Below are 115,343 nucleotides of genomic sequence, written 5' to 3'. Positions count from 1 at the left end.
GCCCTATACCAAGCGCGCCTGAACGGCCTGCGTGCCGAAGCCGACCTGCAATTGAGCCTGGATCAGATCAGCAGCGATGAACATCAGTGGCTCACGGTCGTGCTCGACGCACCCGAAAAACCCAGACCGGCCGACGTGGTGGTCGCCCGACTGGTGTTGACCGCGACTGACAGCGAAGGTGACACCCTGCGCACGCAGACCCAGGAACTCGACGGTGTGCTGCTGTTTGCCCGGCCATCGGCATTGCTGCCGTCCGCCAGCGACAGCGTGCTGCTCTACTGGCCCGGACATTTCGGCGGCCTGCAGCGGTTCGCCTCTTGCCAGGCACTGGAGCAGAAGATGTTCAGGCAGCCGGCCAACGACGACACGCAAGCGTTGCAGCTTTTGCCGCTGACGGGTAACCCGTTCGAGTACGCCCTGCAAATCCAGCTTCACAGCTGTGAACAGCATGCGACGCGGCTGATGACCGCCCACTCCGCGCCCTCCCATGCCGACCAACGCACGGCGGAACTGGAAAACCTGCGAGAACAGACCCTCGCCCGCCTGACCGTCCCCGCCAGCAGCGCGCGTGAGCTGGCCTTTGCGCACATCCTTGAGCAAAACCGCAGCGCGCTGCTGGCCACTCGGCTGCCGTCGCCCCTCCGCGCGCTGACCGAGGCCGAACGCGAACGTCTCAAGGCGCTGTTCACCGCCTACATCGCGGCGATGAAGCGCTCCCAGAAACTGCTGGAACGGGAACTGCCAATGCGCGACTCATTCAGCAAAAAAGCCATCGACGCCCGCCTGCGCAAAGACTTCTCCCTCACGAAAAACGTTGAGGTGTTGCTGGACCTCCCCGACACCACCACATGGCGCAAGGTGCCGATTGAAGGCCCGGCGCCGGGAACACCGCAAAAGAATGTACTGACCGCCAGCCTGCAGCGCAGCAAGTTGTCCCTCGCCGAACTGGCGCAAAGCAATATCGATCAGGCGATGTGGTTGCGCGTGTCGTTGATGCGGGTCGAGATCAGCGGCGCTGACGAGGGGCAACGGCAGAAGCTGAGAACCGGCATCACCCAGGCCTACCTGCGCAAACTGGTCACCGAGCTGGATCTGGCCGGAAAATATGAAACCTTGATCCGCCAGACCTTCCTGGGAACCCCGACTGCCTCGGCCTTCAGCAATGAATATCGGCGTGAATGCCTGAGCGAGCCGTGGCGCCTGATGCTTGAGTTGCAAGGCGAGTTCGCCGTGCTCGCCAAGGACATCGATGCCGCCGGCCTGAAGGTGCTGCGAATCGCCATCGACGCCAACAGCCGTGAAGCCTTCTCCGTCGACGGCAAACGCATCGAGTTATTACCCGCGCACCTGACCGTTGGCGGCAAGGACACGCCCGGCGAGGGACCGAGCACCCTGGCCGGGGTGACTTTCATCGTCGAGCAGGTCAGCGGCCTGACATTGCTCTATCGGCCTGACGGCCCCGATGGGGTCTTTGTCCGCCAGTTCGACAGCCTCGAACAGGCGCGGATGTTCCTGTTTAACCAATGCCTGCATAGCACCATGGTCACCTACCTGGCCGGTCGCGCGTTGACCGGGGAATTTGCCTCGCACGTCAGCCGGATCAACCAGGCCCGGGTGAAAAACTTCGATGCCCTGATCGGCGTCGGCACCGCCTGGCCCGCCAGCACATCCCTGGCAGCGCATCTGCTCAATGTGCACATGGGCCGTTTGCTGGAGGCGCATCGGTCGACATCGCGCTCCAACGATGCCTTGTATCTGGAGCACGTCGCGCTGCGCTCCGGGGCCATGTTCAACTACCTGAAAATGGCGCTGGGCGTGGTGCCTTTCGTCGGTACCGCCATCGCCCTCTACGACGCCTGGAACAGCGCCAACCTGGCGGTGGCGGCTTTCCTGCGCGGTGATGTCGGCCATGGCCTGGCCGAGGTGGAAGCCGTGCTGCTGTCGTTGATCGACGCGGCCATGGACGTGCTGCCCGTTGCTGGCGCCACTTCCAGCGCCGCGCGTGCCGCCACTCGCGGGCGACAATTGCGCGCCCTGACGAAACAGCCTGGCGCCTTGCAGGTCTCGACCCCGCAGCACGTGCGACACACCCTCAAGCGTTTCGCAGGTTATGAGTACGGACAGGAGATTTCCCTTGCCGGCCTGCAACCGGGCACCGAAGGGATTTATCGCAACGTTTATCGCCACGCCGATGGCGACTTCATGATCAGCCAGGGGCGTATCTATCGCATCGAATTGACGGACAACCCACCGCAATGGCGCTTGAGCGCAACCAACACCCGAACCTACAAACAACCCATCGCCCTGGATGAAGCCGGCAACTGGAACACCCACTACGCGGTCTACGGCACCGTAACGGCAGGCGGCGGTGCCGGTGGCGGCGCGGTGCTCGGTCACATGGCTGACGGTCTCGACCCGCTCTGGCCCGCCGCCATTCGCCGCTGGTTGCCACGCTGGTGGGCCGACCGGGCGTTGCGACGCCAATTGACCCTGACCAACACCGCCGATGCCTACTCCCGGCGACTCGGGACCCAGACCGACAGCTCCAACGCCGTGCTGGAACATTACTTCAGCGTTGATCAGGAGCAGCGCCCACCGCTTCGAGCCAATGCCGACACTATTTGCGTGAACGACATCGAGCTGGCGCAGGCCCAGTATCTGAACCTTGAAGAACTGATGCTGATCAGCCACGGCCGAAGACGCTTGCTGGTCGAAGATGCTCAAAGCCGCTGCGCCTGGGTAATCGTCGATCGATTGGTGCGGCGAATCGCTTTGGCCAAGGAGCGCCTGCTGGAACACCTCAACCGTATCGATCAGCTGATTGCCCGATCGGAGGCCACACCGCTCAACGATACCGCCGCACACATTCAACTGATGGCGCAACGCAAGGAGGTACGAAAAGACTTTCTCAAAAACTTTGACCGGCTTCACGAGCAGGTGGCAGAAGCCAATCGATGGAACGGCCGGATCACCAATCGCGTGCAAAAATCAAAGATGGCCCCGGAGATGGCCACGGTTAACGAAAAATTCAGCGATGCCAACTACTACTACCTGAAAACGGCGAATGAGCTGGAGATCATCACTCACTACAACGCCGTCACCGATCAGTCCTGGGCCTACTTTCACGTGCAGTTGAAACAGGCCCGCGACAAGGTCGGGCGAGCGCTGCTGACCCAACATCAATTGCCTGAAGTACGGGCCACGTTTACCCAGCGCAACAAGGTGCTCGAAGATTGCCTGGCGACCTATGCCGAATTTCGTCGCAACCTCGGGGCCTGGTCCCTGGGTTATCCGCAGCACCTGGATCTGGAGCAGGTCACCGCGTTTCTCGACAATCTGGCAAACGTCGAAGCAGCGGCTCTCCATGCCATCAAGACACGCCCCTCCAACAGTGCAAAAGCGGGAAGCGCGGCAAAGCAACTGTTCGAGACTGAAGACAACCAGTTGCTTATCGGCGTCGCCAGCACTGATGCCGCGACCCGCCAACAGCGCTTCACCGTCGAGGGTGCCAATGGTTACAGGGAAACCTGGCTGCCGCGCTCATCCAGCGGCAAATATCACCTCAGTGAGCCAGTGGCAGCTGCGCCAACGGAACTTGTGACCGATATCACGCCGTTGCTGGTGGAGGCCAGGAAACGACTCGGCACGGTGGACGCCTACAAAGGCAAAGTCGAAGGCTACGCCCGCCAGGACATGTTGCCGGTCGATCTGGAGCACATGATGACCAATGAAGCCGCGGAACTGAACATGCGCGCCCAGGCCATCGAACGGCTGTCGCCCACGGAGACGGTGGCACTGCAACTGCGCAATCGCGCGAATGAATTGTCCCGTGCCGGGCGCACGCTGCGAATCGACCAGACCCTGAACAGCAAGACCCCGACCGAGGGCTATCTGGACTATCTGCTTGAACAACGCGTGGTGGACATTCGCAAGGAAGGCGGCCTGCGCGATCTGGGCAAGCGCACGGACGGGCGCAGGGATTTCCTCCAGGAGTACGAGGTTCGCGATGTGCGCGGCGAGTCACCCCAGACGTTGTGGTACGCACATTTCCACTACACCTCGGCAAAACCTGCGTTCAACGATTTCGTCAAAGGTCATTTGAAACTGCCGGAGCAACGCAACCTGGGCCTGCAATGGCAACAGGCCCAGGCTGGCAGTGGGGCAAACGTGCAAGCGATCTGGCGCGGCGACATCGGCAAACCGCTGGGGATCAAACACTTCGCCGAACTCTAAACACCGTAAACCTCTGTAGGAGCGAGCCTGCTCGCGAAAAACGCAGGTGCACCGCTGGGTATCTGGCTTCCCGCGTTATCGTTGACGTCCATCGTCGGAACGCCGCCCGGAGCCGGCTCGCTCCTACAGGGGCGTAGTGATCACGCCAACTGGCTACGCAACTGTCGCGCCGCCGCCACCATGTTCACCAGCGCCGCTTCGGTTTCCGGCCAGGCACGGGTTTTCAGACCGCAATCGGGGTTGACCCACAAACGCTCGGCCGGAATGCGCTTCACCGCTTTGCTCATCAGCTTGACCATCTCGGCGGTGTCCGGCACCCGTGGCGAGTGGATGTCGTAGACGCCCGGACCGATGTCGTTCGGGTAGTCGAACGCCTTGAACGCTTCCAGCAATTCCATGTCGGAACGCGACGTTTCAACGGTGATCACGTCCGCGTCCATGGCCGCGATGGCTTCGATCACGTCATTGAATTCGCTGTAGCACATGTGGGTGTGGATCTGGGTTTCGTCACGCACACCACTGGCACTCAGGCGGAACGCTTCCACCGCCCAGTCGAGGTATTCCTGCCATTGCGCCCGACGCAGTGGCAGGCCTTCACGGAACGCGGCTTCGTCGATCTGCACGATCTTGATGCCAGCGGCTTCCAGGTCCAGCACTTCGTCACGCAGGGCCAAGGCCAATTGTTGCGCCTGGACTTTGCGTGACACGTCTTCACGGGGGAACGACCACATCAGCATGGTCACGGGCCCGGTGAGCATGCCTTTCATGACCTTGTCGGTCTGACCCTGTGCATAAGTAATCCAGTCGACGGTCATGGCGTTCGGTCGGCTCAGGTCACCGTAGATGATCGCCGGTTTCACGCAGCGCGAACCGTAGCTCTGCACCCAGCCGAAACGGGTAAACAGGTAGCCGTCCAGCTGTTCGGCGAAGTACTCGACCATGTCATTGCGCTCGGCTTCACCATGGACCAGCACATCCAGCCCCAGGCGCTCCTGGATCTGCACGGAGTGACGGACTTCATGACGCATGGCGTCGGTGTAGTCATTGGCCGACAGCTTGCCTTGCTTGAAGGCCTGGCGTGCCAGACGGATGGATGCCGTCTGCGGGAACGAGCCGATGGTGGTGGTCGGAAACGCCGGCAGTTTCAGGCGTGCACGCTGCTGTTCGATGCGCTTGGCAAACGGCGCATGACGCTGGCTGTCGTTCGGGCCAATCGCCGCGACACGTGCCTGCACGTCGGCCTTGTGGATGCGCGGTGACTCGGCGCGGCTGAGCTGAACGGCGCGGCTCTCGGCCAGGGCGGCTTGCACCTTGGGCGCCTGTGGATCGTTCAAGGCATCGCGCAACACAGCGATTTCGCCACACTTTTGGACGGCAAACGCCAGCCAGCTTTTCAGTTCCGGATCGAGTTTGTCTTCACGCTCCACATCCACCGGACTGTGCAGCAGCGAGCAGGAACTGCTGACCCACAGGTTGTCGCCAAAGCGTTCCTGGGCAAATTGCAGTTGTGCGAGGACAGGCTCCAGTTCGCAGCGCCAGACGTTGCGGCCATTGACCAGGCCCACCGAGAGAATCTTGTAGGTCGGCAGGCGATCGAGCACATGCAGCAGTTGGTCGGGGGCGCGCACCGCATCAATGTGCAGACCTTGCACCGGCAGGCCAACGGCCAGGCCAAGGTTGTCCTGCAGACCGCTGAAGTAGGTCGCCACGAGTTTTTTCAGCGGCGAGTACTGGAGGATGTGATAGGCGCGTTCGAAGGCGTTTTTCCAGGCTTGCGGCAGGTCGAGGGTCAGGATCGGTTCATCGATCTGCACCCATTCCACGCCTTGGGCGGCAAGGCGGCCGAGGATTTCGTTGTACACCGGCAGCAGGCGTTCCAGCAGGTCGAGCTTGTCGAAGTGGTTGCCTTTGGCCTTGCCCAGCCACAGGTACGTCAGCGGGCCGATGATCACCGGTTTGACGTTGTGACCCAGGGCCCTGGCTTCAGCGACTTCGTCGAACAGCTGTTCCCAGCTCAGCTTGAAGGGCTGCTCGGCGCTGAATTCCGGGACCAGGTAGTGGTAGTTGGTGTCGAACCACTTGGTCAGTTCCTGGGCGTATTGCGTCTGGCCATGCTCACCGCCGCAACAGGTCGTCGTGGCGCCACGGGCCATGGCGAACAGGGTGTCGAGGGTCGGCAGGCCGTGCGTGTCCCGGGTGCTGTCGAAGCGCTCGGGGATCACACCGAAGGCCAGGGAGTGGGTCAGTACCTGGTCGTACCAGGCGAAGTCGCCAACGGGCAGCAGGTCGATACCGGCGTCTTTTTGCAATTGCCAGTGGGTGGCACGCAGCTGGCGGCCGACGCTTTGCAGCGCATCCTGGTCGAGATCGCCCTTCCAGTAGGATTCGAGGGCTTTTTTCAGTTCGCGGTCGGCGCCGATGCGCGGAAAACCAAGGGTGTGGGCCAAGGCCATGGTGAGTTTCCTCCCTTAAAAGATGGCGCTATTGTCGACAGCCAGGGCAACATGAGACAAACTCAACCTTTTCGTGTTGATCACAAGTTTTCCTCATGGAGCCACCCGGTGCTTGAAATCCGTCACCTGAAGACCCTGCACGCCTTGCGCGAAGCCGACAGCCTGGTGGATGCGGCCGATCGCCTGCATTTGACCCAGTCGGCGCTGTCCCACCAGTTCAAGGAACTGGAAGAGCGCATGGGCATGCCGCTGTTCGTGCGCAAGACCAAACCGGTGCGCTTCACCAGCGCCGGCTTGCGCCTGCTGCAACTGGCCGACGCCACGCTGCCGCTGCTGCGTGGCGCCGAACGCGACATCGCGCGGCTGGCCGGTGGTACCGCCGGACGCTTGCACATGGCGATCGAATGCCACAGTTGCTTTCAGTGGCTGATGCCGACCATCGATCAATTCCGCGACGCCTGGCCGGAAGTCGAGCTGGACCTGGCTTCGGGGTTTTCCTTCGCGCCCCTTCCGGCCCTGGCCCGTGGCGATCTGGACCTGGTGGTGACCTCCGATCCGCTGGACTTGGCGGGGATCACTTACGTGCCGTTGTTCACCTACGAGGCGATGCTCGCCGTGGCCAACCAGCACCGGCTGGCGAGCAAGGCCTACATCGTCCCGGAAGACCTGGTCACGGAAACCCTGATCACTTACCCGGTGGAACGCGACCGCCTGGACATCTTCACCCGCTTCCTGGAACCGGCAGATATCGAACCGGCGCAAGTGCGCACATCGGAACTGACGGTGATGATGATGCAACTGGTGGCCAGCGGACGCGGCGTCTGCGGCATGCCCCATTGGGCGCTGCACGAGTACAGCTCACGGGGTTACGTGAAGGCCAAGCGGCTGGGCGAGAAAGGACTGTTCGCGACGCTGTACGCGGCCGTTCGCACCGACATGCTGGATGCACCGTACATGCGCGATTTCCTGCTGACGGCGAAGGACACGTCGTTTTCGACGCTGGATGGGGTTAGCGCGGTCCGCTAGAAAACCACAACCTCTGTGGGAGCGGGCTTGCCCGCGATGGCGTTGGTAGGTCCAACATCAATGTGTCAGACATGACGCTATCGCGAGCAAGCGCGCTCCGACAGGGATTGGCGGTGTGCCTGGATCTCACACCACATGTGAATCTTGTCGAAATACTCCTCGCCCACCCGCACCGCCATCGGCTCAAGCCCGAACTGGATGAACCCGCAACGACGGTACAGGTTGAACGCAGCGTCATTGCCGGCGGTGACGGTCAGTTTGATCAGCCGCAGTTCCGGATGCTGCTGCGCCTCGGCCAACACCGCCTGCACCAATTGATAGCCGAGTCCGCGTTGACGGACATCGGCGGACACGTACATACCAAACAGCGTCGCCTTGTGCCGGGCCTTTTCCCGAGGCTCGAAGGCCAGCCCGACAATGCCCGCCAACCTGCCCTCTTCGAACGCGCCGAACACTTGATCCAGCTTGCCGGTCAGGCGCGACTCCCACCACTGCAAGGGCATGGAGGCCCGCTCGCGCACGCTGGAGGTGAACGCCTGCGGGTGACGGTCATAGGCTTCGAGCATCAACTCCCGGTAAGCCAGGGCATGGCTGGCATCGAGACGTTCGATCCACATGTTCAAGCCATCCGGCGTTGTTCAAGCATCAGCCGCAGCGCCAGCGCCGACAGCACGAAACCCATGAAATAACGCTGCAGCGCCAGCCAGGTCGGGTTGCTGACGAACCACGAAGCGATGCCCGCAGCAAACAGGGCGATCAGCAGATTGACGCAGAAACTGACGCTGATCTGGGTCAGGCCCAGCACGATGCTTTGGGTGAACACCGAACCGTGTTCGGGGCTGATGAACTGCGGAAACACGGAAAGGTAGAACACCGCGATTTTCGGGTTCAGGGCACTGGTCAGAAAACCCATGGTGATCAGCTTGCGCGACGAATCCGGCGGCAACTGTTGTGCCTCGAACGGCGACCGCGCACCGGGTTTGACCGCTTGCCAGGCCAGCCACAGCAGGTACAGCGCGCCGGCCCATTTCAACACTTCATAAGCCATCGGCACCGCCAGGAACACGGCGGTCAAACCGGCCGCCGCGGCGAACAGGTGCACAAAAAAACCCGCGACCACACCCAGCAAAGACGTCACACCGGCCTTGCGTCCCTGGCAGATCGAACGGGAGATCAGATAGATCATGTTCGGCCCCGGCGTCAGGACCATCAGCAACGCGGCAGCGGCGAAAATCAGCAAATCCTGAAGCGGGATCATGGCGGTTCCTTGGCGTAGATGATCAGGCGATCGCGGTCAGCGAAGCCCGATAAAACGGCAAGATCAGATCACGTGTCAATGGCGCGAGGGTGACATTGCCATCGGTGGCCGGGTCAATCCAGATCACTTCTTCGATCTCTGCTGCCGGGGAAACTTCAGCTTCAATGGTCAGCAGAAAGATTTCCGCCTGTACGACAAAACCCGGCTCGTTGGCAGCCGGAGCCGAAAACTGCCCGAGAAAAGTCGCGCAGGCTGGATCAATGATCAAACCCAACTCTTCTTCCAACTCACGGGCCAGGGCATGGACCGGTTGCTCATGGGCCTCGATTTTGCCCCCCGGCTGCATGAACGCCTCGGTGCCGCGCTTGCGCACCAACAAGGTACGGCCGTCGGGGCCGATCAGCAGGGCGGCGGCGATGTGGATAAGTCCGGAATCAATGAGAGAAACATCAGTAGGAAAAGACATTGCTGACCAAAGGTCCATGTGAGGGCCGTACAGAATCCCACGCCTTTTTGCCTCGGCCAAGGGCTGAGTCTCGCCAAGGACCAGAACGGTCCGCTGACAAGTCCGGAAATTTCCCACGAACGAGTTTGGTAGCGTGTTTGCACCGATTTTCTACGGTCCCTCACCCCATTCGCTGCCCATGGAAGCCCCTGTATGTCCGACATCTCAACGCTGAAAGAAAAAATCAACACCAAGACCTTTCATCTCGTTTTGTTAGGGCTACTGACGGGAGGGCTCTATTTAAACATCTGGATGTATAAAACCTTTACCGCACTGGAGGACGTCACTCGAATAAAAACCATGAGCTCGGCCTTTTTTGTCGGCTACCTGGCCCTCATCGGGATAATCGGATATGTCAGCGTCGTCCCCCATCTCTATGCACTCGTGCTGACCGGTATCCTGTTGTTAGTACTCATTGCACTTTCCCTGCTCTGGTGCTTTCGCGTGCGGCGGGTGCTGAAGGCTTACGCCTTGGCTGTACACAACTTCGAGCTGCGCATGAACCTGGTCTATACCGGGCTTTTTTCCTTTTACTACGTCAATTACTGCATCAACGCCCTTGCGAGTGACAAGCAGAAGCACGAAGACAAAATGCGAGCGAAACACGAAGCCATTCAAGCCTGAACGAAAAAGGCGAACACCCGTAAAGATGTTCGCCTTTATGAAAAACCAACGTGAGTACCAACCAGATCCTTTGTGGGAGATTGCCCGGTCGCTGTCTGTGCGCCAGTATGCGCAGCAAGCCAGCAGGCGGGGAAATACGCCGCCGGGGTAACACGATAGGGGTAAAGGCATGACACTCTCGTTGGACGACATCGCCTGTCGGAGGTGGCGCCGGAGCATTTCGAACTCACCGAGTACTATCAACGCGACTTTCGTGTGAATGTCGTGGCGGACGAAATCCAGTTTAATTGTCAGCTCGAAGGCGACCGCACGCTGTGCCTTTCACTGGGCAGCAAGCAGCCTGGAGATCTCCATCGAAACCGTAAAGGTCCACAAGAAACACATGTACAGCAAGCTGGGGATCAAATCCCGGTCCGAGCTGTTTTCGATTTTTCTACAGGCACAAAACGCCTGACATGGCACTGAAATGCTTTTCTGCAGGAGCGAGCCTGCTCGCGATGATCGTGAACGATAACGCGGGGAACCTGATGCCCCGCGGTGTTCTCTGGTTCATCGCGAGCAGGCTCGCTCCTGCAATGATTTGCGTTTAGCCGAACCATTGAGTCCGAACCCACGGAAACCGTATGAGTCTGTCACTCCTGAGCCGCTACGCCTTCTTTGCCGTCTGCGTGATATTCACCCTCGCCAGCCTGCCCTTTCTCGAGCACGACTGGCTGTGGCCGATCACCGCTGTCACGGGCGTACTCAGCCTGGTCGGTGTTTTCGATTTGCTGCAAAGTCCCCACGCAGTACGCCGTAATTACCCGATCCTCGGCAACATTCGTTACATGTTCGAAGCCATTCGCCCAGAAATCCGCCAGTACCTGCTCGAATCCGACAGCGACGCCCTGCCCTTTTCCCGGGCCCAGCGTTCTCTGGTCTACTCCCGGGCCAAGAATGAAAGCGCCGACAAGCCGTTCGGTACCCTGATCGACGTGTATCAATCGGGCTTCGAGTTCATCGGCCATTCCATGCGTCCGGCGCCCTTGAGCGACCCCGCCAGTTTCCGCGTGATGGTCGGTGGCCCGCAATGCACCCGGCCGTATTCCGCGTCGGTGTTCAACATATCGGCCATGAGCTTCGGCTCGCTCAGTGCCAACGCCATCCGCGCCTTGAACCAGGGCGCCAAACTCGGCAACTTCGCCCATGACACCGGCGAGGGCAGCATCAGCCCGTATCACCGCGAACACGGCGGCGATCTGACCTGGGAACTGGGCAGCGGCTACTTCGGTTGCCGTACCTCGGACGGGCGTTTCGACCCCGAACGCTTCGCGGCGCAGGCACAGACGCCGCAGGTGCGGATGATCGAAATCAAGATGAGCCAAGGCGCCAAACCGGGGCACGGCGGGATTCTGCCCAAGCACAAGGTCACCCAGGAAATCGCCGATACCCGCGGCATCCTGATGGGCGAAGACTGCATTTCGCCGTCACGTCACAGCGCGTTTTCCACACCTATCGAGTTGATGCATTTCATCCAGCAGTTGCGTGAACTGTCCGGTGGCAAACCGGTGGGCTTCAAGTTCTGCCTCGGCCATCCGTGGGAGTTCATGGGGATCGCCAAGGCCATGCTGGAAACCGGCATCCTCCCGGATTTCATCGTGATCGATGGCAAGGAGGGCGGCACCGGCGCCGCCCCGGTGGAGTTCACCGACCACATCGGCGTGCCGATGCGCGAAGGGTTGCTGTTCGTGCACAACACGCTGGTTGGCCTGAACCTGCGGGACAAGATCAAACTCGGCGCCAGCGGCAAGATCGTCAGCGCCTTCGATATCGCCAGCGTCCTGGCCATCGGCGCCGACTGGGCCAACTCGGCGCGTGGCTTCATGTTCGCCATCGGCTGCATCCAGTCGCAAAGCTGTCACACCAACAAATGCCCGACCGGTGTTGCCACCCAGGACACCTTGCGCCAACGGGCACTGGTGGTGCCGGACAAGGCCCAGCGCGTCTACAACTTCCACCGCAACACCCTCAAGGGCCTGGCGGAGATGCTCGCCGCCGCTGGCCTCGAACATCCGTCGCAGTTGTCGGCCAAACACCTGGTACGACGCATGTCGGCAACCGAGATCAAACTGTTCTCGCAGTTGCATGTGTCCCTGAAACCGGGGGAATTGCTCAACGGTGAAGTGAATGGCGAGTTTTACTCGCGGATGTGGCAGATGGCGCGGGCCGACAGTTTCGAGCCCAATGAGATCGCGGCTGCTTGACCGCCACGGCCCCGTCACCGCGCTTCACCAGCGAAGCGTTTTGACCGGGGCCGGTTCCTTCATCACGATAAAGCCGTAATCCCCGATCAGGTAGATCCGGTAATACCGGCTCTCCACCAGCGAGGGAAAGCCTTGATACCCGACCTTCGTCGCGTTACGCCGCTCCTTCTCCGCGACCACGTTGGTGATGCCCACCGTGGGCAGGTTTTCGGCCAGCATGAAATAGTCGATGTTCAGTAAATAGTGCAACACCGGCATGTGCTTGAACGAGCCTGCGGCCCCGGCCAACCAATGATCGGAATAGGTCACCGACAGGTAAATGCGCTTGGCCTCGCGCAGCGCCCGATGGCTGGCGATGTCGTACTCGAGGCTGTAGAGCGCGCTGCCGGCGAAGGTTTTCTGCAGCACCAGCACACGCCCATAGGCGAACGACAGTGACAACATCGCCAACAGCGGCACCACCAACAGCAGCGGCAATCGCTCGTGCAGGGGGGCCAGTGCCAGATGAGCCAGGTAGAACATCAGCACCAGCAAGACCGCGAAGCCCATCAGGGTTCTGGCGCCTTCGTTGAAGTCGCGGAAAAACAGGGCAACCCCCGACACCAACAGCAGCACCATGGGCACGCTCAGCACACAGAGCAGGCCGATCAACAGTTTCTTCGGTCCACTGTCCGGACGCCGCACAACCCGTGAACCCAGGCGAACCGCACCGGCAAGGGCGCACAGCAGCAACCCGGCGAACACCCAGGCAAATCCGCCATGGAACAGCAACACCACGTTCTCCAGCACCCGGCCGAGGTTGATCTGGATTTGCAGCAAGGGTTGCGTGCCCCCGTTCAGCAACAGCGTGCGCCCCTCTCCCATGAAGGGGTAAGCGCTGACGCCGTAGATCAACCCGCCCAGCACGAGTTGAGCGAGCTTCCAGCCGATCAAGCCGCCCCACTGCGGCCAGGCCACTTTGTCATTGGCGGCCCGCAACACTTCCAGGCAACACAGGCCGAGAAACACATTGAGGCTCACCTGATACAACCCTAGCGCCAGTGCAATCAGGAATGACGGCACCAGCCATTGCACATTGCGCGAGGGGTGGCGAAAGGTGATGGCGTAGATCACCGCCACCACGCTCAGGACCATGATCGGGCCGTCGTACTGGTAAGAGAGGTTTTGCAGGAAGAACGGGTTGTACCAGAGCGGCAACAGCACCAGACAACGGGCGACCGTCGGTTGACGGAAGTAATGAAAGGTCAGGCTGGTCAGTGCCGAGGCCATGGCCACGGTCGCGATCAACAGCGGCAACGGAAAGATGTTCGGCGCGGCGCTGCTGAAGGTCAACGCGTTGTAGAACAGCTCGGCGAACAATCGTCCCTGTTGGGCCCAGGCCATCCCTGCCGACAGCGAGCGCCAGTTGTCATCAATGTAAGGGAAGTCCGCCAGGATCAGCGGCAGCACATACAAAAAGGTCGCGAGCAGGAAAAACAGCCAGACCTGACGGCGACCGAGTTCCCTGACGAAGAAATCACTGAATCTGCCCATGCTAAGGCCCGTGCCGGTCTTTGCCGCCGCCTCTGTGCTCGACCACAGCGAGGGGGCGGTGAATCAGCGTGTTCGCAACGCCGATCACCCTGTCGCCGGCCAAGTCTTTGCGCACCCGTCTCATGCTGACAACCCTGTGTGGGAACCCAGTACGTCCACCTACATTTGAGCTTGTCTACTGTCAGAAATCACAGGCGCGAGGCCCTTTCAGACCAGCGGTTAAACGCTGCGAGACATTCCGAAATATCCCGACTTTGCATTTGTCGGCGAATCACGCCACCCTGCGCGCCGCCGATGTGCCGGGGCGCAACCTTTCGCCCCTTCCGGACTCCTTTGTTTAACCCCCCCGTTTACGAGCCTGATGTCATGACGTTCGAGCGCGATCACCGGATCGACTTTTTTCGCGGTCTGGCACTGATCTTCATTTTCTGGGATCACGTGCCCCACAACCCTCTGGGTCAAATCACCTTGCGCAACTTCGGCTTCAGCGACGCGGCTGAAGTCTTCGTGTTTCTGGCCGGTTATGCCGCGGTGCTGGCCTACGGCAAAATCCTGGCCCGCGAGGGGTTCCTGATCACCTGCGTGAAAATCCTGCGCCGGGCCTGGGTGCTCTACGTGGTGCATATTTTCCTGCTGGCGATGCTGATGGGCATTGTGTTCTTCGCCAACAGTCACGTGGAGACCCGGGACCTGGTGGAGGAAATGGGCATGCACCACTTCATCGCCAGCCCGCAACAGGCCCTGATCGATGAACTGCTGCTGCGCTTCAAACCGAACCTGATGGACCCGCTGCCGCTGTACATCGTGCTGCTGGCCGGGTTACCGCTGGTGCTGCCGTTGCTGGTGCGCAAGCCCTGGGCCGTGGTCGCGGTGTCGTTGACGGTGTACCTGCTGGCGCAATGGCTGGGCTGGAACCTGGCCGCCATCAAGGACGGCGTGTGGTACTTCAACCCTGTCGCCTGGCAGTTGCTGTTCGTGCTCGGTGGCGCGGCGGCGATTCACTCACAGCGCTCGCGCGTGCCCGAGACCCGACCTTTGATCCGCCAGCCGTTGTTCCTGACGGCAGCGGTATACGTTGTGGTCGCCGGCGTGCTGACGGTGTTGTGGCGCTGGCCGCAGATCCACGATGCGCTGATGCCGGCCAGCCTGAGCAACCTGTTGTACCCGATCAGCAAGACCAACCTGTCACCCGTGCGCCTGTTGCACTTTCTGGCGCTGGCCTACGTCACCGCGAAACTGCTGCCCGACACCGGCTGGACGAAAAACTGGCTGGCCCGGCAAAGCTGCCGCATGGGGCGTTTTTCCCTGGAAATCTTCTGCCTCGGCGTGCTGCTGGCGCCCCTGGCGGACATGATCAATGCGATGACCGACGATGCCTTCGCCATGCAGATCTTCACCGCGCTGGTGGGGGCCGGGTTGATGGCGTTGCTGGGGGCCTGGCTGGAGTTCAACAAGCGCTTGAATCAGACCCTCAAAAGATCGCAGACGGCGACAGCGTCTGCCTGAGCAGATCGCGTGCGCCTGTCGATGCCGGGTTGATCTGCAAAAATACAAAAGCCCCGGCCAATGGACCGGGGCTTTTGCGTTTCAGGCGTTACGACTTACGAAGCCGACTGCACCGCACCCTGCGACACAGGGGCCGGTTGCAGCTTGAACACGTAGAACAACACGGTCAGCAGCACCAGGAACGCCGGGCCAACATACAAGGCCACGCGAGTGTCCGGGAAGTAGGCCATCAGACCGACCACCAGCACCAGGAACGCCAGCGCCAGGTAAGAACTGATCGGGTACAGCCACATGCGGTATTTCAAACCCGCACGTTCGCTGGCGCTCAGGCCCTTACGGAATTTGAGCTGGGCCAGCAGGATCATCACCCAGGTCCAGATCGCACCGAAGGTCGCAATCGCCGTCACCCAGACGAACACCTTTTCAGGCACCAGGTAGTTGAGCAGCACGCCCAGCAACAAGGCGCCCATCGACAGCAGCAACGCGCGACGCGGCACACCATTGCTCGAGGTCTTGGCGAAGCCGGCCGGGGCCTGACCGTTCTGCGCCAGGCTGTAGAGCATGCGTCCGGTGCTGAAGATGCCGCCATTACAGGACGACAGCGCCGCCGTAATCACCACGAAATTGATAATGCCGGCGGCGGTCTTGATGCCCAGGCGCTCGAAGGTCATCACGAACGGGCTGCCCTGGGTACCGATTTCATTCCACGGGTAGATCGACAGGATCACGAACAGTGCGCCGACGTAGAACAGCAGAATCCGCCAGAACACCGAGCCAATCGCATCGGGAATGGTCTTTTGCGGGTTCTTCGCTTCACCGGCGGTCAAGCCGATCATTTCCACGCCGAGGTAGGCAAACATGACCATTTGCAGGGACATCAACACGCCTTGAACGCCATTGGGCATGAAGCCGCCATGGGTCCAGAGATTGGAAATGCCCAGCGCGACCCCATCGTTGCCCAAGCCAAAGGCGATGATGCCGATGCCACCCACGACCATCGCAATGATGGTCACGATCTTGATCAGGGCGAACCAGAACTCGAATTCACCGAAGGCCTTGACCGCGATCAGGTTGATGGTGCCCATGCTGACCAGGGCGGACAGCGCCCAGATCCAGCGCGGTACGTCGGGGAACCAGACGCCCATGTACACCGCCACTGCGGTGATTTCCGCGACACAGGTCACCAGCCACAGGAACCAGTAGTTCCAGCCGGTCAGGAAGCCCGCCAGAGGGCCGAGGTAGTCTTGGGCATAACGGCTGAACGAACCGGCAACCGGGTTGTGCACGGCCATTTCGCCGAGGGCGCGCATGATGACCAGAATGGCCAGGCCGCCGATGATGTAGGACAGCATGATCGCCGGCCCTGCCATCTCAATGGCCTTGGCCGAACCGAGAAACAGACCGACACCGATACAGGCACCGAGTGCCATCAAGCGAATATGCCGTTCGCCGAGTTCACGTTTGAGCGGGCCGCCCTGAGCGGTCTCGCCGTGGGGCAGATGATTGCCAACTGGCATAGGGGTACCACCTCGTCTTGTTATTGGATATAGCCACCGAGTGTTGAAGCATTGGCCGATGAGCCACTGCTTCCCGTAACCGGTTCTGCCTCGTGGACGAAACCGTCCTGCAGGACACAACCTGCAGGATCAGCGGGGCGTGCAGTATAAAAAGCCAGAGACAGTTATTTTCACTCTATAAACCACAATATTCAGGCTTAACTCTCGGCAAAAGCCCGGTTCACGGAGATGAATTGTCTGACTTTTGTAGGATTTTTCGCCTTTTTACAGTGGCGGCGAGTATTGCACGGTATTGGTGCGTCGTCATGTCCATACGCAGGCCTTTTTTACCCAATGGACGCGTCTAGATCGGCACTTCCAGCGTGCAGCGACCCCTGTGGCGAGGGCGCTGCACGCTGGGCTGCGAAGCGGCCCCAAACCCTGCCATTGGGTTGTGCCTGACGGAACCGGTTGCCTGGTGTTGCGACGGCTGCGCACTCGAGCGGGACGGCGCGGCGATCCGACACGCTTGCTCGCCACAGGAAACAGAAGAAACCCGATAGTTGGAGGTTCACAATTTTTTCACCATCGCCAACCACCGTCTAAGCTTCAGGCAAGTCAGATCAATCTGCGTGAATGGATCAGTCGACTATGGGCGCGTTATGGCAAACCGATTCGAGTAAAACTGTGGTCCCGACTGAACGTGTGGATGAAGCGCCTATACCTGAGAAACCCCGTCGCAGTCGCGTCAAGCATGGGTGGAAGGCGTTTTGGTTGCTGATATTGATCATTGCGATTGTCGTAGGCCTGGCGGCATCCAAGGAGATGCGCACGTCGAGGTTTCAATCGCAAGAGATCAGCAAGTTTGCCCAAACCCTCAACTATGAACTCAAACCCGGCCCCAGTGATGCCATTCACTACCCTGGCGCCGGCCCGTTCGATCTGCGCCTGGGCTATAGCTCGCTGGGCGAGTTCCTGCCCCGTTTGCTCAAGCGTGATTTCGTCGTCGAAGCGCAAACCCGTTTTTCTCCGGCGCTGATGAATTACACCGACAGGGGCCTGTTCGTGCCCTATTCCGAGAAAATCCAGGCAGGGTTATCGATTACCGATTGCCGCGCCGCGCCGTTGTACCAGTACCACTATCCGCAACAGCTCTATTCCAGCTTTGCCTCGATCCCGCCGGTGGTGGTCAACAGCCTGTTGTTTATCGAGAACCGCTTTCTGCTCGACCCCAGACAACCCCTGGCCAACCCTGCCGTGGACTGGCCACGCTTCGGCATGGCGGCCTGGTCCCAGGTTGCCAAGTTGCTGCACGTACCCGGCCAGTCCGCCGGTGGCAGTACTCTGGCCACGCAGCTGGAAAAATACCGGCACTCGCCCGATGGCTTGACGGTCAATGGCGCGGAGAAAATCCGCCAGATGATCTCCGCCACCGTGCGTGCCTATCAGGCCGGGCCACAAACCCTCGAAGCCCGGCAGAACATTGTTCGCGATTACCTCAACAGCGTGCCGTTGTCAGCCGTACCCGGTCACGGGGAAGTGCATGGCATGGCCGAAGGCTTGCGGGTGTGGTACGGCTCCGATTTCAACCAGGCCAACGAAGCACTGACCAGCACCGCCACAGACCCGCAAACCATGGCAGCGAAAGGTCTGGCCTTGCGCGAGATGCTGTCATTGATGATCGCCCAGCGCCGCCCGTCCCATTACCTGACCAAGGGTCGCGACGAACTGGTCGACCTCACCGACAGCCATATTCGCTTGTTGGCCCAGAATGGCGTGATCGACGCCCCGTTTGCCGCCGCCGCATTGGCCAGCAAGGTGACGTACCGCGACTGGGCCACCCAGCCGACCATCCAGCCGATCGAAACCAACAAGGGCATCAGCGTGGCCCGCAGCCGTCTGGCCGGGATGCTCAATCGCCCGCTGTACGACCTTGACCGCCTCGACCTCTCGGCCACCAGCACCCTGCAAGGCGAACTGCAGACCCAGGCCACCGAGTACCTGAAAAAACTCGCCGACCCGGCCTTCGCTTCGCAGATCGGCCTGATCGGCGAGCGGCTGTTGACCCCCACCAGCACCACGCAAGTGCGCTACAGCTTCACCCTGTTCGAACTGACCCCGGACGGTTCGCGGGTGCGGGTGCAGACCGACAGCACCGATCAACCGTTCGACATCAACGAAGGCAGCAAACTGGAACTGGGCTCCACAGCGAAAATGCGCGTGCTGACCACCTATCTGCAGATCATTGCCGAGTTGCACGATAAATATGCCGGCATGACCATCCCGGAACTGAAGAAAGTCGACGTGCCGGAACAGGATCACCTGAGCCGCTGGGTGGTCGATTATCTGATTCAGAACAAGGACCGCAGCCTGCAGCCCATGCTCGGTGCGGCGCTGGACCGCAAATATTCCGCCAGCCCCGGCGAAGCGTTTTTCACCGGTGGCGGACTGCACGTGTTCCATAACTTCCGCAAGGAAGACAACGGCCGTATGCCGACACTGCGCGATGCCCTGCGGGAGTCGATCAACCTGCCGTTCATACGCCTGATGCGCGACCTGGTGCGCTACACCACCTATTCCGGCCCCAACAACAGCTCCGAATTACTCAAGGACGACCGCGACCCGCGTCGTCAGGAATACCTGGCTTCGTTCGCCGACCGCGAAGGCACTTCATTCCTGCTCAAATTCTGGAAAAAATACAAGAACAAGGACACCCAGGCTCGGCTCGAAACCTTCCTCGACAGCATGCGCCCCACCCCGATCCGCATGGCCGCCGTGCACCGATACCTGTTGCCGCACGCCAGCCAGGAAAGCTTCAACACCTTCGTGCGCTCGCACCTCACAGGCGCCAAGCTCACCGAAAAACTCACGGATGAACGCCTGATAAGGCTCTACGACAGTTACGGCCCGGGCAGCTACGACCTGCCGGACCAAGGCTTCATCGCCAAGGTCCACCCGCTGGACCTGTGGATGATGGGCTATTTGCTGAACCACCCGGACGCCACGTTCAAGGATATCGTCAAGGCCAGCCAGTTCGAACGTCAGGAGGTCTACAGCTGGCTATTCAAGAGCAAGCACAAAGGTGCCCGTGACGGCCGCATTCGTACCATGCTGGAGATCGAGGCGTTCCTCGACATCCACCAGCGCTGGCAGAAAGTCGGCTATCCGTTCGACCACCTGGTGCCGTCGCTGGCGACCGCCATCGGCAGCTCCGGCGACCGCCCTGCCGCGTTGGCCGAGCTGATCGGCACCATCCTCAACGACGGCGTACGCATGCCGACCCTGCGCATCGACAGCCTGCATTTCGCCGCCGGCACGCCCTATGAAACCAAGCTGATCAATGACCCGGTCGTCGGCAAGCGAGTCATGCCGTCCGAAGTCGCCACCGCCATGCGCGAAGCCCTGTCACAAGTGGTGGATGCCGGTACCGCCAAGCGGGTCGCCGGCAGTTTCAAACTGCCCGACGGCAGGCCGCTGGCCATGGGCGGCAAGACCGGCACCGGCGACAACCGTATCGAAGCCATCGGTTCCGGCGGACGGATCCTGAGCTCCAAGTCCCTCAACCGCACGGCGACCTTCGTGTTCTACATCGGCGATACCCATTTCGGCACCCTGACGGCGTTCGTGCCGGGGCGTTCGGCCGAAAATTTCACCTTCACCTCGGCACTGCCGGTGCAGGTGCTCAAGGGCATGGCGCCGATCCTCACGCCTTACCTGCAACCGGGCACCCACACCATGTGCCAGCCAACCGAGGTCACCGCCGGCCGCTGAGAGAACTCAATGGAAGGATGGCGGTACATATGTATTTTTCACTCTTGGATTTTGCGAGAACGGTGCCGGCAACGGCGCCGATTCAAACCGATTTTTGCGCTTTTTTTTGACCTCATGCCTACCTAGTCTGGTCGTCCGATTCATGATCAAAGGACGATCAGACAATGCCCATTACCCCCTCGGCGATTCAAGGATCAGATCCGCTCGAGATCCCCCCGTTCGACAAAAGCATCCACTTCCATCAGGTCAGAAAGGCCATTCCGGCCTGGCTGCTGAACACCTCCCCATCGCGCGTCGACGCCCTTAAATCCGTCAGGCTGACGTTGCCCGACTGGCACAGGAACGCGTCAACCACCGCTCACCGCAAGCTGAAAAAAGCCATCCAGCTCGGCTGGACCGCGCAAAACACCGCCGATAAGGCATTGAGTGATGTGCAGGATGTTTCCGCCTTTGCCAAACCCCTGTTGGAGCAAGCGCTGAAGGACCGCTTCGGCGTCGATGACGATGTCGAGGACACCTGGCTGCGCCTGTATGCCCCGGTGAAGACGGCCTGGTGGGTGCATGATTTTTCTGGCGGCACCACCAGTCGCACCGTCTCGCTGCTCGATGCCGCGCTGCACAACTTTTCCCGGGACGAGTCGTTTACCCAGGACTCGGAGTTCATCACCCGCCCCGACAAACGCGGGCATTTCAACGTCAAACCGCTCAAGCAAAAACTGAGCATCGAGCAGTTCAAGTCCCTGTGTCGCGAACTGGACATCGGCGCCCGCTACCAACAGCACCTCAAAAACACGTTGCTACCCACCGAAAAAGCGACGAGCAATGTCCTGCGCCACAAAGTCATTCTCAGCCAGAAAAGCGCGCTGAATGTCGCCGCGCATATGGCCCTGATGAAGCACGACATCGACCAGGAGGCCTTTGATGTCGTGCAAGGCATGCTCGAAGATCGTTCACGGCTGAAGTGGAACGGCAAACCCATCGCCTATTACAACCTGGCAATGATGGACACGCGTTTGAGCGGCATCATCCTGATCGCCGAGGACACTGCCATCGCCAGCGGCCCGGTCCCGGTGATTGCCTATGTTCCCCATGATCCGCTGCACCCGCTCAAGCAATACCCTTCGTCACTGGAATTCATGGCTGAACTGACACGCCAGCTGCGCGATGGCGCATCCGCCAACAGCTATCAACGGTTCTTCAGTCAGTTCGTGCCCCATGAGCAACGCGGGCATTTTTTCGCCGGGTTGAACGCGCGTCTGAGCACGGTGAAGTGGCAACCGGTGGCCGCCGGTTCCAACTTGCCGAGCTGGCGCGAAACCCCTGTGGATAAACCCGCTCTACAATTCAGTGTGTCGAGCATCAAGACCGACCGCGAGACGACCTTCAACAATGACCTGTGGGGCTACCGCTACCGGCAGACCCTCAACAAGGTTTTCAACGATGGCCGGGAGATCGCCATCGACACCGAATACGCCGACCGTATGGCCCGCTGGGCCTGGTGGGACAACCTGGAAAAAATGCTCTCGGACATCCTCAACGTTGCCTTGCTGGTGGCGACACCGTTGGTGCCTGGCCTCGGTCAACTGATGCTGGCGTACACGGCCTGGCAACTGACCGATAGCGTGGTCGAGGGCCTGGTCGACCTGGCCGAGGGACACTTGGCCGAAGCCGGTGAGCAGGCCCTCGGCGTGCTGGAAAGCGTGGTCCAGTTGGGCGCGTTTGCGGCGGCAGGCGCCGCCGGCAATGTGGTACAGGCGAAGCTTTCGCCGTTTTTCGAAGGCTTGAAACCGGTGCAACTGGCAAACGGTGAGACGCGTTTGTGGAACCCTGACCTCAGCCCCTATCAACGCACCGACGTGGATTTGCCCGAGGGCGCCCGGCCTGATGACCAGGGTATCCACCCGCATCAGGGCCGGCGCATCCTGCGCCTGGACGATCAACACTTCGAAGTGCTGGATGACGCAGTCACCGGGCAACCACGCATACGCCATCCACAGCGTTTCGATGCCTACGCCCCGACCCTGCGCCACAATGGCCATGGGGCCTGGGTCTGCGAAACGGAAAACCCGCGCGAATGGGAAGGCACAACCCTGATGCGCCGCCTCGGCCACAGCACCGAGGGTTTCAACGATGAACAACTGGAGCAGATCCGCCAGATCAGCGGCACCGAGGAAGGCGCGTTGCGCCGGATGCATGTTGAAAACGCCCCGCCGCCACCGCTGCTGACCGACACCCTGCAACGCCTGTCTTCACCGCCCATCGCGCCCGCTGCATTACCCGCTGAAATCGCGCCGCTGTTCAGTGACTTCCCCGAGCTGCCGGCGACCGTTGCCGAACAAATCCATGCGCATGCCAGCGCCACGGAACGTCAGCGGATGACCGAGGAAAACCGCCTGCCTCTGCGCCTGAGGACCCAGGCACGGGAGCTGCAGTTCGAAACGCAAACCGTACGAGCGGCCCAGGGTCTGTACCCGAGCGCGGCCATCACGCCCGACACCGAGCGTCTGGTGCTGGGCACCTTGCGCTTCAACACCGACACCTTCGGCGACCTGCGCCTGGAGATTCGTCAGGACACCTTCGATGGCGAGTTGCGTTACAGCGTCGGCCCCGAGGACGCCACGCGGGTGCGGGTGCTGATTCCCGACGAGGCCGGGCAATATCAGGTGCGTGATGGCGAGGATCAGCCGATCCATGAAGCCGATGATTTTTTCGAAGCCGTCCTGCAGGCCACGCAAGAGAATGGACAAAACGCCCTGGGCTACAAACCGGGGGATGCTGAACAGTTCAGGGAATGGGTCATGGCCAAATCGGCCCCGCCCAGCGAACGCCGGGCCGTACTCGCCGAGCCGCCCATTCGACCGGTGGCCGAGCATGAAACGATGTTGTTGGTGCGTGGAGGGTGGCTGAGCAAGGAAGGCCTGACACTGCACGAACGCATTCAGGATCTTTATCCGCATTTCAGCGAGGCCGAGGTCGACAACTTCGCCGCTGCCCTGACCGAACAGGGCGAGCCAATGAAGCTTCTTGAGGAACAGGAAAACGATCTCAACCAATTGCGCAATCTCATTGATTTGTGGGAGGCGCAGTCGGCCGGGCTGGATGCCGATAACCCGACGCCTATGCGCCGCGTTCGACGACACATTGCCGATTGTTTACTCGCCTGTTTCGAACGAAAAAATACCGAGCTCGGCAGCCGTACCGAACCCCATGGCTATGCGCTGGATCTGTCGCGGGAACTGCTTCCGATCAATCTGGAGTCCGAATGGCCGGAACGACCGCAGCTGAAAAAGTACCTGGACAAAGTCACTGTCCTGAAACTGGATAACACGCGGTTTTCCGCCAAGGCCAATGGCTTATTGAAAGATTTCCCCAACCTGCGCGAACTCAGCGCCAGCCGATGTGAGCTGACGAGCCTGCCCGAAAACATCGGCACCCTGCAGCGGCTCGAACGCCTGCGCTTGAGTGACAATCAAATCGTGCTGGACGCCACCGCCGTGGAGCGACTCAAACACCTGACCTATCTGGAGATTCTGCGTCTGGATAAAAACCCGCTGGGCAGGCCTGTCGATATCTCGCGCATGCCCCGGCTGAAGGTCGTCGGGCTGCGGGACACGGTCATGACCACCTGGCCCGAAGGTACTTTGAACAAAACCAGGCCCCGGGGTTTTCTGCTGGACCTTCGGGACAATCCGATCAGCCTGATTCCCGAAGTGGTCCCAGGCTCACCGCAGGCCTGGGTCGTGGCGCGCACCCGGCTGAATGTCGGCAACCTGTCGGAATCCAACCAGGTTAACTATCAGGCCATTCGTCGCTCGGTGGCGTTGCCTCCGGAGCCCGTGGTGCCCGCCAACAGCCAAGCGGACTGGGTGGTCAATTCCAACTACAGCGCGAACCACTGGAGCGATGTACCGGGCTGGGGCGTCGACCGGGCCAATCTCTGGTCGGAGCTGGTCGACGAGCCCCAGGCCAAGCGTTTCCTGAATGTGCTGCTCGATACCCAACTCTCCGCCGACTACCGCGCCGGCGGCCCGGCCCGGGATCAACTGGTGCAACGCGTCTGGCGCATGCTCGATGCCGTCTACGTCGACATGCCCCTGCGCGAGAAGCTGTTCACCATGGCTGTCGCGCCGGTGGATTGCGCCGACGCCGGTGCGCAGTTGTTCAATCACATGGGCATTGATGTACTCGCCTACGAGGCCCATGCGTATTCCACCGACCCGGCGCAGCTGGAGCAGAAGCTGGTGACCCTGGCCAAAGGCGCGGCGCGGCTGGAACAGGTCAACGAAGTTGCCCGCGCCGATGTCGCCAGCCGTGGCGGCAACCCGGACGAAGTCGAGGTCTACCTGGCCTATCAAACCGGATTGGCAGAGCGCCTCGACTTGCCCTGGCAGTCGAAAGGCATGCTTTACCGGCCGGTGTCCGGCGTTACTGACACGATGATCGATCAAGCCTATGACACGGTGCAGGCCCTGGGTGAAGGCGACGGTCTGGTGGACCGAATGCTCGAACAGGATTTTTGGCAAACGCATTTGAACGAGCGCCATGCGAGCGAAATGCAAGCCAACAAGACTCGCTATCAGGAGCTGTCGGATCAACTGGACACCCTTCGCGATACCCAGCGCGAATGGGCCGAATCGACGTCGGATACTCAGCGCGCCGCACTGCGCAGCCGGCTCAGGGAACTGATGAACGACCTGCCGGCACCGGACACGGTAGTCTTCGCCGATGAGCCATTGAGCGATGCGGTTTTCGACCGCCTGCTGGTCGATCTCGGTGACGCCGAGAAAGAGCTGTCGAGGCGTTTGACCCGTCAAGCCATGAAGCGCGCCGGCCAGTAAAAAGCACAAACATGAGTGTCACGCGGCGTTAATGCTGGATGTGCCTGCCTCATCACGAGCAGACAGAACGCCGCCCGACTCGCTCCCACAGGGGATCGGTGGTTGCCACAAGATTTGTGTACGACACCCATCCAATGTGGGAGCTGGCCTGCCAGCGATGGCGGCAGCCCCCCGGCACTCAGACTTCGGAGTCCCAGATCACGGTGGCCTTGCCCCCGTAGGAAGGACCGGCACCCGGTTCGAGCATGAATGCCATTTGACTCTGGGGCACTTCGAAGTGCAGCACACCCGGCGCCCTGTCGACATAAAAACCCGGTTGGAAATACAGCGCGTTGGCCCCGCCCGTTCGCAGACGCATGTGCCTGACGGGTTGCCCGCTCATGTCGGTCAGGCCATTGGGCAGGCTGACGCTGACTTGGAGCGCCACCTGGCGCTTGGACACGCGATCATCCAGGGCGCAATCGTTGCCACCAAAAAAAACGAACTCACACTCCAGTTGCATCTTGAAACGCGAAGAGGCCGAGATATTGAAGGTCTGGTCGCGGAACAACCGTACCGGTCTGCGCCCCGCCTGCAACCAGCTTTGCCAACCACCGGCGGGCACCAACTGGACTTTCTCGCCACCGGGCGGGATGTCGACCTTAAGGGTGTGCTGAACGTCGAGGTTAAAGTTCATGGTCAACACCGGACTGCTCGGTAGCATCACATCGCCGAAATCGAAGTCGCCGTTGGGGCCGACCGTATAGGTCAGCGATCCGGTGTAATGGCCTGCCAACATGCCCAATGGATTGGGCGTGACCAGTTCATAGGAGAAATCCAGATGGTCGTAGCGCAACCAGGGAACATCGAATTTCGCCTGTTTATCACACGCAGCCTGGACCGGTGTTTTCCAGAAAAAACCATAGGAGTTGGGGCTGTAGTAACCCACACCGCTGTAAAGACACGGCGACGGCGCGTACACCCAACTCTGCCCCCACAACAGGTTATGCGCATAGCGGGAGTCAGGGTTGGTGTCCCCTGTCAGCTTCTGAACATCCTCGGTCACATACATGGAGCCCACCCCGGTAATCCGCATTCTTACCTGTTCCACCGCTCCGGAATCATGACGGACTGAGAGCTCACGCCATTGCGCCGGCACCGAGAACGTTGCGCCCTGGCGCGGTGATGCATGGTTGGCCGGGATGGCTCGATTGGAGTCGAATCGAATCGGGACTTGCAGGCTGAACGTCTTGTTTTCTTCACATTGCCCGGGAAACAACTGACAGTAGCCACTGGGCGGCGTGGTGTTCTTGAATTGGTTGATGTGCGGATTCGCTGAATCGGGCTTGAACAAGGCAGTGATTGATACGTCTTGCGCCAACGCCTGAGGCATCAGCCACCACACCATTAACAGGCTCCATAACCAGAAAAGCCTTTTTGAAAACAAAACACCTGCAACACTCATCTGTATCCCTCTCCGAAAAGCCACCCTGCTCCCTGGGGGGCGATATTCACTCGACATGTGGGAGCGCCGGCACCGTCAGCCTCCATGGCGCCTGACACGCCACCCTCGCGAGCAGGCTCGCTCCCACATTGTTGAACCCTGCCAGGCACGGGTCAGGGCACAGCCGCACTGAAAATCAACTGGACGGTCCCGTAGTAAGTGCCCGGCTTATAGCCACCGGCCGGCACCTTCGGTTGAATTTCCAAAGGAAAACGCCCGCCTGTCATGGCCTGCGCCGCCGACACCACTTGGCGCGGTTTCTCATCGTGGCTCAACTCCTGGCCATTGAAGGTGACCCGCAAGTAGATGTTCTGATCCTGCCGCCCGTTGAACAGATAAGGCTCGGCGTCCAGCCGCGCCTCGATCGCACTGGTGTCGTGCTTGACGTCGAAATTCTTGCGCAACCCTTCGAGCCTCGACGTGTTGATGTTCCACGGCAGGGTCTGCTCCAGATGTATCCAGTTCGTCTCGGCCGGTAGCACGTAAAAACCCAGGGTCGGAATATCCGCCCACACTTCGAACGTGCGCTCTTCCCGTGCCGCGAAAGCCTGGGCACACGTCATCACGCCCACACACAGGGCGATGGCCGATTGCTTGATCATGTCAGTTACCTGTTGCGTGATAAAAAGCGGCGAGTCCTCCTGGGCGACTCGCCTTTGGCGGTGTTACTGGCCGGCAACGTGCAACGGTTTTTTGTCGGCGCCTTCAATCAGGTTGAAGCGGTATTCCCGACCGGGTTTCTTATCGAACTCGAACGACTTGCCCGCCAGAACGTGATGTTTGGTGGTCGGCTCGCACTCGGTTTCATTCTTCAGCGAGCAGTTGCGAAACTCATCGATCACCACCACGGTGTTGCCGTTATTGCGCAGCCGGTAAACGCCGGCGCTGTCATCGATCACGCTGTCGAAACGGCTGTTCTTGGGCCGGACAAAAAACACCGTGCCAAACCCGGTCATGACGTTGACCCCCGCCGACAGGTTCTCCTTGTAGGCGTCCCGCTCCTCACTGGACACCGCGAACTCGTCTTCCTTTTCCGGCACCACCGGCACGAAGCGCACGCGAAAATAGCGTTCGGTGTCACGTGCGCCCATGTGCAGCAAACGCGTGCCCTGCATGCCTTTGGCCGGCACGATCAGCCGCGCGGGGCTGGCCATCAAGCCATCTCGGCCGCTGCCATCCGCTTGGGTTGCGACCGGTATCTCACGGTGACTGCCATCGGCGTTGTAGATAATTTCCAGGATGTTGACCTTGACGAACGCCGTGCTGTCGCCGCTGTTGAACACGCGCTTGAGGTAGGTGCTTTTGTCGCCATCCAGGTAGTCGTACACCGTTCCGACGTTGATCTGCGGACCGCCCTGAACCGCCAGAGAAAACCCGCTCAAACCCAACAGCAACCACAGACGCTTCATACTCTTGAACCTCATGACAGTGAACACAACACAGGCGCGGCCCATCGATTGACGGCCCATCAGATTTCCGAATCCCAGATCACGGTGACCTTGCCCTGGTAGAAGGGCCCCACACCGGGCGACAGCATGAATTGCATCTGTCTCTCCGGTACTTCGAAGTGCAGGACACCCGGCGCCCTGTCGACGTAGAAGCCCGGCTGGAAATACAACGCATTGGCCGCGCCCGATCGCATACGCATGTGCCTGACGGGTTGCCCGCTCATGTCGGTCAGGCCATTGGGCAAGCTGACAAAGACCTGCAACTCCACCCCCCGCCTGGAGACGCGATCAGCGAGCTGGCAGTCGTAGATAGTGCTGTCGTGCTCACACTCCATGTACATCTTGAAACGCGAAGACGCCGAGATATTGAAGGTCTGGTCGCGGAACAACCGCACCGGTTTGCGCCCCGCCTGCAGCCAGCTCTGCCAGCCACCGGCGGGTACCAACTGGACCTTTTCGCCACCGGGCGGAATGTCGACCTTGAGGGTGTGCTGAACGTCGAGGTTGAAGTTCAGGGTCAACACCGAGTCGGTCGGAATCATCAGGTCGCCGAAATCGAAATCGCCCAAGGGACCGACGCTGTAGCTCAGCGAGCCGGTGTAGTGCCCTGAAGACATGCCTAGCGGGTTAGGTGTCTCAAGCTCATAGGCAAAGTCGAGGTACTCCAGTTGCATCCATGGAATATCGAACTTCGCCTGTTTGGCGCATACGGCTTCGGAAGGTGTTTTCCAAAAAAATCGGAAGGTGGTTTCGGTATACCAACCCACCCCGCTATAGAGGCAAGGTGACGGGGCGTTCACCCAAGCCGAATCCCATAAAATACTGTGCGCGACCAAGTAGTCCGCAGCGCCGCCCACCAGTTTCTTCACATCATCAGTTTTGTACCGGGAACCCACTCCGGCAATCCGCACCCGGACCTTTTCCGGTTCACCTGTCGCTTCGTGAACAATGGTCAACTCGCGCCACTGGGCCGGCACTTTGAACATCGCGCCTCGCCGCGCGGAAGTGTGGTTAGCCTGGATCGGCGAACGCGAATTGAACTCAATCGGCACCTGCAGGCCGAACATTTCGTTATCCTCACACTCACTTGGATAAATCCCGCAGTAACCACTGGACGGCGTGGTGTTCTTGAACTTGTTCAGGTGTGGATACGCCGGATCGGGTTTGAACACAGCGGTAATCGAAACGTCTTCAGCCATGACGGGAAAAGCTGCCGCGCAGGCGATCAAAGCGCTTGCCGACCAACAACGACTGCGTGAAACGAAAGAACGCGAGACGCTCATGTAGGCCTGACCTCCAATAACCAGATTTAACCGCGGGCCGTTCAGCCCGCCGTTTCGACGTTGTGGGTGGCGTCCGCCAGGGTGTCCGGCGAACAGCGCAAATCACCGATCATCAGCACGTTGTTTTCACTGCGGTGTTTGTCGACATCGAGACGGAACTGACACAGCAACTGGTCGGCATAACGCACCTCCAGGGTCGGTGAGCCCGCGTTCATTTCCATCGAGAAGAAGCCATCGACCTCGCTGACCCCACGGCTGGCGTGGTTGATCACGTGGTGGCCCTTGAGCGGCCGCCCCTGCGGGTCGACCAAGCGCCCGAGTACGGTGAGGGTTTTCATCACCCGCACCTTGCGGTACTCCACGCCCCCCTTGTTCAGGTGATAGCGGGTACGCGAAGGTTCGATGCTGGCCGCGGGCACGTGATTGCCTTCGAAGTCGAAGCTCACCGAACTGTTTTTGTAGGCCGTCAACGGAATGAAATTGCGCCCCGGCCGCAGGGCTGCGCTGCCGCCACTGAGGTCGTCGGCACGCAGGGCGATCCCGTCGATATCGGACTCGACGTCGACAATCATCCCGGCGCCCCGACCTTGATGCTGGCTGGTCAGCGCCATGCGTTGCGCACCCACCACCAAGGTGCTGTCGAGGTTCACGCCACCGGTGAATTTGTTGTTGAACGATGAGCGCTGGATAAACCCGTCGCCATTGATGGCGTCGGTGCGAAAATTCGCCAGGCTCGACAAGCCGACGCCATAGGTATCGGTGAGTGCCGTCACCGAGACGCTCTGCAACACGTGGTCCTGCAGGTCTTTGCGGTAGCCGAACGAGGCATTGTTGTCGCGACTGCCGTCACGGGCAGTGCGGCTGCCGATGCTGCCGGAAATCTGCTGCCCCGGGCCACCGAGCGCCAGGTTGATACTCAGATCCACCCCGCGATTACGCGCATCGCCGCTACTGTAACTACCCGGCCGGTCGAACAGCGACAGGCGCCAATTGGCATCGCTGCCAAACAATTGGGTACGTTGGGTCCAGCCGAGGTCGACACCGACCCCTTCGACGTTGCCCTCGCTGTGGGACACCCGGGCGTTGAGCGAATCCTTGCGACTGATGCGGTGATTCAGCGCCAGCGATGAATTGCTGGTCTGGCCGGTGAATACATTGCGTTGGCGCACGCGGGTGCCATCGGGCAGCGTGTCGTAAGTGTTGGTGGTGTCGAGCCAGCTACGGTTGTGGCTGATTACCAGGCTGCCGGCACCGTAGTTGTAGAGCCCTTGCAGGTCGGCACCGGTGCCGTGGTCTTCGGTCTGGTAGAGGTTGGCGTAGACACTGGTGCTGTTGCCCAGGGTCCAGTCGATGGAGCTGCCGTACTGGAGCGTTTCCCGCACCTGGCGTGCCGACAGTCCGAGAATCACCCGTGGATGCAGCAGATAGTTGATCGAGGCGCCCGCCGTGGCATCGCCACTGCTTTGTTGGTCCCAGTTGCTGAACAGTTTGCTTTCCTGCCCGGCGAACAGGTTGTAGCGCCAGCGCTCATCGTGGTTGCGCCAGTTGCTCGGTTTGTAGATCAGCTCCTGAGTGGTCGAGGTGACTTGACCGTCCTCGATCAACCGCACTTCCACTTCATAAATTCCGCCGGGCAATGGCCGCGTGTCGAGGGTCTGCAAACCGGCCGGGACCGCCTGTGTATTGATCAACAGGCCATCGCGATAGATCTCCACGGACGCCTGGCGGTTGGCCGTGACATACACCGGGTATACGCTGGGTTTCGGGCTGTCGATGGCCAGGCTGTCAGAGCTGCCATACATCACGCCCACGGCGGTGTCGGGACTGGTGCCGAACGAACGGGGCTGGCGAGTCAGGCCTTCGGAGTTGGGCGTGAAGTAGCCCAGCCGGAAGAAACGGCCCTCCAGTTCGCGCTGGGTGAAAAGCTCCTGCACGGCGTGATAGGTCTTGTCATCCGGCCCACCCAGGCGCGCCAGTTGCATGTTGAAGCTCTGGCTCCAGTTGCCCAGGCTGCCGCTGGCTTCCAGACCGAAACGGCCACCCAGGTCTTGATCCTGGCCGCCGTTGAGATTGAGTTGGTTACGCACCATCAGGCCGCTGCTGCCGCCTTCCGGTTGAGCGTAGAAACGCTTGGCTTCGCTATCGCGCTCGGCATTTTCGGTGACGATCGACAGCAATGAATTTTCCAGGTTGTAGTGAACCGCCAGCATTTGTTCCGGGCATTGCCCCTTGCACGCCCCGAGGGCCACGCCGGGCTTGAGGATGTCAGACCAGGCCTGGCGTTCGCCGGCGCCGAAACGGCTTTCACTGGTGTCGGTGAAGTCGAGCAACGTCACCCGGTCATCGCGGGACAACACAATCATCGCCTCGCCGAGCGGTTGCTGATCGAGTTCGACCCGAACCGCCAACGGAACGTCGAAGAAATGCTCCTCGAACTCTGCCGGCAAACCTTTGGCCTGAGCCAGCAAAGTGCGCGGCGTATGATCAATAGAAGTGGGCGCCGCAAATGCACTGCTACATAACAGCAACGCAAGCGCTGCCGCGATGGGCGTCATCGGGAACATGAACAAGTACTCTGATTACGAGAAAGTCAAAGCCCGGTCGACAGACAGAGTTGTTTGTCGACCGGTTACGTTACTTGAAGCAAGTAAGCGTTTTACCGTCGTGTTTAAACTTAGACGGAAGGTTCAACCACCAACATGACAACGCCGGTGTAGTCGCCCGAATCAGGTTTGCCGCCGACCGCACTGATCTTGAACGGCGCGCGATAACGAGTATTGGATTCGGTATCGCCCACAACTTCTTGCGAAGTGGTTGTCAACGCTTTGCCGTTGAGTTCGACTTTCAAATCGATTGCCTTGTTACCGGCAATCAGCTTCGGCACGCCTTCGAGTCGGGCGTTTACCTTACCGGCGGTGTGAAGGACATCAAAGTGCCCGTCGACGGTTCGCATGGAGCCGGTAGACGGGTTGTAGCTCATATCCTGGTCTTTGTTGACCAGATCCGAATCAACCGGGACCGCGTAGAAGTCGTCGGCCGGCACGTGGGCAATCAGGCTGATGGAGTGCTTGGCTTCAGTGGCGGCAAACGCCATGGAAGAACTCAGTGCCAGAACAGCCAGAGGAGCAGCGAACGCGATTTTCTTGAGCATCTTTCAGTACCTGTCTTTTAAAAAGGATTAGCGCAGAAAGTTCAAGTTGAGCAAAACCGTCACGAGCAGCTAGTTGCTCAACTGAACTTTCAACGCCGAAAGATGATCGATCAATTTATCTGGAAAGTAAGCAGGCAAATTCCTGCAAGTGCGTAGCCAAAGCACTATCAAGGCAGCAAGAAAAAACCTGAAATTATTTAAATTAGAATGTCTGACTGTAAGAGAAATACTACAAGCCGGACACTAACGACAATGACTCGCAGACACTACCCAAGTTACTTCTGTAAGACCAATACCACAAGCCCCGCATTCAATAGGCCAAAAGATAATATTAGAGAGTTAACACTAATTTAAACTTTTTCACCCGTTTTGGTCACACTATTTTCGCGCTGTTGGCTGGCTCAGCGGCTCGACGATCGGGGTGGCCATCGGTCGGTGGGGCTTGCTTTTTTCTTAAGATATATCTTAAGTTGTATCTAAACACGACGAGAGAAAGCACAAATGAGAGACCATCATTCCCCCTACCGCGAACACGGCGACGGCCGCGACGGATTCGAGAAACGCCCCGGCCGCGAGCGCGGTGGGCGCGGCCCCCGGGTTTTCGCCCCCGGTGACCTGAAATTGCTGTTGCTGGCGCTGATCGCCGAACAGCCTTGCCATGGCTACGACCTGATCCGCCAGATCGAAGGCATGTTCGACGGTGCCTACAGCCCCAGCCCCGGCGTGATTTACCCGACCCTGACCTTTCTGGAAGAGAGCGAAATGATTCAGGGCGACGCTGAAGGCGGGAAAAAACGCTATTGCGTGACCGACGCCGGGCGTCAATCCCTGGCCGAGCAAGCCGTCGCCCTTGAAGGCGTGCGGGTGCGCATCGATGTCAGTAAACGTTCCCTGCGTGGCCATGATCGCCCACCCGAAATCCACGAGGCGGTGCACAACCTGCGCCATGCCCTGCAACTGCACCACGGCCGATGGAGCACGGAAGAAATCCGGCGTGTCGCGACCCTGCTCAACGACACCGCCAAAGCCATCGTCGACGGCCCCGCCGTTCAAGCTGCCCAGGAGAAAGCCGAATGACTGAAGTCGTTACCCAAGCCATTCATCGCGTCATGCACGAAATCAAACGCCGGCGCCTGGAAGTGTTGCGGGTGGTCGACCTGACCCCGCGCATGCGCCGGATTACCCTGGGCGGGCCTGAGCTGGCGGGTTTTGTTAGCCTCGGTACGGACGATCACGTCAAACTGCTATTCCCGCAAAACGCGGCGGAACAGGCAGCGCTGGAAACCCTGGTACTCGGCGCCGGCAAAAGCGACGGCCCGATGCCGGCCATGCGCGACTACACCCCGCGTCGCTATGACCTGGACACGCTGGAGCTGGACATCGACTTCGTGCTGCACGGCGACGGCCCTGCCTCGACCTGGGCCGAACAGGCCAAGCCGGGGCAGTTCCTGCACATCGGCGGGCCGCGCGGTTCGATGATCGTGCCGGACATGTTCGACAGCTATCTGCTGATCGGCGACGAAACCGCCCTGCCCGCCATTGCCCGGCGTCTTGAAGGCTTGCCGGCGAATCGGCGCGCGTTGGTGATTATCGAAGTGGAAAACGGCAAGGAGCAGCAAGTGCTGGAGAGCGCTGCCCAGGTCAATGTGATCTGGGTGCTGCGCGAGGGTGGCAAGGACCACCTGCTGAGCACCGTACGGCAGATCAAGGTGCCCACTGGCAGCCTGTATGCCTGGGTCGCGACCGAGACCAAGGTGTCGCGGCAGATCCGTCGAGTGTTGCTCGATGAGCATGGGCTGGATGAGCAGTTCGTCAAGGCCGTGGGTTACTGGCGGTTGGATAACACTGACGAAGAGTGACCGGCTTTAGGGCCCCATCGCGAGCAGGCTCGTTCCCACATTGGATCTGTGTGCAGCAAACCTTTGTGGGAGCGGGCTTGCCCGCGATAGCGGATTGGCAGGCACTTCAAAGGCGCCTTTCAGGCCGTCATCGCTGGCAAGCCAGCTCCCACAGGGTTAACGCCGTCGATCCAGGCCAACCATCAACAACGCAATCAACACAAACCCCGCCAACAATCCCCCGGCATTGATGAACACCTGTGGATAACCCAGCTTCTCCACATCAACGAACGGATAGGGATAAACCGCCAGCAAATGCCCGCGCAGCAGCGAATAGCCGAAGTACAGCAGCGGATAAATCACCCACAACGCGATGTGTCCCAGCCGCAATAGGCCCTTGGGCACACAACACCACCAATACACCAGGAACAGCAGCGGCATGATGTCGTGCAGCAGCTCATCGGCCAGCCACTGCCAGCCCTGGGGATGCCACAAATGGCGCAGTAACAGGTTGTAGGCCAGGCTGACCACGGCGATGCTCACGGCAACGCCGCTACTGACCGACGATTGCAAAAACCAGCGCCGTGCAGCGGATTCGCGGGACGTCAATTCACAGGTCAGGACCGTCGCCACCAGCGTATTGCTCAGCACGGTGAAGTAGCTGAAAAAGCTCATCAACCCACCCAGCAGACTGGCGCCCAGGGTCCACCGCGAATAGAAAATCAGGTACATCTGGATGCTCAGGCCGGCCCAACCCAAGACCGCTGCCACGGCAACAAAATGACGTCGCGCGACAGACCCGGTCGCCATCGGGTTGACCCTGTTCAGAGCGGGCGCTTGGTGCGCATCAGCTTGACGTAGAGGCGCTCGACCTTCTCCCGTGCCCAAGGGGTTTTACGCAGGAACGTCAGGCTCGACTTGATGCTCGGATCACTCTTGAAGCAGCGAATATCGATGCGCTCGGCCAGCCCGGACCACTCATAATGCTCAACCAGGGCGTTGAGGATCTGTTCCAGGGTCACGCCGTGCAGCGGGTCAGTGTTGTGTTCGGTCATGCCGGGCCTTCGAGCAGAGTGAGGATTGGAAGCCGCGCACCTTAGCCGAGGGCTTCTTCGGGTGGAAGCGCTCTATCAACTGTAGGTGATCTTGGGATCCTGCAGGAGCGAGCTTGTTCGCGAAAAACGCAATGACACCGCTGGGCATCTGGTTTTGCGCGTTTTCGTTCAAGTCCACCGCGAGCAGGCTCGCGCCTACACTGTTACGGATTGCGAAAGAATGCATCTCAACAAAGCGCTTTCTCTATTTGTAACAGAACATTATCCTTGCACCGGCCTTAGCTGAAACGCTTCCGCTAATACGCATCTTGCCTGCCGTTTCCAATCATCCCCAGAAAAAGATCAAGAATTTCCCCTCTATGCCTGATTTACAATCTCCGAAAGACAGCGCTGTCTTTACGCCTGTCGCCTGCCGAAACGCCTTGAACCTGATCGGCGGATTGACCGCGATGAGCCTCGTCACCTGCGCCCAGGCTGCGGCGGCCTTTGATAGCGACTCACCGTGGATGCTCGGCGACTGGAACGGCACGCGCACCGAACTGGCGGACAAGGGCTACGAATTCAAACTGGATTACACCGGCGAAATGGGCAGCAACCTGCACGGCGGCTACGACCACGATCGCACCGCGCGCTACAGCGACCAGTTCGGCCTCGGTACGCATCTGGATCTGCAGAAGATCCTCGGCTGGAACGACGCCGAATTTCAGCTGACCGTGACCAAACGCAGCGGCAACAACATCAGCAACGACCGGATCAACGATCCGCGTGTCGGCGGCTTCACCTCGGCGCAGGAAGTCTGGGGACGTGGCCAGACCACGCGCCTGACGCAGATGTGGTATCAGCAGAAATTCCTCGACCAGACACTCGACATCAAGGTCGGCCGCTTTGGCGAAGGCGAAGACTTCAACAGCTTCCCTTGCGACTTCCAGAACCTGGCGTTCTGCGGCTCCCAGGTCGGCAACTGGGCCGGTGGCATCTGGTACAACTGGCCGGTCAGCCAATGGGCAATGCGGGTCAAATATCACCTGACGCCCGAGCTGTACGCACAGGTCGGTGCCTACGAGCAAAACCCGTCGAACCTTGATCGTGACAACGGCTTCAAGCTCAGCGGCAGCGGCACCCAAGGCACGGTCCTGCCGGTGGAACTGGTGTGGGCGCCGAAGCTCAACGGTCTGCCCGGCGAATACCGCGCCGGTTACTACTACAGCAGCGCCAAGGCCACGGACGTCTATAAGGACAGCAACGGCCAGCCCGCGGCCCTGAGCGGTGAGGCCTACCGCAGCGCGTCGAGCAAACACGGCGTATGGCTCGGCCTTCAGCAGCAGGTCACCAGCGTCGCCAGCGATAACAGTCGCGGTTTGAGCCTGTTCGCCAACGGCACGATGCACGACAAGAAGACCAACGCCATCGACAACTATGTCCAGGCCGGCCTCGTCTACAAAGGCCTGTTCGATGCCCGCGCCAAGGATGACATCGGCTTCGCCATGGCCCGCGTCCACGTCAACCCGGCCTACCGCAAAAACGCCGAGGCGACCAATCAGGCCCACGCCGTCTTCGATTACGACAATCCGGCCTTTCTGCCGCCCCAGGACACCGAATACAGCGCCGAACTCTATTACGGCGTGCACGTCACCCACTGGCTGACCGTGCGCCCGAACCTGCAGTACATCCGTCACCCCGGTGGCGTGGACCAGGTCGATGACGCGCTGATTGGCGGGATCAAGATCCAGTCATCGTTCTGACCCACGCCACAAACCCTGTAGGAGCGAGCCTGCTCGCGATGGTCGTCAACGATAACGTTGGTTGCCTGACACCCCGCGTAGTTTTCGGGTCCATCGCGAGCAGGCTCGCTCCTACAGGTGGTTGCATCAATCAAACCGTTTTTATCTGAACCATGCCCGCGCCGGATCGTCATCTACAGTGAACTGGCGCGGGACAACTTGAAACGTCACGGAGAATCACACTATGAGCACTGAGGGTGCCTTGGGTCGAAGCCGTCTATTGCCGACCTTGCTCGGCATACTGCTTCTGCTAATGGGCCTGGCCATGCTGGCCGGGGGGATCAAGCTGAGCATGCTGGGCGGCTCGCTGTACTACCTGCTGGCCGGTATCGGCATTGCGTTGACCGGCGTTCTGCTGATCGCCGCCCGTCGCGCTGCCCTGGGCCTGTACGCGCTGGTGCTGTTCACCAGCACCGTCTGGGCCTTGTGGGAAGTGGGCCTCGACTGGTGGCAACTGGTGCCGCGTCTGGCGCTGTGGTTCGCCCTCGGCATCGTCATGCTTGTGCCATGGTTCCGTCGTCCACTGCTGCGTGACGGCCCCGCGACACTGGGCACCGGTGCGTTGAGCGTGGCCGTGGTGCTGGCCGGTGCCACCGCCCTTGCCAGCCAGTTCACCCACCCCGGTGAAGTCCTCGGCGAGTTGGGCCGCGACAGCGCCGACATGACCAGCACCGCGCCACAAATGCCCGAAGGCGACTGGCAGGCCTATGGCCGCACCGAATTCGGTGATCGCTACTCGCCGCTCAAGCAAATCACCCCCGGCAACGTCAGCAAGTTGCAGGAAGCCTGGCGCATTCGCACCGGCGACCTGCCGACCGCCGATGACCCGGTGGAACTGACCAACGAGAACACCCCGCTCAAAGCCAACGGCATGCTCTACGCCTGTACCGCCCACAGCAAGGTGCTGGCGCTGGACCCGGACACCGGCAAGGAAATCTGGCGCTTCGACCCGCAGATCAAGAGCCCGGTGGGCTTCAAGGGCTTCGCCCACATGACCTGCCGTGGCGTGTCGTACTACGACGAAGCCGCTTACGCCAAGTCTGAAACCGCTGCGTCCGCCGTCATCTCCGACGCCGGTAAAGCCGTTGCCCAGGCTTGCCCGCGTCGCCTGTACCTGCCGACCGCCGATGCGCGCCTGATCGCACTGAATGCCGACACCGGCAAGATCTGCGAAGGCTTCGGCAACAATGGCGTGGTGGACTTGACCCAGGGCATCGGCCCGTTCACGCCGGGTGGCTACTACTCCACCTCGCCGGCCGCGATCACCCGTGACCTGGTGATCATGGGTGGCCACGTCACCGACAACGAGTCGACCAACGAGCCGTCCGGTGTGATCCGCGCCTACGACGTGCGCGACGGTCACCTGGTGTGGAACTGGGACAGCAACAACCCGGACGCCACCGAGCCTTTGGCACCGGGCCAGACCTACAGCCGCAATTCGGCGAACATGTGGTCGCTGGCCAGCGTCGACGAAAAACTCGGCATGGTTTACCTGCCGCTGGGCAATCAGACGCCTGACCAGTGGGGCGGGGACCGCACCCCTGGCGCCGAAAAATTCAGCGCAGGCCTGGTCGCTCTGGATCTGGCCACCGGCAAGGTGCGCTGGAACTACCAGTTCACCCACCATGACCTGTGGGATATGGACGTCGGCAGCCAGCCAACCCTGCTGGACATGAAAACCGCTGACGGCGTGAAACCTGCGCTGATCGCACCGACCAAGCAAGGCAGTCTGTACGTCCTCGACCGTCGCGACGGCACGCCGATCATTCCGATCCGTGAAATCCCGGTCCCGCAAGGCGCCGTGAAGGGTGACCACACCGCGCCGACCCAGGCCCGTTCGGACCTGAACCTGCTGGCCCCGGAACTGACCGAAAAAGCCATGTGGGGTGCCAGTCCGTTCGACCAGATGCTGTGCCGCATCCAGTTCAAGGAACTGCGTTACGAAGGCCAGTACACCCCGCCATCGGAACAGGGCAGCCTGATCTATCCGGGTAACGTCGGTGTGTTCAACTGGGGCGGCGTGTCGGTCGACCCGGTTCGCCAGCTGTTGTTCACCAGCCCGAACTACATGGCCTTCGTCTCGAAAATGGTACCGCGCGCCCAAGTGGCGGCCGGCAGCAAGCGCGAGAGCGAAACCTCTGGCGTGCAGCTGAACACGGGCGCCCCTTACGCGGTGATCATGCATCCGTTCATGTCGCCGTTCGGCGTGCCATGCCAGGCGCCGTCCTGGGGTTACGTGGCCGGTATCGACCTGACCACCAGCAAAGTCGTATGGAAACGCAAGAACGGCACCAGCCGCGACAGCTCGCCGCTGCCGATCGGCCTGCCCCTCGGTGTGCCAAGCATGGGCGGCTCGATGGTCACTGCCGGCGGCGTCGGCTTCCTCAGCGGCACCCTGGATCAGTACCTGCGCGCCTATGACGTCAACACCGGCAAGGAACTCTGGAAGTCGCGCCTGCCGGCCGGCGGCCAGGCGACACCAATGACCTACACCGGCAAGGACGGCAAACAATACGTGCTGCTCGTGGTCGGCGGTCATGGTTCGCTGGGGACCAAGATGGGTGACTATGTGATTGCGTACAAACTGCCCGAGTAAGTTTTAGCGGCAGTAAAACGAAAGGCGACGCCCTCACAGGCGTCGCCTTTTTTGTGCCCGCAGATTTCAAACCACCACACGCCCCACCCCTGTAGGAGCGAGCCTGCTCGCGATGGTGTATCCGCTACGTTGGTGTCAACTGACACGCCTTCGCGAGCAGGCTCGCTCCTACAGGTGGACGTGTCGCCGTGAAATCCAGCTAACCTGAATCCCTGCTGAATACACCTTTGAATGACTGGTTAATGCCCAGGCATCATTGAAACCACCGCCAACCTGCCCCATCTAAGACCCATACTCCATTGCGCAGGTGCCCCATGAGCGACCAGCAAGAATTCCCTGAAGACCCGAGCGAATACGCCGACCCCGAAAACGCCACCCAACACTCCACCGGCAAAGGCCTCGCCCTGCCTGGCCAGAACCTGCCGGACAAGGTCTACATCATCCCGATCCACAACCGACCGTTCTTCCCGGCCCAGGTGCTGCCGGTCATCGTCAATGAAGAGCCCTGGGCCGAAACCCTGGACCTGGTGAGCAAATCCGACCACCACTCCCTGGCCCTGTTCTACATGGACACGCCTCAGGAAGACCCGCGTCATTTCGACACTTCGGCCCTGCCGCTCTACGGCACGCTGGTCAAGGTGCATCACGCCAGCCGCGAAAACGGCAAGCTGCAGTTCGTCGCCCAGGGCCTGACCCGCGTGCGTCTGAAGACCTGGCTCAAACACCATCGCCCACCGTACCTGGTGGAAGTCGAATACCCGCACCAGCCCACCGAGCCGACCGACGAGGTCAAGGCCTACGGCATGGCGCTGATCAATGCGATCAAGGAACTGCTGCCGCTCAATCCGCTGTACAGCGAAGAGCTGAAGAATTACCTCAACCGCTTCAGCCCCAACGATCCGTCGCCGCTGACCGACTTCGCCGCCGCCCTGACCTCGGCCACCGGCAGCGAACTGCAGGAAGTGCTCGACTGCGTACCGATGCTCAAGCGCATGGAAAAAGTCCTGCCGATGCTGCGCAAGGAAGTCGAAGTCGCGCGCCTGCAGAAAGAAATCTCCGCCGAAGTTAACCGCAAGATCGGCGAACATCAGCGTGAGTTCTTCCTCAAGGAACAGCTCAAGGTCATCCAGCAGGAACTGGGGCTGACCAAGGACGACCGCAGCGCCGACCTCGAACAGTTCGAACAGCGACTGGTGGGTAAAGTCCTGCCGGTGCAGGTGCAGAAGCGCCTCGAAGAGGAAATGAACAAGCTGTCGATCCTCGAGACCGGCTCGCCGGAGTATGCGGTCACCCGCAACTACATCGACTGGGCGACCTCGGTGCCGTGGGGCGTGTACGGCGAGGACAAACTCGACCTCAAGTACGCGCGCAAGGTGCTGGACAAACACCATGCCGGCCTCGATGACATCAAGGACCGCATCCTCGAGTTCCTGGCGGTCGGTGCCTATAAAGGCGAGATCAGCGGCTCCATCGTGCTGCTGGTCGGCCCGCCGGGCGTGGGCAAGACCAGCGTCGGCAGATCCATCGCCGAATCCCTCGGCCGGCCGTTCTACCGCTTCAGCCTCGGTGGCATGCGCGACGAAGCCGAGATCAAGGGCCATCGTCGCACCTACATCGGCGCGCAGCCGGGCAAACTGGTGCAGGCGTTGAAAGACGTCGAGGTGATGAACCCGGTGATCATGCTCGACGAGATCGACAAGATGGGCCAGAGCTACCAGGGCGACCCGGCCTCGGCGCTGCTGGAAACCCTCGATCCGGAGCAGAACGTCGAATTCCTCGACCACTACCTCGACTTGCGCATGGACCTGTCGAAGGTGCTGTTCATCTGCACCGCCAACACCCTCGATTCGATTCCCGGGCCGTTGCTCGACCGGATGGAAGTGATTCGCCTGTCGGGCTATATCACCGAAGAAAAAGTCGCCATCGCCAAGCGTCACCTGTGGCCGAAACAGCTTGAGAAGGCCGGCGTGTCCAAGGGCAGCCTGAGCATCAGCGACAGCGCACTCAAGGCATTGATCGACGGTTATGCCCGCGAAGCCGGTGTCCGTCAGCTGGAAAAAAACCTCGGCAAACTGGTGCGCAAAGCGGTGATGAAGCTGCTCGACGACCCGAATGCCGTGATCAAGCTCGGCCCCAAAGACCTTGAAACGTCACTGGGCAAACCGGTGTTCCGCAACGAGCAAGTGCTGTCGGGCATCGGCGTGATCACCGGGCTGGCCTGGACCAGCATGGGCGGCGCCACCCTGCCGATCGAAGCGACGCGCATCCACACCTTGAACCGTGGTTTCAAACTCACCGGGCAACTGGGTGATGTGATGAAGGAGTCCGCGGAAATCGCCTACAGCTACGTCAGTTCCAATCTGAAGTCGTTTGGCGGTGATCCGAAGTTCTTCGACGAGGCGTTCGTGCACCTGCACGTACCGGAAGGCGCCACCCCGAAAGACGGCCCGAGCGCCGGCGTGACCATGGCCAGCGCCCTGCTCTCGCTGGCACGTAACCAGCCGCCGAAGAAAGGCGTGGCGATGACCGGCGAACTGACGTTGACCGGGCACGTGCTGCCGATTGGCGGGGTACGTGAAAAAGTCATCGCGGCGCGGCGGCAGAAGATTTTCGAGCTAATCCTGCCGGAGGCCAACCGGGGCAATTTCGAGGAACTGCCGGAGTATCTGAAGGAAGGCATTACCGTGCACTTCGCCAAGCGCTTTGCGGATGTGGCGAAGGTACTTTTCTGATAGTCCTGTAGTGACTGTTTGATTGCTTTCGCGGGCAAGCCCGCTCCCACAGGATTTTGCGGTGAACACAACATGTGTGAGCACCGCCGAACACTGTGGGAGCGGGCTTGCCCGCGAAGGCGTCCTCCCTGCCACCACATCCTTCTGCGACTGTTACACCCTGTCTCATCTCAGTTATGCTCACCGTTCGTCGTGAACGCCGGAGCCACTGACCTTATGTCCCCCACTCGCCTGTTTGTCCCCCTCGCCCTCGCGCTGCTGGCCGCCTGCGCCACGCAACCGAAACAAAACGTGACCGTGGAAAAACAAAGCGAATGCCCGGTGAAGCTCACCAGCGGGCAAAACCTGATCCTGACCCTGCCAAGCAACCCGACCACGGGTTACCGCTGGGCCATCCAGGATTCGGCCGGTGGCGTGTTGCGTGCGCTCAGCCCCGAGGTCTATACCAACCCGGAAGATGCCGGTGTGGTCGGCGCGGCCGGGATTTCCACCTGGCGCTTTCAGGCCTTCACCACCGGGACCGGGCGTTTGCGTCTGACTTCGCAACAGCCTTGGGCGCCGGAAGTGCTGCCGGTGGACTCCTTCGACTGCAACATATCGGTTAACTGACCGTGGGCTGGCTGATTCTGGCGCTCATGGGCGCGGTGACGTTCCTCTATGGCCTGAGCGTGCACGCCGCGCTGCTCTGCCTGCTGGTCAAGCCACTGCCCGTCCTGGCCCTGCTCGGCTGGCTGCACGATGCGCCACCGAGCGAGTATCGGCGCTGGATCAGCCTTGGATTGATCTTTTCCCTGCTCGGCGATGTGCTGCTGGCATGGCCGGGGGATTTGTTCGTGTTCGGCCTCGGGGCGTTCCTGGTCGCGCATCTGGCTTACCTGAAAGCGTATCTGAGCGATAGTCGGCGTCTGGCCTTGTTGCCGCTGATCCTGGCCCTTGGCGTCGGCGCGGTATTGCTGGGGATTCTGATCGCTCACGGGCTCGGGCCGTTGCTGATCCCGGTGATTGTTTACGGCCTGGCGATCAGCGCGATGCTCTGGCGTGCGCTGGCGCGACTCGGCACCGATGTGCCCAAGCGCTCGGCGCTGCTGGCAGCGGTTGGTGCAGTAGCGTTTGTGTTTTCGGATAGCGTGATTGGCATCAGCCGCTTTGTCGTGCCGTTCAATGCCGCGCCTTATGTGATCATCCTCAGTTATTGGCTGGGGCAATGGGGAATTACGGCGTCGGCGTTTCCTCAAGAGTTCGCTCACCCACGACCCTAACACCGTCTGTCGGAACTAGTATTTCTGACAGTTAAGATCCCCGCACGCCTTCGTTAACTTAATTACTCCATTAAAACGGAGTTAATCAGTATGGAATTTTCATCAAAAAAAACAGATCGAAAAACCATTAACGGCTTCGACGACGTCATTCAAACAAAAGACAAGCCCACTGGTGTTTTTGCACTAACTATAACCTCGCCTAAAAATAATGAGTCCATTGGTGATGAAGATCTCTATTGGGCTGGAACAGGCGGCACGCCTGGAAAAGCGGTATATATCGAAAGATCTGACAGCCCGAATGTATGGCATTGGGCTGGCGATGTTGGCCCATCAGGAAACTGGAGTACAAAGATAGACGGCTTCCCTCACCCTAGACTCACTATTCGCGCGCGCCATTTTGGGTCAGATGAGATCTCCAACTCAGTAACATACAGCGTTTACGCCTCTCCACCCGTTATATATACGCCAATTAACACAGCGCCTATTTTTGACAGGAACCAGCAGTTCGCAGGCAAAGCACTTGCCAACTCCATTATCGAAATTGAAGCATTCCATCAAAGTACGCCAAACCAAGTCCACTTAGGATCCGGCGTCACGAATCTCGGGGAATGGGGACTTGAATGGAGGGTAGTTACAAACTGGAGTTTAACTAGAGGTGTTTACACCTTGAAGATAAGACAAACATGGGGAGAATTCGGAGAATACATTTCAGATTGGACCACCTCAACTCAACATCCTGCCCACTTTCCATAAAGCACTCACCAGATTATTGCGCTGGTTTTATCTCTCGGCTATGGAGGTAACGGGACATTACAGCGTCGGCGTTCACTCATAAATTGCGCTGCCCCCATCGCGAGCAAGCTCGCTCCCACAGGCACAGCGCCGTCCTTGTGTGAGTGAGCTTGCTCGCGATAGCAATATAACTGAACACACAGACTTTGCAGGCTGCCTGGCGGTTTATCAGACAACCCGCGCATCCCCGCGCCAACTTGGCTAAAATGCCGGCCTTTTCCACCTACGCCGCTGGAACCGCCGTGAGCAAAGAACCCGATCGCCTTTTCGCCCAGCCTTTGGCCCAGGTGCCTGACTTCGCCTTTAACGAGGACGTGGTGCGGGTGTTCCCGGACATGATCAAGCGCTCGGTGCCAGGTTATCCGACCATCGTCGAAAACCTTGGCGTGCTCGCCGCGCAGTTCGCCCAGCCCAACAGCGTGCTGTACGACCTGGGTTCGTCGCTGGGTGCCGTGACCCAGGCCCTGCGCCGACATGTGCGCACCGATGGTTGCCGGGTGATCGCTGTGGATAACTCGGCGGCCATGGTCGAGCGCTGCCGCGAGTACCTCAACGGTCAGGACTCGATGTTCCAGGAATTGCTGCCGGTCGAAGTGATCGAAGGCGATATCCTCGCCCTCGACTTCCAGCCAGCCTCGGTGGTGGCGCTGAACTTCACCCTGCAATTCATCGCCCCGGAGCAACGTACGGCGTTGCTGTCGCGCATCCGTCAGTCGCTGCTGCCCGGCGGTGCTTTGATCCTCTCGGAAAAACTGCGCTTCAACGACCCCGAAGAGCACGCGCTGCTCACTGATCTGCATGTCGCGTTCAAACGCGCCAACGGCTACAGCGAACTGGAAATCGCCCAGAAGCGCAGTGCCATCGAAAACGTCATGAAGCCCGACAGCCTCGAAGAACACCGCGAACGCCTGCTGGCCGCCGGGTTCTCGAAAGTCGTGCCGTGGTTCCAGTGTCTTAACTTTGCCTCGTTGATTGCCTTGCCATGATTGATCTGTCCCCCCTCGCCCGCCGTCTGGCCGGTACACCACTGGCCGATTGGGCCAACACCCTGCAGGCGCAACTCGACAAGAAAATGGAAAAGGGCCACGGCGACCTGGAGCGCTGGCAAAGCGCGCTCGACGCCCTGCCGAAGATCCAGCCGAGCGAAGTCGATTTGCTCAACGGCTTGAAACTCGACACCGATTGCGACGATGAAACTCGCGCGCAGATGCGTACGGCGTTGATGGGGCTGTCGCCATGGCGCAAAGGGCCATTCGATCTGTTCGGTGTGCACGTCGACACCGAATGGCGCTCGGACTGGAAATGGTCGCGGGTGGCTCCGCACCTGAACCTCAAGGGCAAACGCATCCTCGATGTCGGCTGCGGCAATGGCTACTACATGTGGCGCATGCTCGGTGCCGGCGCCGATAGCGTGATCGGTGTCGATCCGAACTGGCTGTTCTTCTGCCAGTTCCAGGCCGTGCAGCGCTACCTGTCCGAGCCGAATGCCTGGCATCTGCCCTTCCCCTTCGAAGACCTGCCGCCGAACCTGGAAGGCTTCGACACGGTGTTTTCCATGGGCGTGTTCTACCACCGCCGCTCGCCGATCGAGCATTTGCTGGCGCTGAAGGATTGCCTGGTCAAGGGCGGCGAACTGGTGCTGGAAACCCTGGTGGTCGAAGGCGACAAACATCAGGTGCTGGTGCCGGAAGACCGTTATGCACAGATGCGCAACGTATGGTTCCTGCCGTCGGTACCGGCGCTGGAATTGTGGCTGCGCCGCGCCGGTTTCAGCGATGTGAAGTGCGTGGACGTGAGCGTGACCACGGTCGAGGAACAGCGCGGCACGGAGTGGATGAAGTACCAGTCGCTGAGTGACTTCCTTGATCCCGAGGATCACAGCAAGACCATTGAAGGGCTGCCGGCGCCGATGCGGGCGGTGATTGTTGCCAGAAAATAATGCAGAAACTTGTAGGAGCGAGCCTGCTCGCGATGGACTTGAAAGCGCCGCGTTCATTCAGAAAGCCCACGTTATCGTTGTCCACCATCGCGAGCAGGCTCGCTCCTACAGGGGGTCGGTGTTTAGTCTGAAGCCTTTGCTCTGCGAGCCTTGAAAAACTCGCTCAACACCGCCCCGCACTCCTCGGCCAACACCCCGCCTTCATACAACACCCGGTGATTCAAGAAGCCTTGGGTGAAGAACTGCCCCTGGCTCTGCACGATCCCCGCTTTGGGCTCCAACGCGCCATACACCACCCGCGCAATCCGTGAGTGCACGATCAGCCCGGCGCACATGCTGCACGGCTCCAGGGTCACGTACAGCGTGCTGCCCGGCAGGCGATAGTTGCTCACGGCCTGGGCGGCGGCGCGGATCGCGACCATCTCGGCATGGGCGCTCGGGTCATTGCCGCTGATCGGGCAGTTGAAGCCGCGACCGATGATTTCGCCGTCCTGTACCAGCACCGCGCCCACTGGCACTTCGCCGAGAGCGGCGCCCTGGGCAGCCAGGGCCAGGGCTTCACGCATGAAGTCGCGATCACGGCTACGGTCGATGATGGCGGCGGGACGAATCTGACGCATCACGCCACCTCGATGGCGGCCATCAGGCCGGTTTCCATGTGGTCGATCACATGGCAATGGAACATCCACACACCCGGGTTATCCGCCACCAGCGCCACTTGCGCGCGCTCGTTCTTGCCCAACAGGTAAGTGTCGGTGAAGTACGGGATGACCTTGTGCCGGTTCGAGGCGATGACTTTGAAGCTCATGCCGTGCAGGTGAATCGGGTGCTGATATTGAGTCATGTTTTTCAATTCGAAGAGGTAACTCTTGCCCTTCTCGAGCCTGGCAATGGGCCGGTCGGCACAGGTCTTGTCGGTGATGTCCCAGGCTTTGCCGTTGATCTGCCACAGGCTCGGCGGCTTGCCATTATCGACGTTCACCGACACCGAGCCCACCCACTCGAAATTGAAGTTGAGTTTCTCGGCATTGGCCAGGTCCGGTTCGGCCACCGGGTTTGGGGGCAGCGCCGGTGGCCAGTCGGTCGGCGCATCGGTATTGGCCACGGAGCGCAATGTTGCCAACCGTACAGGTCCGTTGCGCAGCGACAACTCTTCACCGACCGGCGGGGCCTTGATCGCCAGGCAAATGCGCATGCCGGGACCGAGCCAGTATTCCTTGCCGAGCGGACGCGGCTCGACCGGATTGCCATCCAGCGCATAGATCTGCGCTTCGACATCAGGGATGTTCAGGCGATAGGTCAGGGTGTTATCAAGGTTGAGCAGGCGCACGCGGGTGATCTGTCCGGCGGGCAAATCGATGACAGGTTGAGAGACCCCGTTGATGGTCGAAAGACGCCCCGCCGTACCGCCACGGGCCGCCTCGCGAGGCACGCTGAACGCGACGAAAGCGCCTTCGTCATCGACGTGCCAGCTCTTGAGGCTCAAGGTTTTTTCGTACTTGAAACCGGTCGGCTCGCGCTCTTCGATGATCAGCGGGCCAACCAGTCCACGACCGAGTTCCTCGCTGCTGCTCACATGGGGGTGATACCAGTAGCTGCCGGCATCAGGCACGCGGAACTTGTAGTCGAAATACTCGCCCGGCAGCACCGGCAGTTGCGAGACGTACGGCACGCCGTCCATTTCCAGCGGCAGGCGGATGCCGTGCCAGTGAATGGTGGTGGCAACCGGCAGGTGGTTGATGAAACGCACCCGCAACCATTCGCCTTGACGCACGCGCAACTCGGTGCCCGGCGCCGACGGGCCGAAGGCCCAGGCTTCGGTTTTGTGTCCAGGCACCAGCTCGACGTCCAGCGGCGCGGCGATCAGCTCGTAGTCATGGCCCGCCTCGGCGTCGGCCATTTTGCCCAGCCAGTAACGCGACGCGCCGCCGGCTCCCACGCCAACCACTACAAGACCGGCCAGACCACCGAGTATTTGTCGACGGGTAAAGGACATGGACTCAACTACCTCACGTATCAGCTTCGGGCCCTGGGCCCGCAAAAGGCGAATACGATACACCTGCAATTGCGAAACAGTAAGGGTGACGTGTGGCCGCACACCGGCTGTGGGCATAACTATGTAGTGCACTTGCCTCGAAAAGACCGGCCATCCTCGACATCCCGTTATCTCATGGAAAGAGAGCGCATGAACCCGAACGAAACACAGCCGCTGCCCAATGCCGCCGACAAGGCCGCGCTCAAGGCGATCGCCACCACCGTCATCCAGACGTGCCCAAGCCTGCAAGACACGGCGCACGAAGTCGCCAGCGACTTACTGAAAAAATCCGGCATTACCGACCTCGATCCCGATCAGGTGTACTTCCACCGTTTCGACACAGCCGAAAGCAGTTCCAAAGCTTTCACCGGTTGGGAGCACGTCCCCGCCACGCTGACATCCACCATGACCCTGACGCAGTTGGTGATCCAGCGCTTTCGCGTCGGCGACCAGGACAACGCTGACCTGCTGGACGTCTATTCAGGCTTTTATACCGCTGGCCCGAAAGCCGCGAGGTTCAACGAAACCAACGAAGTACGCCTGCACGGCAACGAGGTGCTGAAGGCGTTCTGGGACATCGATTTCAGCACGCTCTATACCGACAAGTTGACTGCGTTCTGGAAGCAGTCCGGCACCGACTTCCGAACCTTGGCCAAATGCAATTTTCTGATACAGGCCGTAAAAGCCAGGGACAAACGGCAGTTGAGCGACGATGACTTCCAGTTCGTCACAAACGCCGTGATGGGTCCGATCAACTGGCCCGTCGACCTGCACATGCTGCGGGCTCAACACCCTTGCGCCGACAGTGTTCGGGCTCTGGACGTCGACGGATACGTGGCCACCAATATCCTGCGTTTTGTCGCGCCCAAGGGTCGCCAGATCGTGTACATGCCCGGTGAAACCGTCGCTTTCAAAGTGCTGGAAACCGCGACGGACATGCACTACTGGATGTTGCAGCAGATGAACGAAGAAGGCGCTCGCCAGGGCTTCATGACGCACTTTTCCCTGGCTGATCGTCAGGCCATCGACAAGAACATCACCGATATCATGAACCGGCTGGTCAGTACCTGGGGCAAGTACGACCATCACCTGATCAATCAAAAAAACCAGGTCATCACCGGCGACGCATTCAGCTGGTTGAGCAACTCGACCCAAAACGCAATGTTCGCCGAAGCCGAACTCTCGCTGACGTCCAATGGCGATCTGCGCAAGAAACTGTGGATCGGTTACCTCAGTGCCGGATTAAAAGTATTTGGCCCCATGGCGGTGGTCGGTTGGCCGATTGCCCTGCCGGTGGTCGGCGCCAGTATTGCCAGCCTGGGCTTGAACATCGATCAGGCAGTCAATGGCAAAACCGCCGGGGATCGCAAGGCCGGCGTTCTTGGCGCCGTGTTCAGCGGTATCGATTTGCTGTTCAACCTCCTGATGCTCAAAGGCCCGGGATCGCTGGAGGAAATCGGCCCCGACATCGAAGCAGCCGAAGCCAGGGAAATGGCCGATCTGGTTGAATCATCCACCCCTGCCGAGACCGCCGGATCGAAGGTCAAACCCATTGAAGGAGCATCAGAGGCTGTCACGGGCTCGACTGAGGGCAGGCCAGCGCCAGCGGTACCGGACGCCTTCAGGATTAATGAAGTGCTCAGCGACAACGCCCTGGTGCGTGAGCCAGGCAAATTCGAGGGTACGTATCGGCGCGCCTCGAATCCTTCGTCCGCCATCAAACTCAACGGCAATGCCTATTACGTGCGCTATGAAAACAGCCTCAACGGGCGAGGATACTGGGCGATCATCGACCCGGCCAATCCCGACGCCTTCGGGGATTCGATTCCAGTACGGTTTGTGAATGATTCGGGCGAATGGGAAGTCGTTCCAAAACTGGGCCTCAGAGGCGGGATGCAAGCACCGGCCGTCTCCTCCCCCGCCGTCGAGGAATGGTCACAACGACCAGGCGTTCACGTGCCGGGGCTTGACGACCCTGAAATGAGGGCATGGGCGCTTGGCGGACCCGACGTCCGCAGCCCGTTCAGACGGATCTGGTCAGTGGCAGACATCGACGTCCACAGCGTACTCATGTCCGATGCCGGCGAAGAGGTCGTCACGCTCAGCGAGTTCGAGATGGCCCAGGAAGAACCTCGTCGCAACCTGATCAGCGACGCCAGGGCCTGGTACGAGCTTCACCCACCGACGCAGAGCCAACCGGCACTCTCTGCACAAGCGTTTGCCACGCCCGGCGAACTGTTTGAAACGGCCTACGCGAAAAAACCGGGCCTGGTCGTCGGCGAGAGCCGGGGCAGCATCGGCAGCAAACAGTTCCTCATCGAAAACATGCCAACGCTCGCTCAACAGGGTGTGAAGACTCTGTACCTGCAGGAGCTGCTGGCCAACGTCAATCAACTCGAACTGGACACCTTTGCGCGCACCGGTGAAATGCCTGCCGAGCTGGAAAACTACCTGAACAAACTCGACATCAAGGCCGGCAACGACCCCACAGGCGAATTCAATCTGCTGGCGCTGGTCAAAGCCGCCAACGCTCAAAAGATCCGGGTGCAGGCCCTCGACATGTCGACGACCTACAACATCAACAAAGAAGCGATTGACTGGGAATCCGGCTACCAGATGGCCAGGAGTTTTTTTGCCAGCGAGGTCATCCGGTTCAACGAAGCATTAAAAGAGCCGGCCAAATGGATTGCCTTGGTCAATCAGGAAAACATGGCGACATTCAGAGGCTATCGCGGCATCAGCGAACAGACCGACGCCCTGAGCATTCGTATCGGTGAGGTAGCGCCGGGGCAAGCGCAACCCATCAACACCGATCCGGGGTTGGCTGTGGAGCATGCGGACTATCCGGATTCCCCGGTTTTTTACGTATCGGATGGCATGGACTTCGACAGCGTCCATGCACTGATCAAAGGTGACGTGCTCGTGCAGGTGGAAACTCCATGGGCATACAGGTCCCCGCAACAACTGCGAGCGCTGTTGCCTGAACCGGGGATGTTCACCTTTCAGCGCTACCGCAGCAGCGTCCTTGTGGTATATCGCAATGCCAACAACGGGATGGCAGACAGCGTCATCAGATCCACGCCGGGTGGACGGCTGAATCTGGATACCCCGCTTCGCCCAGCCTACGAGTCCATGACCGTGGACAACCTCGAAGAGCTCAAGCAAGCGTTGGTTGCAAAGGGCATGAAGCCCATGGGCTGGCCCGCCGAACTGGCAACTGAACTCGATTCGTCCTTGTCAGAAACCACTCACCCCATCGAGATACCGGATCACTGGCAAGCCAATGAACTGCTTGAGGGGCGGACACCCGTGAGTGATGCCGGAAAATTTCAGGGCATCTACCCACTCGACTCCAACCCCTCCAGCGCGATCTTGCTCGATGACACGGCCTATTACGTGCGTTACGAAGCCGATCCCAACGGAGGCGGCACCTGGGCCATCATCGATCCTGAAAATCCCAACGCATTTTCAGGTTCCCTCCCAGTGCGCCTCAATGCCGAGGGTCAATGGGAGCTGACGCCCAGAGCCGGGCTCAAGGGGGGTGGCAACCGGCATCCGGGAGGGTCTCGTGCTTCGGCCTCCGCGCCTGCTCCGGCTTCGCCCCCTGTTCAAGAACCATCACCGGCCATCCCGCGCCGCCCTGCCACGCAATACGATGCAGCTAACCGATTCCGTATCAGACAAGTTGCAATGGGCGAGAGAGAAACCCATATCAAAATGGTCCGTCAGCCAGACGGAAGCTTTCGCGGAGAAACCACTTACGAGCAATACATCGCGGCCCCGCGCGCCAAGCTGTCGCAAGACGCCCGTCAATTCTTTTCCCGCAGTGAATTCACCGCGTCATTACCTCCTCGTCCTCCGCTTCCTGGCGTGACGCCATCAACCACTGTCGAGCAACTGCTACCGAAAATATTTAAAGCGGCACCGGGCCTGGTCATCGGTGAAAGCCAGGACCGCATTGGCAGCATGCGGTTTCTCATCGAGAACATGCCGGCCCTGGCCCAACAGGACGTCAAGACGATCTATTTCCATCGCCTGCTCAACGATTTCAACCAGGTGGAGCTCGATCAATTTTTCGAGAGCGGGTCAATGCCCGATGATCTCAGGGTGTATTTGCAAAAACTGAAAAGCGATCCCACCGGGAGATTCACCCCGCTTGAAGTGGTCAAGGCGGCTCAACAAAATAACATTCGGATTCAGGCAACCGACTGCCTGGCCAGTTACCGTTACCCCGGCTCATCACTCCCCGACATGCATGAGCAAGCCATCAAGACCTACCTCACCCACACCATCATGGAGGCCGACAAAACGATCAACGGTGCAGGAAAATGGGTAGTGCTGACGGACCAGGAAAACGTCAACACCTTTCGCGCAATGCCCGGGATCAGCGAAATGCAGGGCGGTATTGGCTTGCGCATCGAAGAAGTGCTGCCGGAAGAAAGCCTGCTGATTGAAACCGATCGAGGCGTCGAAGTGGGCCGCGGCTTTGCCACTCAACCCGAATTCACCGACGGAAATTACGACACCCTGCACGCTGACTTGAGCTTGCAGATGCCACTGCCGTTGCTCGAAAGGACGCCGGAGGAATTGAGCCGGATGTTATTCAGGCAAGGCATGTTCACGTTTCAGAAATCGAACGGTAGCTGGGCGCTGTTCCATCGCAGCAGAGACGGCCAAGTGGTCCGAACAGCGGTCGAGCGTACGGCTGATGGCAGCTACCTGATCCATCGCCCCGCCTGGACCGAAGTGCATCAAGTGCCTTACGCCAGCATCGACGAGCTGTCCTGGGGTCTTAGCCGTATGGGCATGAACCTCCAGGGGCGCGTGCCGGTGTAACTCATTGGCTGATTCACTTTGGGACTCAACCCCTGAAACGCAAGAAGCCCCCGATCTCACGATCGGGGGCTTCTTTTGTCGCTATCGTTTTGAGCCTGTGTTCGCAGGCTCAATTACGATCACTCCCACTCAATGGTCGCTGGCGGCTTGCTCGACACGTCGTAGGTGACGCGGGAGATGCCTTCGATTTCATTGATGATGCGACCGCTGACGGTTTCCAGCAGTTCGTAAGGCAGGTGTGCCCAACGCGCGGTCATGAAGTCGATGGTTTCCACGGCACGCAGGGCCACGACCCAGGCGTAACGACGGCCGTCACCGACCACGCCAACCGATTTCACCGGTTGGAACACCACGAATGCCTGGCTGACCTTGTGGTACCAGTCGGCCTTGCGCAGTTCTTCGATGAAGATGTGGTCGGCGCGACGCAGCAGGTCGGCGTATTCCTTCTTCACTTCACCGAGGATCCGCACGCCCAGGCCCGGGCCCGGGAACGGGTGACGGTAGACCATGTCGTACGGCAGGCCGAGTTCCAGGCCCAGTCGACGGACTTCGTCCTTGAACAGCTCGCGCAGGGGTTCAACCAGCTTGAGGTTCATTTCTTCCGGCAGGCCGCCCACGTTGTGGTGCGACTTGATCACGTGGGCCTTGCCGCTCTTGGCGCCAGCCGACTCGATCACGTCCGGGTAGATGGTGCCCTGGGCCAGGTACTTGATGTTGTCCAGTTTGCAGGATTCGGCATCGAACACGTCGATGAAGGTGCGGCCGATGATCTTGCGCTTCTTCTCCGGGTCGGACTCGCCGGCCAGGTTGTTGAGGAACTGCTCCTCGGCGTTGGCGCGGATCACCTTGACGCCCATGTTCTCGGCGAACATGGCCATCACTTGCTCGCCTTCGTGCAGGCGCAGCAGACCGTTGTCGACGAACACGCAAGTCAGCTGGTCGCCAATGGCCTTGTGCAGCAGCGCGGCAACCACCGACGAATCCACACCGCCGGACAGGCCGAGCAGCACGTTGTCGGTGCCGACCTGGGCACGCACCTGGGCGATGGCGTCTTCAGCGATTTTCGACGGGGTCCACAGGGCTTCACACTCGCAGATGTCGAGGATGAAGCGCGACAGGATGCGGCCGCCTTGCTTGGTGTGGGTCACTTCCGGGTGGAACTGCACGCCGTAGTAACGACGATCGTCGCTGAACATGCCGGCGATCGGGCAGCTTGGGGTGCTGGCCAGGATGTGGAAGTCTTCCGGCATCTTGGTGACCTTGTCACCGTGGCTCATCCACACGTCGAGGCCGAACAGGCCGTCGGCGTCGATGTGGTCTTCGATGCCGTCGAGCAGGCGGCTCTTGCCGACCACGTCTACGCGGGCATAACCGAACTCACGCAGCTCGGAACCTTCTACCTTGCCGCCCAGTTGCTCGGCCATGGTCTGCATGCCGTAGCAGATACCGAAGACCGGTACGCCCAGGTCAAAGACAGCTTGCGGGCAGCGAGGGCTGTTGGCTTCGTGCACGGACTCGGGGCCACCGGCGAGGATGACGCCTTTCGGAGCGAATTCGCGAATCGCTTCCTCGTCCATGTCGAACGGATGCAGTTCGCAGTACACACCGATTTCGCGAACGCGACGGGCGATCAGCTGGGTGTATTGGGAACCGAAGTCGAGGATCAGGATGCGGTGAGCGTGAATATCGAGGGCCATGGGAGAGACTCTGAAAAGCAGTTGCAAGCTTCAAGCTGCAAGCTGCAAGTAATCGGAAGCCGCGCGGTAACTGCATTAACTCAGCACCGCTTGCGGCTTATAACTTGTGGCTTTTAGCTGTCGGCGTCAGCCGACTCGATAGTTTGGCGCTTCTTTGGTGATCTGCACGTCGTGAACGTGGGACTCGGCCATGCCAGCGCCGGTGATCCGCACGAACTCAGGCTTGGTGCGCATTTCTTCGATGTTGGCGCTACCGGTGTAGCCCATGGAAGAACGCAGGCCGCCCATCAGTTGATGGATGATGGCGCTCAGGCTGCCCTTGTACGGAACACGCCCTTCGATGCCTTCCGGAACCAGCTTCTCGGCGCCTGCCGAAGAGTCCTGGAAATAACGGTCGGAGGAGCCTTGAGCCTGGGACATGGCGCCCAGCGAACCCATCCCGCGGTAAGCCTTGTACGAACGGCCCTGGAACAGTTCGATCTCGCCCGGCGCTTCTTCGGTACCGGCGAACATCGACCCCATCATCACGCAGGAGGCACCGGCAACGATGGCCTTGGACAGGTCACCGGAGAAACGGATGCCCCCGTCGGCGATCAACGGAACGCCAGTGCCTTCAAGGGCAGCGGCGACGTTGGCGATGGCACTGATTTGCGGGACGCCGACACCGGCGACGATACGGGTGGTGCAGATCGAGCCAGGACCGATACCGACCTTGACCGCGTCAGCGCCGGCTTCGGCCAGGGCCTTGGCGGCAGCGCCGGTGGCGATGTTGCCGCCGATGACCTGCACTTCAGGGAAGTTCTGCTTGACCCAGCGAACGCGGTCGATCACACCTTTGGAGTGACCGTGGGCAGTGTCGACCACCACCACGTCAACACCGGCGCTGACCAGGGCCGCGACGCGATCACCGGTGTCTTTACCGGTGCCGACGGCGGCGCCAACGCGCAGACGACCTTGATCGTCCTTGCTGGCCAGCGGGTAAGCCTTGGCTTTTTCGATGTCGTTGACGGTCATCATGCCTTTGAGGGCGAACTTGTCGTCGACGATCAGCACGCGCTCGATGCGGTGCTTGTGCAGCAGTTCGCGGACGTCGTTCTTGTTGGCGCCTTCCTTGACCGTGACCAGACGCTCTTTAGGCGTCATCACTTCACGGACGCGGGCGTCCAGACGGTTTTCGAAACGCACGTCACGGGAGGTGACGATGCCGACCAGGTCGCCATCGTGCAGCACTGGAACACCGGAGATGTTGTGCATGCGGGTCAATTCGAACAGTTCACGCACCGTGGCGTCAGCCTCGATGGTGATCGGGTCCTTGACCACGCCGGCCTCGTAACGCTTGACCTTGCGGACTTCGGCAGCTTGCTGCTCGATGGTCATGTTCTTGTGGATGATGCCGATACCACCTTCCTGAGCCATGGCAATTGCCAGACGGGCTTCAGTGACGGTGTCCATGGCAGCGGAAACCAGTGGGATATTCAGCTCGATGCCACGGGTAAGGCGGGTCTTGAGACTGACTTCGTTAGGAAGCACCTCGGAATAACCAGGCACTAGGAGAATGTCGTCGAATGTCAGAGCTTCTTGGCTGATACGCAGCATCGCGGGGGCTCCCGAGCGGGAAAATGGAAGCGCGCCATTATAGTCAGACACCCCCTCGGGTTCAATGTAAAACTCTGTCTATTATCGAAGCAGTGATCAACGGGACTTTTAACACCGTAAATCTATGTAGGAGCGAGCCGGCTCGCTCCTACATAGATTTATTCAAAGTTCGACTTTGACCCAACTGACAGGCTGGTCGAGCCAATCGGCAAACTCATCCAGAAAGCTCTGCTTGAACCCGGCCTCGGCCCAGTTGTTGAAGATGAAGCCCAGGTTGGAAAAACCGCATTCCTGCAGGAACAGAAAACCGTTGATATCGTCTTCATGCCCGCATTCGGGGCAAGTGAAGTTATCGGTACGCCCCGGCATCCAGTCTTCCAGGCTTTCGAACAGGGCCTCCCCCACCTCCTTGCGACACTCGGCACAACCCGCCTCGCCAAGAAAACCCTTGGCCGGTGTGTAAATGCAGCGCTTGGTGACGATCTCCAGACCGTTGATCTGCTCGCCAAACGGCAGGGCTTCGGGGTGCAGGACCACGTCGCGGGCGCCCTCGGCGATGGCGTGGGCCATGCGGTTGCCGGTGCGACCGCAGGTGGTCAGTTCTTCCTTGATGATGTTCTTACGCACCAGCCAACGCACAATCGCCCGGGCCCGGGGCTCGTGTACCGGCAGGGTGGAGATTTTCGGGACGATGATGCTTTGGGAATTCATGGGGTACAGGCCTGGAGCATTGATAAATGACCTGTAGGAGCGAGCCTGCTCGCGATGGACTCAAGAACGCCGCGGGGAACCTGATTCCCCGCGTTATCGTTAACGACCATCGCGAGCAGGCTCGCTCCTACAGGTAAAGCATTGGCGCGATGCCCATAGAAGGTATAGGCCCGCCAGCGAGGTTTTTACAGTTCCACAACCACCGCCTGCGACGCACGGGTCGCCTTGGCGCGAGCGGCTTCGATCGACTCATCGCGAGCCAGTGCCACGCCCATGCGACGCTGGCCGTTGACTTCAGGCTTGCCGAACAGGCGCAGCGCGGTATCCGGCTCGCTCAACGCGGCGCCCAGGTTGGCGAAAGCGGTCTGGGTCGACTGCCCTTCCACCAGGATCACCGCCGAAGCCGAAGGCCCGAACTGACGGATCAAAGGAATCGGCAGACCCAGAATCGCCCGGGCGTGCAGGGCGAACTGCGACAGGTCCTGGGAAATCAGCGTGACCAGACCGGTGTCGTGCGGGCGCGGCGACACTTCACTGAACCACACCTGATCGCCCTTGATGAACAGCTCCACGCCAAACAGACCACGGCCACCCAGGGCTTCGGTCACGGCTTTGGCCACGCGCTGGGATTCAGCCAGGGCAATCGGGCTCATGGCTTGTGGCTGCCAGGATTCCTGGTAGTCGCCCTTCTCCTGGCGGTGGCCGACCGGCGCGCAGAACGTGGTGCCGCCAACATGGCGCACGGTCAACAGGGTGATTTCGTAATCGAAGTCGATGAAACCTTCGATGATCACCCGGCCTTTACCGGCGCGGCCGCCTTCCTGGGCGTAATCCCAGGCGTCCTTCACGTCATCGACGCTGCGCAGCAGACTCTGGCCCTTGCCTGACGAGCTCATGACCGGTTTCACAACGCACGGAAAACCGAGGTCTTCGACCGCTTTGCTGTAGTCCTCGAAGGTGTCGGCGAAGTGGTAAGGCGAGGTCGGCAGGTCCAGTTCTTCGGCGGCCAGGCGACGGATGCCTTCACGGTTCATGGTCAACTGCGCGGCGCGCGCGGTCGGAATCACGGTGAAGCCTTCGGACTCCAGCTCAACCAGGGTCGCGGTGGCGATGGCTTCGATTTCCGGCACGATGAAGTGTGGCTTCTCGGCTTCGATCACCGCACGCAGGGCGGCGCCATCAAGCATGTTGATCACGTGGCTGCGATGGGCAACCTGCATGGCCGGTGCATTGGCATAACGATCCACGGCAATCACTTCAACGCCCAGGCGTTGCAGCTCGATCACCACTTCCTTGCCCAGTTCGCCACAGCCACACATCAATACGCGGGTTGCAGTCGGCGACAATGGAGTTCCGATACGGGTCATCTGAAGGTCCTCAAAGGAGCGGATCATCAAGGATACGGCGCAATACGCGCGATCCATGGGGAGAAAGCGCGGCATTTTACATGAACCGCAGGGTTTGGCTTCAGCTGACGACGGCCTGTTTGCGCAAGCGCCAGGCCATGATCAGCCACACGGCGGTGACACCGGCGAACTTCGAACCCAGGGCGGTGAGGATCACACCCGGGGTCAGCGCACCGATCATGCCGAAGAAAATGAAGGTATCGAGGGGAATACTCAGGGCCGAACTTATCCACAGGCGATCATGCAGCGGACGCTTGGTGACGCTGAACACCAGCCAGTCAATGCACTCGGAAACCGCGAACGCCGTGGCGCTGGCCAGGGCAATGGACGGATCGGAGGTGATATAGGACAGCACCAGCGCCGCCAGCATGGCTGCGATGGCACCATGACCGAAGCGGGTTTGCACCATGTCGCGCAATACGAACACCAGACCACCCCAGGCCGACCAGATGATGTCCAGGTGCGGCGCGGTAGAAAAGGCGTAGTTGATCAGCACGACGCTGCTGATGTAGGCGATGAGGAAGAGCATGGTGCGTGGGACTACCTGTCAATTTTGTGCGCAGGATACTGTAGGAGCGAGCCTGCTCCCACAAGGATGGCCCGCCTCATTTGCCGGATTTTGTGCCGATCATCCACACCAACCCACTGGCCTTGGCTCGCTCATGACACAAGCCCAGCACCGTGCGGCGTTCGTCGTTGGTCATGCGGCTCCAGCGGGTAATCTCTTCGACCGAGCGCTGGCAGCCCGTGCAGATGTCATCGTCGTCCAGCGCACAAATATTCACGCAGGGCGATGACACAGGGCGTTCGGTGGTCGTCATTCTTCCTGCTCAACCAGATCGCGGGCGTAACGCTGGGCGTTATGCACGTAGTGAGCGGCGCTGGCTTCAAGCATTTTCTTCTGCGGTTCGGTCAGTTCGCGCACCACTTTGCCGGGTGACCCCATCACCAGCGAACCATCCGGAATTTCCTTGCCTTCGCCAATCAGCGAGTTGGCGCCGATGATGCAGTTCTTGCCGATTTTCGCACCGTTGAGAATGACCGCGTTGATGCCGATCAGGCTGTAATCGCCCACGGTGCAGCCGTGCAGCATGGCATTGTGGCCAATGGTCACGCCGGTGCCGATGGTCAGCGGGTAGCCCATGTCGGTGTGCATCACGGTACCGTCCTGGACGTTGCTATTCTTGCCGATCAGGATCAGCTCGTTGTCGCCCCGCAGCACAGCGTTGAACCAGACGTTGGCGCCCTCTTCCAGTTTGACCTTGCCCACCAGCACGGCATTGGGCGCGACCCAGCTCTGTGGGTGGGTCTCGACACGGGCGTCGCCCAGGCGGTATTTCATTGTGTTGTCCTCAAGGCTCAGGCAGCGGCGTGTTCAGGCCATTCGAGTGATGGCATCAGGTATTGATAAAGCTTTTCGGCGGTTGATGCAGGCTGATTTTGGCGTCATAGAGCAGGTTGATCAACTCGACGATCATGATCGCCGTCAGCCCCCAGATCTTGTATTCGCCATAGCGATAACTCGGCACGTACCAGCTGCGGCCCTGATAATCGATGCGGTGGGTGTGTTCGCGCGGGTCCTTGCGGAAGAACTCCAGGGGCACGCTGAACACCGCGGCAATCTCGGCATCGTTGGCCTGGTATTCGACGAAATCGGGAATCACCCCGACATAAGGGGTGACCTTGATGCCGTGCAGGGAAATCAGCGGGCTGAGCGGGCCGATCACTTCGACCAACCCTGGCGGCAAACCAATCTCCTCTTCGGCTTCGCGCAGGGCGGTGAAAATCAGGTCGGGGTCTTCGGGGTCGCGTCGGCCGCCGGGAAAGGCCACCTCGCCGCCGTGGGTCGAGAGTCCGCTGGCACGCAAGGTCAGCAGCAGTTCCGGCTCGTCACTGCGGGTGATGGGCATCAGTACGGCGGCCTCGGGGAAACGTCGGTCGGTCTCCAACGTGCGCGGTGTGTGGTTGCTTACCCGATGCAGTAGCTCGTCCAGCATGAGTGTTCTCGATCTGTGCCTTACCCTGCATCATGCACCAATCGCCTCGGTCGCCCAAGCCCCCGGAGAGCGGCGTGTCGCGAAACGACAACTTGCCGACAGACACCGCCGCACGCCAAGATAGGCGCAGCATTCAGGAACTCAAGCATGAAATTTTGCAGTCAGTGCGGCAACCCGGTGACCCAGCGCATTCCCGAAGGTGATTCGCGCCTTCGCTTCGTTTGCGACAGCTGTCAGACCATTCATTACCAGAACCCCAATATCGTCGCCGGTTGCGTGGCGACCTGGGGCAACAAGGTATTGCTGTGCCGACGCGCCATTGAGCCACGCCTGGGCTATTGGACCCTGCCCGCCGGTTTCATGGAAAACGGCGAGACCATCGAGCAGGCGGCGATTCGCGAAACCGCCGAGGAAGCCTGCGCCCGGGTGCGCAACCTGAGCATCTATACCCTGATCGACGTGCCGCACATCAACCAGGTGCATGTATTTTTCCGCGCCGAACTGGCGGACCTGAACTTCGCCGCCGGCCCTGAAAGCCTGGAAGTGCAATTATTCGACGAAGTCGACATTCCTTGGGATGAGCTGGCTTTCCGCACGGTGGGCCGTACCTTAGAATGCTTCTTCGCTGACCGGCGGGCCGAGGTCTACCCCGTGCGGTCCGAATCGATCCCGCCGCTCGCTCAGCCTGCCAACTAAAAAAACATCTATAAATGAATAGTCGCGACACCTTTTGGGGAATCGTTTCAATGCGCTGGTTGCTTGCCCTGTTTTGCTTGTCTTTCATCACGGTATCCCAGGCTTCTGCCGTGGAAACGCTGAACGGCAAGGTCATCGAGAAAGTCCTGGTTCTCAAGTCCGCTCATCAATTGCAATTGATCAATGACGGCAAGCCGATCAAGACCTATCGCATTTCCCTGGGCAAAAACCCCAGGGGGCCGAAACTGATGGAGGGCGACAAACGCACGCCGGAGGGTTTCTACTGGATCGACTGGCGCAAGACCAGCAACAACTTCAATCTGGCGATGCACATCTCTTACCCGAACATCACTGACTCTGCCCGCGCGCGCCGCGAAGGTGTCGCGCCAGGCGGCATGATCATGATCCACGGCACCCCGGATACCGAAGACACCCCGGAAGACCTGTTCCACACCCTGGACTGGACCGACGGCTGCGTGGCCATGCGCAACAGGGACATGCGTGAAGTCTGGAACCTGGTGCCGGATGGCACGATGATCGAGATTCGTCCGTAGCCCTGTACCGAGGGAGCCTGCTCCCTCGGTACAAAAGCCTCCCTGGGTCGATACTGCGCTGACCTGCAGGATCGCAAGTGAATACAGGCAACAAAAAACCCGCTGAAATCGCTTTCAGCGGGTTTTTCATTTCAGCAGCCTGGAAGATCAGAAATCCTCCAGCCGCCACACCTCATAAGCCGGTGTCTCGTAGGGATGGCTGTCTTTCAAGGCAGCCACCACCGAACGGATCAACTCATCGGCCACGACCAGCTCAACCTTCCATTCCTCGACCTGTTCGACCTGCCCTGCCTCACCCAGGAACGGCTGACTGCCCTTCAGTGGACGAAACTGGCCTTGGCCCAACACCTGCCATGCGCAGTGATCGTAAGCGCCGATCCGTCCGCCACCGGCGGCGAATACGGCACTTTTGACCACTTCGACATGGCTGTCGGGAACAAAAAAGCTGAGCTTGTACACGGTCCTTAGTCCACCCGCTCTTAGTTCACCCACACGCGCGCATTACGGAACATGCGCATCCAAGGGGCGTCTTCGTTCCAGTCATCCGAGCGCCACGAGTTCTGCACGGCGCGGAACACACGCTCCGGGTGCGGCATCATGATGGTCACGCGACCGTCTCGGCTGGTCAGACCGGTGATCCCGCGCGGCGAGCCGTTCGGGTTGGCCGGATAGTTTTCGGTGACCTTGCCGTGGTTATCGACGAAACGCATGGCTACGCAACCGGACAGATCGGCTTCCAGCAACGCTTCTTCGCTGGCGAACTCGGCATGGCCTTCGCCGTGAGCAATGGCGATCGGCATACGCGAACCGGCCATGCCTTGCAGGAAGATCGAGTTCGACTCCTGGATCTGCACCATCGCCACACGGGCTTCGAACTGCTCGGAACGGTTACGCACGAAGTGCGGCCAGAACTCGCTGCCCGGAATCAGCTCGTGCAGGTTGGACATCATCTGGCAACCGTTGCACACGCCGAGGGTGAAGCTGTCGTTACGCTCGAAGAAGCCCTGGAAGGCATCGCGGGCACGGCTGTTGAACAGGGCCGACTTGGCCCAGCCTTCACCGGCACCCAGTACGTCGCCGTACGAGAAGCCGCCGCAAGCGACCAGGCCCTTGAACTCGTTCAGGTCGACACGGCCGGCCAGAATGTCGCTCATGTGCACGTCGATCGCGCTGAAACCGGCACGGTCGAACGCCGCCGCCATCTCCACCTGACCGTTGACGCCCTGCTCACGCAGCACGGCAACCTGTGGGCGAATGCCTTTCTTGATGTAAGGCGCGGCGACGTCCTGGTTGACGTCGAAGCTGAGCTTGACGCTCAGGCCCGGGTTGTCTTCTTCCAGGATCACGTCGAACTCTTGCTCGGCGCAGTCGGCGTTATCACGCAGGCGCTGGATCTGGTAGCTGGTCTCGGCCCACTGGCGTTGCAGCAGGCGGCGTTGACCTTCGAACACGGTGTCGCCGTTGAAGACGATGTCGATCTGGCCGTTGTTGATCGGCTGCCCGATCACCGCCACGCATTCAGCCAAACCAGCCGCACTGAACTGTGCGAGTACGCTTGGCGTCGCGTCCTGACGCACCTGGATCACTGCGCCCAGTTCTTCGTTGAACAGGATGCCGTTGATCTCGGAGGCATCCTCGGCAACGCTGTCGAGCACCAGGTTCAGGCCGCAGTGACCGGCAAAGGCCATCTCGACCACGCTGGTCAGCAGACCACCGTCGGAACGGTCGTGGTAAGCCAGCAGGTGACCGTCGGCGTTGAGGCCCTGGATCACAGCGAAGAAAGCTTTGAGGTCTTCGGCGTCATCGACGTCCGGGGCCTGCTTGCCCAGCTTGCCGTGGGTCTGGGCGAGGATCGAGGCGCCCATGCGGTTCTGGCCGCGGCCCAGGTCGATCAGGATCAGATCGGTGGTGCCCTTGTCCATGCGCAGTTGCGGGGTCAGGGTCTGACGGATGTCAGTCACTGGCGCGAAACCGGTCACGATCAGGGACATCGGCGAAGTGACAGCCTTGTCCACGCCTTCATCGTTCCAGCGCGTGGCCATGGACATCGAGTCCTTGCCCACCGGAATGGTGATGCCCAGCTCAGGGCACAGCTCCATGCCGACCGCTTTCACGGTGTCGTACAGACGCGCGTCTTCGCCCGGGTGACCGGCAGCCGACATCCAGTTCGCCGACAGCTTGATGTCGGAGATCTTGGCGATGCGCGAGGCCGCGATGTTGGTCAGGGTTTCGCCGATGGCCATGCGGCCCGACGCCGGAGCGTCCAGCAGCGCCAGCGGAGTACGCTCGCCCATGGCCATGGCTTCACCGGTGTAGACGTCGAAGCTGGTGGCAGTGACGGCAACGTCGGCCACCGGAACTTGCCACGGGCCGACCATCTGGTCACGGGCCACGAGGCCGGTGATGGTGCGGTCGCCGATGGTGATCAGGAAGCTTTTGCTGGCCACGGCCGGGTGATGCAGTACGCGCTCGACGCACTCGCCGATGTCGAGGGTCGACGGATCGAAATCGTCGCCCAGCTCGTTTTCACGCACTACCGAACGGTGCATGCGCGGGGCCTTGCCCAGCAGCACTTCGAGCGGCATGTCCACCGGGCTGTTGCCGAAGTGGCTGTCGGTGACAGTCAACTGCGGTTCAGCAGTAGCTTCGCCGACCACGGCGAACGGGCAACGCTCGCGTTCGCAGATCGCCTTGAAGCGCTCGAAGTCAGCCGGGCCAACAGCCAGAACATAACGTTCCTGGGATTCGTTGGACCAGATTTCGTGCGGGGCCATGCCCGGCTCGTCGTTTGGAATGTTGCGCAGTTCGAAACGGCCACCACGATCGCCGTCGTTGACCAGTTCCGGGAAGGCGTTGGACAGACCGCCCGCCCCCACATCGTGAATGAAGCTGATCGGGTTCTTGTCGCCCAGTTGCCAGCAACGGTCGATGACTTCCTGGCAGCGACGCTCCATCTCAGGGTTTTCACGCTGTACGGAAGCGAAGTCCAGGTCCGCCGAACTGGTGCCGGTGGCCATGGAGGAAGCCGCGCCGCCGCCCAGACCGATCAGCATCGCCGGGCCGCCGAGCACGATCAGCTTGGAGCCAACGAGGATTTCGCCTTTCTTGACGTGTTCTTCACGGATGTTGCCCATGCCGCCAGCCAGCATGATCGGCTTGTGGTAACCGCGAACCTCATCACCGTGCGGGGTGGAGATGGATTGTTCGAAGGTACGGAAGTAACCGGTCAGTGCCGGACGGCCGAATTCGTTGTTGAACGCCGCGCCGCCCAGTGGGCCTTCGATCATGATGTCCAGCGCGGTAACGATGCGCTCAGGCTTGCCGTATGGCACTTCCCATGGCTGTTCGAAGCCCGGGATCTGCAGGTTCGATACGGTGAAGCCGGTCAGGCCAGCCTTCGGCTTGGCACCGCGACCGGTTGCACCTTCATCACGGATCTCGCCACCGGAACCGGTGGACGCGCCCGGGAACGGAGCAATCGCGGTCGGGTGGTTGTGGGTCTCGACTTTCATCAGGATGTGCACCGGCTCCTGCACCGCGCCGTACTGGCGGGTTTCAGGGTCCGGGAAGAAACGACCGGCCACGGAGCCGACGATCACCGATGCGTTGTCCTTGTAAGCCGACAGAACGCCTTCGCTGTGCATCACGTAGGTGTTCTTGATCATGCCGAACAGGCTTTTTTCCTGGCTCTCGCCGTCGATGTCCCAACTGGCGTTGAAGATCTTGTGACGGCAATGCTCGGAGTTGGCCTGGGCGAACATCATCAGTTCGATGTCGTGCGGGTTGCGCTTCAAGCCGACGAAGGCGTTGACCAGGTAGTCGATTTCGTCTTCCGCCAGGGCCAGGCCCAGCTCGGTGTTGGCTTTTTCCAGCGCGGCGCGGCCGCCACCCAACACGTCGATCGCGGTCAGGGGCTTGGGTTCGGCGTGACTGAACAGGCCGGCAGCCTGTTCGAGGTTGCCCAGGACGATCTGGGTCATGCGGTCGTGCAGCACATCGGCAATCAGCTGTGCTTCTGCGTCGCTGAACTGGCCGGCAACGTAGAACGCAATGCCGCGCTCCAGGCGCTGGATCTTGGTCAGCCCGCAATTGCGAGCGATGTCGCTGGCCTTGCTCGACCATGGCGAAATGGTGCCAAACCGCGGCAACACCAGAAACAGACGTCCGGTCGGCTCCTGGACCGGAACGCTTGGACCGTATTTCAGAAGGCGCGCAAGCACCTGCTGTTCGTCGCCGGTCAGGACGCCGGTAACTTCGGCGAAGTGAGCGAATTCAGCATACAGGCCACTGACAGCCGGGACCTTCTGGCTCAGTTGCTCAAGGAGTTTGCTGTGGCGAAAGGCAGAAAGGGCAGGAGCGCCGCGCAGGATCAACATCTTCGGGACAGCCTCGGGAAGGGGTGTGCTTTGAGGCCGTGCATTCTAGCCTAAACAGCCCGCGACATCACCCGAAACGCTACGCGCGGTTGCACCCGGACGTCGGAGCGGGTGTCCGACCGGAAAACCGGCGCCGATCGGAGCGCTCGGCTCGAGTTATTTTGACGGGTGAAAAATCGGGTTATAGCCCATTCCTGCGGGCTCCAAGTGGGTTTTTCGCCTTCTAGCAGACAAGCCCTTTGCTGTCGAGATATGGCGCTCGTGGTCCTTTGCGTATACTGCGCAAATGTTTTTCCCAACGGCTTTGCGTCCGCGGTACGCCAAATGGCTGATCGCAACCGGACTCTTCCTGATGCTCAGTGGCTGTGTTGATAAACCCAACACACTGGAGCGCGTAAAGGAGGATGGCGTGCTGCGGGTGATCACCCGAAACAGCCCCGCCACCTACTTCCAGGATCGCAACGGTGAAACCGGCTTCGAATACGAGCTGGTGAAGCGCTTCGCCGACGATCTGGGGGTCGAACTCAAGATCGAGACCGCCGACAACCTCGACGACCTGTTCAACGAGGTGGGCAAACCAAAAGGCCCGGTATTGGCCGCCGCGGGACTGGTCAGCAGCGAAGCGCGCAAAAAGCAGGTGCGATTTTCCCACTCCTATCTGGAAGTGACCCCACAGATCATCTATCGCAACGGTCAGTCGCGCCCTACCGAAGCGAAAGATCTGGTGGGCAAGAAGATCATGGTGCTCAAGGGCAGCACCCACGCCGAACAGCTGGCGCAACTGAAAAAGCAATTTCCCGGCATTGAATACGAAGAGTCCGACGCCGTTGAAGTCGTCGACCTGTTGCGCATGGTCGATGAGGGGCAAATCGACCTGACCCTCGTGGACTCCAACGAAGTCGCGATGAACCAGGTCTACTTCACCAATATCCGGGTCGCCTTTGACCTCGGTGACGCCAGCAACCAGAGCTGGGCGGTGGCGGCCGGGGATGACAACAGCCTGCTCAACGAGATCAACGCCTACCTCGACAAGGTCAAGAAGAACGGCACCCTGCAACGCCTCAAAGACCGTTATTACGGGCATGTCGACGTCCTTGGCTATATGGGTGCCACCACCTTCGCCCAACACTTGCAGCAACGCTTGCCCAAGTACGAACAGCACTTCAAGGCCTATGCCAAGAAAGAGAAAGTCGACTGGCGCCTGCTGGCGGCCATCGGCTATCAGGAATCGTTGTGGCAACCGGCCGTCACGTCAAAAACCGGCGTGCGTGGCCTGATGATGCTGACCCAGAACACTGCGCAGGCCATGGGCGTGTCCAACCGCCTCGACCCCAAGCAGAGCATCATGGGCGGCGCCAAGTACCTGGCTTACATGAAGGATCAACTGGACGAGTCGATCCAGGAACCGGATCGCACCTGGTTTGCCCTGGCGGCCTACAACGTCGGCAGCGGCCACCTGGATGACGCCCGCAAACTGGCAAAGCGGGAAGGCCTGAATCCGGACAAGTGGCTGGACGTGAAGAAAATGCTGCCGCGGCTGTCCGAGAAGAAGTGGTACAGCAAAACCCGATACGGCTATGCCCGTGGCGGTGAGCCGGTGCATTTCGTGGCCAACATCCGCCGCTATTACGACATCCTGACTTGGGTCACGCAGCCGCAACTTGAAGGCGATCAAGTGGCCGAGGGCAAGTTGCTCGTGCCGGGGATCGACAAGACCAAGCCAGCTCCGGAACCGGCACCGCTTTAACAGGCCCATCCAACAATGGTGGGAGCGAGCCTGCTCGCTCCCACAGGGTTTTGTGGTGTTCTCAGGCTTTTGCGGCCGCCGCCAGAATCAGCGCCTTCATCTCCGAAACAGCCGACTTGAAGCCAACGAACAACGCATGGGCCACCAGCGCATGGCCGATGTTCAGCTCGTTGATACCTTTGATTGCCGCAACGGCTTCGACGTTGTGGTAATGCAGGCCATGGCCGGCGTTGACGATCAGGCCCTGGGCCAGACCAAACGCCACGCCATCGGCAACCCGCTTGAGTTCTTCAGCCACCTCGGCAGGCGTCTCGGCATCGGCGTAACGCCCGGTGTGCAGCTCGATGGCCGGCGCGCCCACACGACGGGACGCCTCGATCTGACGCTCATCGGCATCGATGAACAGCGACACTTCCGAGCCGATCTTCGACAGGCGCTCCACCGCCGCCTTGATACGGGCTTCTTGCCCCGCCACGTCCAGACCACCTTCCGTCGTCAGCTCCTGTCGGGTTTCCGGCACCAGGCAAATGTGCGCCGGGCGAATCCGCTCGGCGAACGCCATCATCTCTTCGGTGACGCCCATCTCGAAGTTCATGCGGGTCTGCAGCACGTCCTTGAGCAGCAACACATCGCGCTCCTGAATGTGACGACGGTCTTCACGCAAGTGCACGGTAATGCCATCGGCGCCCGCCTCTTCCGCATCCAATGCTGCCTTTACCGGGTCCGGGTAGCGGGTACCCCGAGCCTGACGCAAGGTGGCAACGTGGTCGATATTCACGCCAAGAAGAATGCGGGTGCTGGTGGTCACGGAAGCGCTCCAGAAGAAGAGAAAGTTCGGTGCACAGCATACATGGGGAATTTACGGTTTTCGAAACAACTCTCGGGAAACCAGCGGCCGACCGCCCAAATGAACGGCCAGCGCCTGCCGCATCAAGCGCTTGGCCGCCGACAAGGCACCCGGCGCGCTCCAGTCAGCATCGGCCATGGCCAGCAATTCCGTGCCATTGAACAGGCCCGGTTGCAACAGATAGACCCGCTCCAGTCCCGCATCCACTTGCAAGCGATAAAGGCCGTCCGGCGCGATGGGGGCGTCGTGGATGTCAGTGATCAGAGAAAAGCCGTAACCGAGGTCATCGAGCAACCGCCATTCGAATGAGCGCAGCAGCGGTTCCAGCGGACGACCTTCAGCCAGGGCCAGCAGGGTGGCGGCGTAATGATCGAATACGGCGGGATGCGGATCTTCGGCGGGCAGCAGGCGAATCAGCAACTCATTGAGATAAAGGCCACTGAACAGGGCTTCTCCATTGAGCCAGGTGGAAACGCCGGCGCTTTCCATGCGCCCCACGTTTTTGAGCTCGCCACGCCCCCGAAACTCCACTTCCAGTGGCACGAATGGCCGTGCCAGCGTCCCGGCCTTGCCTCGCGCACTGCGCAATACAGCCCGCAGCCGACCTTGCGGCGTGAGGAAGTCCACCAGCGCACTGCTTTCGCGGTAGGCGCGGGAGTGGAGGACGTAGGCGGGCTGGCCAATTGGCTGGGACATGGAGTTCTCAGTGACCTGTAGGAGCGAGCCTGCTCGCGATGGACTTGAAAGCGCCGCGTTCATTCAGAAAGCCTGCGTTATCGTTTTCCACCATCGCGAGCAGGCTCGCTCCTACAGGGGGCTGCGCCGTATTACAGGTCGCCGTAACCCAGCGAACGCAAGGCGCGTTCGTCGTCGGACCAGCCGCCCTTCACCTTGACCCAAAGGTTGAGCATGATCTTGGAGTCGAACAGCAGCTCCATGTCCTTGCGCGCCTCGGTGCCGATACGCTTGATGCGCTCGCCCTTGTCGCCAATGATGATTTTCTTCTGGCCGTCACGCTCGACGAGGATCAACGCATGAATGTGCAGGGTTTTCCCCTGCTGCTTGAACTCTTCGATTTCGACGGTGATCTGGTATGGCAGCTCGGCACCCATCTGGCGCATGATTTTTTCGCGCACCAGTTCAGCGGCAAGGAAACGGCTGCTGCGGTCGGTGATCTGGTCTTCCGGGAAGAAGTGATCGTTTTCCGGCAGATGCCCGGCAATCACCCGCTCCAGCGCGTCGAGGTTGTGCCCGTGCTGGGCCGAGATCGGGATGATCTGCGCGTTCGGCAACTGTTCCTGCAACCAGGACAGGTGCGGCATCAGCTCCGCCTTGTCTTCGATGCGGTCAGTCTTGTTCAGCGCCACGATCAGCGGGCCGGTCACGTATTGCACGCGCTCGAGGACCATCTGGTCTTCTTCGGTCCACTTGGTGCGGTCGACCACGAAAATCACCACGTCGACGTCTTTCAACGCCGCCGATGCGGTCTTGTTCATGTAGCGGTTCAGGGCCTTCTCGCCACCCTTGTGCATGCCAGGGGTGTCGACATAGATGGCCTGCACATCGCCTTCGGTCTTGATACCGAGCATGTTGTGACGGGTGGTTTGCGGCTTGCGCGAGGTGATCGCCAGTTTCTGACCAAGGATGTGGTTCAGCAACGTGGACTTGCCCACGTTCGGACGGCCGACGATGGCAACATAGCCACAGCGCGTTGCGGTTGTATCAGTCATTGCCATTCTCCACACCCAGGGCAATCAGTGCTGCGGCGGCCGCTACCTGTTCGGCAATGCGACGGCTCACACCCTGACCTCGGCTTTTTTCATTCAGTAAGGTGATTTCGCATTCGACGAAGAACGTCCGGCAATGCGGCTCACCCTGGATATCCACCACTTCGTAACGCGGCAGCTCGCAACCACGGGACTGCAGAAACTCCTGCAGGCGGGTTTTTGGATCCTTGTTGGTGTCGACCAGTGTCAGGCCTTCGAACTCGCCGGCCAGCCAGGCCAGCACGCGTTCGCGCGCCACTTCCATGCCGGCATCGAGGTAGATCGCACCAATGAGCGCTTCCAGGGCATCGGCCAGAATCGACTCGCGACGGAAACCGCCGCTCTTCAATTCGCCGGAGCCCAGGCGCAGGTATTCGCCCAGATCGAAACCACGGGCCAGTACGGCCAGGGTCTCACCCTTCACCAGACGGGCACGCAAACGCGACAACTGGCCTTCGCGGGCCAGCGGGAAGCGATCGAACAATGCCTCGCCAGCCACGAAGTTGAGAATGGCATCACCGAGGAACTCCAGGCGCTCGTTGTTGCGCCCGGCAAAGCTGCGGTGAGTCAGGGCCAGGACCATCAGTTCCTGATCCTTGAAGGTGTAGCCGAGCTGACGCTCGAGACGGCTTAAAGAGACGCTCACGGTTTACCCACGCTGAGTTCGTGGTTGGATTCCACCGCCATCGCCGGGGTTCGGCGCAGGCTTGGGACAATTAACGCTGTGTTCAAAAATAACGTCCTGAATATCGTTGTTTTCATGCTGCCGGCGTCGATTGTGTCGACTCCAGAAATGCATTCGGCGCTGTGTTCAACAGCGCCGTGTTTGATTACTTGATCAGGCCAACCCGCGAGAAATTCGGCAGGTGACTGAGTTTGGGTTCCGGCCAGCTCATCCAGACTGCAAAGGCCTTGCCGACGATATTCTTGTCGGGAACCATGCCCAGCAGATCCTTGGGAATGTTCGGATCATCCCAGTAACGACTGTCGTTCGAATTGTCGCGGTTGTCGCCCATCATGAAGTAGTGCCCGGCAGGTACGGTCCATGAACGGTCCGGCGTAGCACGGTAACGACTCATTTCCTTGCGGATCAGGTGCTCGGCGGTGCCGAGTTTTTCCTTGTAGAGCTCGGCGCTCCCCAAGGTGCCCGGCTCGGAGCCGACCAGTTGCTCGGCGATCGATTCACCGTTGACGAACAGGCGCTTGTCAACGGTGTAACGAACCTGATCACCCGGCAGACCGACTACACGCTTGATGTAGTTGACGTTTGGATCGCTCGGATAGCGGAACACCATCACATCGCCGCGTTGTGGCTCACCGACTTCGATGACTTTCTTGTCGATCACCGGCAAGCGGATCCCGTAGGAAAACTTGCTCACCAGGATGAAATCGCCGACGTCCAGGGTCGGTTTCATCGAGCCGGAAGGGATCTGGAACGGTTCCACCAGGAACGAACGCAGCACCAGCACGATGAACAACACCGGGAAGAACGACTTGCCGTATTCGACCAGCAGCGGTTCTTTGTTCAGCTTCTCGACCACCATCACATCAGGCTGGCTCACGCTGCCCTGATAGGAGGCAATGGCGGCACGCCGACGCGGCGCCAGGAAAAGCAGATCGAGCAACGCCAACAAGCCGCAGACGAATACGGCGATGACCAGCAACAGCGGGAAATTTAGTGACATAGGACCTAACTATCCAACCTGAGCACTGCAAGGAAGGCTTCTTGTGGAATTTCCACGTTACCGACCTGCTTCATGCGTTTTTTACCGGCCTTTTGCTTTTCCAGCAGTTTTTTCTTACGGCTAACGTCACCGCCGTAGCATTTGGCCAATACGTTCTTTCTGAGTGCCTTGACGGTTGTCCGCGCCACAATCTGACCGCCAATGGCGGCCTGGATTGCCACGTCGAACATCTGCCGCGGAATCAGCTCTTTCATCTTCTCGGTCAACTGGCGACCTTTGTAGTGCGCATTGTCCTTGTGCACGATCAGCGCCAGGGCGTCGACCTTGTCGCCGTTGATCAGCACATCCAGTTTCACCAGATTAGCCGATTGGTAACGGTCGAAATGGTAATCCAGCGAAGCATAGCCGCGACTGGTGGACTTCAGGCGGTCGAAGAAGTCCAGGACCACTTCGTTCATCGGCAGGTCGTAGGTCACCTGGACCTGGGTACCGAGGAACAGCATGTCGTGCTGAATGCCGCGTTTCTCGATGCACAGGGTAATGACGTTGCCCAGGTGCTCCTGCGGCACAAGAATATTGGCCCGCACGATCGGCTCGCGCATGTCTTCGATGGAAGACAGGTCCGGCAGCTTCGACGGGTTATCGACGTAGATCGTTTCGCCGGACTTGAGCAGCAGCTCGAAAATTACCGTCGGCGCGGTGGTGATCAGGTCCAGGTCGTATTCGCGCTCCAGGCGCTCCTGGATGATTTCCATGTGCAGCATGCCAAGGAAACCGCAACGGAAGCCGAAGCCCAGGGCATCGGAGCTTTCCGGGGTGTATTGCAGCGACGAGTCGTTCAGCGTGAGCTTTTGCAGCGCCTCGCGGAAGTCTTCGAAATCGTCGGAGCTGACCGGGAACAGACCGGCATACACCTGAGGCTGAATGCGTTTGAAACCTGGCAGCACATCGACGTCCGGCGTCGAGCTCAAGGTCAGGGTGTCACCCACTGGCGCACCGTGAATGTCCTTGATGCCGGCGATGATGAAGCCCACTTCACCGGCTTTCAGGTCAACGGTAGCGGTGTGTTTGGGATTGAAGACACCGACGCTGTCCACCAGGTGGATCTTGCCGGTGGACTTGACCAGAATCTTGTCGCCTTTCTTCACACGGCCATGGCGTACGCGCACCAGGGACACAACGCCCAGGTAGTTGTCGAACCAGGAGTCGATGATCAACGCTTGCAGCGGATCTTCGATGTTGCCGGTTGGCGCCGGAATGGTGGTGACCAGGCGCTCGAGCACTTCATCGACGCCCAGACCGGTCTTGGCACTGCAAGTGACCGCGTCGGTGGCATCGATGCCGATGATTTTTTCGATTTCTTCTTTAACGCGGTCCGGATCGGCCTGTGGCAGGTCGATCTTGTTCAGCACCGGCATCACTTCCAGGCCCTGCTCGATCGCCGTGTAGCAGTTGGCTACCGACTGTGCCTCGACACCCTGACCGGCATCGACCACCAGCAACGCGCCTTCACAGGCCGCCAGCGAGCGGCTGACTTCGTAGGTGAAGTCAACGTGGCCGGGGGTATCAATGAAGTTCAATTGATAGGTGATGCCATCACGGGCCTTGTAATACAGGGTAACGCTATGCGCCTTGATGGTGATGCCGCGTTCACGCTCAAGGTCCATGGAGTCGAGGACCTGCGCTTCCATTTCACGCTCGGCCAGGCCGCCGCACATCTGGATGAAGCGATCGGCCAGCGTCGACTTGCCATGGTCAATGTGGGCGATGATGGAGAAATTGCGGATATGACTCAAATCACTCACGGATCAACACTCAAAAAGGCTGCAGGCATAGCCCGCCGAAAAATAGCCGGGAATTGTACCTGATCCACGGCGCTAGCGTCACGTTCGCAGGTCAGACGGCCAGTACAAAAACGCCCCGGTCTTGCGACAGGGGCGTTTTTTATGACCAAAGAAGCCGGGAACGCCCCGCCATCAACCGGCGCGACGCAACAACCACAGCCCGGCCAGGGCGCAGGTACCGGCCGGCACCAGCACCGCAAACAGCGGCGAGAAACCGAACACCAGGCTCGAAGGGCCCAGCAAATCCTGGGCAATGCGGAAAGTGAACCCCACCAGCACGCCGGTAAACACCCGCTGACCGAGGGTCACCGAACGCAACGGGCCGAAAATGAAGGAAATCGCCATCAGCACCAGCGCGGCAGTGACCAACGGTTGCAACACCTTGACCCAAAATGCCAGCCAGTAACGACCATTGTTCAAGCCCTGGTCCGCCAGATAGTGGATATACCCCCACAGACCGCTGATCGACAACGACTCGGGTGTCATCACCACGGTATTGAGCAATTGCGGGCTCAATGCCACGTTCCAGCGCTCCACAGGGGCAGTCACCACCTCAGAGCTTTTATCGTGGAACAGCGTGGTGGTGATATCGGTCAGCTGCCAGTGCTCCTTGTCGAAGTCTGCGCGCTTGGCGAAGCTGGCCGACAACATGTGCCGCTCGGCGTCAAAGCGATAACGGGTCACACCGTACAAAATGCCATTGGGCTGAACGGAGTTGATGTGGATGAACTCATCGCCCTGACGGTGCCACATGCCGTGCTTGGCACTTTGCGCGTCACCACTGCCCTGGGCCAGCGAACGATTGGCTTGCGCGAGGTTTTCACTGGCGGGGGCGACATACTCGCCGATCAGCACGCCGGCAAGCATCAGCACCAGCATGGGCTTCATGACCGCCCAGACGATTCGGCCGATCGACACGCCGGCCGCGCGCATGATGGTCAACTCGCTGTTGCTGGCCAGGCTGCCGAGGCCGATCAGGCAACCGATCAGCGCCGCCATCGGCAACATGTCGTAAAGACGGCGCGGTGCAGTCAGCAGTACATAACTCGCGACATCGGCCAGGGTGTAGGTATCACTGATCTCGCCCATTTCATCGATGAACGCAAACAACGTTGCCAGCCCAAGGATGATTCCCAGCACAGCCAGGATCGCAATGAGCACGCTGCTACCAATGTAGCGGTCGAGCTTAACCACGGGCCACCTCCAGCGCGCTGCGGCGACTCGCCATCTTCAAGCGCAGGGGTTCCCAGTAAAGCAGGCCCAGGCCGATGACCAGGAAGATGGCATGCACCCACCACAAGCCCAACGCGACCGGGATCTTGCCCTTGTCGAGGGCGCCGCGTGCGGCAATCAGCAGGGTCAGGTAAGCCATATAAAGAAGAATCGCCGGCAACAGTTTGAGGAAGCGCCCCTGGCGCGGATTGACTCGCGACAGCGGCACCGCCATCAGGGTCACGATGAAGACCAGCAAGGGCAAGGACAGGCGCCACTCAAGCTCGGCGCGCATACGCAAGTCATCGCTATGGATCAAGACACTGGTGCTCAGCGCATCACGGTCGGTGACTTCGTCGCTGACATCCGGCTTGGGCAGCAATACACCGTACTCGTCGTACTTGATCGCACGATAGTCGGCCTGCCCCGGATTACCGTCGTAACGGTAGCCATTGTCGAGGATCAGGTAACGATTGCCATCAGGCTTGATTTCCTGCCGGCCCTTTTCGGCCACCAGGACGGAAATCCCGCGATCTTTCCCGTCGGATGAGGCGTTCTTTTGCGAAATGAATACGCCGCCAAGGTTGATCCGATCTGCCGACAACTGCTCGGTGTAAGTCACTCGCGTACCGTCGCGCAACGCCTGAAAGCGCCCCGGCTCCAGGGTATCGAACTCGGTCAGGGCATCTTGTTTGTTCAGCAGCAGCTGGAACTGATTGGCACCTTGTGGCGCCAGGCTCAGGCTCAGCCACGCCACGATCAGCGCCACCAGCGTGGCCGGAAAAAGGGTCATGACAAACAGACGCTGCTGGCTCATGCCGGTCGCCGAAAGCACGGTCATCTCGCTTTCCAGATACAGCCGGCCATACGCCAGCAGAATCCCCAGGAACAGCCCCAAAGGCAGGATCAGCTGCAGGAATCCCGGCAGGCGGAAGCCCATGATCAGAAACAGTGAACCCGGATCCAGAAGGCCCGAAGCGGCCTGGGCGAGGTATTTGATGAAGCGTCCACTCATGATGATGACCAGCAGCACGGCGCTGACGGCGCTCAAGGTCAACAAGACTTCGCGGGATAGGTAACGGAAGACGATCAAACCAGACACTCCAGGATTGTCAGGCGAAGGCAGCCAAACAAACAAACATATCAGGCAACCCGCAGGGCAGAGCCGCCGAAAAAGATGGCGCATTATCCTGTGATTGGGTGCGCCTGTCACTGCGCAATGCATGGAAGCGCCTGTAGGACCGAGCGTGCTCGCGAAGGGCGACGTCCATCTCTCGCGAAGCCTGAAACCCCGCCGCGGCCTCAAGTTCTTCGCGAGCAGGCTCGCTCCGACAATCGTACAACCGAGGGTTGTCAGGCGCCGCTAGCGAGGTTCAAACTGCGGCCTTCGTCGCCGGTCGGTACTGGCGCCTTTCTATTACTTTCTATTACTTTCTATTTAGATGCAGGCAGGCGACGCACATTCGGTGTCGAGCGCTTGCGAGTTGACCATCAATTCAGGGACCCGGACATGGAACTGGTTGTAAAGAGCGTTAACCCGGAAACGTTGAAAACCGCCACGTTGGTGGTCGCCGTCGGTGAAGGCCGCAAACTCGGCGTCGCCGCCAAACAACTCGACGAACTCAGCGGCGGTGCGATCAGCGCCGTGCTCAAGCGTGGCGACCTGGCCGGCAAGGTCGGGCAGAGCCTGCTGCTGCACAGCCTGCCCAACCTCAAGGCCGAGCGCGTGCTGCTGGTGGGCGTGGGTAAAGATGAAGAACTGGGCGACCGCCCGTTCCGCAAAATCATCGCCGGCGTACTCAATACCCTCAAAGGCCTGGCCGGCAGTGATGCGGTCCTGGCCCTGGACGAAATCGTGGTCAAGGGCCGCGACAGCTACGGCAAGACCCGCCTGCTGGCCGAAACCCTGGTGGACGGTGAATACCAGTTCGATCAGTTCAAGAGCCAGAAAGCCGAACCACGCGCCCTGAAGAAAGTCACCCTGCTGACCATCAAGGCCGCCCAGGCTGAAGTGCAACGCGCCGTGACCCACGCCACCGCCATTGCCAACGGCATGGCCTTGACTCGCGACCTGGGCAACTTGCCGCCAAACATCTGCCACCCGACGTTCCTCGGTGAACAAGCGAAAAACCTCGGAAAAGAGTTCAAGGACCTGAAAGTCGAAGTCTTCGACGAGAAGAAGATCAAGGCACTGGGCATGGGCTCGTTCTATGCCGTTGGCCAGGGCAGCGCCCAACCGCCGCGCCTGATCGTCATGCAATACAACGGCGGCAAGAAATCCGAGAAGCCCTACGCCCTGGTCGGCAAAGGCATCACCTTCGACACCGGCGGTATCAGCCTCAAGCCAGGCGCCGGCATGGACGAAATGAAATACGACATGGGCGGCTCTGCCAGCGTGTTCGGCACCCTGCGTGCCGTGCTCGAGCTGAAATTGCCAATCAACCTGGTGTGCATCCTGGCATGCGCCGAGAACATGCCGAGCGGCAACGCTTCTCGCCCGGGCGACATCGTCACCACCATGAGCGGCCAGACCGTGGAAATCCTCAACACCGACGCCGAAGGCCGTCTGGTGCTGTGCGATGCCCTGACCTACTCCGAGCGCTTCAAGCCGCAAGCCGTCATCGACATCGCCACCCTGACCGGTGCCTGCGTGGTTGCCCTGGGCTCCCACACCTCGGGCCTGCTGGGCAACAACGATGAACTGATCGGCCAACTGCTCAGCGCCGGCAAGGCTGCCGACGACCGCGCCTGGCAACTGCCGCTGTTCGATGAGTACCAGGAGCAACTCGACAGCCCGTTCGCCGACATCGCCAACATCGGCGGCCCGAAAGCCGGCACCATCACCGCAGCCTGCTTCCTGTCGCGCTTCACCAAAAACCTGAACTGGGCGCACCTGGACATCGCCGGCACTGCCTGGACCAGCGGCGGCAAGGACAAGGGCGCCACTGGCCGTCCGGTCCCCCTGTTGACCCAATACCTGCTGGACCGCGCCAAAGCCTGAAACCGATGATCCCGGGCGGCGTTGCTTGCCAGTGACGCCGCCCCGGCTCAGGAACCGCAATGACCAAAGTCGACTTCTATATCCTGCCCAGCGCCGATCCTTCGGCACGCCTGGATTTCGCCTGCAAGCTCACTGAGAAAGCCTGGCGCATGGGGCACCGCATCTACCTGCATTGCAGCGACGCCTCCCAACGCGACGATCTCGACGCACGCTTATGGGCGTTCAAAGGCGAGAGTTTCGTGCCCCACGGCCCTGCCGAAAGCGAACCGGACAGCCTGATCGTCCTGGGTCTTGGCGAAGACTGCGGTCAGCACCAGGATCTGCTGGTCAATCTCGACCTGAAAGTGCCGGCCTTTGCCCAGCGCTTTGCCCGCGTGGCAGAAGTGGTGGTGGAAGACCCGGTGATACGCCAGGCCGCGCGGGAGAGTTTCCGTTTCTACCGCGAACAGGGCTATCCTCTGCAAGATCACCGTTTACAGCGACTCTGAGCATTCCGATGGACACTCCAAAACCGCTGCAAAAGTCCGTGCACCTGCTGGACGACCTTGAGTCGATCCGCCAACTGCTCGGCGATGACAACCTGCAACCACCGCTGCTGACCGACACGGTCGAAGAAGGTGAACAGGAACAGATTCCGATGCTGTTCGATACCGTCAGCGCCCCCGCGCCGACCGTCGAACCGAAAGCGCCCGCGCCAGCCGCCGAGCCGGCACCGAGCGCCAGCAAGGGCGCCGACGCCCTGCTGTACCTCGACAGCGAACTGCGTGCCGCCGCGCAATTGATCATGCAGGACGTGATCGACGACTTCGCGCCGCACATCGAAACCGAAATCAAACGCCGCTTGAATGCGCGGATGGAACGGTTGCTGAGCCAGTACAACGATTGAACAACCTGCGCCAAGCGCGCCTGTGTGGAAGCGTGCCTGCTCGCGATGGCGTCTTGATTTTCACCGACGATATCGCCTGCCGGACTGCTTTCGCGAGCCAGCTCACTCCACAAACAGCTTCCAACAACTGATTTGTGCGGGGTCATAGAGATTGGTCACCGAATGCCTTTATCATGCGCCCCATGATTAAAGATCCCTTTGCAAGACTTGGCCTGGACCGTGAAGTCCTGACCGTCAGCCAGCTCAACGGCCGTGCACGGGTGTTGCTCGAAGACGTGTTCAGCAACATCTGGGTCGAAGGCGAAATCTCCAACCTGGCCCGTCCGGCATCCGGCCACGTGTACTTCACGCTCAAGGACAGCGGCGCCCAGGTGCGTTGCGCACTGTTCCGGCAGAACGCTGCGCGAGTGCGACAAGCATTGAAGGATGGCCTGGCGGTCAAGGTACGCGGCAAGGTCTCGCTGTTCGAGGGGCGCGGGGACTACCAACTGATCCTCGACACCGTGGAACCTGCGGGCGATGGCGCGTTGCGGCTGGCCTTCGATGCACTGAAGGAAAAACTCAGCGCCGAAGGCCTGTTCAGTGCCGAGCGCAAGGTACCGCTGCCGGCCCATCCACAACGGATCGGCATCATCAGTTCACCCACCGGCGCGGTGATCCGCGACATCATCAGCGTGTTCCGCCGTCGCGCACCTCAGATACAACTGACGCTGATCCCTACGGCCGTTCAGGGCCGCGAAGCCACCGCGCAAATTGTTCGCGCGCTGAAACTGGCCGATGCCCGCGGCTTCGACGCCTTGATCCTGGCCCGAGGTGGCGGCTCGCTGGAAGACCTCTGGTGCTTCAACGAAGAAGCAGTGGCCCGCGCGGTGGATGCCTGCGTAACGCCGATCGTCAGCGCCGTCGGCCATGAAACCGATGTGTCGATCAGTGACTTCGTCGCCGACGTTCGCGCCCCGACCCCATCCGCCGCCGCTGAACTGCTCGCACCGGACTCCAGCGATCTGGTCCGCCGGGTCGAAAGCCTGCACCGACGGTTGGTGATGCGCATGCGCGACCGTTTGATGCGCGACCGCTTGCGTCTGGAAGGCATCTCCCGGCGACTGCGCCATCCGGGTGAGCGCCTGCGCCAGCAAGCGCAACGCCTGGATGATCTGGACATGCGCATGCGCCGCGCCTTTGAACGCAGCCTCAACACTCGCCGTGAACGGCTGATCCGCCTGGAAACCCGCCTGGCGGGGCAACATCCCGGTCGGCAACTGGCGTTGTTGCGCCAGCGCCTCGACAGTCTCGCCGAACGCCTGCCCCGCGCCATCCGCGAGGGGCTGAAAAACCGTCGCCTGCAGTTGCAAAGCCAAATGCAGACACTGCATGTGGTCAGCCCCCTGGCGACGCTGGGCCGCGGTTACAGCATTTTGCTCGACGAGCGCGGCAACGCGATTCGCAACGCCGCGCAAACCCATAACGGTCAACGTCTGAAAGCCAAACTGGGCGAAGGCGAACTGCAAGTGCGGGTTGAAGACAATCACCTGACGCCTGTCACCCTTTCATTACTGGATTGATCCATGCCGCGCCTTTTAGCTTCTCTGCTATTGCTGTGCCTGACCCTGAACGCCCACGCCGACAGCTATATCACCCGCCTGTTGAACAAGCCGGTGCCGGGCGGCGTCGCGGTGGTGGATCTGGGCACCTCAGCGCAAGCGCCGAAAGCCAGCTATCAGGGCAAACCGGTACTGGTGGTCAAGGAGCAGAACAATTGGCTGGCCATCGTCGGCGTACCGCTGACTGTTAAACCGGGCGCCCAGTCCATCAGCAGCGGCGGCCGTACGCTGAACTTCACCGTGGGCCAGAAAAAATACCCGGAACAACGCATCACCTTGAAGAACACGCAGCAGGTCAACCCTGACCCGGAGAATCTCAAGCGCATAGAACGCGAGCTGGCAGAGCAGATTGCCGCCTATCGCACGTTCAGCCCGAATACCCCCAGCAACCTGCTGTTGGACAAACCGGTCAACGGGCCGCTGTCGAGCAAGTTCGGGGTGCGCCGGTTCTTCAACGGTGAAGAGCGCAATCCCCACGCAGGCCTGGACTTCGCGGTGCCGGCTGGTACACCGATCAAAACCCCGGCCGCTGGCAAGGTGATTCTGATCGGCAATTATTTCTTCAACGGCAACACGGTGTTTGTCGACCATGGCCAAGGCTTCATCAGCATGTTCTGCCACATGTCGAAAATCGATGTGAAGGTCGGTCAGCCATTGGCGCGTGGTGATGTGGTCGGCAAGGTCGGCTCGACCGGTCGGGCGACCGGGCCGCATATGCACTGGAACGTCAGCCTGAACGACGCGCGGGTAGATCCGGCAATTTTCATCGGGGCGTTTCAGCCTTAAGCTGGCGGCGGTGCGGCCGGTCCGCTCGCGATGACGGCATCACCGGCGCCGCTTACTCAGCGTCCAGGTCCTCTATCCCGTGGGCTTCCCGGTCGGCCAGGCAGTGCTTGATCCATTCCCGGGTTTCCTCCGAGAACCCGGTCAGCTCTTCAGCCGTGACCAGCTCACGGGCGCATAGCCCGAGCAAGTGAGAACGCGCTTCATGCCGCGAAAACCTGAACACCCCAAACGCCCAGTACAACTCCTTTTGACCGGCCTGGAGCAATTCCTCGCTCGCCTCTATCCGCTCATAAGGTGAGAGGTTTTTATCCAGCACTGTCTTTTCGACATCCGCCATGATCCGCACGCACATCCGCTCATGGGCGACCGGACGCAGCACGCAATAGAGCTTCCAATCGGACTCGTTCATCGCCGACTCCTGCTTGTCAGTCGAGGCCATAAGCATAGCTGCACGGGCACAGCCCGATGCCAAAATCCTCGATTGCGCATCACTCAAACCCTGCGCAAGCAACTGAACAAACAGTACCATTCAGCACAATAAAATCTCGATAAATACATAGACACGAGTATTCCTCTCAATTTTTTTCGACTGCTTGCCATCTTTCTCCCCCGCGGTTAGGGTTGAAGGCATGAAAACTCCTCACACCCTCATTCAGCTTCGCCAGCACCGCAGCCTGTGCCTTGTCAGTGCACGACTGCCGGGCTGATCGCGGTGCCTCGTCTCACGCCTTACCCCCAGAATATTTGATCCACCGGCTGGCCGCCTTTTTTCGGCCCACACAATAAGGATTACTCCGATGAGCATGCTCAAAGACCCGTCTTCGAAATACCGCGCGTTCCCGACCATCGACATCCCGGACCGTACCTGGCCGTCGAAAACCATCACTGCCGCGCCGATCTGGTGCAGTTCCGACCTGCGTGACGGCAACCAGTCGCTGATCGAGCCGATGGACGCCGTCAAGAAGCTGCGCTTCTGGAAAACCCTGGTGCAGGTGGGCGTGAAAGAAATCGAAGCATCGTTCCCGGCCGCTTCGCAAACCGACTTCGACTTCGTGCGCACCCTGATCGAAGGCAACCACATCCCGGACGACACCACCATCCAGGTGCTGACCCAGGGCCGTGAAGACCTGATCGAGCGTACCTTCGAATCCCTGCGCGGGGCGAAGAAAGCCATCGTTCACCTGTACAACGCGACCTCCCCTTCCTTCCGCCGGATTGTCTTCAATCAGGACAAGGACGGAGTCAAGGCCATCGCCGTGAACGCCGCCAAGCTGTTCGTCAAATACGCGGCCATGCAGCCGGACACCGAGTGGACCTTCGAATACTCGCCAGAAACCTTCAGCGCCACCGAACTGGAGTTCGCCAAGGAAGTCTGCGACGCGGTGATCGAAGTCTGGAACCCGACGCCCGAGCACAAGATGATCCTCAATCTGCCGGCCACCGTGGAATGCGCGACCCCGAATATCTATGCCGACCAGATCGAATGGTTCGGCCGTCACATCAACCGTCGTGACAGCGTGATCATCAGCCTGCACACCCACAACGACCGTGGCACCGGCGTGGCCGCCACCGAACTGGGCCTGATGGCCGGCGCCGACCGCGTCGAAGGCTGCCTGTTCGGCAACGGCGAGCGCACCGGTAACGTTGACCTGGTGACCGTCGCCCTGAACATGTACACCCAGGGTCTGGACCCTCAACTGGACTTCTCCGACATCGACGGCGTGCGCAAAGTCGTCGAAGAATGCAACCAGATCCAGGTGCACCCACGTCACCCGTACGTCGGCGACCTGGTCCACACGGCGTTCTCCGGCTCCCACCAGGATGCCATCCGCAAGGGCTTCGCCCAGCAGAAACCGGACGCCCTGTGGGAAGTACCGTACTTGCCGATCGACCCGGCCGACATCGGCCGCAGCTACGAAGCGGTTATCCGCGTCAACAGCCAGTCGGGCAAGGGCGGTATCGCCTACCTGCTGGAACAGGAATACGGCATCAGCCTGCCGCGTCGCATGCAGATCGAGTTCAGCCAGGTCGTGCAGCGTGAGACCGATCGCCTGGGCCTGGAAATGACAGCCCAGCAAATCCACGCCCTGCTGCACAGCGAGTACTTGCAAGCCAATACCCCATACGCGCTGGTCAGCCATCGCCTGCAGGAAGAAAACGGCCACAGCGCCGTCGAAGTGGAAGTCGCCAGCCAAGGCCAGGGCGAAACCAACCTGCATTGGCGCGGCAAGGGCAATGGCGCCCTGGAAGCCCTGGTGGCCGGTTTGCCAGTACCCGTGGAAATCATGGACTACAACGAACACGCCATCGGCGCGGGCACCAATGCCAAGGCAGCCGCCTACATTGAACTGCGGGTGAATGGCGAGCGTGCGGTGCATGGCGTCGGCATCGACGAAAACATCACCACCGCCAGCTTCAAGGCCCTGTTCAGCGCGCTGAACCGCTCCCTGAGCCAGCCGGAAGCGAAAGCGGCGTAAGCCTACGCTGTCATGTAAAAGGCCCCGGGGTGCGAACCTCGGGGCCTTTTTTTGCCTGCTGGTTTTGTGCTGTCTGAACCGGCCCCTTCGCGGGCAAGCCCGCTCCCACAGTTGACCGTTGTGAACTTAAATTTTGTTTACACCCACATACCCTGTGGGAGCGGGCTTGCCCGCGAAGAGGCCAGGTCAGGCGACGACGAACTCAGGTGAACTCGAACGTATCGGCATCTAGATTCGCCGGAAACCGCGTGCGATACGCCGCCAGTTCCGCCGCATCCAGTACCACCTTGAACACCCCGTCAGCCTCACCGGCACTGAGCAGTGTCTCACCCTGGAAATCCAGCACCTGACTGTCACCGGTATACGCGAAGCCTTTGCCGTCCGTACCGACACGGTTCACCGCCGCCACGTAGCACAGGTTTTCGATGGCCCGCGCCGGCAGCAAGCGGTTCCAGTGCTGGCGTCGTGCACCCGGCCAGTTGGCGGTGTATAGCAACAGGTCAGTGTCCTGGGCATCGCGGCTCCACACCGGGAAGCGCAGGTCGTAGCAAATCAACGGCCTCACGCGCCAGCCCTTGAGTTCGAACTGCACCTGACGCTCGCCGGGGGTGTAGTGGTGATGCTCGCCCGCCATGCGGAACAGGTGGCGCTTGTCATAGTGCAACACCTCACCGTCCGGCCGCGCCCACAACAGACGATTGCGATGGCTGCCATCGGCCGCATGAATGATGACGCTGCCCGTGATCACTGCGTCGAACTTCGCCGCCTGAGCCCGCAGCCATTTGCTGGTAGGGCCATTTTCCGCTTCAGCGAGGGTCTCCGACTCCATCGAGAACCCGGTGGTGAACATCTCTGGCAGGATAATCAGGTCAGCGCCTTGGGCCTGTTCCAGCAGCGATTCGAAATGCTCCAGGTTGGCCTTGCGGTCATGCCAGGCCAGGGAAGTCTGGATCAGTGCGATGTTCAGATTCGCAAGCACACTCAGATCACGCATAGTTTTTCCGCTGCTTCACGCAGGGTCTCCTCACGTTTGGCAAAGCACAGTCGCACCAGGCGCTGGCCTTCGGGTGGCGTCTGGTAGAACACCGAGATCGGAATACTGGCCACGCCATGCTCGCGAGTCATCCACAGGGCCATTTCGACGTCATTGAGGTCCGGGCAGATCTGCGAGTAATCGACCAGCTGGAAATAAGTGCCGGTCACCCGGGTGAAACTGAAACGCGACGGTGCGAGCAAATCGCAGAACAAATCACGCTTGGCCTGATAGAAACCCGGCAGTTCTTCGATGTGCTCCGGATGCTCGGCCATGTAATCGGCCAAGGCGTATTGCAGTGGCGTAACACCGCAGAAACTGACGTACTGATGCACCTTGCGCAGCTCTGCAGTCAGGACCGGCGGCGCGACGACATAACCGGTTTTCCAGCCGGTGACGTGATAAGTCTTGCCGAAGGAACTGACCACGAATGCACGCTGATACAGCTCTTCATGGACCAGCACGCTGACGTGTGGCACGCCGTCGTACACAAGGTGTTCGTAGACCTCGTCGCTGACGAGGTAGATGTCGCGATCACGGATCAACGCCGCCAACTGATCCAGCTCGGCGCGGCTGATCAAGGCACCGCTGGGGTTGTGCGGGGTATTGAGAATGATCATTCGCGTACGCGGGCTCAGCGCAGCAGCGAGCTTGTCGAAGTCGATGCTGAAATCGTCCAGCCCCAACTGTACGTGAACACAACGGCCACCCGCCAACTCAACCGAAGGCTCGTAACTGTCATACGCCGGATCGAACACGATGACTTCGTCACCGCTGTGGATAACCGCCTGGATGGCGCAGAAAATGGCCTGGGTCGCGCCGGGAGTGACGGTCACTTCGCTATCGACATCCACCTGAACGCCATAGCTGCGAGCAATTTTGGCAGCAATCTGCTGACGCAGCACCGGCAGGCCCGTCATTGGCGAATACTGGTTGTGGCCATTGGCAATATGCCGACCAACCGCGTCGCACAGGGCTCGTGGAGCATCGAAATCGGGAAAACCCTGGGACAGGTTGAGCGCCCCGGTCTGCGCCGCGAGCTGAGACATCTGAGTGAAAATAGTGATGCCGACATTCGGCAGCTTACTGGTGATCATCGGTGGGCCCCTGCAGGTGAGCTGCAAGTTTCAAGCGACAAGCCGCAAGCGGTCAAGCCTCAAACCATCAGGCACAAAAAAGGGCCCTTAACAGGCCCCTTTTTGGTTTTGACTTGAAGCTTGCAGCGTGTAACTCAGGGCTGCCTTAGCGCTTGTCGCGGCGCTTCTTGTCGGCTTTCTTGTGGTGCGACATCAAACGACGCTTCTTGTTGACCTGACGGTCGGTGAGCGAGTTCTTGTTGCCTTCGTACGGGTTCTCGCCGCCCTTGAACTCGATGCGGATCGGCGTACCGACCAGCTTGAGCACACGACGGTAAGTGTTTTCCAGGTAACGGACGTAGGACTTCGGCACCTTTTCGATCTGGTTACCGTGAATCACGATGATCGGCGGGTTCGCGCCACCCAGGTGGGCATAACGCAGCTTGATCCGACGGTTGTTTACCATCGGTGGCGCATGCTCACCGACCGCGTCTTCCAGAATCTGGGTCAGGCGGTTGGTTGGCCAGCGGGTGACCGCAGACTTGAACGAGTTCTGTACCGACGCGTAGAGGTTGCCCACGCCGGTGCCGTGCAGCGCCGAGATGAAGTGGATGTCGGCGTAGTCAACGAAGAACAGTCGACGTTGCAACTCGACCTTCACGAAGTCGCGTTCGCTCGGGGTCATGCCGTCCCACTTGTTGATCGCGATGACCAGTGCACGACCCGACTCAATGGCGAAGCCCAGCAGGTTGAGGTCGTGATCGACCACGCCCTCACGGGCGTCCATCACGAAGATCACCACGTTGGCGTCTTTGATCGCTTGCAGGGTTTTGACCACGGAGAACTTTTCGACTTCTTCGTGGATCTTGCCGCGCTTGCGCACACCGGCGGTGTCGATCAGCGTGTACTTCTCGTCGTTACGCTCGAACGGGATGTAGATACTGTCGCGAGTGGTGCCGGGCTGGTCATAGACGATAACCCGGTCTTCACCGAGCATGCGGTTGACCAAGGTCGACTTGCCCACGTTCGGGCGACCGATGATCGCGATCTTGATCCCGTCTTTTTCGCTCGGACCAGGAATGCGCTTGGCTTCTTCGCCCTCGGCGACTTCCTCTTCCTCGCCTTCTTCCGGCTCTTCTTCGTCTTTCGGGAATTCGCTCAGGGCGATTTCCAGCATCTGGGTGATGCCTCGGCCGTGAGCTCCCGCGATTGGAATCGCGTGGCCCATGCCCAACGGAGCGAATTCGGCGCGGGCCATTTCAGGGTCGATGTTGTCGACCTTGTTGGCAACCACGTAGGAACGCTTGTTACGTTTGCGCAAATGCTCGGCGATCATCTGGTCGGCGGCGGTAAAACCGGCCTTGGCATCTACCAGAAACAACACAACATCCGCTTCTTCGATGGCCAGCAGCGACTGCTCGGCCATTTTTTCGTCCATACCATGCTCGTCACCGGAGATACCGCCGGTGTCGACCAGAATGTAGGAACGCCCTTGCCACTTGGCCTCACCGTATTGGCGATCACGGGTCAGACCGGACAAGTCGCCGACAATGGCGTCGCGAGTCCTGGTCAGGCGGTTGAACAAGGTGGACTTGCCGACGTTCGGTCGGCCCACCAGGGCGATTACGGGAACCATGCGGCTCTCCACTTCGTTATTTCAGAAAATACAAAAGCCGCTGCGAGGCAGCGGCTGGTGCTCGGGGCAATCACTGTAGGAGCGGACTGTTCGCGAAAAACGCAAAAACGCCGCGTTTTTTCAGACAGTAAACGTAATCGTTGACGTCCATCGCGAGCAGGCTCGCTCCTACAAGTGAAGCAGCCTGGGGGGTTAACCCCAAGCATAGTCAAACCTTTACTTAATGGTCAGGGCTTCCAGTTTGCCGCTGTTGCCATACACATAAATCGTGTCACCCACCACCAGCGGACGGGCACGCAGGCCGTCGCTGTCGATGCGCTCGCGGCCGACAAAACGACCGTCCACCTGACTCAGCAGGTGCAGGTAACCTTCCAGGTCACCGACTGCAACGTAGCTGGAGAACACTTCCGGAGCCGACAGTTGACGGCGGGCCAGCGAATCGTTGCTCCACAAAGCTGTGGTGGAACGCTCGTCGACGCCTTCAACGGTGCCCGAAGACAGGCTCACGTAGACGCTGCCGAAACCCTGGGCGACACCGGCGTAGCTGGAAGCATCACGCTGCCATAGCTGGCGACCGCTTTGCAGGTCCAGTGCCGCAACGCGACCCTGGTAGCTCGCGACATAAACCGTCTCGCCAGACAACAGCAAGCCGCCGTCGATGTCGACCACGCGCTCCAGCTCCGAACGGCCTTGCGGGATCGCTACACGCTGCTCCCAAACCGGCACGCCGTTGGAAATGTCGAGAGCGACCACTTTACCGGTCGACAGACCAGCCACCGCGAGGCGGTTGGTCACGATCGGAGCACTGGTGCCACGCAGGGTCAGTACCGCCGGGGTGCTGTCATACAACCAGCGCTGGCTGCCGGTTGTGGCATCCAGACCGATCAGACGGTCGTCCTGAGTCTGGACCACAACCACATCACCGTTGTTGGCCGGCGGTGCGAGCACTTCGCTGGACACGCGAGCGCGCCATTTCTCTTCGCCGTTGATGGCGTCCAAGGCAACGATTTCACCCTTGAGCGTACCGATCGTCAGCAGACCGTAACCCACGCCAACAGCGCCGGAAACAGGCAGTTCGAGATCTTTCTTCCATTTGACGTCGCCGGTGTGGCGATCCATCGCAATCACTACACCAGTGACATCGGCGGCATAAATGGTATCGCCATCGATCGCCGGAACCAGCATGTTGTAGGTTTCGCCCTGACCGTCACCGATCGAACGGCTCCACTGCTTTTTCAGAACCACTTCTTCTTTAAAGTCGGTCAATTCGGCCGGTGGCAATTCTTTCTTGCTGTTGCTGCTGCAACCCGCGGCCAACAAGGCCAGAGCCAGCAATGCTGCATGTTTCCAACGGATCACGTCACGCATCCCCTTTGGCCAGGTCGTCCAGCTTGATTTGTAGGCCACCGACCGCCGCTTCATCCGACAGTGCCGCCTTGGCTTTTTGATATGCCGCGTACGCTTCATCGGTACGACCCAACTGCACCAGCAAGTCGCCCTTGAGTTCTTCACGAGTGGCCAGGAACGCTTTGTCGGCATCGCCTTCAAGCAGTTTCAGGGCTTCATCGGTCTTGTTCTGCGCGGCCAGCACCTGAGCCAGGCGCTGACGGGCGATTTCGCCCAGTGCCGGATTGGCCGGTTTGGCAACGATGGCTTTCAGTTCGGTGGCTGCGTCATCCAGCTTGCCGCTGTCGACGGCGACTTTCGCCACGAACAGGCTGCCGTACTGCGCGTAAGCGCTACCGCCGAATTCACTGTTGAGCTTGGCAGCCAGGTCCGAGACACGGGCCGCATCAGGCTTGCCGTCAGGCGTCAGCGTGGTTTCCAGCAATTGCTGATAGAGCATTGAGGCGCCTTGCGACTGATTGCTCTGATACTTGTGAAAGGCTTGCCAGCCGAACACGATGACCAGCGCCAACAGGCCACCAGTAACCAGGGGCTTGCCGTTGCGTGACCACCAGTCCTTCAAATCCGCCAGCTGTTCGTCTTCGGTACTCGACACCCCAATACTCCTTAATCGCTAAATCGGCTGTTTAGACAGCTTCAACCCTGCACGATGCAGGTGGCCAGGTGTGCAGCAAGCGCATCCCAGGCAATGCTTTGTTGTTCGCCCTGGCCACGCAGGGGTTTGAAACCTACCACTTGCTGGGCCATCTCGTCGTCACCGAGGATCAGTGCATACAGCGCACCGCTCTTGTCGGCTTTCTTGAACTGGCTTTTAAAGCTGCCGGCACCGGCATTCACTTGCAGGCGCAGGTTGGGCAACTGATCACGCACCCGCTCGCTCAACGCCAGGCCAGCCAGCTCGGCGGCTTCACCGAAGGCGCAGAGGTAGACGTCGACCTGGCGGGAGATTTCTTCCGGAATCTGCTCCAGGGTTTCCAGCAACAAGACCAGACGCTCGATGCCCATTGCAAAACCAACGCCCGCAGTCGGCTTGCCGCCCATCTGCTCGACCAGGCCGTCGTAACGACCACCCGCACACACGGTGCCCTGGGCGCCGAGTTTGTCGGTGACCCATTCGAAAACGGTCTTGCTGTAGTAATCCAGCCCGCGAACCAGCTTCGGGTTGATCACGTAAGGAATGCCGGCGGCGTCCAGGCGAGCCTTCAGGCCCTCGAAGTGCACGCGGGACTCTTCGTCCAGGTAGTCGGCCATTTTCGGCGCATCGACCAGAATCGCTTGTGTATCGGCGTTCTTGGTATCGAGCACGCGCAGCGGGTTGGTCTTGAGGCGACGCTGGCTGTCTTCGTCCAGCTTGTCCAGGTGAGCGGACAGGAACTCGACCAGTGCTTCGCGATAACGCCCACGGGACTCGCTGGTGCCCAGGCTGTTGAGCTCGAGCTTGACCGCGTCACGGATACCCAGCTCGCCCCACAGGCGCCAGGTGAGCACGATCAGCTCGGCATCGATGTCCGGACCATCGAGGTTGAACACCTCGACGCCAATCTGGTGGAACTGACGATAACGACCTTTCTGCGGACGCTCGTGGCGGAACATCGGACCGATGTACCACAGCTTCTGCACCTGGCCACCACCGGTGATGCCGTGCTCGAGCACTGCACGCACACAGGCTGCCGTGCCTTCCGGACGCAGCGTCAGGGAGTCGCCGTTACGGTCGTCGAAGGTGTACATCTCTTTTTCGACGATGTCGGTCACTTCACCGATGGAGCGTTTGAACAGCTCGGTGAACTCGACGATCGGCATGCGGATCTGCTTGTAGCCGTAGTTATCCAGCAGACGCGAAACGGTGCCCTCGAAGTGACGCCACAGAGGGGTCTGTTCGGGCAGGATGTCGTTCATGCCACGAATGGCTTGCAGAGACTTGCTCACATTAAATCCTTAAATTCCGTTCGGCTCTTTGGTCGGACTCAGCCACGCGCGATGACGGCAGCGTCAGCTTCGACCTTTTCGGCCGCTTTCTCGCGGATCAAGCGTTCGAGCTCATCCACGAGATTGTCATTCGTCAGTTTCTGCGACGGCTTGCCGTCGATGTAAATCAGGTTTGGCGTGCCGCCGGTCAAGCCGATATGGGCTTCCTTGGCTTCACCGGGCCCGTTGACCACGCAACCGATGACCGCAACATCCAACGGCACCAGCAGGTCTTCAAGACGCCCTTCCAGCTCGTTCATGGTTTTCACCACATCGAAGTTCTGCCGCGAGCAGCTCGGGCAGGCGATGAAGTTGATGCCACGGGAACGCAAGTGCAGGGATTTGAGAATGTCGTAGCCGACTTTCACTTCCTCGACCGGATCAGCCGCCAACGAGATGCGAATAGTATCGCCAATCCCTTCGGCGAGCAGCATACCGAGGCCCACGGCAGATTTCACTGTGCCGGAACGCAAACCACCCGCTTCGGTGATCCCCAGGTGCAACGGCTGGACGATTTCCTTGGCCAACAGGCGGTAGGCTTCGACGGCCATGAACACATCGGACGCTTTCACGCTGACCTTGAAGTCCTGGAAATTCAGGCGTTCGAGGTGTTCAACGTGGCGCAAGGCAGACTCAACCAGTGCTGCCGGCGTCGGCTCGCCGTATTTTTTCTGCAGGTCTTTTTCCAGGGAACCGGCGTTTACGCCGATGCGAATCGGAATTCCGCGATCACGGGCGGCATCGACCACGGCACGCACGCGATCTTCGCGGCCGATGTTGCCCGGGTTGATCCGCAGGCAGTCAACGCCCAGCTCGGCGACACGCAGCGCGATACGGTAGTCAAAATGGATATCGGCAACCAACGGCACCTTGACCAGTTGCTTGATTTTGCCGAAGGCCTCGGCAGCGTCCATGTCCGGCACCGAAACCCGCACGATGTCGACACCGGCTGCTTCCAGACGATTGATCTGTGCAACGGTGGCCGCGACGTCATTGGTGTCGCTGTTGGTCATGCTCTGCACAGCAATTGGCGCATCACCGCCAACCGGTACGTTACCGACCCAGATCTTGCGCGATTCGCGACGTTTGATTGGAGATTCGCCGTGCATGACTTATTGACCCAACTTCAGGCGAGCAGTCTCGCCACTGGTGAATGGAGCAACATCAACTGGCTGGCCGTTGTAGCTCACCTGAGCGCCACGGGCGTAGCCCAGGCGTACGGAAAACGGCGGTTTGCCGCTGACGGAAACGCTATCGCCTTTACGCTTGAGGCCGCTCAACAACACCTTGCCGGTGCCATCGCTCACTTGCGTCCAGCAATCGGCCGTGAATTGCAGTTGAACCTGGCCCTGGCCGGCGACCGGGGCAACCGCTGGAGCTGCAGGCGCCGGGGTGCTTGGGACGCTCGGCGCGGTCACGGTAGGAGCTGGTACGGCGGGCACTGCCGGCGCCGGGGTCGCAGGAGTGACAACCGGAGCCGTGGCGTGCGCAGGTGCAGGTGCAGCTGGCGCAGGTGTGGCCGGCGCTACCGCAGGTGCGGTCGTTTGAGCCTCGGCCGGTGCTGGCGCCGACGTATCGGCCTGCGGCAACGCAAGAGCGGTTGCGCCTTCAGCCTGGCCTTGCGCGACGGCCTGGTCTTCCGGCTCGTCCAGTGGATGAATCTGGGTGGTGCCGTCAGCGCCTTCGACTTCCACGTGCTCCGGGCTCAGGCTGACCAGATCCTTGGTGTGCATCGAGGTCTGATCCTGCCACCAGACAAAACCACCGCCGATCACTGCGATCAGCAACAGCAGACTGACAATTCGCAAGATGGTGTGGGAAACCCGGACCGGCTCTTCGATGCGACCCAGGCTGTGAACGTTACTGCCCTGGGAGTCGGTGCCGGTGGACTGGTCGAACTGCTGGACCAGAACGGCCTGATCCATGCCCAGCAACTTGGCATAGGCGCGAATATAGCCGCGAGCAAAGGTATGCCCGGGCAGCTTGTCGAAAGCGCCGGCTTCCAGATTACTCAGGGAATTGACGGTGAGGTTGAGCTTGAGGGCCACTTCGGCCAGCGACCAGCCATTGCTTTCGCGGGCCTGGCGCAGGGTCTCACCGGGATTCACGCGATTCGCTGCTACAACTTCGGGATGCGCCGCTTTCATCATTGCTCCGACAGGTATTGCTGATATTCCGGTGTACCGGGATAGAGTCGTTTAAGTTGCAGGCCCGCACTGGCGGCCTTGTCGCGATCTTCAAACACTTTTGCCAGTCGAACGCCGAGCAATAGACTACGTGCATTTTGCTCGGTGAGCAGGCTAAAACGGTCGTAATAGTCACGCGCGGGCACATAATGCCTGTCTTCGTAAGACAACTCAGCCATTTCCAGCAATGCTCGAGGCTGCTGATGGTTCAAGCGCAGGGCTTTCTCCAGTTGCTGCCGGGCCAAATCACGCTGACCGAGCATCGAAGCCGTCATGCCAAGGTTCTCGAACACACGCGAACGCTCAGGATACAGCGTATCGGCCGCCGCCTGCTCAAAGCGCTCATAGGCGTCCTTGTAGCGTTTCTGCTCGAAAAGAAAACTGCCGTAGTTATTGAGGATTCGCGCATCGGCGTGGCGGGATGACAGCGCCTTGCGAAAATGCTGGTCGGCCAGTTCCGGTTCCATTTCAGCCTGGAATACCAGGCCCAGCGCCGCGTTGGCGTCCGGGTCCGCGTCATCCAGCTCCAGCGCTTTCTTCAGCGGTATTTTCGCTCGCTCGGTCATGCCTTGCTGCAAATAGCCGATCCCGAGCTGCACATAGGCCTCACGCGCTTCATCACGGCCCTTGCTGGTCTTCATGGGATTGTAATCGCCCGAAAGAACACAGCCAGCACACAGGCTGGCCAACAGCAAAAGCAGCGCAAAGCGCAGGGACATAGAGATCCTCTCTTAGTTGTTGTTCGCGGCGTTCTGCGCCATATCGTTGTCGGCGCTCAACTCGCGCACGGCGATATAACGTTCGCTGCGACGGGTGCGATCCAGCACCTGCCCTACCAATTGACCACAGGCCGCGTCGATGTCTTCACCACGGGTAGTGCGGACAGTGACGTTGAAACCGGCGTGATGTAGCTGATCCTGGAACCGGCGAATGGCGTTGTTGCTCGGCCGCTCGTACCCGGAATGCGGGAACGGGTTGAACGGAATCAGGTTGATCTTGCACGGAATGTTCTTCAGCAACTCGATCATCTCGACCGCATGCTCGACCTTGTCGTTAACGTCCTTGAGCAAGGTGTACTCGATGGTCAGCACGCGCTTTTCGCCCAAGGACGACATGTAGCGCTGGCACGACTCGAGCAGCATCTTAAGCGGATACTTCTTGTTGATCGGCACCAATTGGTTACGCAATGCGTCATTCGGTGCGTGCAGGGACAACGCCAGGGAGACGTCGATGTGCTTGGACAGCTCATCGATCATCGGCACCACGCCCGAGGTGGACAGGGTCACTCGGCGCTTGGAAATGCCATAGCCCAGGTCATCCATCATCAGATGCATGGCGGCAATGACGTTGTCGAAGTTCAGCAGCGGCTCACCCATGCCCATCATCACCACGTTGGTGATGGCACGGTCGACGGTCGCCGGGACGCTGCCAAAGGATTTGTTGGCAATCCACACCTGGCCGATCACTTCGGCGGCGGTGAGGTTGCTGTTGAAGCCTTGCTTGCCGGTGGAGCAGAAACTGCAATCCAGGGCACAGCCTGCCTGGGACGAAACGCACAAAGTGCCGCGCTTGCCCTGGGGAATGTACACGGTCTCGACGCAGCTGCCGGACGCCACGCGCACGACCCACTTACGGGTACCGTCGCTGGAGATGTCCTCGCTGACCACTTCCGGACCGCGAACCTCGGCAACAGCCTTGAGCTTCTCGCGCAGGGCCTTGCTGACATTCGTCATGGCGTCGAAATCATCGACGCCAAAGTGGTGAATCCATTTCATTACCTGACCGGCACGGAAACGCTTCTCCCCGATTGAATCGAAGAATTTTTCCATTTCCTGTTGAGTCAGACCCAGCAGGTTGGTTTTAACAGTCGATGTAGTCATGGATTCACCTTCACTCTTAAGCCAATGCTTAGCGAGTGGTTACTTCAGTAGCTGCGAAGAAGTATGCGATTTCGCGAGCAGCAGCGGCTTCGGAGTCCGAACCGTGTACTGCGTTGGCGTCGATGGATTCAGCGAAGTCAGCACGGATGGTGCCGGCAGCAGCTTCTTTAGGGTTGGTAGCGCCCATCAGCTCACGGTTGCGAGCGATAGCGTTTTCACCTTCCAGAACCTGAACAACAACCGGACCGGAGGTCATGAAAGCAACCAGGTCACCGAAGAAACCGCGCTCGCTGTGCTCAGCGTAGAAGCCTTCAGCTTCGGCTTTCGACAGTTGCTTCATTTTCGAAGCTACAACGCGCAGGCCAGCTTCTTCGAAACGGGAAACGATCTTGCCGATCACGTTTTTAGCAACGGCGTCAGGCTTGATGATGGAGAAAGTACGTTGAACAGCCATGGTGTAACTCCAGAAACGGTAATTTGCGAAAAATTAAACCCGCGAATTATACGCGGGTTCTTGGGTATTGCCTAACTGCGTACGGCGCAGACTCAATCTGCTTCTTCGATCCAGGCGGCCTGAATGGCTTCAAGCACCTTCTCGCCACCGCGTGTCGGATCATCACTGAACTCCGGCAATGCCAGCACCCATTTGTGCAGATCGACGAAGTTCACGTAACGCGGGTCCACTTCCGGCCTGGATTCGGCCAGCTGGATCGCGATTTCCAGCACATCAACCCATTTCAGACTCATTTCATTTCCTTGAATCAGTGCGGCGCTTCGGCCGCATGGTTGAGCGAGTATTTTGGAATTTCGATGGTCAGGTCTTCAGTCCCGACTCGCGCCTGACAGGCCAGGCGCGATTGAGCTTCCAGCCCCCAAGCCTTGTCAAGGTAGTCTTCTTCCAGCTCATCAGCCTCTTCCAGCGAGTCGAAGCCTTCACGGATCAGGCAATGACAAGTGGTACAGGCGCAGACGCCACCACAGGCGCTTTCCATCTCGATATGGTGCTCATGAGCCAGTTCGAGGATGGACGTGCCAGTCTCAGCCTCCACAACCATACCGTCCGGGCAAAACTTTTCGTGTGGCAGAAAAATGACCTGCGGCATCGTTATTCCTCAATCTCATTCAGGTTGCGCCCCGCCAACGCGGCTTTCACCGTCAAGTCCAGGCGGCGGGCAGCAAAGGCATCGGTCACTTGCGACAGACGCTTGGTCTGCTGCTCGATGGCGTAACCATCGGTCCCTTTCATCAGTTCGGTCAGTTCCTGCACCTGCGCATCGATAACCAGGCGCTCTTCAGCATCGAGCAAGCGGTCGCCGTCGGCCTCCAAGGCAGCCTGCACCGCCTCGATCAGGCGCTGGGCATCGACCTGCTGCTCACGCAGTACGCGGGCGACTTTGTCATCATTGGCGTGCTGGAACGAGTCCTTGAGCATCTTGGCGATTTCGCCATCGGTCAGACCGTAGGACGGCTTGACCTGGATGCTGGCCTCGACGCCCGAACCCAGTTCGCGCGCAGAAACACTCAGCAAACCATCGGCATCAACCTGGAACGTCACGCGAATTTTCGCCGCACCGGCCACCATCGCCGGAATACCGCGCAGTTCGAAACGCGCCAGGGAACGGCAGTCACTGATCAGCTCGCGCTCACCCTGCAGCACATGGATCGCCATGGCTGACTGGCCATCCTTGTAAGTCGTGAAGTCCTGGGCGCGGGCGACAGGGATGGTGGTATTCCGAGGAATCACCTTCTCCATCAAGCCGCCCATGGTCTCCAGCCCCAGGGACAACGGAATCACGTCCAGCAGCAGCAATTCGCCACCATCGCGCTTGTTGCCGGCCAACGTATCCGCCTGGATCGCAGCCCCGATGGCCACCACTTGATCCGGATCGATTTCAGTCAATGGCTGACGACCGAAGGCCTCGGCGACCGCTTCTCGAACACGAGGCACACGAGTCGAACCACCGACCATGACCACCGCGTGCACTTCTTCCAGCTCGACGCCGGAATCGCGAACGGCGCGACGGCAGGCCTTCAGGCTGCGGGCGACCATTGGTTCGATCAGCGCATTGAACGCTTCCCGGGTCAGCTCGGATTTCCAGTCGCCATAGGCAACCTCAACGGACGACGCATGAGTCAGCGCCTCTTTTGCGGCGCAAGCCGTTTGCAGCAAGTTACGTTGCGCGCCCGGATCAAGGTCGGCAGACAAGCCGGCATTCTCGATGATCCAGCCAGCGATCGCATGATCGAAGTCATCGCCGCCCAGAGCGCTATCGCCCCCAGTCGCCAGAACTTCGAATACACCGCCGGTCAGGCGCAGAATCGAAATATCGAAGGTGCCGCCGCCCAGGTCATAAATAGCGACCAGGCCTTCAGCATGCTGATCCAGACCGTAAGCGACCGCCGCAGCCGTCGGCTCATTGAGCAAGCGCAGCACGTTCAGACCGGCCAGTTTGGCCGCATCCTTGGTGGCTTGGCGCTGAGCGTCATCGAAATAGGCCGGAACGGTGATCACCGCGCCCACCAGCTCGCCACCCAGGGTCGCCTCGGCACGCTGGCGCAGGACCTTGAGGATATCGGCGGAGACTTCAACCGGACTTTTAGGGCCCTGGATTGTGTCGATGAACGGCATGTGCGATTCGCCACCGACGAAGCGGTACGGCAGCTGGTCGCCCAATTGCTTGACGTCGGACAGACCACGACCCATCAAGCGCTTGACCGACAGCACAGTGTTCAAAGGATCGGTAGCGGCAGCCAGTTTGGCGGATTCGCCAACTTCGACGCGATCGGCGTGATAGCGCACGGCGGAAGGCAGGATAACCCGCCCCTCTGCGTCAGCCAAAGGCTCGGAAAGACCACTGCGCAACGCAGCGACCAGCGAATTGGTAGTGCCCAAGTCGATCCCCACAGCCAGACGACGCTGGTGCGGTTGAGGACTTTGGCCGGGTTCGGCGATCTGCAGTAGGGCCATCGTAATCAGGACTTATCTGTATATCAGGCGTGCGACCGGAGCGGCACTGGGTTAATCGTCGAGGCGCTCTTCTAACTGGCGCACTTCGTAGGTGAGCTTGTCGAGGAACTGCATGCGCCGCATCAGGCGTTCGGCCTGTTCGCGTTGCGCAGCATCGTTCCAGCAAGCTGCGAAGCTTTGGTTCAGCTCATCCTGGGCAGCTTTCAGGCGGCGCTTGAAGGCGGCAACGCCATTCAGGTCTGCACTGTCCTGCAAGTCTTCGAGCTCTTCACGCAGCTCCATTTGCTGCAGAAGAAACTCCGGATCATGCACCGTGACCTCCAGCGGCAGCTCGCCACCATTCAAGGCGAGCAAGTATCGCGCGCGCTTGGGTGGACTCTTGAGCGTCTGGTAGGCCTCGTTGAGGCTCGCGGATTGCTCTAGCGCCAGCCGCTGCTCGCGCTCGGTAGCGTCAGCAAAGCGGTCCGGATGAACGCCGCGCGCCAACTCACGGTAGCGCGTAGCCAGCTGGTCGAGATCCAGATTGAAACTCGGTTGCAGCTCAAATAATGCGAAATGACAAGGAGTACCCACAAGCCGCCTCAGATGTTGAAGCTTTCGCCGCAGCCACATTCACCGCGCACGTTGGGATTGTTGAACTTGAAGCCTTCGTTCAACCCTTCCTTGACGAAATCGAGCTCGGTGCCGTCCAGGTAGGCCAGGCTTTTCGGGTCGATGATCACTTTCTCGCCGTGACTTTCGAACACCTGATCCTCCGCAACCACCTCGTCGACAAACTCCAGCACGTAGGCAAGGCCGGAACAGCCTGTAGTGCGAACACCCAGACGAATCCCCTCACCTTTGCCGCGCCCGTCGAGGGAGCGTCGCACGTGTCGAGCAGCCGCTTCTGTCATGCTGATAGCCATCGGTGACTCCTTACTCGTCGCCAAATCTTGAAAGTCAGATCAAGCCTTTCTTCTGCTTGTAGTCGCGAACGGCCGCCTTGATGGCGTCTTCAGCGAGCACGGAGCAGTGAATTTTCACTGGCGGCAGGGCCAGTTCTTCAGCCAGCTGAGTGTTCTTGATGGTTTCCGCTTCGTCCAGGGTCTTGCCCTTCATCCACTCGGTGGCGAGGGAGCTGGAAGCGATTGCCGAACCGCAACCGTAGGTCTTGAACTTGGCATCTTCGATGATGCCGGCTTCGTTGACCTTGATCTGCAGGCGCATCACGTCGCCGCAGGCCGGCGCGCCGACCATGCCGGTGCCGACATCAGGATCTTCCGCGTCCATCTTGCCGACGTTGCGCGGGTTTTCGTAGTGGTCGATGACCTTTTCGCTGTAAGCCATGATTCTTAATCCTCACTCATCAGGGAGTCGCTCTTGAAGCCCTGCAACCCGAAGGTTCGCAGGGCCAGTTTGCGGCGACTTGTAATCAGTGTGCCGCCCACTCGATTTTCGAAATGTCGACACCGTCTTTGTACATATCCCACAGCGGCGACAGTGCGCGCAGCTTGGTAACGGCCTCGCAGACTTTCTGCGCGGCGTAGTCGATTTCTTCTTCGGTGGTGAAACGGCCGAAGGTGAAACGGATCGAGCTGTGCGCCAGTTCGTCGTTGCGGCCCAGGGCGCGCAGTACGTACGAAGGCTCAAGCGATGCCGAGGTGCAAGCCGAACCGGACGAAACCGCCAGATCCTTGAGCGCCATGATCAGCGACTCGCCTTCAACATAGTTGAAGCTCAGGTTCAGGTTGTGCGGAACGCGGGCGGTCAGGCTGCCGTTGACGTACAGCTCTTCCAGGTGCTCGACCTGCTTGAAGAAACGGTCGCTCAGGGCCTTGATGCGCACGTTCTCGGCGGCCATGTCTTCCTTGGCCACACGGAATGCTTCACCCATGCCGACGATCTGGTGGGTCGCCAGGGTACCCGAACGCATGCCCCGCTCGTGACCGCCGCCGTGCATGGCCGCTTCGATGCGAACACGCGGCTTGCGGCTCACATACAGGGCGCCGATGCCTTTAGGGCCGTAGGTTTTGTGGGCGGAGAACGACATCAGGTCGACTTTCAGCTTCTGCAGGTCGATATCGACCTTGCCGGTGGACTGAGCAGCGTCGACGTGGAACAGGATGCCCTTGGAACGGGTCAGCTCGCCGATGGCGGCGATGTCGTTGATGGTGCCGATTTCGTTGTTCACGTGCATGACCGAAACCAGGATGGTGTCGTCGCGCAGCTCGGCTTCGATCATCTCTGGCGTGATCAGGCCATCGGTGCGAGGCTCGATGTAGGTGACTTCGAAGCCTTCACGCTCCAGTTGGCGCATGGTGTCGAGGACAGCCTTGTGCTCAATCTTGGTGGTGATCAGGTGCTTGCCTTTGGTGGCGTAGAAATGCGCCGCGCCCTTGATTGCCAGGTTGTCGGATTCGGTGGCACCGGAAGTCCAGACGATTTCGCGCGGGTCGGCGTTGACCAGGTCGGCCACCTGACGACGAGCGTTTTCGACGGCCTCTTCAGCTTTCCAGCCAAACACGTGGGAACGGGACGCCGGGTTACCGAAGTTCCCGTCGACCAGCAGGCATTCACTCATTTTTTGCGCGACACGCGGATCAACCGGGGTAGTCGCAGAGTAATCAAGGTAAATCGGCAATTTCATGGACTATCTCCTAAATCAGGCTGGCTGGCGCGCCGTTGGCTCTCTGGCTGTCATTCGACGGCGGACGCTTCAATCTTGTCCAGGCGTGGCGCCTTGCTGTTGCAACGGCGTTGATCCTGGCGCTGGGCTACTTCTTGTACCTCACGGCGAGTCACAAGGTCAGCCAAGCTGATACCGCTCAGAAATTCGTGAATCTGCAAGCTCAGGTCGCACCACAGGTGGTGAGTCAGGCAGGTATCGCCCGAATGGCAATCACCCTGCCCCTGGCATTTGGTGGCGTCGACCGATTCGTTTACCGCATCGATCACCTGGGCGACCTGAATGCCCTGCATGTCGCGCGACAGCTGGTAGCCGCCGCCAGGACCACGGACGCTGGACACCAGATTGCTGCGGCGCAATTTGGCAAAAAGCTGTTCGAGGTAGGACAGGGAGATGCCTTGGCGCTCGGAGATATCGGCCAGGGACACGGGCCCGTGCTGCGCGTGCAACGCCAGGTCAAGCATGGCGGTCACGGCGTATCGGCCTTTTGTAGTCAGTCGCATGGACAATTACCACGGAGTTCGGAATGGGGCGAGTATGCAATTCCTGAGTATTTAAGTCAACTATAAGACCTAGTACTTTAGTCAGGTTTACCCGCAAAAGAGCGCGCGCATCATAGCAGGGTCTGCGACCCAATGGCACACCGCTTAGCGCTGTGCCATTGCCTATTTGCGACCCGCCGCGGAATCAGCTGGCCTGACTCTGGTTCTTGTCCTTCACGCAGGCGAAATCTTCTTCGCGCAGCTCGGGCAAGTCCTTGGCACAGTAATTACTGCCCAGATCCTTCAGCGCCCCGCACATCCCCTCCAGACGCCCATCCACCGCCTGCAGGTGATCGAGCAACTGGTTGATGGCACGCGCCACCGGGTCCGGCATGTCCTCGCTGACACCGTAGGCATCGAAACCGATCTTCTCGGCTATCGCCTTGCGCCTGGCGTCCTGCTCTTCGTCGGACTTGACGATGATCCGCCCCGGAATCCCGACCACGGTCGCACCCGCCGGAACAGCCTTGGTGACCACGGCGTTGGAACCGACCTTGGCCCCCGCACCCACGGTGAACGGGCCCAGCACCTTGGCACCGGCGCCCACCACCACCCCATCCTCGAGAGTCGGGTGCCGCTTGCCCTTGTTCCAGCTGGTGCCGCCGAGGGTCACACCTTGATAGATCGTGACGTCATCGCCGATTTCAGCCGTTTCACCGATGACGATGCCCATGCCATGGTCGATAAAGAAGCGACGACCCACCTTGGCGCCCGGATGAATCTCGATCCCGGTCAACCAGCGCCCGAAGTTCGACACCAGCCGCGCCAGCCATTTCAGGTCCGCGCGCCACAACACCGACGACAGGCGATGGATCCAGATAGCGTGCATGCCCGGGTAGCAGGTCAGGACTTCAAAAGCGTTACGCGCTGCCGGATCACGATGGAAAACACTCTGGATATCTTCACGCAAACGCTCGAACATCATTAATCCTTCCGTTTCAGAAGCTCGCCACGGGCCGCTTTTTGGGTTTCCGTGAGGATGCCACGCAAAATATTCATTTCCGCCCGGCTGACCGAGCTGCGTCCGTATAACCGGCGCAGGCGCGCCATCAAGTGCCGTGGCTTTTCCGGATCGAGGAACTCAATGGCCACCAGGGTTTGCTCCAGGTGCTCATAGAATCGCTCCAGCTCATCCATGGTCGCCAGCTCAGCGCTTTTGACCGATGCCACCTCTTCCTTCTCGACCTTGGTCGGCTGACCTTGAGCGGCCAGCCAGGCCATGCGCACTTCATAACTCAACACCTGCACCGCCGCCCCAAGGTTCAGCGAGCTGAACTCAGGGTCTGAGGGGATGTGCACGTGATAATGACATCGCTGCAGCTCTTCATTGGTCAGGCCGGAATCTTCACGACCGAACACCAGGGCGATCTCGGCGCCTTGCGCAGCCTCCTCAACCACTTTCGAACCGCATTCGCGAGGATCGAGCAGCGGCCATGGAATACGACGATCACGAGCACTGGTGCCCAGCACCAGATTGCAGCCGACCAAGGCATCTTCCAAAGTGGCGACGACTTGCGCTTTTTCAAGGATGTCACCGGCACCGGAGGCACGGGCGTCGGCCTCGTGATGGGGGAACAGCCGTGGTTCAACCAGCACCAGCCGCGACAGACCCATGTTCTTCATGGCACGCGCAGCCCCGCCGATATTGCCCGGATGGCTGGTATTGACCAGCACGACACGAATGTTTTGCAGCAAGGGAGGCGCTCTCGAACACTGAATTAAGGAGCGGAATCTTACAGCTCATCCTACCGTTAAGCCACGAAAGCGAACGTTGACCTTCACCTGTAGAAACTTTCTGATAGAATGCCCGGCTTTCTTTAACAACCTTAGGTGACACATCCATGCAGCCCATGCTGAATATCGCGCTGCGCGCCGCCCGCAGCGCCAGTGAATTGATCTTCCGCTCCATCGAGCGCCTGGATACCATCAAGGTCGACGAAAAAGACGCCAAGGATTACGTATCCGAGGTAGATCGCGCCGCCGAACAGAAAATCATCGATGCACTGCGCAAGGCCTACCCGAATCACTCGATCAGGGGTGAAGAAACCGGCCTGCACGCCGGCACCGGCATCGAAGGCGAAGAGTACCTGTGGATTATCGATCCGCTGGACGGCACCACCAACTTCCTGCGCGGCATTCCTCACTTCGCTGTCAGCATCGCCTGCAAATACCGTGGTCGCCTGGAACACGCCGTTGTTCTGGACCCGGTTCGCCAGGAAGAATTTACCGCCAGCCGTGGTCGCGGCGCTCAACTGAACGGTCGTCGCCTGCGCGTCAGTGGGCGCACCAGTCTGGAAGGCGCCCTGCTGGGTACCGGCTTCCCGTTCCGTGACGATCAAATGGACAACCTCGACAACTACCTGGGCATGTTCCGCGCCCTGGTGGGCCAGACCGCCGGCATCCGCCGCGCTGGTTCGGCGAGCCTGGACCTGGCCTACGTGGCGGCCGGCCGTTTCGACGCGTTCTGGGAGTCGGGCCTGTCCGAGTGGGACATGGCGGCAGGCGCCCTGCTGATTCAGGAAGCAGGCGGCCTGGTGAGCGACTTCACCGGCGGTCACGACTTCCTTGAAAAAGGCCACATCGTTGCCGGCAACACCAAATGCTTCAAGGCAGTCCTGACGGCCATCCAGCCGCACCTGCCGGCCTCGCTGAAGCGCTAAGCTTCCCGCGACAAAAAAGCACCCTTCGGGGTGCTTTTTTTATGCCTGGAATTTGCCCTCAAAAACACCATCCCCCCCTGTAGGAGCGAGCCTGCTCGCGAAGAGCTCAAAGACGCCGCGTTAATCCTGAATACCCGCGTAATCGTTGACGATCATCGCGAGCAGGCTCGCTCCTACAGGGGATTGAGATGGTGCGTGAATCGCGGGCACAAAAAAAGCACCCCGAAGGGTGCTTGTTTACGAATCTGACGCTTGAGCTTATTGGCCCTGCTGATTCTGCGACAAGATCAACTTGCCTTCTTTATCCACAGGAATCTGGTTACCCGGATCGCGATCCATCCGCACCTTGCCTTCCTTGCCATCCAGCGAATACCGCACGTCGTAGCCCACGACCTTGTCACTGATGTCATTCACCGTATTACAACGGGTCTGGGTCGTGGTGTAGGTGTCGCGCTCCTGCATGCCTTCCTGAACCTTGTTACCGGCGTAACCACCACCGACCGCACCTGCGACCGTGGCGATCTTCTTGCCGGTGCCGCCGCCAATCTGGTTACCCAGCAGACCACCTGCCAAGGCACCGACCACCGTACCGGCGATCTGATGTTGATCTTTCACCGGCGCTTGCCGGGTGACCGTGACGTCCTTGCACACTTCACGTGGAGTCTTGATTTGTGTCTTGACCGGCTCAACGGCTAAAACCTGAGCAAACTCAGGGCCGCTTTTTTTAACCAGGCTGTAGGTGGCCACAGCACCCCCGGCAGTCACACCGACAGCACCCAGTACCGCACCAACCAGCATCGACTTGTTCACATGAACCTCCTGACCATCGCCCGCGGAACGTGTCCGCGCTTCTCCCAGCCTTGGAGCATAAAAAAAGGCGCGAGTTCAACTCGCGCCTTTCAGGGCTTGCAACCGGGAAAACGATGGCCGTTATGGACGGTCGTCGACTTCCTTCTCGGTGGCCGCCGGAGGAATCAGGTCCTCGGAGTTCAGGTTCAGCCAGATCAGCACCACGTTCGCGATGTAGATCGATGAGTAGGTACCCGCCAGAACACCGATGAACAGGGCGATGGAGAAGCCGAACAGGTTATCGCCACCGAAGAACAGCAGTGCCGCGATCGCCAGCAAGGTGGAGATCGACGTCGCCATGGTCCGCAGCAGGGTTTGCGTGGTCGAGATGTTGATGTTCTCGATCAGGCTGGCCTTGCGCAGTACCCGGAAGTTCTCACGAACCCGGTCGAATACCACGATGGTGTCGTTGAGCGAGTAACCGATGATCGCCAGTACCGCCGCCAGCACCGTCAGGTCGAAGGTGATCTGGAAGAACGACAGGATACCGATGGTCACGATCACGTCGTGGATCAAGGACACGATCGCACCGACCGCAAACTTCCACTGAAAGCGGAACGCCAGGTAGATCAGGATGCCGCCCAGCGCCATCAGCATGCCGAGGCCGCCCTGGTCGCGCAGCTCTTCACCCACCTGCGGGCCGACGAACTCGACGCGCTTGACCGTTGCCGGGTTATCGCCGCCAACCTTCTGCAGCGCTTCAGCGACCTGATGACCCAGTTGCGGGTCTTCACCTGGCATACGCACCAGCAAATCAGTCGTCGCACCGAAGCTCTGCACGATGGCCTCGTGGTACCCGGAGGTCACCAGTTGCTCACGCACCTTGGTGACGTCGGCCGGACGCTCGTAGGTCAGCTCGATGAGCGTACCGCCGGTGAAGTCCAGGCCCCAGTTCATGCCCTTGTGGAATACGCTGAAAATGGCCAGCGCACTGAGGAACAATGTGACGCCGAACGCAAAGTTGCGAACGCCCATGAAGTTGATTGTACGTAACATGGCAGCCCCTTAAATCCACAACTTCTTGAAGTCACGACCGCCGAAGATCAGGTTGACCATCGCGCGGGTCACCATGATGGCCGTGAACATCGAGGTAAAGATCCCGAGGGACATGGTCACTGCGAAGCCCTTGACCGGGCCGGTGCCCATGGCGAAGAGAATCCCGCCGACCAACAGTGTGGTCAGGTTGGCGTCGAGAATCGCGGTGAATGCCCGGCCGAAGCCTTCGTTGATTGCCCGTTGTACGGTCATGCCCGCGGCGATCTCTTCACGGATCCGCGAGAAGATCAGCACGTTGGCGTCGACCGCCATACCCATGGTCAAGACGATACCGGCGATACCCGGCAGGGTCAGCGTTGCACCCAGCAGCGACATCAGGGCCAGCAGCAGCACCATGTTCACCGCCAGTGCGACGGTGGCGATGATGCCGAAGAAGCGGTAGATGGCGATGATGAACAGCGAGACGAACAGCATGCCCCACAGCGATGCATCGATACCCTTGGTAATGTTGTCCGCACCCAGGCTCGGGCCAATTGTGCGCTCTTCAGCGAAGTACATCGGAGCGGCCAGACCACCGGCACGCAGCAGCAGCGCCAGTTCGGAAGACTCGCCCTGGCCGTTCAGGCCGGTGATGCGGAACTGGGCACCCAACGGCGACTGAATGGTCGCCAGGCTGATGATCTTCTTCTCTTCTTTAAACGTTTGTACCGGTACGTCTTTCTCGACGCCGTTGACCATTTGCTTGACGTAAGTGGTCACCGGGCGCTGCTCGATGAAGATCACCGCCATGCTGCGACCCACGTTGCTGCGGGTCGCACGACTCATCAGCTCGCCACCGTGACCATCCAGACGGATGTTCACTTCTGGCGTGCCATGCTCGCCGAAGCCAGCCTTGGCGTCGGTCACCTGGTCACCGGTGATGATCAGGCCACGCTCGATCTGTGCCGGCGGACGCTTGCCTTCACGGAACTCGAAGGTTTCGGAAGTGGCTTTCGAAGCGCCAGGCTCTGCGGCCAGACGGAATTCAAGGTTGGCCGTCTTGCCAAGGATACGCTTGGCTTCGGCGGTGTCCTGCACGCCCGGCAGCTCAACCACGATGCGGTTGGCGCCCTGACGCTGGACGATCGGTTCAGCAACACCCAGCTCGTTGACGCGGTTACGGACCGTGGTCAAGTTCTGCTTGATGGAGTATTCGCGGATTTCCGCCAGCTTGGCCGGGGTCATCGCCAGACGCAGCACCGGTTGGCCATTGAGGTCGGCCGGAACAATGTCGAAATCGTTGAAGTTCTTGCGCACCAGCGCACGGGCCTGTTCGCGGCTCGCTTCATCAGAGAAGCCCAGCTGAATGGCACCGCCCAGTTGCGGCAGGCTGCGATAGCGCAGTTTCTCTTTGCGCAACAGGCTCTTGACGTCGCCTTCGTAGACTTTCAGGCGTGCATCGAGGGCTTTGTCCATGTCCACTTCCAGCAGGAAGTGCACACCACCGGACAAGTCCAGACCCAGCTTCATCGGGTGCGCGCCGAGGTTGCGCAGCCATTGCGGGGTGGTTTGCGCCAGGTTCAGTGCAACGACGTAGTCATCACCCAATGCCTTACGCACGACGTCCTTGGCAGGCAACTGGTCTTCCGCCTTGACCAGGCGAATCAGACCGCCCTTGCCATTGGCGGCCAGTGTCGCGGCCTTGACGTTGATCCCGGACTCTTTGAGCGCTGTGCTCACACGGTCCAGATCAGCCTGATTGACCTGCAGGGCAGTGCTCGCGCCGCTGATTTGAATCGCCGGGTCATCAGGATACAGATTGGGAGCGGAATAAATCAGACCGACCGCCAGCACCGCCAGGATCAGAATGTATTTCCACAGAGGGTATTTGTTCAGCATCACGCCGCCCGCTTATGACGCGGGGCGCCTTGCGCGCCCCGTCGATTGAGTAGAAGTTGGAACTTAGATCGCTTTCAGCGTGCCTTTTGGCAGCGTGGCGGCGATGGCGCCTTTCTGGAATTTCATTTCGACGGTGTCGGAAACTTCCAGAACGACGAAATCGTCGGCCACTTTAGTGATCTTGCCGGCTATGCCGCCGGTGGTCACAACTTCGTCGCCTTTTTGCAGGCTGCTCAGCAGGTTCTTCTGCTCTTTGGCGCGCTTGGCCTGTGGACGCCAGATCATCAGGTAGAAGATGACCAGGAAGCCGACCAGGAAAATCCACTCAAAGCCGCCACCCATTGGGCCGGCAGCGGCCGGTGCAGCAGCGTCAGCCATGGCATTAGAGATAAAAAAGCTCATTTAGCACTCCAGTTGCAAATGTTGAATCTTGGGGTCAGAAAACTCAGTCCAAAGGCGGAACAGGTAACCCGCGTTTGGCGTAGAAGGCATCGACAAAGGCGGCCAATGTACCCTGTTGAATAGCCTCGCGCAAACCAGCCATAAGCACTTGATAATGACGCAAGTTATGGATGGTATTGAGCATGCTCCCCAGCATTTCGCCGCACTTGTCCAGGTGATGCAGATAAGCGCGGGAGAAGTTCTGGCAGGTATAGCAATCGCAGGTCGGATCGAGCGGCGAATCATCATGGCGATGGAACGCGTTTCGGATCTTCAGCACGCCAGTATCAATGAACAGATGCCCGTTGCGGGCATTACGGGTTGGCATCACGCAATCGAACATGTCCACACCGCGGCGCACACCCTCAACCAAGTCTTCCGGTTTGCCAACGCCCATAAGGTAACGAGGTTTGTCAGCCGGCATCATGCCCGGTAGATAATCCAGCACCTTGATCATTTCATGCTTCGGCTCACCCACCGACAGACCGCCAATGGCCAGGCCGTCGAAGCCGATCTTGTCCAGGCCTTCCAGGGAGCGCATGCGCAGGTCCTGGTGCATGCCGCCCTGAACGATGCCGAACAGCGCCGCCGTGTTGTCGCCATGGGCTTCTTTCGAACGCTTGGCCCAACGCAGGGACAACTCCATGGAAATGCGGGCAACGTCTTCGTCGGCCGGGTACGGCGTGCATTCGTCGAAAATCATCACGATGTCCGAGCCCAGGTCACGCTGGACCTGCATCGACTCTTCCGGGCCCATGAACACCTTGGCGCCGTCGACCGGAGAAGCGAAGGTCACGCCCTCCTCCTTGATCTTGCGCATGGCGCCCAGGCTGAACACCTGGAAACCGCCGGAGTCGGTCAGAATCGGACCTTTCCACTGCATGAAATCGTGCAGGTCGCCGTGCTTCTTGATCACTTCCGTGCCCGGGCGCAGCCACAGGTGGAAGGTGTTGCCCAGAATGATTTCAGCGCCGATCGCCTCGATATCCCGTGGCAGCATGCCCTTGACCGTGCCGTACGTGCCCACCGGCATGAAGGCCGGGGTCTCGACGGTACCGCGCGGGAAGGTCAGACGACCGCGACGAGCCTTGCCATCGGTGGCCAGCAACTCGAAAGACATACGACAGGTGCGACTCATACAGTTTCCTCTGGGCCCGATTCTTTAGGGGCAGTCGGCGCAGGATTACGCGTGATGAACATCGCATCACCGTAGCTGAAAAAGCGGTACCCGTTATCGACGGCTGCCTTGTAGGCCGCCATGGTTTCGGGATAACCGGCGAACGCCGAAACCAGCATCAACAGCGTGGATTCGGGCAAATGGAAGTTGGTGACCAGGGCATCGACCACATGAAACGGCCGGCCCGGGTAGATAAAGATATCGGTGTCGCCGCTGAACGGCTTGAGCACGCCATCACGCGCGGCGCTTTCCAGGGACCGCACACTGGTGGTCCCCACGGCCACCACGCGCCCACCGCGAGCCCGGCAAGCGGCGACCGCATCCACCACGTCCTGGCCGACCTCCAGCCATTCGCTGTGCATGTGGTGATCTTCGATCTTGTCGACACGCACCGGCTGGAAGGTGCCGGCGCCAACGTGCAAGGTCACGAACGCGGTCTCGACGCCCTTGGCGGCAATCGCCTCCATCAGCGGCTGATCGAAATGCAGCCCCGCCGTCGGCGCCGCCACCGCGCCCAGGCGCTGGGCATACACCGTCTGATAACGCTCGCGGTCCGAGCCTTCATCCGGGCGGTCTATATAAGGAGGCAGCGGCATGTGCCCGACGCGGTCGAGCAGCGGCAACACCTCTTCGGCAAACCCCAGCTCGAACAACGCATCGTGCCGCGCCAGCATCTCGGCCTCGCCGCCACCGTCGATGAGGATCTTCGACCCCGGCTTGGGCGACTTGCTGGAGCGCACATGGGCCAGCACGCGATGACTGTCCAGCACTCGCTCCACCAGGATTTCCAGCTTGCCGCCGGAAGCCTTCTGGCCAAACAGCCGCGCCGGAATCACCCGGGTATTGTTGAACACCATCAAGTCGCCGGGGCGCAAATGCTCCAGCAAATCAGTGAATTGACGGTGTGCCAGGGCGCCGCTGACCCCATCCAGGGTCAACAGGCGACTATTGCGACGCTCGGCCAAAGGATGGCGGGCAATCAGCGAATCAGGGAGCTCGAAGGTAAAGTCAGCAACGCGCATGATGGGGTGTCGTCTAGCAGGGCCGGGAAGTCTAGCGGAAATATCAAAAATTCTCCATGTACCTGATTGACCGACGGTTATCACCTCTCTATACTTCGCCGCCATTGAGCCCTGATGGCGGAATTGGTAGACGCGGCGGATTCAAAATCCGTTTTCGAAAGGAGTGGGAGTTCGAGTCTCCCTCGGGGCACCAAAATTAAGAAAGGTCTTGCTTAGCAAGGCCTTTTTTTTCGCCTATAGAAAAGTAACCGCCACGCCGCCAAAACCTGTGGGAGCTGGCTTGCCAGCGAAGCTTTTGATCTGCCCTCCCACACCACCCGCACCGCCGGAACATTTCACAAGGATTCCCCCCATGGAATTACACCTGGAAACCGTCGCCCTCTTCTCCCTCAAACTGGCATACGAATCGGAAGATTCAAGCCCGATTTTGCGGGATGACCTGGTGATGGGGGATTACCAGCGGGATGTGTTTGAGTTGCTGGTGCGGCGGGGGGATGTTGAGGCGATCCAGGTGAAGGTGGATGAGTGTGTGGGGTTGGCGCTGGAGGCGGTTGGGGGTGTGGATAAGCCGTTGGGGCGGGAGTTGCGGCGGTTGGCGGGGGACGTTGCCGGAGTTCGGACGATGGAGATGATTGGTGCGCCGATTGTTGCGCTTAAGGATTATTTGAAAGACATTCAATGAATGACGGTGTGACCTAAAAAAGCGGGAGCGCCCGTAGCAGGGCTGAAATTGGTTGCCGTGTTCATCCGATAATCTGTCCCCTTTTCGCCCTGCCTCTATGTCATTTGCACCAGGTTGTTGTTCACAGGTTTGTTGCGCGAGTACATCGTTTGGACTATGCAGTATCTTCGGAATGCCCTATTCAATGGAGTGATTCATGGCTAATTACGGGCTATTTATACTTCTGGCAACCTTGACCGTGCTTAGCCCCGGCCCAGGGGTGGTGTTGACGATTTTAAACTCCCTGCGGCATGGCTAGACTGGCTCGCTGCCCGGTATCTTTGGAGCTCCACTCCCCCTTACTAATCTCTCCTACTCTTCGCCCTCCAACATGCAATCAAATCATTCCCCTGAATCACGTCCTGAGCTTTATATATGAATGACGGAGGAAAGACAGGGCGCCCCGACAACCATATAAAATATTAGCTCACACATCCCGCGAGTCGCGCTAAAACGAGCATGACACTCCACATATATGGCAAGGCATACACTACCGTGCACACAATCAAAAACTTATGAAGATTTCGCTGCAAATTTGGACGTCGATTCTTGTCGTCATCACTGTTGACTTTATCCACACTATTGATTGCTGCAATTAGTTCTGGAGGGCCCAAAGCCAGCAATTTCCTGGCTCGCGCTTGATGATGCTTAATCCAGAACCTAGACTTATCTACAAAAAGCATGGCCATGTAATTAATTAACACTAACAAGACCACCAGAACTAGCATCTGAAATGTATTTGAAACTACTTTATCCGCGGCAACCCATGCCAAAGCCCCAGTAGTAACTGCTATTACAAGACCGCTAAAAGCCAACCGTTGATTCTCGTGCTGCGCGATGCGCTCATACTGCAACAAATAAATATCTTTCCATTCATCATTCACCATTTTTCACCAACTCCTTTTATCGACTTCAATAAGAAACACATACCTTCACCCCTCCTCCCGGAATAGGGCTTACAACTCATTAAAAATCGTCTCGCAAATCATTGCTGTCCTTTCCCCATTCAACATCTAAAGAAGATATGCGAAAAAATAAGGAAATAGACCACATTTCACTTCTGAGCAAGGGCCGAAGGTTGCAGCAAAGAGATCTGCACGATACCCTCCCTACCGTCGCTGCCAATTCAGCGACCGGGTGTGAGAGCCCGAAATAATCAAGGCGCAAAGCGCCCCAAAACCTGTCGTGGCGTTTTTTTTCGTCTGCGATATGGCTTTATGGCGGCTGTGCGTGGGAGACCTTCGGGTCTACCGGTTGCCTTGATTGCCGGTTTCTCACCCCGCGCACAGCTGTCACCCAAGCCCGTGAGAAGGCCGTGGCAGCTCCTCAAATCAAGGACGTTGACCATGACCAATACAAATCCGTTTGAAATTTGGCTTTCCCCCCTACTCAACCCCCAGTCACATAACCCCCTCCCCCACCACCTCTCCCTCATCGGAGGTGGCCAATGACTGAACAATCTGAACTCAAAACCATCGGCCTGACACCCGCCATCTACTGCGCGGATCAAGCGCTGTTCCACGTCACTCGCGGCGTTCCTCTTGGCGATGCATTGTCCATGGCCTCGGATTTTTTGTTCCTGGCCAAAACCCTCACTGAAGATGCTGCATACGCCACAGATACCGACCGTCACGCCTGGGCGGCGCATTATCTGACTTCGATGAGCAAGGCGTTGGTGGATGATGCGGTGAAGGTGCTGACGCGGGATCGGGCTTGTGCGGCGGTATCCAAGCGGGCGGGGGCCAAGGCTGACGCTTAGTGGTTGAGACCTGCGGGGGTGGGCGGTTTGTGAGGGTGGTGGCTGATTCAGCATTTCAGTTGGCTGGGCTGGCGCTATTGCGAGCAGGCTCGCTCCCACAGGGGTTCGTTTGATGGCTGGTACTCAGGCTTGGCCTTGAGGCTTTTCGGGTTTTTTTGTATTCGGCTCAGGGAATGGCTTTCGATTAATGGCGCAATGGATCAATGCCTCTGCACGCAGGGTTTAATGCCTGTGGATAGGTGTGCTTCAGCGAGTCTGAAACTTCATGTTACCGAGCCAAATTGACCGGAAAGCGTGCGGATCGACAATCTCCCGTCTCGACACGATGTCGCACGGAGATTTGTCATGGACAAGGACACGCCAGAGAAAACCCCTTTCGATGACATTTGGCGTCGAAAACGCCCGAACGGTGGCGCCTCGTGGGCCGCCTGGAATCCGCCTCCCGAGCCAGAGCGGGTCTATATCGCCAAGGATGAATGGCCGCTCCCCAAGGAGCGGACCGATCTGGTTTTTGCCAAATCCTGCGTCTCTGAAAATTGGTGCAGCACTCAAGTCGGCACCTCCACTGTCCCCGCCTCAGACTTCGGAAAAGTCATGCTGGCTGGGGCCATGCTTGTCCCCTCGGCTGCTGAGGCGGCCAGCCTCGCTCTAGGCTTTGACGCTGTGCTGGGGCGGATTGCCGGTGGCGGCATCCTGCAACAGGGCTTCACCTGGGCCATACGCGGGGTTACAGGTCCTGCTGGAGTGTTCGTACTGGGCATGCTCCCGAGCAAGATGGCCGACGGCACGCTCTACACCGACAGGCAACTGCGCAGCATGACCCGCGCTCCCACCCGCGTGCGGTTTCAGTTCCGCCGTGATGCCGAGGGCGTGTTGCAGGTTTACGGCATCCATACCGGCCCAACAGGGGACGACTCGGTACGTACGGTGCAGGCCAAGTGGAATGCCACCAGGACCGCAATAGAAGCCGAGCTGAACGGCGCCACCATCCTGTGGACGCCTAGAGAACGATCAGGCATTCCGGCGATGGTCCACCCTGACGCCAGCAACAGCCAAGGCACCCTGCTCGTACACCCGATCTCGCAAGGAACAGACTCTCAGATCGAGGGCTATCCGTCAGGGGACGACATAGAAACCGATGACTGCATTCTGGTCTTTCCAGCAGACTCTGGACTGAGTTCGTTGTATTTGGTGTTTTCGCGGCCCGCCCGACTCAATTCCGGCACCGTTACAGGACAAGGCGAGGACGTTACGGGTATCTGGCTTGCTGGGGCGGGCACAGCGCTAGGCTCGCCAATTCCGACGCAGATTGCCGATAAGCTCCGAGGCCGTGAGTTCTCAAACTTCGATAAATTCAGGGAGGCGTTTTGGGTGGCAGTAGCGAATACCCCCGAGCTCTCGGAGCAGTTCATACCGGGGAACGTCGAACGGATGCGCAATGGCTTATCGCCAAAGGTTCGCAAACTGGATAGAGCAGGAGAGCGGACATCTTTTGAATTGCACCATGTTATCCATGTCGCCAGTGGGGGCGCTCTTTATGATGTGGACAACTTGCGTGTGAACACGCCTAAAAACCACATTGAAAACCACCGGGTAAAGCAGCCATGAAAAGAACCATTTCTGACTTCACAGAAGTCGAGTTCATTACGTTCATAAATACTGTGCTCGCAGCCAACACAAGCCCAGATGAAATTCTTGATCCGTTGCTATTTGAATTCGAGCGCCTTAGTGAACACCCTGCCGGGTCTGATCTCATTTATTGGCCGGAAGATATGAGCAAAACCCCGACAGCCGAAAGTATCACCGAAACTGTAAAAAAGTGGCGCGAAGCTAACGGGTTGCCTGGTTTCAAGCAGTAGCTTCTGGGATGCCACGTGCTCTGG

General features: G+C 59.8%; 95 protein-coding genes, 1 tRNA gene and 2 pseudogenes (1 of these 98 only partly in view). 35 read left to right on the top strand and 63 right to left on the bottom strand.

The annotated features are described in order from the left end of the window. Positions 1–4,233: the 3' portion of a dermonecrotic toxin domain-containing protein gene (locus BLV61_RS21640; protein ID WP_090467363.1), read on the top strand. It extends 984 nt beyond the left edge of the window; the window shows 4,233 of its 5,217 coding nt (coding positions 985–5,217); its start codon lies off the left edge, out of view; it ends in the stop codon at positions 4,231–4,233. Positions 4,234–4,373: 140 nt separating this feature from the next. Here the strand turns inward: BLV61_RS21640 and metE are convergent, their stop codons facing one another. Continuing rightward, on the bottom strand, positions 4,374–6,686 hold the full coding sequence (metE, locus tag BLV61_RS21635; protein WP_090467361.1) for a 5-methyltetrahydropteroyltriglutamate--homocysteine S-methyltransferase: 2,313 nt from the start codon (positions 6,684–6,686) through the stop codon (positions 4,374–4,376). Between the two features lie 108 nt (positions 6,687–6,794). Here metE and metR point away from each other — a divergent pair, with 108 nt between their 5' ends. After that, a complete protein-coding gene (gene metR, locus BLV61_RS21630) occupies positions 6,795–7,712 on the top strand; it encodes a transcriptional regulator MetR (RefSeq protein WP_047538239.1) in 918 nt (305 codons plus the stop codon). Positions 7,713–7,789: 77 nt separating this feature from the next. On the opposite strand, the gene BLV61_RS21625 is transcribed toward metR, so the two are convergent. Genes BLV61_RS21625 through BLV61_RS21615 form a run of 3 tightly spaced genes read right to left on the bottom strand, consistent with a single transcriptional unit; the run spans position 7,790 to position 9,436 of the window. Next, positions 7,790–8,329, bottom strand: coding sequence for a GNAT family N-acetyltransferase (locus BLV61_RS21625; protein WP_052193701.1), 540 nt, complete (start codon positions 8,327–8,329; stop codon positions 7,790–7,792). A 2-nt stretch (positions 8,330–8,331) separates the two neighbouring features. Then, complete coding sequence (locus tag BLV61_RS21620) at positions 8,332–8,970, bottom strand: LysE family translocator (RefSeq protein WP_047538236.1); 639 nt, start codon at positions 8,968–8,970, stop codon at positions 8,332–8,334. Between the two features lie 22 nt (positions 8,971–8,992). After that, a complete protein-coding gene (locus tag BLV61_RS21615; RefSeq protein ID WP_090467359.1) occupies positions 8,993–9,436 on the bottom strand; it encodes an NUDIX hydrolase in 444 nt (147 codons plus the stop codon). Between the two features lie 192 nt (positions 9,437–9,628). Between BLV61_RS21615 and BLV61_RS21610 the strand changes: the two genes are divergently transcribed. The 3 genes and pseudogenes from BLV61_RS21610 (at position 9,629) to BLV61_RS21600 (ending at position 12,342) form a co-directional block, all read left to right on the top strand. Further along, the gene (locus tag BLV61_RS21610; protein ID WP_047538231.1) at positions 9,629–10,099 is read left to right on the top strand and encodes a hypothetical protein; all 471 of its coding nucleotides are present in this window, start codon (positions 9,629–9,631) and stop codon (positions 10,097–10,099) included. A gap of 165 nt (positions 10,100–10,264) precedes the next feature. Then, positions 10,265–10,553 (top strand): annotated as a pseudogene (locus BLV61_RS21605) (LuxR C-terminal-related transcriptional regulator); the annotation flags it as partial. 169 nt (positions 10,554–10,722) lie between these two features. Continuing rightward, positions 10,723–12,342 (top strand): FMN-binding glutamate synthase family protein, encoded by a 1,620-nt coding sequence (locus tag BLV61_RS21600; RefSeq protein ID WP_090467357.1) that lies wholly within the window; start codon positions 10,723–10,725, stop codon positions 12,340–12,342. Between the two features lie 24 nt (positions 12,343–12,366). Here BLV61_RS21600 and BLV61_RS21595 read toward each other — a convergent pair whose 3' ends face one another. Next, complete coding sequence (locus BLV61_RS21595) at positions 12,367–13,875, bottom strand: glucosyltransferase domain-containing protein (protein ID WP_090467355.1); 1,509 nt, start codon at positions 13,873–13,875, stop codon at positions 12,367–12,369. Between the two features lie 366 nt (positions 13,876–14,241). Between BLV61_RS21595 and BLV61_RS21590 the strand changes: the two genes are divergently transcribed. Continuing rightward, positions 14,242–15,381, top strand: coding sequence for an OpgC family protein (locus BLV61_RS21590; RefSeq protein WP_090467353.1), 1,140 nt, complete (start codon positions 14,242–14,244; stop codon positions 15,379–15,381). 95 nt (positions 15,382–15,476) lie between these two features. Here the strand turns inward: BLV61_RS21590 and BLV61_RS21585 are convergent, their stop codons facing one another. Beyond that, positions 15,477–16,898: an amino acid permease gene (locus BLV61_RS21585; RefSeq protein ID WP_090467350.1), complete on the bottom strand. Its 1,422-nt coding sequence runs from the start codon at positions 16,896–16,898 to the stop codon at positions 15,477–15,479. A 630-nt stretch (positions 16,899–17,528) separates the two neighbouring features. Between BLV61_RS21585 and BLV61_RS21580 the strand changes: the two genes are divergently transcribed. Together BLV61_RS21580 and BLV61_RS21575 are read left to right on the top strand one after the other, a co-directional pair. After that, the gene (locus BLV61_RS21580) at positions 17,529–20,648 is read left to right on the top strand and encodes a transglycosylase domain-containing protein (RefSeq protein ID WP_090467348.1); all 3,120 of its coding nucleotides are present in this window, start codon (positions 17,529–17,531) and stop codon (positions 20,646–20,648) included. A gap of 164 nt (positions 20,649–20,812) precedes the next feature. Next, positions 20,813–25,486, top strand: a complete 4,674-nt coding sequence (locus BLV61_RS21575) for an NEL-type E3 ubiquitin ligase domain-containing protein (protein ID WP_090467346.1) — start codon at positions 20,813–20,815, stop codon at positions 25,484–25,486. 178 nt (positions 25,487–25,664) lie between these two features. On the opposite strand, the gene BLV61_RS21570 is transcribed toward BLV61_RS21575, so the two are convergent. From BLV61_RS21570 to BLV61_RS21545, 6 genes are all read right to left on the bottom strand, one after another. Next, positions 25,665–26,873: a DUF2771 domain-containing protein gene (locus tag BLV61_RS21570; protein ID WP_244159909.1), complete on the bottom strand. Its 1,209-nt coding sequence runs from the start codon at positions 26,871–26,873 to the stop codon at positions 25,665–25,667. Positions 26,874–27,082: 209 nt separating this feature from the next. After that, the gene (locus BLV61_RS21565; RefSeq protein ID WP_090467342.1) at positions 27,083–27,571 is read right to left on the bottom strand and encodes a CS1 type fimbrial major subunit; all 489 of its coding nucleotides are present in this window, start codon (positions 27,569–27,571) and stop codon (positions 27,083–27,085) included. A 63-nt stretch (positions 27,572–27,634) separates the two neighbouring features. Beyond that, positions 27,635–28,378 carry a pilus assembly protein gene (locus BLV61_RS21560; RefSeq protein WP_090467340.1) on the bottom strand — a complete coding sequence of 248 codons (744 nt, stop codon included), beginning with the start codon at positions 28,376–28,378 and terminating at the stop codon, positions 27,635–27,637. 59 nt (positions 28,379–28,437) lie between these two features. Further along, entirely contained in the window at positions 28,438–29,616 is a 1,179-nt protein-coding gene (locus tag BLV61_RS21555) for a hypothetical protein (RefSeq protein WP_244159907.1), read from the bottom strand. A gap of 125 nt (positions 29,617–29,741) precedes the next feature. After that, complete coding sequence (locus tag BLV61_RS21550) at positions 29,742–32,264, bottom strand: CS1-pili formation C-terminal domain-containing protein (RefSeq protein ID WP_090467335.1); 2,523 nt, start codon at positions 32,262–32,264, stop codon at positions 29,742–29,744. 110 nt (positions 32,265–32,374) lie between these two features. Next, a complete protein-coding gene (locus tag BLV61_RS21545) occupies positions 32,375–32,851 on the bottom strand; it encodes a CS1 type fimbrial major subunit (protein WP_090467333.1) in 477 nt (158 codons plus the stop codon). Positions 32,852–33,352: 501 nt separating this feature from the next. Here BLV61_RS21545 and BLV61_RS21540 point away from each other — a divergent pair. Together BLV61_RS21540 and BLV61_RS21535 are read left to right on the top strand one after the other, a co-directional pair. After that, the gene (locus tag BLV61_RS21540; protein WP_090467331.1) at positions 33,353–33,928 is read left to right on the top strand and encodes a PadR family transcriptional regulator; all 576 of its coding nucleotides are present in this window, start codon (positions 33,353–33,355) and stop codon (positions 33,926–33,928) included. Beyond that, positions 33,925–34,710, top strand: a complete 786-nt coding sequence (locus BLV61_RS21535; RefSeq protein ID WP_047538201.1) for a siderophore-interacting protein — start codon at positions 33,925–33,927, stop codon at positions 34,708–34,710. The genes BLV61_RS21540 and BLV61_RS21535 overlap by 4 nt, the downstream gene beginning before the upstream one ends. Before the next feature lie 156 nt (positions 34,711–34,866). Here BLV61_RS21535 and BLV61_RS21530 read toward each other — a convergent pair whose 3' ends face one another. Next, entirely contained in the window at positions 34,867–35,499 is a 633-nt protein-coding gene (locus BLV61_RS21530) for a Pr6Pr family membrane protein (protein ID WP_047538198.1), read from the bottom strand. Between the two features lie 14 nt (positions 35,500–35,513). Next, the gene (locus tag BLV61_RS21525; protein WP_007985772.1) at positions 35,514–35,744 is read right to left on the bottom strand and encodes a VF530 family protein; all 231 of its coding nucleotides are present in this window, start codon (positions 35,742–35,744) and stop codon (positions 35,514–35,516) included. 359 nt (positions 35,745–36,103) lie between these two features. On the opposite strand from BLV61_RS21525, the gene BLV61_RS21520 reads away from it, so the two are divergent. The 8 genes from BLV61_RS21520 to cmoB all read left to right on the top strand — a co-directional run bounded on the left by BLV61_RS21520 (position 36,104) and on the right by cmoB (position 46,843). Continuing rightward, positions 36,104–37,486, top strand: coding sequence for a carbohydrate porin (locus BLV61_RS21520; RefSeq protein WP_090467329.1), 1,383 nt, complete (start codon positions 36,104–36,106; stop codon positions 37,484–37,486). A gap of 223 nt (positions 37,487–37,709) precedes the next feature. After that, the gene (locus BLV61_RS21515; protein WP_090467327.1) at positions 37,710–40,121 is read left to right on the top strand and encodes a glucose/quinate/shikimate family membrane-bound PQQ-dependent dehydrogenase; all 2,412 of its coding nucleotides are present in this window, start codon (positions 37,710–37,712) and stop codon (positions 40,119–40,121) included. A gap of 314 nt (positions 40,122–40,435) precedes the next feature. Next, on the top strand, positions 40,436–42,853 hold the full coding sequence (gene lon, locus BLV61_RS21510) for an endopeptidase La (RefSeq protein WP_090467325.1): 2,418 nt from the start codon (positions 40,436–40,438) through the stop codon (positions 42,851–42,853). A 216-nt stretch (positions 42,854–43,069) separates the two neighbouring features. After that, on the top strand, positions 43,070–43,462 hold the full coding sequence (locus BLV61_RS21505; protein WP_090467322.1) for a protease inhibitor I42 family protein: 393 nt from the start codon (positions 43,070–43,072) through the stop codon (positions 43,460–43,462). A gap of 2 nt (positions 43,463–43,464) precedes the next feature. Further along, positions 43,465–44,112 (top strand): lysoplasmalogenase, encoded by a 648-nt coding sequence (locus BLV61_RS21500; protein WP_090467320.1) that lies wholly within the window; start codon positions 43,465–43,467, stop codon positions 44,110–44,112. A 90-nt stretch (positions 44,113–44,202) separates the two neighbouring features. Continuing rightward, positions 44,203–44,865: a hypothetical protein gene (locus tag BLV61_RS31055; protein ID WP_139213644.1), complete on the top strand. Its 663-nt coding sequence runs from the start codon at positions 44,203–44,205 to the stop codon at positions 44,863–44,865. A gap of 245 nt (positions 44,866–45,110) precedes the next feature. After that, positions 45,111–45,890 (top strand): carboxy-S-adenosyl-L-methionine synthase CmoA, encoded by a 780-nt coding sequence (gene cmoA / locus BLV61_RS21495; RefSeq protein ID WP_177318187.1) that lies wholly within the window; start codon positions 45,111–45,113, stop codon positions 45,888–45,890. Then, positions 45,887–46,843: a tRNA 5-methoxyuridine(34)/uridine 5-oxyacetic acid(34) synthase CmoB gene (gene cmoB / locus BLV61_RS21490; RefSeq protein ID WP_090467317.1), complete on the top strand. Its 957-nt coding sequence runs from the start codon at positions 45,887–45,889 to the stop codon at positions 46,841–46,843. The genes cmoA and cmoB overlap by 4 nt, the downstream gene beginning before the upstream one ends. Before the next feature lie 122 nt (positions 46,844–46,965). Here cmoB and tadA read toward each other — a convergent pair whose 3' ends face one another. Together tadA and BLV61_RS21480 are read right to left on the bottom strand one after the other, a co-directional pair. Next, entirely contained in the window at positions 46,966–47,463 is a 498-nt protein-coding gene (gene tadA / locus BLV61_RS21485; protein ID WP_090467315.1) for a tRNA adenosine(34) deaminase TadA, read from the bottom strand. Beyond that, complete coding sequence (locus BLV61_RS21480; RefSeq protein ID WP_139213643.1) at positions 47,463–48,839, bottom strand: multicopper oxidase family protein; 1,377 nt, start codon at positions 48,837–48,839, stop codon at positions 47,463–47,465. The genes tadA and BLV61_RS21480 overlap by 1 nt, the downstream gene beginning before the upstream one ends. Positions 48,840–49,028: 189 nt before the next feature. Between BLV61_RS21480 and BLV61_RS21475 the strand changes: the two genes are divergently transcribed. Next, entirely contained in the window at positions 49,029–53,714 is a 4,686-nt protein-coding gene (locus tag BLV61_RS21475) for a membrane-targeted effector domain-containing toxin (RefSeq protein ID WP_090467309.1), read from the top strand. Between the two features lie 119 nt (positions 53,715–53,833). Here the strand turns inward: BLV61_RS21475 and guaA are convergent, their stop codons facing one another. From guaA to BLV61_RS21435, 8 genes are all read right to left on the bottom strand, one after another. Next, the gene (gene guaA / locus BLV61_RS21470; protein WP_090467307.1) at positions 53,834–55,411 is read right to left on the bottom strand and encodes a glutamine-hydrolyzing GMP synthase; all 1,578 of its coding nucleotides are present in this window, start codon (positions 55,409–55,411) and stop codon (positions 53,834–53,836) included. A 126-nt stretch (positions 55,412–55,537) separates the two neighbouring features. Continuing rightward, entirely contained in the window at positions 55,538–57,007 is a 1,470-nt protein-coding gene (guaB, locus tag BLV61_RS21465; protein WP_047538163.1) for an IMP dehydrogenase, read from the bottom strand. A 162-nt stretch (positions 57,008–57,169) separates the two neighbouring features. After that, positions 57,170–57,718, bottom strand: coding sequence for a hypothetical protein (locus BLV61_RS21460; RefSeq protein WP_047538160.1), 549 nt, complete (start codon positions 57,716–57,718; stop codon positions 57,170–57,172). Between the two features lie 185 nt (positions 57,719–57,903). Next, positions 57,904–59,085, bottom strand: a complete 1,182-nt coding sequence (gene purT, locus BLV61_RS21455; protein WP_047539338.1) for a formate-dependent phosphoribosylglycinamide formyltransferase — start codon at positions 59,083–59,085, stop codon at positions 57,904–57,906. Positions 59,086–59,185: 100 nt separating this feature from the next. After that, positions 59,186–59,653, bottom strand: coding sequence for a VUT family protein (locus tag BLV61_RS21450; protein WP_047538156.1), 468 nt, complete (start codon positions 59,651–59,653; stop codon positions 59,186–59,188). A 76-nt stretch (positions 59,654–59,729) separates the two neighbouring features. After that, positions 59,730–59,945, bottom strand: coding sequence for a DUF1289 domain-containing protein (locus BLV61_RS21445; protein ID WP_047538153.1), 216 nt, complete (start codon positions 59,943–59,945; stop codon positions 59,730–59,732). Further along, positions 59,942–60,466 (bottom strand): gamma carbonic anhydrase family protein, encoded by a 525-nt coding sequence (locus tag BLV61_RS21440; protein ID WP_047538150.1) that lies wholly within the window; start codon positions 60,464–60,466, stop codon positions 59,942–59,944. The genes BLV61_RS21445 and BLV61_RS21440 overlap by 4 nt, the downstream gene beginning before the upstream one ends. 55 nt (positions 60,467–60,521) lie before the next feature. Then, positions 60,522–61,121 carry a CoA pyrophosphatase gene (locus BLV61_RS21435; RefSeq protein ID WP_047538148.1) on the bottom strand — a complete coding sequence of 200 codons (600 nt, stop codon included), beginning with the start codon at positions 61,119–61,121 and terminating at the stop codon, positions 60,522–60,524. A gap of 147 nt (positions 61,122–61,268) precedes the next feature. Between BLV61_RS21435 and BLV61_RS21430 the strand changes: the two genes are divergently transcribed. Both BLV61_RS21430 and BLV61_RS21425 read left to right on the top strand, forming a co-directional pair. Next, positions 61,269–61,817 carry an NUDIX hydrolase gene (locus tag BLV61_RS21430; RefSeq protein WP_047538145.1) on the top strand — a complete coding sequence of 183 codons (549 nt, stop codon included), beginning with the start codon at positions 61,269–61,271 and terminating at the stop codon, positions 61,815–61,817. Positions 61,818–61,867: 50 nt separating this feature from the next. Next, positions 61,868–62,371, top strand: coding sequence for a L,D-transpeptidase family protein (locus BLV61_RS21425; RefSeq protein WP_047538142.1), 504 nt, complete (start codon positions 61,868–61,870; stop codon positions 62,369–62,371). 147 nt (positions 62,372–62,518) lie between these two features. On the opposite strand, the gene BLV61_RS21420 is transcribed toward BLV61_RS21425, so the two are convergent. Further along, positions 62,519–62,830: a YqfO family protein gene (locus tag BLV61_RS21420; RefSeq protein ID WP_090467305.1), complete on the bottom strand. Its 312-nt coding sequence runs from the start codon at positions 62,828–62,830 to the stop codon at positions 62,519–62,521. 20 nt (positions 62,831–62,850) lie between these two features. Further along, the gene (gene purL, locus BLV61_RS21415; RefSeq protein WP_090467303.1) at positions 62,851–66,747 is read right to left on the bottom strand and encodes a phosphoribosylformylglycinamidine synthase; all 3,897 of its coding nucleotides are present in this window, start codon (positions 66,745–66,747) and stop codon (positions 62,851–62,853) included. 286 nt (positions 66,748–67,033) lie between these two features. Between purL and mltF the strand changes: the two genes are divergently transcribed. Continuing rightward, a complete protein-coding gene (gene mltF, locus BLV61_RS21410) occupies positions 67,034–68,494 on the top strand; it encodes a membrane-bound lytic murein transglycosylase MltF (RefSeq protein WP_047538134.1) in 1,461 nt (486 codons plus the stop codon). 61 nt (positions 68,495–68,555) lie between these two features. On the opposite strand, the gene pdxJ is transcribed toward mltF, so the two are convergent. The 8 genes from pdxJ to lptF form a co-directional block, all read right to left on the bottom strand. Continuing rightward, entirely contained in the window at positions 68,556–69,302 is a 747-nt protein-coding gene (gene pdxJ, locus BLV61_RS21405; RefSeq protein WP_047538133.1) for a pyridoxine 5'-phosphate synthase, read from the bottom strand. A gap of 51 nt (positions 69,303–69,353) precedes the next feature. Continuing rightward, a complete protein-coding gene (gene recO, locus BLV61_RS21400; RefSeq protein WP_090467302.1) occupies positions 69,354–70,037 on the bottom strand; it encodes a DNA repair protein RecO in 684 nt (227 codons plus the stop codon). 131 nt (positions 70,038–70,168) lie between these two features. After that, positions 70,169–71,071, bottom strand: a complete 903-nt coding sequence (gene era, locus BLV61_RS21395; protein ID WP_047538131.1) for a GTPase Era — start codon at positions 71,069–71,071, stop codon at positions 70,169–70,171. Then, entirely contained in the window at positions 71,064–71,753 is a 690-nt protein-coding gene (gene rnc, locus BLV61_RS21390) for a ribonuclease III (RefSeq protein WP_008056598.1), read from the bottom strand. The genes era and rnc overlap by 8 nt, the downstream gene beginning before the upstream one ends. A gap of 184 nt (positions 71,754–71,937) precedes the next feature. Next, the gene (gene lepB / locus BLV61_RS21385; RefSeq protein ID WP_090467301.1) at positions 71,938–72,792 is read right to left on the bottom strand and encodes a signal peptidase I; all 855 of its coding nucleotides are present in this window, start codon (positions 72,790–72,792) and stop codon (positions 71,938–71,940) included. 5 nt (positions 72,793–72,797) lie between these two features. Continuing rightward, positions 72,798–74,597, bottom strand: a complete 1,800-nt coding sequence (gene lepA, locus BLV61_RS21380) for a translation elongation factor 4 (protein WP_047538127.1) — start codon at positions 74,595–74,597, stop codon at positions 72,798–72,800. Between the two features lie 171 nt (positions 74,598–74,768). Further along, positions 74,769–75,830, bottom strand: coding sequence for an LPS export ABC transporter permease LptG (gene lptG / locus BLV61_RS21375; protein WP_090467300.1), 1,062 nt, complete (start codon positions 75,828–75,830; stop codon positions 74,769–74,771). After that, a complete protein-coding gene (gene lptF, locus BLV61_RS21370) occupies positions 75,823–76,941 on the bottom strand; it encodes an LPS export ABC transporter permease LptF (protein ID WP_047538124.1) in 1,119 nt (372 codons plus the stop codon). Before lptF ends, lptG begins: the two co-directional genes overlap by 8 nt. Positions 76,942–77,358: 417 nt before the next feature. Here lptF and BLV61_RS21365 point away from each other — a divergent pair, with 417 nt between their 5' ends. The 5 genes from BLV61_RS21365 to BLV61_RS21345 all read left to right on the top strand — a co-directional run bounded on the left by BLV61_RS21365 (position 77,359) and on the right by BLV61_RS21345 (position 82,122). Next, the gene (locus BLV61_RS21365; RefSeq protein WP_090467299.1) at positions 77,359–78,849 is read left to right on the top strand and encodes a leucyl aminopeptidase; all 1,491 of its coding nucleotides are present in this window, start codon (positions 77,359–77,361) and stop codon (positions 78,847–78,849) included. 59 nt (positions 78,850–78,908) lie between these two features. Further along, on the top strand, positions 78,909–79,337 hold the full coding sequence (locus BLV61_RS21360) for a DNA polymerase III subunit chi (RefSeq protein ID WP_047538122.1): 429 nt from the start codon (positions 78,909–78,911) through the stop codon (positions 79,335–79,337). 8 nt (positions 79,338–79,345) lie between these two features. Then, complete coding sequence (locus tag BLV61_RS21355) at positions 79,346–79,735, top strand: hypothetical protein (RefSeq protein WP_047538121.1); 390 nt, start codon at positions 79,346–79,348, stop codon at positions 79,733–79,735. Between the two features lie 182 nt (positions 79,736–79,917). Further along, positions 79,918–81,297, top strand: a complete 1,380-nt coding sequence (gene xseA / locus BLV61_RS21350; RefSeq protein ID WP_047538118.1) for an exodeoxyribonuclease VII large subunit — start codon at positions 79,918–79,920, stop codon at positions 81,295–81,297. Between the two features lie 3 nt (positions 81,298–81,300). Beyond that, positions 81,301–82,122: a M23 family metallopeptidase gene (locus BLV61_RS21345; protein WP_090467298.1), complete on the top strand. Its 822-nt coding sequence runs from the start codon at positions 81,301–81,303 to the stop codon at positions 82,120–82,122. A 52-nt stretch (positions 82,123–82,174) separates the two neighbouring features. On the opposite strand, the gene BLV61_RS21340 is transcribed toward BLV61_RS21345, so the two are convergent. Beyond that, positions 82,175–82,531 (bottom strand): hypothetical protein, encoded by a 357-nt coding sequence (locus BLV61_RS21340; RefSeq protein ID WP_047539337.1) that lies wholly within the window; start codon positions 82,529–82,531, stop codon positions 82,175–82,177. 388 nt (positions 82,532–82,919) lie between these two features. Here BLV61_RS21340 and leuA point away from each other — a divergent pair, with 388 nt between their 5' ends. After that, complete coding sequence (gene leuA, locus BLV61_RS21335) at positions 82,920–84,599, top strand: 2-isopropylmalate synthase (protein ID WP_047538113.1); 1,680 nt, start codon at positions 82,920–82,922, stop codon at positions 84,597–84,599. 202 nt (positions 84,600–84,801) lie between these two features. On the opposite strand, the gene BLV61_RS21330 is transcribed toward leuA, so the two are convergent. The 21 genes from BLV61_RS21330 to trmJ form a co-directional block, all read right to left on the bottom strand. After that, positions 84,802–85,593 (bottom strand): amidohydrolase, encoded by a 792-nt coding sequence (locus tag BLV61_RS21330; RefSeq protein WP_047538111.1) that lies wholly within the window; start codon positions 85,591–85,593, stop codon positions 84,802–84,804. Beyond that, complete coding sequence (locus tag BLV61_RS21325) at positions 85,581–86,729, bottom strand: pyridoxal phosphate-dependent aminotransferase (RefSeq protein ID WP_090469944.1); 1,149 nt, start codon at positions 86,727–86,729, stop codon at positions 85,581–85,583. The genes BLV61_RS21330 and BLV61_RS21325 overlap by 13 nt, the downstream gene beginning before the upstream one ends. A gap of 145 nt (positions 86,730–86,874) precedes the next feature. After that, positions 86,875–88,344: a ribosome biogenesis GTPase Der gene (gene der, locus BLV61_RS21320; RefSeq protein ID WP_047538108.1), complete on the bottom strand. Its 1,470-nt coding sequence runs from the start codon at positions 88,342–88,344 to the stop codon at positions 86,875–86,877. Positions 88,345–88,560: 216 nt separating this feature from the next. Further along, positions 88,561–89,712, bottom strand: coding sequence for an outer membrane protein assembly factor BamB (gene bamB, locus BLV61_RS21315; protein WP_047538105.1), 1,152 nt, complete (start codon positions 89,710–89,712; stop codon positions 88,561–88,563). Further along, complete coding sequence (locus BLV61_RS21310; RefSeq protein ID WP_090467297.1) at positions 89,705–90,346, bottom strand: tetratricopeptide repeat protein; 642 nt, start codon at positions 90,344–90,346, stop codon at positions 89,705–89,707. Before BLV61_RS21310 ends, bamB begins: the two co-directional genes overlap by 8 nt. Before the next feature lie 41 nt (positions 90,347–90,387). Then, the gene (gene hisS, locus BLV61_RS21305) at positions 90,388–91,677 is read right to left on the bottom strand and encodes a histidine--tRNA ligase (protein ID WP_090467296.1); all 1,290 of its coding nucleotides are present in this window, start codon (positions 91,675–91,677) and stop codon (positions 90,388–90,390) included. A 38-nt stretch (positions 91,678–91,715) separates the two neighbouring features. Further along, on the bottom strand, positions 91,716–92,825 hold the full coding sequence (gene ispG / locus BLV61_RS21300) for a flavodoxin-dependent (E)-4-hydroxy-3-methylbut-2-enyl-diphosphate synthase (RefSeq protein ID WP_020795607.1): 1,110 nt from the start codon (positions 92,823–92,825) through the stop codon (positions 91,716–91,718). A 3-nt stretch (positions 92,826–92,828) separates the two neighbouring features. After that, positions 92,829–93,863 carry a RodZ domain-containing protein gene (locus tag BLV61_RS21295; protein ID WP_047538097.1) on the bottom strand — a complete coding sequence of 345 codons (1,035 nt, stop codon included), beginning with the start codon at positions 93,861–93,863 and terminating at the stop codon, positions 92,829–92,831. Further along, complete coding sequence (gene pilW / locus BLV61_RS21290) at positions 93,863–94,621, bottom strand: type IV pilus biogenesis/stability protein PilW (protein ID WP_090467295.1); 759 nt, start codon at positions 94,619–94,621, stop codon at positions 93,863–93,865. The genes BLV61_RS21295 and pilW overlap by 1 nt, the downstream gene beginning before the upstream one ends. A gap of 12 nt (positions 94,622–94,633) precedes the next feature. Continuing rightward, positions 94,634–95,782, bottom strand: coding sequence for a dual-specificity RNA methyltransferase RlmN (rlmN, locus tag BLV61_RS21285; RefSeq protein WP_047538092.1), 1,149 nt, complete (start codon positions 95,780–95,782; stop codon positions 94,634–94,636). A 28-nt stretch (positions 95,783–95,810) separates the two neighbouring features. After that, positions 95,811–96,236, bottom strand: a complete 426-nt coding sequence (gene ndk, locus BLV61_RS21280; protein WP_047538089.1) for a nucleoside-diphosphate kinase — start codon at positions 96,234–96,236, stop codon at positions 95,811–95,813. A gap of 92 nt (positions 96,237–96,328) precedes the next feature. Next, positions 96,329–96,529, bottom strand: a complete 201-nt coding sequence (gene iscX / locus BLV61_RS21275; RefSeq protein ID WP_047538086.1) for a Fe-S cluster assembly protein IscX — start codon at positions 96,527–96,529, stop codon at positions 96,329–96,331. A gap of 14 nt (positions 96,530–96,543) precedes the next feature. Beyond that, positions 96,544–96,885 carry an ISC system 2Fe-2S type ferredoxin gene (gene fdx, locus BLV61_RS21270; RefSeq protein ID WP_047538082.1) on the bottom strand — a complete coding sequence of 114 codons (342 nt, stop codon included), beginning with the start codon at positions 96,883–96,885 and terminating at the stop codon, positions 96,544–96,546. Positions 96,886–96,887: 2 nt separating this feature from the next. Beyond that, the gene (gene hscA, locus BLV61_RS21265) at positions 96,888–98,750 is read right to left on the bottom strand and encodes a Fe-S protein assembly chaperone HscA (protein WP_090467294.1); all 1,863 of its coding nucleotides are present in this window, start codon (positions 98,748–98,750) and stop codon (positions 96,888–96,890) included. 51 nt (positions 98,751–98,801) lie between these two features. Next, entirely contained in the window at positions 98,802–99,323 is a 522-nt protein-coding gene (gene hscB / locus BLV61_RS21260) for a co-chaperone HscB (RefSeq protein WP_090467293.1), read from the bottom strand. Positions 99,324–99,331: 8 nt separating this feature from the next. Further along, a complete protein-coding gene (iscA, locus tag BLV61_RS21255; protein ID WP_003227904.1) occupies positions 99,332–99,655 on the bottom strand; it encodes an iron-sulfur cluster assembly protein IscA in 324 nt (107 codons plus the stop codon). 34 nt (positions 99,656–99,689) lie between these two features. Then, positions 99,690–100,076 carry a Fe-S cluster assembly scaffold IscU gene (gene iscU, locus BLV61_RS21250; RefSeq protein WP_028620148.1) on the bottom strand — a complete coding sequence of 129 codons (387 nt, stop codon included), beginning with the start codon at positions 100,074–100,076 and terminating at the stop codon, positions 99,690–99,692. 85 nt (positions 100,077–100,161) lie between these two features. Then, complete coding sequence (locus BLV61_RS21245; RefSeq protein WP_047538066.1) at positions 100,162–101,376, bottom strand: IscS subfamily cysteine desulfurase; 1,215 nt, start codon at positions 101,374–101,376, stop codon at positions 100,162–100,164. Between the two features lie 50 nt (positions 101,377–101,426). Beyond that, positions 101,427–101,918, bottom strand: coding sequence for a Fe-S cluster assembly transcriptional regulator IscR (gene iscR, locus BLV61_RS21240; protein ID WP_003227911.1), 492 nt, complete (start codon positions 101,916–101,918; stop codon positions 101,427–101,429). A 184-nt stretch (positions 101,919–102,102) separates the two neighbouring features. Then, complete coding sequence (gene cysE, locus BLV61_RS21235) at positions 102,103–102,879, bottom strand: serine O-acetyltransferase (RefSeq protein ID WP_090469942.1); 777 nt, start codon at positions 102,877–102,879, stop codon at positions 102,103–102,105. A gap of 2 nt (positions 102,880–102,881) precedes the next feature. Next, positions 102,882–103,652, bottom strand: coding sequence for a tRNA (cytosine(32)/uridine(32)-2'-O)-methyltransferase TrmJ (gene trmJ / locus BLV61_RS21230; RefSeq protein WP_047538063.1), 771 nt, complete (start codon positions 103,650–103,652; stop codon positions 102,882–102,884). A gap of 146 nt (positions 103,653–103,798) precedes the next feature. Between trmJ and suhB the strand changes: the two genes are divergently transcribed. Then, the gene (suhB, locus tag BLV61_RS21225; RefSeq protein WP_047538060.1) at positions 103,799–104,617 is read left to right on the top strand and encodes a type III secretion system regulator SuhB; all 819 of its coding nucleotides are present in this window, start codon (positions 103,799–103,801) and stop codon (positions 104,615–104,617) included. A gap of 258 nt (positions 104,618–104,875) precedes the next feature. Here the strand turns inward: suhB and BLV61_RS21220 are convergent, their stop codons facing one another. The 6 genes from BLV61_RS21220 to queA all read right to left on the bottom strand — a co-directional run bounded on the left by BLV61_RS21220 (position 104,876) and on the right by queA (position 110,980). After that, positions 104,876–105,427 carry a glycine zipper 2TM domain-containing protein gene (locus tag BLV61_RS21220; protein WP_047538056.1) on the bottom strand — a complete coding sequence of 184 codons (552 nt, stop codon included), beginning with the start codon at positions 105,425–105,427 and terminating at the stop codon, positions 104,876–104,878. 120 nt (positions 105,428–105,547) lie between these two features. Next, a complete protein-coding gene (gene secF, locus BLV61_RS21215; protein WP_047538052.1) occupies positions 105,548–106,462 on the bottom strand; it encodes a protein translocase subunit SecF in 915 nt (304 codons plus the stop codon). Between the two features lie 9 nt (positions 106,463–106,471). Further along, on the bottom strand, positions 106,472–108,340 hold the full coding sequence (gene secD, locus BLV61_RS21210; protein WP_090467291.1) for a protein translocase subunit SecD: 1,869 nt from the start codon (positions 108,338–108,340) through the stop codon (positions 106,472–106,474). Positions 108,341–108,403: 63 nt separating this feature from the next. Continuing rightward, on the bottom strand, positions 108,404–108,742 hold the full coding sequence (gene yajC, locus BLV61_RS21205; protein ID WP_007916913.1) for a preprotein translocase subunit YajC: 339 nt from the start codon (positions 108,740–108,742) through the stop codon (positions 108,404–108,406). A gap of 43 nt (positions 108,743–108,785) precedes the next feature. Continuing rightward, the gene (gene tgt, locus BLV61_RS21200; RefSeq protein WP_161793961.1) at positions 108,786–109,901 is read right to left on the bottom strand and encodes a tRNA guanosine(34) transglycosylase Tgt; all 1,116 of its coding nucleotides are present in this window, start codon (positions 109,899–109,901) and stop codon (positions 108,786–108,788) included. Between the two features lie 14 nt (positions 109,902–109,915). Beyond that, positions 109,916–110,980: a tRNA preQ1(34) S-adenosylmethionine ribosyltransferase-isomerase QueA gene (gene queA, locus BLV61_RS21195; protein WP_047538040.1), complete on the bottom strand. Its 1,065-nt coding sequence runs from the start codon at positions 110,978–110,980 to the stop codon at positions 109,916–109,918. A 108-nt stretch (positions 110,981–111,088) separates the two neighbouring features. On the opposite strand from queA, the gene BLV61_RS21190 reads away from it, so the two are divergent. From BLV61_RS21190 to BLV61_RS31650, 3 genes and pseudogenes are all read left to right on the top strand, one after another. Continuing rightward, a tRNA-Leu gene (locus BLV61_RS21190) sits at positions 111,089–111,173 on the top strand. A 159-nt stretch (positions 111,174–111,332) separates the two neighbouring features. Further along, entirely contained in the window at positions 111,333–111,662 is a 330-nt protein-coding gene (locus BLV61_RS21185; RefSeq protein WP_090467289.1) for a hypothetical protein, read from the top strand. 196 nt (positions 111,663–111,858) lie between these two features. Then, a pseudogene (locus BLV61_RS31650) lies at positions 111,859–111,957 on the top strand (LysE family translocator); the annotation flags it as partial. A gap of 166 nt (positions 111,958–112,123) precedes the next feature. Here BLV61_RS31650 and BLV61_RS21180 read toward each other — a convergent pair. After that, complete coding sequence (locus tag BLV61_RS21180; protein ID WP_090467288.1) at positions 112,124–112,588, bottom strand: hypothetical protein; 465 nt, start codon at positions 112,586–112,588, stop codon at positions 112,124–112,126. Positions 112,589–113,148: 560 nt separating this feature from the next. Here BLV61_RS21180 and BLV61_RS21175 point away from each other — a divergent pair. The 3 genes from BLV61_RS21175 to BLV61_RS21165 all read left to right on the top strand — a co-directional run bounded on the left by BLV61_RS21175 (position 113,149) and on the right by BLV61_RS21165 (position 115,319). Further along, on the top strand, positions 113,149–113,460 hold the full coding sequence (locus tag BLV61_RS21175; protein ID WP_090467286.1) for a DUF3077 domain-containing protein: 312 nt from the start codon (positions 113,149–113,151) through the stop codon (positions 113,458–113,460). Positions 113,461–113,805: 345 nt separating this feature from the next. After that, complete coding sequence (locus tag BLV61_RS21170) at positions 113,806–115,068, top strand: S-type pyocin domain-containing protein (protein WP_081997999.1); 1,263 nt, start codon at positions 113,806–113,808, stop codon at positions 115,066–115,068. After that, positions 115,065–115,319, top strand: coding sequence for a bacteriocin immunity protein (locus BLV61_RS21165; RefSeq protein WP_047538029.1), 255 nt, complete (start codon positions 115,065–115,067; stop codon positions 115,317–115,319). Before BLV61_RS21170 ends, BLV61_RS21165 begins: the two co-directional genes overlap by 4 nt. The last annotated feature ends 24 nt before the right edge of the window (positions 115,320–115,343 follow it).

The sequence above is a fragment of the Pseudomonas mohnii genome, assembly GCF_900105115.1.
GTDB classification, from domain to species: Bacteria; Pseudomonadota; Gammaproteobacteria; order Pseudomonadales; family Pseudomonadaceae; genus Aquipseudomonas; species Aquipseudomonas mohnii.
This window is presented reverse-complemented; position numbering and strand designations above follow the sequence as displayed.

What these genes read in the sequence shown, in the direction of transcription:
- metE (WP_090467361.1), bottom strand. Translation starts at nt 6,686, where the DNA reads ATGGCCTTGGCCCACACCCTTGGTTTTCCGCGCATCGGCGCCGACCGC.
- BLV61_RS21625 (WP_052193701.1), bottom strand. Translation starts at nt 8,329, where the DNA reads ATGTGGATCGAACGTCTCGATGCCAGCCATGCCCTGGCTTACCGGGAG.
- BLV61_RS21620 (WP_047538236.1), bottom strand. Translation starts at nt 8,970, where the DNA reads ATGATCCCGCTTCAGGATTTGCTGATTTTCGCCGCTGCCGCGTTGCTG.
- BLV61_RS21615 (WP_090467359.1), bottom strand. Translation starts at nt 9,436, where the DNA reads ATGTCTTTTCCTACTGATGTTTCTCTCATTGATTCCGGACTTATCCAC.
- BLV61_RS21610 (WP_047538231.1), top strand. Translation starts at nt 9,629, where the DNA reads ATGTCCGACATCTCAACGCTGAAAGAAAAAATCAACACCAAGACCTTT.
- BLV61_RS21600 (WP_090467357.1), top strand. Translation starts at nt 10,723, where the DNA reads ATGAGTCTGTCACTCCTGAGCCGCTACGCCTTCTTTGCCGTCTGCGTG.
- BLV61_RS21595 (WP_090467355.1), bottom strand. Translation starts at nt 13,875, where the DNA reads ATGGGCAGATTCAGTGATTTCTTCGTCAGGGAACTCGGTCGCCGTCAG.
- BLV61_RS21590 (WP_090467353.1), top strand. Translation starts at nt 14,242, where the DNA reads ATGACGTTCGAGCGCGATCACCGGATCGACTTTTTTCGCGGTCTGGCA.
- BLV61_RS21585 (WP_090467350.1), bottom strand. Translation starts at nt 16,898, where the DNA reads ATGCCAGTTGGCAATCATCTGCCCCACGGCGAGACCGCTCAGGGCGGC.
- BLV61_RS21580 (WP_090467348.1), top strand. Translation starts at nt 17,529, where the DNA reads ATGGGCGCGTTATGGCAAACCGATTCGAGTAAAACTGTGGTCCCGACT.
- BLV61_RS21575 (WP_090467346.1), top strand. Translation starts at nt 20,813, where the DNA reads ATGCCCATTACCCCCTCGGCGATTCAAGGATCAGATCCGCTCGAGATC.
- BLV61_RS21570 (WP_244159909.1), bottom strand. Translation starts at nt 26,873, where the DNA reads ATGGTGTGGTGGCTGATGCCTCAGGCGTTGGCGCAAGACGTATCAATC.
- BLV61_RS21565 (WP_090467342.1), bottom strand. Translation starts at nt 27,571, where the DNA reads ATGATCAAGCAATCGGCCATCGCCCTGTGTGTGGGCGTGATGACGTGT.
- BLV61_RS21560 (WP_090467340.1), bottom strand. Translation starts at nt 28,378, where the DNA reads ATGAAGCGTCTGTGGTTGCTGTTGGGTTTGAGCGGGTTTTCTCTGGCG.
- BLV61_RS21555 (WP_244159907.1), bottom strand. Translation starts at nt 29,616, where the DNA reads ATGGCTGAAGACGTTTCGATTACCGCTGTGTTCAAACCCGATCCGGCG.
- BLV61_RS21550 (WP_090467335.1), bottom strand. Translation starts at nt 32,264, where the DNA reads ATGTTCCCGATGACGCCCATCGCGGCAGCGCTTGCGTTGCTGTTATGT.
- BLV61_RS21545 (WP_090467333.1), bottom strand. Translation starts at nt 32,851, where the DNA reads ATGCTCAAGAAAATCGCGTTCGCTGCTCCTCTGGCTGTTCTGGCACTG.
- BLV61_RS21540 (WP_090467331.1), top strand. Translation starts at nt 33,353, where the DNA reads ATGAGAGACCATCATTCCCCCTACCGCGAACACGGCGACGGCCGCGAC.
- BLV61_RS21535 (WP_047538201.1), top strand. Translation starts at nt 33,925, where the DNA reads ATGACTGAAGTCGTTACCCAAGCCATTCATCGCGTCATGCACGAAATC.
- BLV61_RS21530 (WP_047538198.1), bottom strand. Translation starts at nt 35,499, where the DNA reads ATGGCGACCGGGTCTGTCGCGCGACGTCATTTTGTTGCCGTGGCAGCG.
- BLV61_RS21525 (WP_007985772.1), bottom strand. Translation starts at nt 35,744, where the DNA reads ATGACCGAACACAACACTGACCCGCTGCACGGCGTGACCCTGGAACAG.
- BLV61_RS21520 (WP_090467329.1), top strand. Translation starts at nt 36,104, where the DNA reads ATGCCTGATTTACAATCTCCGAAAGACAGCGCTGTCTTTACGCCTGTC.
- BLV61_RS21515 (WP_090467327.1), top strand. Translation starts at nt 37,710, where the DNA reads ATGAGCACTGAGGGTGCCTTGGGTCGAAGCCGTCTATTGCCGACCTTG.
- lon (WP_090467325.1), top strand. Translation starts at nt 40,436, where the DNA reads ATGAGCGACCAGCAAGAATTCCCTGAAGACCCGAGCGAATACGCCGAC.
- BLV61_RS21505 (WP_090467322.1), top strand. Translation starts at nt 43,070, where the DNA reads ATGTCCCCCACTCGCCTGTTTGTCCCCCTCGCCCTCGCGCTGCTGGCC.
- BLV61_RS31055 (WP_139213644.1), top strand. Translation starts at nt 44,203, where the DNA reads ATGGAATTTTCATCAAAAAAAACAGATCGAAAAACCATTAACGGCTTC.
- cmoA (WP_177318187.1), top strand. Translation starts at nt 45,111, where the DNA reads ATGCCGGCCTTTTCCACCTACGCCGCTGGAACCGCCGTGAGCAAAGAA.
- cmoB (WP_090467317.1), top strand. Translation starts at nt 45,887, where the DNA reads ATGATTGATCTGTCCCCCCTCGCCCGCCGTCTGGCCGGTACACCACTG.
- tadA (WP_090467315.1), bottom strand. Translation starts at nt 47,463, where the DNA reads ATGCGTCAGATTCGTCCCGCCGCCATCATCGACCGTAGCCGTGATCGC.
- BLV61_RS21480 (WP_139213643.1), bottom strand. Translation starts at nt 48,839, where the DNA reads ATGTCCTTTACCCGTCGACAAATACTCGGTGGTCTGGCCGGTCTTGTA.
- BLV61_RS21475 (WP_090467309.1), top strand. Translation starts at nt 49,029, where the DNA reads ATGAACCCGAACGAAACACAGCCGCTGCCCAATGCCGCCGACAAGGCC.
- guaA (WP_090467307.1), bottom strand. Translation starts at nt 55,411, where the DNA reads ATGGCCCTCGATATTCACGCTCACCGCATCCTGATCCTCGACTTCGGT.
- guaB (WP_047538163.1), bottom strand. Translation starts at nt 57,007, where the DNA reads ATGCTGCGTATCAGCCAAGAAGCTCTGACATTCGACGACATTCTCCTA.
- BLV61_RS21460 (WP_047538160.1), bottom strand. Translation starts at nt 57,718, where the DNA reads ATGAATTCCCAAAGCATCATCGTCCCGAAAATCTCCACCCTGCCGGTA.
- purT (WP_047539338.1), bottom strand. Translation starts at nt 59,085, where the DNA reads ATGACCCGTATCGGAACTCCATTGTCGCCGACTGCAACCCGCGTATTG.
- BLV61_RS21450 (WP_047538156.1), bottom strand. Translation starts at nt 59,653, where the DNA reads ATGCTCTTCCTCATCGCCTACATCAGCAGCGTCGTGCTGATCAACTAC.
- BLV61_RS21445 (WP_047538153.1), bottom strand. Translation starts at nt 59,945, where the DNA reads ATGACGACCACCGAACGCCCTGTGTCATCGCCCTGCGTGAATATTTGT.
- BLV61_RS21440 (WP_047538150.1), bottom strand. Translation starts at nt 60,466, where the DNA reads ATGAAATACCGCCTGGGCGACGCCCGTGTCGAGACCCACCCACAGAGC.
- BLV61_RS21435 (WP_047538148.1), bottom strand. Translation starts at nt 61,121, where the DNA reads ATGCTGGACGAGCTACTGCATCGGGTAAGCAACCACACACCGCGCACG.
- BLV61_RS21430 (WP_047538145.1), top strand. Translation starts at nt 61,269, where the DNA reads ATGAAATTTTGCAGTCAGTGCGGCAACCCGGTGACCCAGCGCATTCCC.
- BLV61_RS21425 (WP_047538142.1), top strand. Translation starts at nt 61,868, where the DNA reads ATGCGCTGGTTGCTTGCCCTGTTTTGCTTGTCTTTCATCACGGTATCC.
- purL (WP_090467303.1), bottom strand. Translation starts at nt 66,747, where the DNA reads ATGTTGATCCTGCGCGGCGCTCCTGCCCTTTCTGCCTTTCGCCACAGC.
- mltF (WP_047538134.1), top strand. Translation starts at nt 67,034, where the DNA reads ATGTTTTTCCCAACGGCTTTGCGTCCGCGGTACGCCAAATGGCTGATC.
- recO (WP_090467302.1), bottom strand. Translation starts at nt 70,037, where the DNA reads ATGTCCCAGCCAATTGGCCAGCCCGCCTACGTCCTCCACTCCCGCGCC.
- era (WP_047538131.1), bottom strand. Translation starts at nt 71,071, where the DNA reads ATGACTGATACAACCGCAACGCGCTGTGGCTATGTTGCCATCGTCGGC.
- lepB (WP_090467301.1), bottom strand. Translation starts at nt 72,792, where the DNA reads ATGTCACTAAATTTCCCGCTGTTGCTGGTCATCGCCGTATTCGTCTGC.
- BLV61_RS21365 (WP_090467299.1), top strand. Translation starts at nt 77,359, where the DNA reads ATGGAACTGGTTGTAAAGAGCGTTAACCCGGAAACGTTGAAAACCGCC.
- BLV61_RS21360 (WP_047538122.1), top strand. Translation starts at nt 78,909, where the DNA reads ATGACCAAAGTCGACTTCTATATCCTGCCCAGCGCCGATCCTTCGGCA.
- BLV61_RS21355 (WP_047538121.1), top strand. Translation starts at nt 79,346, where the DNA reads ATGGACACTCCAAAACCGCTGCAAAAGTCCGTGCACCTGCTGGACGAC.
- xseA (WP_047538118.1), top strand. Translation starts at nt 79,918, where the DNA reads ATGATTAAAGATCCCTTTGCAAGACTTGGCCTGGACCGTGAAGTCCTG.
- BLV61_RS21345 (WP_090467298.1), top strand. Translation starts at nt 81,301, where the DNA reads ATGCCGCGCCTTTTAGCTTCTCTGCTATTGCTGTGCCTGACCCTGAAC.
- BLV61_RS21340 (WP_047539337.1), bottom strand. Translation starts at nt 82,531, where the DNA reads ATGAACGAGTCCGATTGGAAGCTCTATTGCGTGCTGCGTCCGGTCGCC.
- leuA (WP_047538113.1), top strand. Translation starts at nt 82,920, where the DNA reads ATGAGCATGCTCAAAGACCCGTCTTCGAAATACCGCGCGTTCCCGACC.
- BLV61_RS21330 (WP_047538111.1), bottom strand. Translation starts at nt 85,593, where the DNA reads ATGCGTGATCTGAGTGTGCTTGCGAATCTGAACATCGCACTGATCCAG.
- BLV61_RS21325 (WP_090469944.1), bottom strand. Translation starts at nt 86,729, where the DNA reads ATGATCACCAGTAAGCTGCCGAATGTCGGCATCACTATTTTCACTCAG.
- der (WP_047538108.1), bottom strand. Translation starts at nt 88,344, where the DNA reads ATGGTTCCCGTAATCGCCCTGGTGGGCCGACCGAACGTCGGCAAGTCC.
- bamB (WP_047538105.1), bottom strand. Translation starts at nt 89,712, where the DNA reads ATGCGTGACGTGATCCGTTGGAAACATGCAGCATTGCTGGCTCTGGCC.
- ispG (WP_020795607.1), bottom strand. Translation starts at nt 92,825, where the DNA reads ATGCACGGCGAATCTCCAATCAAACGTCGCGAATCGCGCAAGATCTGG.
- BLV61_RS21295 (WP_047538097.1), bottom strand. Translation starts at nt 93,863, where the DNA reads ATGAAAGCGGCGCATCCCGAAGTTGTAGCAGCGAATCGCGTGAATCCC.
- pilW (WP_090467295.1), bottom strand. Translation starts at nt 94,621, where the DNA reads ATGTCCCTGCGCTTTGCGCTGCTTTTGCTGTTGGCCAGCCTGTGTGCT.
- rlmN (WP_047538092.1), bottom strand. Translation starts at nt 95,782, where the DNA reads ATGACTACATCGACTGTTAAAACCAACCTGCTGGGTCTGACTCAACAG.
- ndk (WP_047538089.1), bottom strand. Translation starts at nt 96,236, where the DNA reads ATGGCTGTTCAACGTACTTTCTCCATCATCAAGCCTGACGCCGTTGCT.
- iscX (WP_047538086.1), bottom strand. Translation starts at nt 96,529, where the DNA reads ATGAGTCTGAAATGGGTTGATGTGCTGGAAATCGCGATCCAGCTGGCC.
- fdx (WP_047538082.1), bottom strand. Translation starts at nt 96,885, where the DNA reads ATGCCGCAGGTCATTTTTCTGCCACACGAAAAGTTTTGCCCGGACGGT.
- hscA (WP_090467294.1), bottom strand. Translation starts at nt 98,750, where the DNA reads ATGGCCCTACTGCAGATCGCCGAACCCGGCCAAAGTCCTCAACCGCAC.
- iscA (WP_003227904.1), bottom strand. Translation starts at nt 99,655, where the DNA reads ATGGCTATCAGCATGACAGAAGCGGCTGCTCGACACGTGCGACGCTCC.
- iscU (WP_028620148.1), bottom strand. Translation starts at nt 100,076, where the DNA reads ATGGCTTACAGCGAAAAGGTCATCGACCACTACGAAAACCCGCGCAAC.
- BLV61_RS21245 (WP_047538066.1), bottom strand. Translation starts at nt 101,376, where the DNA reads ATGAAATTGCCGATTTACCTTGATTACTCTGCGACTACCCCGGTTGAT.
- iscR (WP_003227911.1), bottom strand. Translation starts at nt 101,918, where the DNA reads ATGCGACTGACTACAAAAGGCCGATACGCCGTGACCGCCATGCTTGAC.
- cysE (WP_090469942.1), bottom strand. Translation starts at nt 102,879, where the DNA reads ATGTTCGAGCGTTTGCGTGAAGATATCCAGAGTGTTTTCCATCGTGAT.
- suhB (WP_047538060.1), top strand. Translation starts at nt 103,799, where the DNA reads ATGCAGCCCATGCTGAATATCGCGCTGCGCGCCGCCCGCAGCGCCAGT.
- secF (WP_047538052.1), bottom strand. Translation starts at nt 106,462, where the DNA reads ATGTTACGTACAATCAACTTCATGGGCGTTCGCAACTTTGCGTTCGGC.
- secD (WP_090467291.1), bottom strand. Translation starts at nt 108,340, where the DNA reads ATGCTGAACAAATACCCTCTGTGGAAATACATTCTGATCCTGGCGGTG.
- yajC (WP_007916913.1), bottom strand. Translation starts at nt 108,742, where the DNA reads ATGAGCTTTTTTATCTCTAATGCCATGGCTGACGCTGCTGCACCGGCC.
- tgt (WP_161793961.1), bottom strand. Translation starts at nt 109,901, where the DNA reads ATGTCTTTCGAGTTGCTGGCCACCGATGGCAAGGCTCGTCGCGGTCGT.
- queA (WP_047538040.1), bottom strand. Translation starts at nt 110,980, where the DNA reads ATGCGCGTTGCTGACTTTACCTTCGAGCTCCCTGATTCGCTGATTGCC.
- BLV61_RS21185 (WP_090467289.1), top strand. Translation starts at nt 111,333, where the DNA reads ATGGAATTACACCTGGAAACCGTCGCCCTCTTCTCCCTCAAACTGGCA.
- BLV61_RS21180 (WP_090467288.1), bottom strand. Translation starts at nt 112,588, where the DNA reads ATGGTGAATGATGAATGGAAAGATATTTATTTGTTGCAGTATGAGCGC.
- BLV61_RS21175 (WP_090467286.1), top strand. Translation starts at nt 113,149, where the DNA reads ATGACTGAACAATCTGAACTCAAAACCATCGGCCTGACACCCGCCATC.
- BLV61_RS21170 (WP_081997999.1), top strand. Translation starts at nt 113,806, where the DNA reads ATGGACAAGGACACGCCAGAGAAAACCCCTTTCGATGACATTTGGCGT.
- BLV61_RS21165 (WP_047538029.1), top strand. Translation starts at nt 115,065, where the DNA reads ATGAAAAGAACCATTTCTGACTTCACAGAAGTCGAGTTCATTACGTTC.